Source organism: Kocuria sp. TGY1127_2 (assembly GCF_013394385.1).
GTDB lineage: Bacteria > Actinomycetota > Actinomycetes > Actinomycetales > Micrococcaceae > Rothia.
In genome coordinates this window covers 2,652,889-2,768,231 of the sequence record NZ_AP022834.1, presented here as the reverse complement: position 1 = coordinate 2,768,231, position 115,343 = coordinate 2,652,889, and the positions used below count along the sequence as shown (strand labels likewise).

The 115,343-nt window shown below is 61.3% G+C and carries 98 protein-coding genes, 3 tRNA genes, 1 pseudogene, 1 CRISPR repeat array and 1 riboswitch (2 of these 104 only partly in view); of the genes and pseudogenes, 53 read left to right on the top strand and 49 right to left on the bottom strand.

Translation table 11 applies throughout. From position 1 onward, the window contains the following. Positions 1 to 334, bottom strand: partial view of an SDR family NAD(P)-dependent oxidoreductase gene (locus tag sake_RS12335; RefSeq protein WP_371811987.1) — the 5' portion only. The gene continues 563 nt to the left of window position 1, outside the view; only the first 334 of its 897 coding nucleotides appear in the window; its start codon is at positions 332 to 334; its stop codon lies beyond the left edge, outside the window. 119 nt (positions 335 to 453) lie between these two features. On the opposite strand from sake_RS12335, the gene sake_RS12330 reads away from it, so the two are divergent. The 4 genes from sake_RS12330 (at position 454) to sake_RS12315 (ending at position 5,646) form a co-directional block, all read left to right on the top strand. Continuing rightward, positions 454 to 978, top strand: a complete 525-nt coding sequence (locus sake_RS12330; RefSeq protein WP_238147670.1) for a MarR family winged helix-turn-helix transcriptional regulator — start codon at positions 454 to 456, stop codon at positions 976 to 978. 230 nt (positions 979 to 1,208) lie between these two features. Next, the gene (locus tag sake_RS12325; protein WP_129360223.1) at positions 1,209 to 2,249 is read left to right on the top strand and encodes an agmatine/peptidylarginine deiminase; all 1,041 of its coding nucleotides are present in this window, start codon (positions 1,209 to 1,211) and stop codon (positions 2,247 to 2,249) included. Beyond that, entirely contained in the window at positions 2,246 to 3,970 is a 1,725-nt protein-coding gene (locus sake_RS12320) for an amidase (RefSeq protein ID WP_178946166.1), read from the top strand. Before sake_RS12325 ends, sake_RS12320 begins: the two co-directional genes overlap by 4 nt. A gap of 44 nt (positions 3,971 to 4,014) precedes the next feature. After that, entirely contained in the window at positions 4,015 to 5,646 is a 1,632-nt protein-coding gene (locus sake_RS12315) for an APC family permease (protein ID WP_238147671.1), read from the top strand. 28 nt (positions 5,647 to 5,674) lie between these two features. Here the strand turns inward: sake_RS12315 and sake_RS12310 are convergent, their stop codons facing one another. Next, positions 5,675 to 6,382 (bottom strand): TetR/AcrR family transcriptional regulator, encoded by a 708-nt coding sequence (locus sake_RS12310; protein WP_238147691.1) that lies wholly within the window; start codon positions 6,380 to 6,382, stop codon positions 5,675 to 5,677. A 142-nt stretch (positions 6,383 to 6,524) separates the two neighbouring features. On the opposite strand from sake_RS12310, the gene sake_RS12305 reads away from it, so the two are divergent. From sake_RS12305 to sake_RS12280, 6 genes are all read left to right on the top strand, one after another. After that, positions 6,525 to 7,976 carry an NAD(P)/FAD-dependent oxidoreductase gene (locus sake_RS12305; protein ID WP_178946165.1) on the top strand — a complete coding sequence of 484 codons (1,452 nt, stop codon included), beginning with the start codon at positions 6,525 to 6,527 and terminating at the stop codon, positions 7,974 to 7,976. Continuing rightward, positions 7,973 to 8,896: a universal stress protein gene (locus sake_RS12300; protein WP_129360227.1), complete on the top strand. Its 924-nt coding sequence runs from the start codon at positions 7,973 to 7,975 to the stop codon at positions 8,894 to 8,896. Before sake_RS12305 ends, sake_RS12300 begins: the two co-directional genes overlap by 4 nt. A 79-nt stretch (positions 8,897 to 8,975) precedes the next feature. Further along, positions 8,976 to 10,451, top strand: a complete 1,476-nt coding sequence (locus tag sake_RS12295) for an NAD-dependent succinate-semialdehyde dehydrogenase (protein ID WP_178946164.1) — start codon at positions 8,976 to 8,978, stop codon at positions 10,449 to 10,451. 54 nt (positions 10,452 to 10,505) lie between these two features. Beyond that, entirely contained in the window at positions 10,506 to 11,936 is a 1,431-nt protein-coding gene (locus tag sake_RS12290) for a gamma-aminobutyraldehyde dehydrogenase (protein WP_178946163.1), read from the top strand. Between the two features lie 32 nt (positions 11,937 to 11,968). Further along, positions 11,969 to 13,309 carry a 4-aminobutyrate--2-oxoglutarate transaminase gene (gabT, locus tag sake_RS12285; protein WP_129360230.1) on the top strand — a complete coding sequence of 447 codons (1,341 nt, stop codon included), beginning with the start codon at positions 11,969 to 11,971 and terminating at the stop codon, positions 13,307 to 13,309. A gap of 92 nt (positions 13,310 to 13,401) precedes the next feature. After that, positions 13,402 to 14,871 carry an amino acid permease gene (locus sake_RS12280; RefSeq protein ID WP_129360231.1) on the top strand — a complete coding sequence of 490 codons (1,470 nt, stop codon included), beginning with the start codon at positions 13,402 to 13,404 and terminating at the stop codon, positions 14,869 to 14,871. A 110-nt stretch (positions 14,872 to 14,981) separates the two neighbouring features. Here sake_RS12280 and sake_RS12275 read toward each other — a convergent pair whose 3' ends face one another. The 4 genes from sake_RS12275 to sake_RS12260 all read right to left on the bottom strand — a co-directional run bounded on the left by sake_RS12275 (position 14,982) and on the right by sake_RS12260 (position 20,087). Continuing rightward, positions 14,982 to 15,809 carry a hypothetical protein gene (locus tag sake_RS12275; protein ID WP_129360232.1) on the bottom strand — a complete coding sequence of 276 codons (828 nt, stop codon included), beginning with the start codon at positions 15,807 to 15,809 and terminating at the stop codon, positions 14,982 to 14,984. Positions 15,810 to 15,895: 86 nt separating this feature from the next. Continuing rightward, positions 15,896 to 16,483: an arsenic metallochaperone ArsD family protein gene (locus tag sake_RS12270; RefSeq protein ID WP_243155696.1), complete on the bottom strand. Its 588-nt coding sequence runs from the start codon at positions 16,481 to 16,483 to the stop codon at positions 15,896 to 15,898. 118 nt (positions 16,484 to 16,601) lie between these two features. After that, positions 16,602 to 18,416, bottom strand: coding sequence for a GDSL-type esterase/lipase family protein (locus sake_RS12265; protein ID WP_178946161.1), 1,815 nt, complete (start codon positions 18,414 to 18,416; stop codon positions 16,602 to 16,604). Positions 18,417 to 18,593: 177 nt separating this feature from the next. Next, positions 18,594 to 20,087 (bottom strand): sodium:alanine symporter family protein, encoded by a 1,494-nt coding sequence (locus sake_RS12260; protein WP_178946160.1) that lies wholly within the window; start codon positions 20,085 to 20,087, stop codon positions 18,594 to 18,596. Positions 20,088 to 20,407: 320 nt separating this feature from the next. Between sake_RS12260 and sake_RS12255 the strand changes: the two genes are divergently transcribed. Beyond that, positions 20,408 to 21,808 (top strand): GntP family permease, encoded by a 1,401-nt coding sequence (locus tag sake_RS12255; protein ID WP_178946159.1) that lies wholly within the window; start codon positions 20,408 to 20,410, stop codon positions 21,806 to 21,808. A 361-nt stretch (positions 21,809 to 22,169) separates the two neighbouring features. Continuing rightward, positions 22,170 to 23,298: direct repeats of the CRISPR family, unit length 36 nt; unit sequence CCCTCAACGAAGGCCCCACCTAGAAGGTGAGGCGAC. Positions 23,299 to 23,484: 186 nt separating this feature from the next. Here sake_RS12255 and cas2 read toward each other — a convergent pair. From cas2 to nhaA, 10 genes and pseudogenes are all read right to left on the bottom strand, one after another. After that, positions 23,485 to 23,787: a CRISPR-associated endonuclease Cas2 gene (cas2, locus tag sake_RS12250; RefSeq protein ID WP_178946158.1), complete on the bottom strand. Its 303-nt coding sequence runs from the start codon at positions 23,785 to 23,787 to the stop codon at positions 23,485 to 23,487. After that, positions 23,784 to 25,304 (bottom strand): annotated as a pseudogene (cas1, locus tag sake_RS13650) (CRISPR-associated endonuclease Cas1). Before cas1 ends, cas2 begins: the two are co-directional and overlap by 4 nt. 93 nt (positions 25,305 to 25,397) lie before the next feature. Next, complete coding sequence (locus sake_RS12240; protein WP_129360239.1) at positions 25,398 to 26,489, bottom strand: hypothetical protein; 1,092 nt, start codon at positions 26,487 to 26,489, stop codon at positions 25,398 to 25,400. After that, complete coding sequence (cas3u, locus tag sake_RS12235; protein ID WP_178946157.1) at positions 26,486 to 29,383, bottom strand: type I-U CRISPR-associated helicase/endonuclease Cas3; 2,898 nt, start codon at positions 29,381 to 29,383, stop codon at positions 26,486 to 26,488. The genes sake_RS12240 and cas3u overlap by 4 nt, the downstream gene beginning before the upstream one ends. After that, the gene (gene csb2 / locus sake_RS12230) at positions 29,380 to 30,972 is read right to left on the bottom strand and encodes a type I-U CRISPR-associated protein Csb2 (protein WP_178946156.1); all 1,593 of its coding nucleotides are present in this window, start codon (positions 30,970 to 30,972) and stop codon (positions 29,380 to 29,382) included. Before csb2 ends, cas3u begins: the two co-directional genes overlap by 4 nt. An 8-nt stretch (positions 30,973 to 30,980) precedes the next feature. After that, positions 30,981 to 32,204, bottom strand: coding sequence for a type I-U CRISPR-associated protein Cas7 (locus sake_RS12225; protein WP_178946155.1), 1,224 nt, complete (start codon positions 32,202 to 32,204; stop codon positions 30,981 to 30,983). 394 nt (positions 32,205 to 32,598) lie between these two features. Next, on the bottom strand, positions 32,599 to 33,303 hold the full coding sequence (locus sake_RS12220) for a hypothetical protein (RefSeq protein WP_129360243.1): 705 nt from the start codon (positions 33,301 to 33,303) through the stop codon (positions 32,599 to 32,601). Next, positions 33,300 to 36,725, bottom strand: a complete 3,426-nt coding sequence (gene lysX, locus sake_RS12215; RefSeq protein ID WP_243155695.1) for a bifunctional lysylphosphatidylglycerol synthetase/lysine--tRNA ligase LysX — start codon at positions 36,723 to 36,725, stop codon at positions 33,300 to 33,302. Before lysX ends, sake_RS12220 begins: the two co-directional genes overlap by 4 nt. A 19-nt stretch (positions 36,726 to 36,744) precedes the next feature. Beyond that, positions 36,745 to 37,920, bottom strand: coding sequence for an esterase family protein (locus tag sake_RS12210; RefSeq protein ID WP_129360244.1), 1,176 nt, complete (start codon positions 37,918 to 37,920; stop codon positions 36,745 to 36,747). 63 nt (positions 37,921 to 37,983) lie between these two features. Then, complete coding sequence (gene nhaA / locus sake_RS12205; RefSeq protein WP_178946154.1) at positions 37,984 to 39,282, bottom strand: Na+/H+ antiporter NhaA; 1,299 nt, start codon at positions 39,280 to 39,282, stop codon at positions 37,984 to 37,986. Between the two features lie 287 nt (positions 39,283 to 39,569). Between nhaA and sake_RS12200 the strand changes: the two genes are divergently transcribed. Then, positions 39,570 to 40,091 carry a MarR family winged helix-turn-helix transcriptional regulator gene (locus tag sake_RS12200; RefSeq protein WP_238147674.1) on the top strand — a complete coding sequence of 174 codons (522 nt, stop codon included), beginning with the start codon at positions 39,570 to 39,572 and terminating at the stop codon, positions 40,089 to 40,091. Between the two features lie 55 nt (positions 40,092 to 40,146). Here the strand turns inward: sake_RS12200 and sake_RS12195 are convergent, their stop codons facing one another. After that, positions 40,147 to 40,905 carry a GntR family transcriptional regulator gene (locus tag sake_RS12195; RefSeq protein WP_178946153.1) on the bottom strand — a complete coding sequence of 253 codons (759 nt, stop codon included), beginning with the start codon at positions 40,903 to 40,905 and terminating at the stop codon, positions 40,147 to 40,149. Positions 40,906 to 41,065: 160 nt separating this feature from the next. Between sake_RS12195 and sake_RS12190 the strand changes: the two genes are divergently transcribed. From sake_RS12190 to sake_RS12170, 5 genes are all read left to right on the top strand, one after another. Next, positions 41,066 to 42,136, top strand: a complete 1,071-nt coding sequence (locus sake_RS12190; protein WP_129360247.1) for an ABC transporter ATP-binding protein — start codon at positions 41,066 to 41,068, stop codon at positions 42,134 to 42,136. Then, on the top strand, positions 42,133 to 42,819 hold the full coding sequence (locus sake_RS12185) for an ABC transporter permease (protein ID WP_129661746.1): 687 nt from the start codon (positions 42,133 to 42,135) through the stop codon (positions 42,817 to 42,819). Before sake_RS12190 ends, sake_RS12185 begins: the two co-directional genes overlap by 4 nt. Further along, positions 42,816 to 43,487 (top strand): ABC transporter permease, encoded by a 672-nt coding sequence (locus sake_RS12180; RefSeq protein WP_129360249.1) that lies wholly within the window; start codon positions 42,816 to 42,818, stop codon positions 43,485 to 43,487. The genes sake_RS12185 and sake_RS12180 overlap by 4 nt, the downstream gene beginning before the upstream one ends. Next, positions 43,481 to 44,413, top strand: coding sequence for an ABC transporter substrate-binding protein (locus sake_RS12175; protein WP_129360250.1), 933 nt, complete (start codon positions 43,481 to 43,483; stop codon positions 44,411 to 44,413). Before sake_RS12180 ends, sake_RS12175 begins: the two co-directional genes overlap by 7 nt. A gap of 62 nt (positions 44,414 to 44,475) precedes the next feature. Beyond that, positions 44,476 to 44,916, top strand: a complete 441-nt coding sequence (locus tag sake_RS12170; RefSeq protein ID WP_129360251.1) for a DoxX family protein — start codon at positions 44,476 to 44,478, stop codon at positions 44,914 to 44,916. Positions 44,917 to 44,919: 3 nt separating this feature from the next. On the opposite strand, the gene sake_RS12165 is transcribed toward sake_RS12170, so the two are convergent. Then, positions 44,920 to 45,789, bottom strand: coding sequence for a LysR family transcriptional regulator (locus sake_RS12165; protein WP_178946152.1), 870 nt, complete (start codon positions 45,787 to 45,789; stop codon positions 44,920 to 44,922). Positions 45,790 to 45,834: 45 nt separating this feature from the next. Beyond that, positions 45,835 to 46,395 (bottom strand): pyridoxal 5'-phosphate synthase, encoded by a 561-nt coding sequence (locus sake_RS12160; RefSeq protein ID WP_129360253.1) that lies wholly within the window; start codon positions 46,393 to 46,395, stop codon positions 45,835 to 45,837. 950 nt (positions 46,396 to 47,345) lie between these two features. Continuing rightward, positions 47,346 to 47,438, top strand: a riboswitch (TPP riboswitch). On the opposite strand from sake_RS12160, the gene thiM reads away from it, so the two are divergent. The 4 genes from thiM to sake_RS12140 all read left to right on the top strand — a co-directional run bounded on the left by thiM (position 47,429) and on the right by sake_RS12140 (position 50,587). Next, positions 47,429 to 48,268 carry a hydroxyethylthiazole kinase gene (thiM, locus tag sake_RS12155; protein ID WP_129360254.1) on the top strand — a complete coding sequence of 280 codons (840 nt, stop codon included), beginning with the start codon at positions 47,429 to 47,431 and terminating at the stop codon, positions 48,266 to 48,268. It overlaps the preceding riboswitch by 10 nt. A 32-nt stretch (positions 48,269 to 48,300) precedes the next feature. Then, complete coding sequence (gene thiE, locus sake_RS12150) at positions 48,301 to 48,951, top strand: thiamine phosphate synthase (protein WP_207718909.1); 651 nt, start codon at positions 48,301 to 48,303, stop codon at positions 48,949 to 48,951. Continuing rightward, positions 48,951 to 49,868, top strand: a complete 918-nt coding sequence (gene thiD, locus sake_RS12145) for a bifunctional hydroxymethylpyrimidine kinase/phosphomethylpyrimidine kinase (RefSeq protein ID WP_129360524.1) — start codon at positions 48,951 to 48,953, stop codon at positions 49,866 to 49,868. The genes thiE and thiD overlap by 1 nt, the downstream gene beginning before the upstream one ends. A 14-nt stretch (positions 49,869 to 49,882) precedes the next feature. Further along, positions 49,883 to 50,587 (top strand): TenA family protein, encoded by a 705-nt coding sequence (locus sake_RS12140; RefSeq protein ID WP_165001001.1) that lies wholly within the window; start codon positions 49,883 to 49,885, stop codon positions 50,585 to 50,587. A gap of 58 nt (positions 50,588 to 50,645) precedes the next feature. Here the strand turns inward: sake_RS12140 and sake_RS12135 are convergent, their stop codons facing one another. Next, entirely contained in the window at positions 50,646 to 51,107 is a 462-nt protein-coding gene (locus tag sake_RS12135) for a universal stress protein (protein WP_178946150.1), read from the bottom strand. Between the two features lie 33 nt (positions 51,108 to 51,140). Continuing rightward, on the bottom strand, positions 51,141 to 52,628 hold the full coding sequence (locus sake_RS12130) for a CitMHS family transporter (RefSeq protein WP_178946149.1): 1,488 nt from the start codon (positions 52,626 to 52,628) through the stop codon (positions 51,141 to 51,143). Positions 52,629 to 52,929: 301 nt separating this feature from the next. Between sake_RS12130 and sake_RS12125 the strand changes: the two genes are divergently transcribed. Together sake_RS12125 and sake_RS12120 are read left to right on the top strand one after the other, a co-directional pair. After that, complete coding sequence (locus sake_RS12125) at positions 52,930 to 53,679, top strand: FadR/GntR family transcriptional regulator (RefSeq protein ID WP_178946148.1); 750 nt, start codon at positions 52,930 to 52,932, stop codon at positions 53,677 to 53,679. Next, the gene (locus tag sake_RS12120) at positions 53,676 to 54,698 is read left to right on the top strand and encodes a DUF4862 family protein (protein WP_238147676.1); all 1,023 of its coding nucleotides are present in this window, start codon (positions 53,676 to 53,678) and stop codon (positions 54,696 to 54,698) included. Before sake_RS12125 ends, sake_RS12120 begins: the two co-directional genes overlap by 4 nt. 68 nt (positions 54,699 to 54,766) lie before the next feature. On the opposite strand, the gene sake_RS12115 is transcribed toward sake_RS12120, so the two are convergent. After that, positions 54,767 to 57,103: a sialidase family protein gene (locus tag sake_RS12115; protein ID WP_178946147.1), complete on the bottom strand. Its 2,337-nt coding sequence runs from the start codon at positions 57,101 to 57,103 to the stop codon at positions 54,767 to 54,769. Between the two features lie 227 nt (positions 57,104 to 57,330). On the opposite strand from sake_RS12115, the gene sake_RS12110 reads away from it, so the two are divergent. Continuing rightward, positions 57,331 to 58,830 carry a sialate:H+ symport family MFS transporter gene (locus tag sake_RS12110; RefSeq protein ID WP_178946146.1) on the top strand — a complete coding sequence of 500 codons (1,500 nt, stop codon included), beginning with the start codon at positions 57,331 to 57,333 and terminating at the stop codon, positions 58,828 to 58,830. A 388-nt stretch (positions 58,831 to 59,218) separates the two neighbouring features. Here the strand turns inward: sake_RS12110 and sake_RS12105 are convergent, their stop codons facing one another. Genes sake_RS12105 through sake_RS12095 form a run of 3 tightly spaced genes read right to left on the bottom strand, consistent with a single transcriptional unit; the run spans position 59,219 to position 62,297 of the window. Beyond that, positions 59,219 to 59,884 (bottom strand): DUF6320 domain-containing protein, encoded by a 666-nt coding sequence (locus sake_RS12105; protein WP_178946145.1) that lies wholly within the window; start codon positions 59,882 to 59,884, stop codon positions 59,219 to 59,221. Then, the gene (locus sake_RS12100; protein ID WP_178946144.1) at positions 59,881 to 61,335 is read right to left on the bottom strand and encodes an alcohol acetyltransferase; all 1,455 of its coding nucleotides are present in this window, start codon (positions 61,333 to 61,335) and stop codon (positions 59,881 to 59,883) included. Before sake_RS12100 ends, sake_RS12105 begins: the two co-directional genes overlap by 4 nt. Beyond that, positions 61,332 to 62,297 (bottom strand): alpha/beta hydrolase, encoded by a 966-nt coding sequence (locus sake_RS12095; RefSeq protein WP_178946143.1) that lies wholly within the window; start codon positions 62,295 to 62,297, stop codon positions 61,332 to 61,334. The genes sake_RS12100 and sake_RS12095 overlap by 4 nt, the downstream gene beginning before the upstream one ends. A 315-nt stretch (positions 62,298 to 62,612) precedes the next feature. Here sake_RS12095 and sake_RS12090 point away from each other — a divergent pair, with 315 nt between their 5' ends. The 3 genes from sake_RS12090 (at position 62,613) to sake_RS12080 (ending at position 65,583) form a co-directional block, all read left to right on the top strand. Next, positions 62,613 to 64,283, top strand: coding sequence for a sensor histidine kinase (locus sake_RS12090; RefSeq protein ID WP_178946142.1), 1,671 nt, complete (start codon positions 62,613 to 62,615; stop codon positions 64,281 to 64,283). Continuing rightward, positions 64,280 to 64,936, top strand: coding sequence for a response regulator (locus sake_RS12085; protein ID WP_129360266.1), 657 nt, complete (start codon positions 64,280 to 64,282; stop codon positions 64,934 to 64,936). Before sake_RS12090 ends, sake_RS12085 begins: the two co-directional genes overlap by 4 nt. Positions 64,937 to 65,088: 152 nt before the next feature. After that, on the top strand, positions 65,089 to 65,583 hold the full coding sequence (locus tag sake_RS12080; RefSeq protein ID WP_238147677.1) for a GNAT family N-acetyltransferase: 495 nt from the start codon (positions 65,089 to 65,091) through the stop codon (positions 65,581 to 65,583). A gap of 242 nt (positions 65,584 to 65,825) precedes the next feature. Here the strand turns inward: sake_RS12080 and sake_RS12075 are convergent, their stop codons facing one another. The 5 genes from sake_RS12075 to sake_RS12055 form a co-directional block, all read right to left on the bottom strand. Further along, positions 65,826 to 66,641: an IclR family transcriptional regulator gene (locus sake_RS12075; protein WP_165001002.1), complete on the bottom strand. Its 816-nt coding sequence runs from the start codon at positions 66,639 to 66,641 to the stop codon at positions 65,826 to 65,828. Positions 66,642 to 66,749: 108 nt separating this feature from the next. Next, entirely contained in the window at positions 66,750 to 67,283 is a 534-nt protein-coding gene (locus sake_RS12070; RefSeq protein WP_129360268.1) for a YbhB/YbcL family Raf kinase inhibitor-like protein, read from the bottom strand. A 35-nt stretch (positions 67,284 to 67,318) separates the two neighbouring features. Then, a complete protein-coding gene (locus sake_RS12065; protein WP_243155694.1) occupies positions 67,319 to 68,881 on the bottom strand; it encodes a GMC family oxidoreductase in 1,563 nt (520 codons plus the stop codon). Further along, the gene (locus sake_RS12060; RefSeq protein ID WP_178946141.1) at positions 68,878 to 69,465 is read right to left on the bottom strand and encodes a hypothetical protein; all 588 of its coding nucleotides are present in this window, start codon (positions 69,463 to 69,465) and stop codon (positions 68,878 to 68,880) included. Before sake_RS12060 ends, sake_RS12065 begins: the two co-directional genes overlap by 4 nt. Before the next feature lie 30 nt (positions 69,466 to 69,495). Continuing rightward, the gene (locus sake_RS12055) at positions 69,496 to 70,524 is read right to left on the bottom strand and encodes an NAD(P)-dependent alcohol dehydrogenase (RefSeq protein ID WP_178946140.1); all 1,029 of its coding nucleotides are present in this window, start codon (positions 70,522 to 70,524) and stop codon (positions 69,496 to 69,498) included. A 306-nt stretch (positions 70,525 to 70,830) separates the two neighbouring features. Between sake_RS12055 and sake_RS12050 the strand changes: the two genes are divergently transcribed. The 3 genes from sake_RS12050 (at position 70,831) to sake_RS12040 (ending at position 73,625) form a co-directional block, all read left to right on the top strand. Beyond that, positions 70,831 to 71,463 carry a superoxide dismutase gene (locus sake_RS12050; RefSeq protein ID WP_129360271.1) on the top strand — a complete coding sequence of 211 codons (633 nt, stop codon included), beginning with the start codon at positions 70,831 to 70,833 and terminating at the stop codon, positions 71,461 to 71,463. A gap of 167 nt (positions 71,464 to 71,630) precedes the next feature. Continuing rightward, positions 71,631 to 72,992 carry an NAD-dependent succinate-semialdehyde dehydrogenase gene (locus tag sake_RS12045; RefSeq protein WP_178946139.1) on the top strand — a complete coding sequence of 454 codons (1,362 nt, stop codon included), beginning with the start codon at positions 71,631 to 71,633 and terminating at the stop codon, positions 72,990 to 72,992. A 150-nt stretch (positions 72,993 to 73,142) separates the two neighbouring features. After that, positions 73,143 to 73,625, top strand: a complete 483-nt coding sequence (locus sake_RS12040) for a pyridoxamine 5'-phosphate oxidase family protein (RefSeq protein ID WP_129360273.1) — start codon at positions 73,143 to 73,145, stop codon at positions 73,623 to 73,625. 116 nt (positions 73,626 to 73,741) lie between these two features. Here the strand turns inward: sake_RS12040 and sake_RS12035 are convergent, their stop codons facing one another. From sake_RS12035 to sake_RS12025, 3 genes are all read right to left on the bottom strand, one after another. Beyond that, positions 73,742 to 74,587, bottom strand: a complete 846-nt coding sequence (locus sake_RS12035; protein ID WP_129360274.1) for an SDR family NAD(P)-dependent oxidoreductase — start codon at positions 74,585 to 74,587, stop codon at positions 73,742 to 73,744. Between the two features lie 205 nt (positions 74,588 to 74,792). Then, entirely contained in the window at positions 74,793 to 75,509 is a 717-nt protein-coding gene (locus tag sake_RS12030; RefSeq protein ID WP_238147692.1) for an NUDIX domain-containing protein, read from the bottom strand. A 92-nt stretch (positions 75,510 to 75,601) separates the two neighbouring features. Next, positions 75,602 to 75,925 carry a putative quinol monooxygenase gene (locus sake_RS12025; protein ID WP_129360527.1) on the bottom strand — a complete coding sequence of 108 codons (324 nt, stop codon included), beginning with the start codon at positions 75,923 to 75,925 and terminating at the stop codon, positions 75,602 to 75,604. 73 nt (positions 75,926 to 75,998) lie between these two features. Between sake_RS12025 and sake_RS12020 the strand changes: the two genes are divergently transcribed. Further along, the gene (locus tag sake_RS12020) at positions 75,999 to 76,478 is read left to right on the top strand and encodes an SRPBCC family protein (RefSeq protein ID WP_178946138.1); all 480 of its coding nucleotides are present in this window, start codon (positions 75,999 to 76,001) and stop codon (positions 76,476 to 76,478) included. Between the two features lie 21 nt (positions 76,479 to 76,499). Then, positions 76,500 to 77,498 carry an NAD(P)-dependent oxidoreductase gene (locus sake_RS12015; RefSeq protein ID WP_243155693.1) on the top strand — a complete coding sequence of 333 codons (999 nt, stop codon included), beginning with the start codon at positions 76,500 to 76,502 and terminating at the stop codon, positions 77,496 to 77,498. 104 nt (positions 77,499 to 77,602) lie between these two features. Here the strand turns inward: sake_RS12015 and sake_RS12010 are convergent, their stop codons facing one another. Further along, positions 77,603 to 78,814, bottom strand: a complete 1,212-nt coding sequence (locus sake_RS12010; protein WP_178946137.1) for an MFS transporter — start codon at positions 78,812 to 78,814, stop codon at positions 77,603 to 77,605. Between the two features lie 62 nt (positions 78,815 to 78,876). Continuing rightward, a complete protein-coding gene (locus sake_RS12005) occupies positions 78,877 to 79,557 on the bottom strand; it encodes a GntR family transcriptional regulator (protein WP_178946136.1) in 681 nt (226 codons plus the stop codon). A gap of 505 nt (positions 79,558 to 80,062) precedes the next feature. On the opposite strand from sake_RS12005, the gene sake_RS12000 reads away from it, so the two are divergent. Then, on the top strand, positions 80,063 to 80,557 hold the full coding sequence (locus sake_RS12000) for a CrcB family protein (protein ID WP_243155692.1): 495 nt from the start codon (positions 80,063 to 80,065) through the stop codon (positions 80,555 to 80,557). After that, positions 80,554 to 80,934, top strand: coding sequence for a CrcB family protein (locus tag sake_RS11995; protein WP_129360279.1), 381 nt, complete (start codon positions 80,554 to 80,556; stop codon positions 80,932 to 80,934). The genes sake_RS12000 and sake_RS11995 overlap by 4 nt, the downstream gene beginning before the upstream one ends. Here sake_RS11995 and sake_RS11990 read toward each other — a convergent pair. From sake_RS11990 to sake_RS11975, 4 genes are all read right to left on the bottom strand, one after another. Next, a complete protein-coding gene (locus tag sake_RS11990; RefSeq protein ID WP_178946135.1) occupies positions 80,931 to 81,851 on the bottom strand; it encodes an AEC family transporter in 921 nt (306 codons plus the stop codon). The genes sake_RS11995 and sake_RS11990 overlap by 4 nt on opposite strands. 92 nt (positions 81,852 to 81,943) lie before the next feature. After that, entirely contained in the window at positions 81,944 to 82,531 is a 588-nt protein-coding gene (locus tag sake_RS11985) for a hypothetical protein (RefSeq protein ID WP_129360281.1), read from the bottom strand. Positions 82,532 to 82,671: 140 nt separating this feature from the next. Beyond that, the gene (locus sake_RS11980; protein ID WP_178946134.1) at positions 82,672 to 84,315 is read right to left on the bottom strand and encodes a thiamine pyrophosphate-binding protein; all 1,644 of its coding nucleotides are present in this window, start codon (positions 84,313 to 84,315) and stop codon (positions 82,672 to 82,674) included. 157 nt (positions 84,316 to 84,472) lie between these two features. Further along, positions 84,473 to 85,906 carry a sodium:solute symporter gene (locus sake_RS11975; protein ID WP_243155781.1) on the bottom strand — a complete coding sequence of 478 codons (1,434 nt, stop codon included), beginning with the start codon at positions 85,904 to 85,906 and terminating at the stop codon, positions 84,473 to 84,475. Between the two features lie 117 nt (positions 85,907 to 86,023). On the opposite strand from sake_RS11975, the gene sake_RS11970 reads away from it, so the two are divergent. Beyond that, entirely contained in the window at positions 86,024 to 86,590 is a 567-nt protein-coding gene (locus sake_RS11970) for an XRE family transcriptional regulator (RefSeq protein ID WP_129360283.1), read from the top strand. Positions 86,591 to 86,789: 199 nt separating this feature from the next. Here the strand turns inward: sake_RS11970 and sake_RS11965 are convergent, their stop codons facing one another. Then, complete coding sequence (locus tag sake_RS11965) at positions 86,790 to 87,536, bottom strand: trypsin-like serine protease (protein ID WP_178946132.1); 747 nt, start codon at positions 87,534 to 87,536, stop codon at positions 86,790 to 86,792. A gap of 160 nt (positions 87,537 to 87,696) precedes the next feature. Beyond that, a complete protein-coding gene (locus sake_RS11960) occupies positions 87,697 to 88,527 on the bottom strand; it encodes a glycerophosphodiester phosphodiesterase family protein (RefSeq protein ID WP_165001003.1) in 831 nt (276 codons plus the stop codon). A gap of 84 nt (positions 88,528 to 88,611) precedes the next feature. Between sake_RS11960 and sake_RS11955 the strand changes: the two genes are divergently transcribed. The 3 genes from sake_RS11955 to sake_RS11945 all read left to right on the top strand — a co-directional run bounded on the left by sake_RS11955 (position 88,612) and on the right by sake_RS11945 (position 91,956). Then, on the top strand, positions 88,612 to 89,367 hold the full coding sequence (locus sake_RS11955; protein ID WP_129360286.1) for a fructosamine kinase family protein: 756 nt from the start codon (positions 88,612 to 88,614) through the stop codon (positions 89,365 to 89,367). Positions 89,368 to 89,474: 107 nt separating this feature from the next. Next, the gene (speB, locus tag sake_RS11950) at positions 89,475 to 90,548 is read left to right on the top strand and encodes an agmatinase (RefSeq protein ID WP_371811896.1); all 1,074 of its coding nucleotides are present in this window, start codon (positions 89,475 to 89,477) and stop codon (positions 90,546 to 90,548) included. A gap of 136 nt (positions 90,549 to 90,684) precedes the next feature. Further along, positions 90,685 to 91,956 carry a PLP-dependent aminotransferase family protein gene (locus sake_RS11945; protein ID WP_238147681.1) on the top strand — a complete coding sequence of 424 codons (1,272 nt, stop codon included), beginning with the start codon at positions 90,685 to 90,687 and terminating at the stop codon, positions 91,954 to 91,956. Positions 91,957 to 92,018: 62 nt separating this feature from the next. On the opposite strand, the gene sake_RS11940 is transcribed toward sake_RS11945, so the two are convergent. The 3 genes from sake_RS11940 to sake_RS11930 form a co-directional block, all read right to left on the bottom strand. Further along, positions 92,019 to 92,891 (bottom strand): sulfurtransferase, encoded by an 873-nt coding sequence (locus tag sake_RS11940; RefSeq protein WP_178946130.1) that lies wholly within the window; start codon positions 92,889 to 92,891, stop codon positions 92,019 to 92,021. Between the two features lie 76 nt (positions 92,892 to 92,967). Beyond that, complete coding sequence (locus tag sake_RS11935; RefSeq protein ID WP_129360289.1) at positions 92,968 to 93,576, bottom strand: lytic transglycosylase domain-containing protein; 609 nt, start codon at positions 93,574 to 93,576, stop codon at positions 92,968 to 92,970. A gap of 86 nt (positions 93,577 to 93,662) precedes the next feature. Then, positions 93,663 to 95,258, bottom strand: coding sequence for a succinic semialdehyde dehydrogenase (locus sake_RS11930; protein WP_178946129.1), 1,596 nt, complete (start codon positions 95,256 to 95,258; stop codon positions 93,663 to 93,665). Between the two features lie 66 nt (positions 95,259 to 95,324). Here sake_RS11930 and sake_RS11925 point away from each other — a divergent pair, with 66 nt between their 5' ends. From sake_RS11925 to sake_RS11905, 5 genes are all read left to right on the top strand, one after another. After that, positions 95,325 to 96,536: an alanine racemase gene (locus tag sake_RS11925; protein WP_178946128.1), complete on the top strand. Its 1,212-nt coding sequence runs from the start codon at positions 95,325 to 95,327 to the stop codon at positions 96,534 to 96,536. Beyond that, complete coding sequence (locus tag sake_RS11920; RefSeq protein WP_178946127.1) at positions 96,536 to 97,864, top strand: D-arabinono-1,4-lactone oxidase; 1,329 nt, start codon at positions 96,536 to 96,538, stop codon at positions 97,862 to 97,864. Before sake_RS11925 ends, sake_RS11920 begins: the two co-directional genes overlap by 1 nt. Before the next feature lie 101 nt (positions 97,865 to 97,965). After that, positions 97,966 to 98,466, top strand: a complete 501-nt coding sequence (locus tag sake_RS11915) for a DUF456 domain-containing protein (RefSeq protein ID WP_129360292.1) — start codon at positions 97,966 to 97,968, stop codon at positions 98,464 to 98,466. 19 nt (positions 98,467 to 98,485) lie between these two features. Next, entirely contained in the window at positions 98,486 to 98,974 is a 489-nt protein-coding gene (locus sake_RS11910) for a hypothetical protein (RefSeq protein WP_129360293.1), read from the top strand. Between the two features lie 129 nt (positions 98,975 to 99,103). Further along, positions 99,104 to 100,393 (top strand): glycosyltransferase family 87 protein, encoded by a 1,290-nt coding sequence (locus tag sake_RS11905; protein ID WP_129360294.1) that lies wholly within the window; start codon positions 99,104 to 99,106, stop codon positions 100,391 to 100,393. Positions 100,394 to 100,500: 107 nt separating this feature from the next. Here the strand turns inward: sake_RS11905 and sake_RS11900 are convergent, their stop codons facing one another. From sake_RS11900 to sake_RS11890, 3 genes are read right to left on the bottom strand one after another with little or no spacing between them, the layout of a single operon-like run. Further along, positions 100,501 to 101,262, bottom strand: coding sequence for a LamB/YcsF family protein (locus sake_RS11900; protein WP_129360295.1), 762 nt, complete (start codon positions 101,260 to 101,262; stop codon positions 100,501 to 100,503). Beyond that, positions 101,259 to 102,233, bottom strand: a complete 975-nt coding sequence (locus sake_RS11895; protein WP_165001004.1) for a ribokinase — start codon at positions 102,231 to 102,233, stop codon at positions 101,259 to 101,261. Before sake_RS11895 ends, sake_RS11900 begins: the two co-directional genes overlap by 4 nt. Continuing rightward, the gene (locus tag sake_RS11890) at positions 102,197 to 104,215 is read right to left on the bottom strand and encodes a M13 family metallopeptidase (protein WP_129360297.1); all 2,019 of its coding nucleotides are present in this window, start codon (positions 104,213 to 104,215) and stop codon (positions 102,197 to 102,199) included. The genes sake_RS11895 and sake_RS11890 overlap by 37 nt, the downstream gene beginning before the upstream one ends. Before the next feature lie 164 nt (positions 104,216 to 104,379). On the opposite strand from sake_RS11890, the gene sake_RS11885 reads away from it, so the two are divergent. The 5 genes from sake_RS11885 (at position 104,380) to sake_RS11865 (ending at position 107,455) form a co-directional block, all read left to right on the top strand. After that, positions 104,380 to 105,786, top strand: a complete 1,407-nt coding sequence (locus sake_RS11885) for an FAD-dependent oxidoreductase (RefSeq protein ID WP_178946126.1) — start codon at positions 104,380 to 104,382, stop codon at positions 105,784 to 105,786. A gap of 104 nt (positions 105,787 to 105,890) precedes the next feature. Next, the gene (locus sake_RS11880) at positions 105,891 to 106,916 is read left to right on the top strand and encodes a universal stress protein (protein ID WP_178946125.1); all 1,026 of its coding nucleotides are present in this window, start codon (positions 105,891 to 105,893) and stop codon (positions 106,914 to 106,916) included. Positions 106,917 to 107,093: 177 nt separating this feature from the next. Next, positions 107,094 to 107,166: transfer RNA gene (locus tag sake_RS11875), tRNA-Glu, on the top strand. A 69-nt stretch (positions 107,167 to 107,235) separates the two neighbouring features. Beyond that, positions 107,236 to 107,309, top strand: a tRNA-Asp gene (locus sake_RS11870). A gap of 73 nt (positions 107,310 to 107,382) precedes the next feature. After that, positions 107,383 to 107,455 (top strand) — tRNA-Phe (locus sake_RS11865). 425 nt (positions 107,456 to 107,880) lie between these two features. Here the strand turns inward: sake_RS11865 and sake_RS11860 are convergent. After that, positions 107,881 to 108,807, bottom strand: coding sequence for a LysR family transcriptional regulator (locus sake_RS11860; RefSeq protein ID WP_178946124.1), 927 nt, complete (start codon positions 108,805 to 108,807; stop codon positions 107,881 to 107,883). Between the two features lie 196 nt (positions 108,808 to 109,003). Here sake_RS11860 and sake_RS11855 point away from each other — a divergent pair, with 196 nt between their 5' ends. From sake_RS11855 to sake_RS11840, 4 genes are read left to right on the top strand one after another with little or no spacing between them, the layout of a single operon-like run. Beyond that, on the top strand, positions 109,004 to 110,311 hold the full coding sequence (locus sake_RS11855; protein WP_178946123.1) for an NAD(P)/FAD-dependent oxidoreductase: 1,308 nt from the start codon (positions 109,004 to 109,006) through the stop codon (positions 110,309 to 110,311). A gap of 46 nt (positions 110,312 to 110,357) precedes the next feature. After that, positions 110,358 to 110,777, top strand: coding sequence for a RidA family protein (locus tag sake_RS11850; protein WP_178946122.1), 420 nt, complete (start codon positions 110,358 to 110,360; stop codon positions 110,775 to 110,777). After that, complete coding sequence (locus sake_RS11845; RefSeq protein WP_178946121.1) at positions 110,774 to 111,445, top strand: DUF1028 domain-containing protein; 672 nt, start codon at positions 110,774 to 110,776, stop codon at positions 111,443 to 111,445. The genes sake_RS11850 and sake_RS11845 overlap by 4 nt, the downstream gene beginning before the upstream one ends. Before the next feature lie 21 nt (positions 111,446 to 111,466). After that, complete coding sequence (locus sake_RS11840; RefSeq protein ID WP_243155690.1) at positions 111,467 to 112,627, top strand: M20 family metallopeptidase; 1,161 nt, start codon at positions 111,467 to 111,469, stop codon at positions 112,625 to 112,627. A gap of 376 nt (positions 112,628 to 113,003) precedes the next feature. On the opposite strand, the gene sake_RS11835 is transcribed toward sake_RS11840, so the two are convergent. Beyond that, a complete protein-coding gene (locus sake_RS11835) occupies positions 113,004 to 114,395 on the bottom strand; it encodes an MFS transporter (protein ID WP_178946119.1) in 1,392 nt (463 codons plus the stop codon). A gap of 812 nt (positions 114,396 to 115,207) precedes the next feature. On the opposite strand from sake_RS11835, the gene sake_RS11830 reads away from it, so the two are divergent. Beyond that, positions 115,208 to 115,343, top strand: partial view of a GNAT family N-acetyltransferase gene (locus sake_RS11830; RefSeq protein WP_243155689.1) — the 5' portion only. It continues 365 nt past the right edge of the window; the window shows 136 of its 501 coding nt (coding positions 1–136); it begins with the start codon at positions 115,208 to 115,210; its stop codon lies beyond the right edge, outside the window.

The window sequence follows — 115,343 nt, the reverse complement described above, 5'->3', positions numbered from 1 at the left end:
CGCAGGTGAACGTTCCGCGCAGGTGAACTTGAATCACCGAGTCGAAGTCGTCGTCGCTCATTTTGAGGACTGACTTGTCCCGGAGTATCCCGGCGTTGGTCACGAGCCCGTCCAGACGGCCGAAGGCCTTGAGCGACGCAGAGACCAACAGCGTGGCGGCGTCGGTAGTGCCCACCGGTACGGCACACGCGACGGCTTTGCCGCCCTCTTCCCGGATGCGGGAAACAGCAGAATCCGCAACGATCTGGTCGACGTCGTTGACGACCACGCTGGCGCCCTGGCGCGCGATCTCACGAGCGTAGGCCAAACCCAGCCCGGCTCCCGCGCCGGTCACGATGATGGCCTTGTCCTGCAACGTCATATCCACTCCTCATGTGATTTGGGTGACATCTGCAGCCACCTAAACGCAATTAGTTGAAAAAGTCAATCATTGGTTCGTTCTATGATGTCCTCATGAACAAGCGATGTGATGTGCAGCGGACGGTCGGCGATGCCCGAGATGAAGGGGGGATGCCCCTGGAATCCACCGAAATCGCGGGCGATGCAGTATTTCTGCTCGAGAAGCTGGGGGCGGTCGGCACCCTCGATGCGAATCGCGAGCTGAAAGATTTCGGCCTGAATGCGAGATCGTTCAGCGTTCTCAGCCTCGCTGGGGAGGATGAAGCGCCAACGCAGAAGGCGCTGGCGGAGATGCTCACGCTGGACCCCAGTCAGATCGTGTCTTTGGTTGACCGTTTGGAGAGCGAGGGACTGGTGGAGCGCATTCCCGACGGTCGAGACCGGCGCATTCGACGCATTCGGGCCACCGCGGAGGGGGATGAAGTGCGCAGGGTTGCGCGGGTGCAGGTCCTTCGTGCTCAGGAGCGGACTCTGGGCGAGTTGCGTGCCGAAGAGGTTCAGCAGCTGATCGGCCTACTGGGTAAGGCCCTGTTCGGCCGTGATCAGAGCGCCCTGAAGTCTGACGTCGATTCCGCCTGAGCGCCCGAGGCCTCGCTCGCTCATCGGGCCGGAGGTCCCATCTCGGCTCCTCGCTTTTGCGCGCTCGTCTTTTACGGCGTCGCTACATGATCGCCTTCACAGTATTCCAAATCACATGTACTCTTGCTGAGAACGTAAACGAACCATGTTCGTTAAATGGACTCACAAGATGCCTTCGCCGGCCGTCGATACATGTTGGGACGTAGCGCGAAGAGAAAAGAGAAGGACTCATGGCCTGGAACATGCCGGCCGAGACGGATCCGCACGAGCGGACCTGGATGGCCTTTCCCTGCGGTGGAGAAACGCTCGGTTCCTCGGAGACCCAACGGGAAGAAGGCTACGAAGCCTGGGCCGCGGTCGCTCGGACGATCGCCGAATTCGAGCCCGTGACGATGGTCGCTGATCCCTCCGAAACTCAGCGTGCTCGGCGGATGCTGGGGGCCAACATCGACATCGTCGAGGCGCCGGTGGACGAGTTCTGGATGCGTGACGTCGGACCGACTTTTGTCCGGGACGTCGAAGATCCGCAACGCCTCGGCGCGGTCGATTGGATTTTTAACGGCTGGGGTGCCAATGAGTGGGCTGAGTGGGAGAAATCCGCTGGTCTGGCCCGATTTGCAGCGGAAGTTGCAGGCGTCGAGCACGTCTCATCCGTTCTGGTCAATGAGGGCGGGGGAATTCACACTGACGGACAGGGAACTGTCCTCGCGACCGAAACCGTCCAACTCGACCCTCGCCGAAATCCTTACGCGGATCGGCAGCGTGTCGAGTCCGAACTCGCCCGGACCCTTGGCGCACGGAAAGTCATCTGGCTTCCTCGCGGACTGACGAGGGACTATGACGATTTTGGAACCAACGGCCACGTGGATATCGTTGCAGCCTTTGCGTCCCCTGGCACCGTGCTCGTGCACTCTCAGGAAAATCCGGAGCATCCGGATCACGCCGTCTCGCAGGAAATCCGCCGCTCGCTCGAAGGCCAGAGTGACGCCGAAGGACGCCCGCTGAACATCGTGAGTGTTCCCGCACCGAGCCGGATCAGCGACGATTTCGGGCCCGTGGACTGGAGCTACATCAACCATTACGTCGCCAATGGGGCCGTCATTGCGTGCTCCTTCGGGGACGATCGCGCCGATGGGCGCGCACGTGAAATCCTCTCCGAGGCCTATCCCGGAAGAGAAGTGGTTTCCGTCGAAGCGCGGCCGATCTTCGACCGCGGCGGAGGAATCCACTGCATCACCCAGCAGCAGCCCGCGGCGGGTGATCGTCCGTGACAAGAGTGGACGTCGTAGAAGCCAGCATTCGCGAACTACGAGCGGCCATGGAGATGGGGCAAACCACGTGCGAGCAGATTCTCGACGAATATCTCGCCCGCATCGATGCCTACGACTCCGGGGGACCCGGTCTCAATGCCGTCGTCGTGCGGAACCCGGAAGCCAGAGCGGAAGCCCAGGCCTCGGACCGACGCCGTGCTCGTGGAGAGACCCTGGGACCGCTCGACGGAATCATCTACACGGCCAAGGACAGCTATCTCGTCAAGGGCCTGACCGCCGCGGCCGGGAGCCCCGCCTTCGCCGATTTGGTCGCTCAGAAGGATGCCTTCACGATCGAGCGGCTCCGTGCTGCCGGGGCCATCTGCATCGGCCTGACCAATATGCCGCCCATGGCAAATGGGGGAATGCAGCGCGGCGTCTACGGTCGCGCCGAAAGTCCGTACAACGCCGGGTGGCTGACCTCGGCTTTCGGCTCGGGGTCCTCCAACGGCTCGGGGACCGCTACTGCGGCCAGTTTCGCGGCCTTCGGGCTAGGGGAGGAGACCTGGTCGAGCGGTCGGGCCCCAGCCTCGTGCAACGCTCTTTTCGCCTATACCCCTTCTCGCGGAGTCATCTCGGTGAGGGGCAATTGGCCGCTTGTGCCCACGATGGACGTCGTAGTTCCGCATACCCGTACCGCCGCGGATCTCGTCGAGGTTCTTGACGTCATCGTCGCGGACGATGCCGATTCCCGCGGCGACTTCTGGCGGTCCCAGGACTGGGTCGACATCCCCAAATCCTCGAGCGTGCGGCCGGAGTCGTACCTCCCTTTGGTCGCGCGGAACACGACCGAGGCGAAAGACCGCCTGAATGGCCTGACCCTGGGCGTTCCCCGGATGTACATCAATGCTGATCCCGAAGCAGGAATCGCTCGAGCGCCGGGAATCGGGGGCTCGACGGGCCGGCGGATCGAGACACGGGCGAGCGTTGTCGAACTGTGGCGGCAGGCAAAAGCAGACCTGGAGGAAGCCGGGGCGCGCGTCGTCGAGGTGGACTTCCCCGTGGTGAGCCGGTACGAGGGCGACCGCCCCGGAGCGCCCACGATTCGGACGCGTGGACTGGTCAAACCTGAGTACTTGGATCGGGAGATCCTGGACCTTTCCGCGTGGGCTTGGGACGACTTCCTCCGAGCCAACGGGGACGAAGGAATCTCCGAACTCGCGGCCGTCAATGGCGAGACGATCTTTCCCGCGCCCGAGGGTGCCCTGCCGGACAGATACGACGGATTCGACGACGACATCGCCGAATATCCCGCATTTATTCGCGAAAACCCCATTGATTCCTTCCGGGATATCCCCGAATTGGCGCAGGGGGTCGCGGGGCTCGAGGAAACGCGCCGAGTCGACCTGGAGAACTGGATGGAGGAGAGGGGCCTTGACGCCGTTCTGTTCCCCGCCATGGCCGATGTGGCCCCTGCTGATATGGACGTGGATCCAGATTCCGCGGACCTGGGCTGGCGCAATGGTGTGTGGGTCGCCAACGGGAACCTGGTCATGCGCCACCTGGGCATTCCGAGCGTCACCGTCCCTATGGGGACCATGCCGGATACCGGGATGCCCGTTGGTCTGACATTCGCTGGGCGCGCGTATTCGGACAACGATCTCCTAGGCATCGGTCTTGCCTTCGATGCGCTCGGCCCTCGCCGGACGGCGCCACCCCGAACGCCCCGACTTCAGGGATAACCGCTTCCTGGCGCGGAAGCGCTCCCATCCATCATTCGAATCCAATGACTCACCAGGAGGAACTCATGTCCTCGTCCTCACAGCGGAGAAAAGACCCCGGCCGTTCCGGTGTCACCATCCACACGTCCACGTCGCCGATCGTCCAGCGTTCGGACTCCGCCGTCACCATCGTCGGGGACGGCAAGAAAAAACAGGCGAAAGGTCTGAGTGCCGCCAGCATTGGCCTGGTGGGCGCGACCGTCATCGGCGTCTCCACGATCGCTCCCGCCTACACGCTCTCCGGTGCGCTGGGGCCCACCGTCTCGGTCGTGGGTTTTCACTTGCCGGCGATCTTCTTGCTCGGCTTCATCCCGATGCTCCTCGTGGCTCTCGGATACCGGGAGCTCAACTCCGCAATGCCCGACTCCGGAACCACATTCACTTGGGCTACCAAAGCTTTCGGCCCGTGGGTCGGGTGGATGGGTGGCTGGGGGCTCTTGGCCTCGACCGTGCTGGTGCTGTCCAATCTCGCGGGGATCGGCGTTGATTTCTTCTATCTGCTGTTGTCGCAGATTTTCCGCAACGATGCGATCGCCGACCTGACACGCAACGTCCCGCTCAACGTGGTGACGTGCCTGGTTTTCATGGCCGGTGCCTGTTTGATCTCTTACAGGGGAGTCGAGGAGACCAAGCGCTTCCAAATTTTTCTCGTGAGTTTTCAGCTGTTGATCCTGATCGGATTCTCGGTCGTCGCTATCGTTCACGTCGCCAACGGAACCGCATTTGACGGGCATATGCCCAGCATCGAATGGTTCAACCCATTCGGCGTGGACTCGTTCTCGGCATTCTCCGCGGGTGTCTCTCTATCGGTTTTCATCTATTGGGGTTGGGACACCGTCCTCACACTCAATGAGGAGACCGAGGGGTCGGACAAGACGCCGGGCAGGGCGGCCCTGCTCGTCATAGCTATCGTCGTCGTACTGTACCTGCTGGTCGCCTGCGCAACCCTCGCATATTCGGGCGTTGGGAACGGGGATTTGGGATTGACCAACGGGAACATCCAGGAGAATGTCTTCGCCGCCCTGGCAACCCCCGTTCTGGGGCCGCTCGGCATTCTCATGTCGATCGCGGTGCTCATGTCCTCCATCGCTTCGCTGCAGTCGACCATGGTTTCCCCGGCCCGCACTATGTTGTCCATGAGTTTCTATGGGGCGCTTCCCAAGGGGCTGTCCCGGATCCATCCGAAATTCCAGACACCCAGCACCGCAACCGTGACATCGACCGTTGTCGCGGCGGTTTTCTACGCGATCATGCGTTTCGTCTCCGAAGACGTCCTCTGGGATACGATTTCGGCTCTGGGCCTGATGGTGTGCTTCTACTACGGACTGACGGCGCTCGCGTGTGTGTGGTACTTCCGCCGGTCTTCCCTGCGGTCCCTGCGGACTTTCTGTACCCAGCTTCTGGGGCCGTTGTTAGGCGGGATCCTTCTGTTGATTTTCTTCGTGCGAACGACGATCGATTCTTTCGACCCGTCGTACGGTTCCGGCTCGTCGCTCTTCGGGATCGGTCTGGTCTTCTACTTGGGCGCCGGCATGATCGTGTTGGGCCTCGTCGTCATGTTCGCGCTCTCGCGTCTGATTCCGTCCTTCTTCCGCGGTGAGATCGAAGTCGCGCCCGGGGCGGTGGACCGTGCGTAATGGGCATTTGCCCTTGCGCCATTTTGACTCAGGCTGCTGCGAGATGAGTTCGCAGGCGTTGCTCCAAGCCGTCCAGGAGGCTCGGAAGCCCGAGGTCGAGTGCTTGCTCGGCGGCCATTGGGCCGCTGAGATGCTCTCTGTCCTTCTGCAAGCGGGCCATGAGCGCGAAATCCGGGCTGAGCTTTCCCGGGTTGAAGATGTCGGCGGGAGCCGCGGCGTCCAGGGCCGTGCCGAGGAGGAAAGATTCGAGGGTTTCGATGACCCTCAATATTTCGGCCTCGGGCCAGCCGGACTTGAGGAACGCCTGTGCGACGGCTTCGTACATCGCCAGCGTCTGGGGCGCCTCGGCCACCGGGGTCAGGGCGAGCGTCGCGACGACGTATGGCTGAGCCGCGAACGCTTCGAAATAGGACCGTGCCCAGGCCTCCGTGGCCGAGCGCCACTCCGAGGCTGCCTCGGCCCGATTTCCAGTACTGTCCGAGCGACGGCTGAGTTTTACCAGATCGGCGATGTCGATTCCGCGCACCACATCGTCCGAGATCTTGGCGAAGACCTCGTCGCGGGAGGCCACATGGTTGTACAGCGACGACACGGCGACTCCGAGCCGCTTGGCCAGCATGGTCATCGTGAAACTCTCCCCGTGGGACTCCAGAAGTTCCCGCGCGGCGTGCACGATGTTCTTCGAGGTCAGGATCGTCTGGGCAGGCCGGCCCGGCCTTCTCGTGGCTTTTTCCATCACGCAGACGACCTTACCCGCGCGCCGCTGCAACGCCCGGCAGGCACCTGATGTGCGGCACACTTCACAAATTTCATCTTCGTCGCTACCATAAACGAAACACATTCGTTTATTTCCTCCCCACCTCACGAAAGGTCTGAACATGAGTGCCAACCCTCATAATCCTCAGCAATCCGAGTGGTCCGTCCGCGAGTCCGACGTTGTCGTGATCGGTGCCGGCCCTTCCGGCTTGGCCGCCGCAACTGAACTGCGCAAGGCGGGCAAAAGCGTTACGGTGCTCGAGGCCCGCGAGCGCGTGGGAGGGCGCACGTGGTCGCAGGTCATCGACGGCGCGTTCCTCGAGATCGGCGGCCAGTGGATTTCCCCTGATCAGACCGTGCTCACCGAGTTGGTCGACGATCTAGGGCTCAAGACCTTTTCTCGGTACCGCGAGGGAGAGAACATCTACCGTTCGCCGAAGGGCACCGTGACCCGATACGCGGGAGAGATGTTCCCGGTCTCCGCGGAAACCGAGCGCGAGATGGAGCGTCTGATCGAGATTCTGGACGGCCTGGCCGCGGAGATCGGGCCGACCGAGCCGTGGGCTCACCCCAAGGCGCGTGAATTGGATACGATCTCCTTCCATCACTGGCTGCGCGAGCAGTCCTCGGACGAAGAAGCCTGCAACAACATTGGCCTGTTCATCGCGGGCGGCATGCTGACCAAGCCGTCTCACGCTTTCTCAGCGCTTCAGGCTGTCCTCATGGCTGCCTCTGCCGGGTCCTTCTCGCACCTCGTGGACGAGGACTTCATTCTCGACAAGCGGGTCCTCGGCGGAATGCAGTCCGTTTCTCTTGCCCTTGCCGAGCGGTTGGGCGACGACGTCATAACGGGTCATCCCGTGCGCGTCCTCCGGTGGCAGGAAGCGGACCCCGAGTACCCGGTTCTGGTTGAGGCGGAAAAGTTCTCGGAAGACGGCCAGGCCAGTGGCTCGGGCATCCTCGTGCGGGCGAAGCGGGCCATTGTTGCGGTTCCGCCGAACCTTTACAGCCGCATCTCCTACGTGCCGGCTTTGCCCCGACGCCAACATCAGCTGCACCAGCATCAGTCCCTGGGCCTGGTCATCAAGGTTCACGCGGTGTACGACACGCCTTTCTGGCGGGAAAAGGGTCTGTCCGGTACGGCGTTCGCCGCGGACTCATTGGTCCAGGAGATCTACGACAACACCAACTACGACCCCGAAACCGGCGAGGAAGAATCCCGCGGAACGCTCGTTGGCTTCGTCTCCGACGAGAATGCTGATCGCATGTTCGAGATCTCGGCGGAAGAGCGCAAGGAAGCCATCCTGACCGCGATGGCCGAATTGCTGGGTGAAGAGGCCAAGAACCCCGTGGTCTACTACGAGTCCGACTGGGGCGCCGAGGAATGGACCCGCGGAGCCTACGCGGCGAGCTATGACCTGGGTGGTCTCCACCGGTACGGCAAAGATCAGAGTGAGCCCGTGGGGCCGATCCACTGGTCCTGCTCGGATATTGCCGCCGAGGGGTATCAGCACGTGGACGGAGCAATTCGTATGGGTCTGAAGACAGCTGCGGATATTGTGGACTCACTATGAGATACATCGTTGGTTATTCCGCAAACCGCCGCGGTAGGGAAGCGCTGAACCTGGGCGTGGCACTGGGGCGCTCGATGGGTGCCGAACTTGACGTGGTTCTGGTCCTGAAAGCCGAGGATGCGTATGCCGGGGCACTGCGCGGTCCCGGCAATTACGCCGACCTCGTGAAGAATCAAGCCAAAGAGTGGCTCCAGGAGGCCGCGGAAATGGTTCCGGACGACGTTGTCGCCAGGTACCACATTCGCCGTTCAGTGAATGCCGCGACCGGTCTGATGGAAATGGCCGAGGTTGTCAATGCAGGTGCCATAGTCGTCGGGAGCTCGTCGAAGAGCTCTTGGCTGTGGCACGGCATTGGCTCCGTCGACAATGCGCTGCTGCACCGTGCCGCATTGCCGGTCATTATTGCTCCTCGTAATTACGAGAATTCCGCGTCGATCACCGCGATCGACTGTGCGGTGAGCCCCAAGTACGACTCGATCGGTTTGGTCGAGGAAGCCATTGCGACGCTCAATCGGACCGGAATCCCTGTGCGATTGGTGTGCATGGTGGACGGTTCTGCGGAAGACGACGAAGGCCGGGTGCAGGAAGCCGTTGAGGGGCTGGTTGCCGACTCCAGCGTCAGGCCGGATGAGCCTGAAAAGTTACGGGTCGTCGTTGGGCACGGTCGAGGAATATCGGAAGCCGTCGAATCTCTCGATTGGGAGCAGGGCGCGGTCCTCATGGCCGGATCCTCCAAGCTAGCCCAAAGGGGAGAGCTTTTTCTCTCCACCACTACGTCGAAGATCCTGTCGAAGCTGCCTATTCCCATCGTCGTGGTGCCGAGGGACTATCACCCCGGACGATACGGCTCCGAGGCCCAGCCCTGGACCGGTCAGCTCAAAGCGGTGAATCCCCAACAGCCCCGGAATGGCGGGAACTGAAGGGCATGAAACAAAAATTGAGTATTGGTTAACTACGGTAGACTTCGTGCCGTAGGACACGTGAAAGAGGTGTGATTCCATGGCCATCGATATTGATCAGCTATTGGCCCAAGTTCCCACAGGATTATTGATTGGTGGCCAGTGGCGCGATGCCTCTGACGGGTCCACATACGAGGTCGATAACCCCGCAACCGGCGAGACGATCGCGACCCTCGCGTCCGGTACGAGCGATGATGCCCGTACCGCAATGGACGCGGCGTGCGCGGTCCAAGCCAAATGGGCCGCGACTTCCGCACGTGAGCGCTCGAATATTCTCCGTCGTGCTTTTGACCTGGTTCAGGAGCGCAAGGAGGAGTTCGCGACTCTCATGACCCTGGAAATGGGCAAGCCATTGGCCGAGGCACGCGGTGAGGTCGCGTACGGCGGCGAATTCCTTCGGTGGTTCTCCGAGGAGGCCGTGCGCGATTACGGTCGGTATGCGCCAACTCCGGAAGGAAACCTTCGGATGCTGACCGTGCGCAAGCCGGTTGGACCCTGCTTGCTCATTACGCCGTGGAATTTCCCCTTGGCGATGGGCACGCGCAAGGTTGCCCCGGCCGTGGCCGCGGGCTGCACCATGGTGCTCAAGCCTGCCCGGCTAACCCCTTTGACGAGCCAATATTTCGCCAAAACCATGGTCGACGCGGGCCTTCCCGCTGGTGTCCTCAACGTGGTTTCCGGAGCCTCGGCGTCGGCGATCTCCAATCCGATCATGGAAGATCCGCGTTTGCGCAAGGTATCTTTCACCGGGTCCACCCCGGTCGGCAAGCAGCTGATGGTCAAAGCCGCGGACAATGTTCTGCGCACGTCCATGGAACTCGGGGGGAATGCCCCGTTCATCGTCTTCGAAGACGCCGACATCGACGATGCCGTCCAGGGCGCGATGGGCGCGAAGATGCGCAATATCGGGGAGGCCTGCACCGCGGCGAACCGGTTCATCGTCCATGAGTCCGTGGCCGAGGAATTCGGAAAGAAATTCGCCGAGAAAATCAGTGCCCTCAAGGTCGGAAACGGTCTGGAAGACGGAATCACTTGTGGCCCCCTCGTCGAGAAGAAGGCCCAGGAATCCGTGACGGCACTCGTGGAAGATGCGACCCAGCGCGGGGCCCGCATTCTGGTCGGTGGAAAACCCGGTGAGGGCGCGGGATACTTCTTTGAACCCACGGTCCTGGTGGATGTACCACGGGATGCCCGGGTCATCCAGGAAGAAATCTTCGGACCGGTGGCCCCGATCATTACCTTCTCCACGGAAGAGGAGGCATATGAGCTGGCCAACGACACCGAATACGGCCTCGCGTCTTACGTGTACACGCAGGATCCTTCGCGCATGTTCCGCGTTTCGGATCACCTCGAGTACGGGCTCATGGGCTTCAACGCAGGAGTCATCTCGAATGCTGCCGCACCGTTCGGCGGTGTCAAACAGTCCGGACTGGGCCGTGAAGGCGGGGCCGAAGGCATCGCCGAATACACGACGACCCAGTACATCGGCATCAAGGATCCTTACGCCGGTCGGTGACGGCGACGGAGCCTGATCCGATCCAGAAAGCTCACCCCATAAGAAGGAGTCGACATGGTCAACCGTCTTAAGAACTTCATCAACGGAGAATTCGTCGAGTCTTCCTCGACGGATGTGCTCGATATCATCAGCCCGGTCACGGGCGAAAAGGTCGCCGAATCGCCGATTTCCACGGCGGAAGAAATCGACGCAGCTTTCGCTGCCGCTTCGGAAGCGTTCAAGACCTTCAAGCGCACCACTCCGTCCGATCGCCAGAAGATGCTCCTGGACCTCGCCGATGCGATGGAGGCCAACGCCGACCGCCTTGCCGATGCGCAGTACCGCAACACCGGCCAGCCCCGTGATGCGATCAAGTCCGAGGAAATCATCGGTGGCGCGGACCAGTTCCGGTTCTTCGCCGGAGCGGCCCGTACGCTCGAGGGCAAAGGTGCCAGCGAGTACGTCGAGGACCACACCTCGTACATTCGGCGCGAACCGATCGGCGTCGTCGCGCAGGTGACCCCGTGGAATTACCCGCTGGACATGGCCGTGTGGAAACTCGGACCTGCCCTGGCCGCGGGCAACACCGTCGTGCTCAAGCCCTCGGACACCACCCCTGAGTCGACACTTGTCCTCGCGGAGCTGATCTCGGAGATTTTCCCCGCCGGGGTTGTGAACATCGTCTTGGGCGACGGCAAGGTCGGTGCCCAACTGGTCTCGCACAAGACCCCGCAACTCGTGGCCATCACGGGGTCCGTCCGCGCGGGACGTTCCGTCGCGGAGTCCGCAGCCAAGGATTTGAAACTGACTCACCTCGAGTTGGGCGGCAAGGCACCGGCCATCGTGTTTGCCGACGCCGACCTCGAGCGCACCGCGCAGATGCTGACCGAATTCGGATACTTCAACGCCGGTCAGGACTGCACCGCCGTCACGCGGGTTCTCGTCGAAGAATCTGCGGCCGAGGAATTCACTCAGCTCCTGGTCAAGGCAGCCAAGGCCACCAAGACCGGCTCCGAGAACGACGCCCAAAACTATTACGGTCCTTTGAACAACGTCAATCACTTCAACACGGTGATGGGCAAATTGCAGAATCTGCCCGACCACGCAACCGTCGAGTGCGGTGGTCGGCAGCTCGGCGACAAGGGGTTCTTCATCGAGCCGACCGTGATCTCGGGCGTGCACCAAGACGACCCGATCGTCCAGGAGGAAACTTTCGCTCCCGTCCTGACGGTGCAGACCTTCTCGAGCGAGGAGGAAGCCTTGGAGCTGGCCAACGACGTCGATTACGCTCTGGCCTCCTCGGTATGGACCAGCAATCACGGCACGGCGATGCGCGTTTCCCGGGACTTGGATTTCGGTTGCGTGTGGGTCAATACCCACGTAGTTCTCGCCGCAGAAATGCCGCACGGCGGTTTCAAGGATTCCGGTCACGGCAAGGATTTGTCCTTGTACGCGGTCGAAGAGTACACCCGTGTCAAGCACGTCATGCATGACATCAGCGCTTAATCATTCCCCCTCGCCAAAAGGATCATCCACTTATGACTGAAATCAGCTACCGGCTCCCGCAGGAAATTCGCCTCACGGGTGAATTCCCCGGACCCAAGTCCAAAGAACTTGCCGAGCGTCGCTCCAAGGTCGTCCCGGGCGGCGTGGCCTCTTCCGTCCCGGTGTACGCCGCGGATGCGGACGGGGGCGTGATCGTCGACGTCGACGGCAATTCGATTGTTGACCTCGGGTCGGGAATCGCGGTGACTTCCGTGGGTGCCTCGGCTCCCAAGGTTGTGAAAGCCGTACAGGACGCGGCCGAGCACTTCACTCACACCTGCTTCATGGTTACTCCTTACGAGGGATACGTGGCCGTTGCCGAGAAACTCGCCGAAGTAACCCCGGGCGATTTCGAGAAGCGCTCCGTGCTGTTCAACTCGGGTGCCGAGGCCGTTGAAAATGCGGTCAAGGTGGCTCGCGCTGCGACCGGCCGTAACGCCGTCGTCGTATTCGACCACGCGTATCACGGCCGGACCAACCTCACGATGGCGCTGACCGCCAAGGCCGCGCCGTACAAGCGCGGATTCGGTCCTTTTGCCTCCGAGGTGTACCGCGTGCCGATGAGCTACCCCTATCGCGAGCCTGCCGAGATCGACGGCAAGGAAGCCGCAGAACGCGCCATCTCACAGATCGAGAAGCAGATCGGCGGCCAGGATGTGGCCGCGATCCTAATCGAACCGATTCAGGGTGAAGGCGGGTTCATTGTTCCTGCCGAAGGATTCCTGCCGCGTTTGTCCGAGTGGGCTCGCGAAAACGGCGTTGTCTTCATCGCCGACGAGGTTCAGGCAGGCTTCTGCCGTACCGGCAAGTGGTTCGCCGTGGATCACGAGGGGGTTCAGCCCGACCTGATCACCCTGGCCAAAGGCATCGCCGGCGGTATGCCGCTCTCTGCCGTGACCGGTCGTGCAGACCTGCTCGACGCCGTCGGTCCCGGCGGTTTGGGCGGCACCTACGGCGGCAATCCGGTCGCTTGTGCCGCGGCTCTGGCCTCGATCGAAACCATGGAGGAGTGGAACCTCAACGAACGGGCCGTGGCCATTGAGAAGGCGATCCGCTCCGCGCTCGAACCGTTGGTCGATGAGCTCGACGTCGTGGGCGAGGTACGCGGTCGCGGTGCCATGATGGCCATCGAGTTCGTGGCGGACTCGGGTTCGAAGAAGCCCCACCCCTCCGCCGCGAAGGATGTCGCCGCATACTGTCTGGAGCGCGGCGTCGCCATCCTGACCTGCGGAACCTACGGCAACATCGTTCGTCTGCTCCCGTCGCTTTCCATCAGCGACGAGCTTCTCGACGAGGCGCTGGGGATCCTGGTCGAAGGTATTCGTTCGGTCTAGTCCCGAACCGTCACGTGCGAGCTCGGTGCTCGGTCCATGGTGAAATGGGCCGAGCACCGCTTGATGATCACTCGAAGAAAGCCAACCAAACCATGAGTCATTCACCCTACGACGACCGGGTTTCGCCTCAGACCTCCATGGGCTCGACGGTCCATCACGGCAAGACATCCCGCGGTTCGAACGGGCCCGACGCCGCACCCTCTCCGCGCAAACTGCGTTCTCGGCACGTCACCATGATCACCCTCGGAGGGATCATCGGCGCGAGCTTGTTCGTGGGGTCAGGAAACGTGATCCGGGCCGTCGGGCCCGCTTCCGTACTGTCCTACCTCATCGGCGGGCTCCTGGTGTTCTTGGCGATGAGGATGCTCGGGGAAATGGCCGCCGCCCGTCCTGCAATCGGTTCGTTCATGGAATATGCCCGAGAGGGGCTGGGCGATTGGGCGGCGTACCTGGTCGGCTGGTTGTACTGGTACTTCTGGGTGGGGGTTCTCGCCTACGAGTCAGTGCTCGGCGGCGAAACCCTTCATGGTTGGTTCCCTGCCGTACCTGCCTGGGCGGCCTCGTTCTTCCTGCTGGCGTTGTTCGTGGGAACCAACCTGATCTCAGTGCGAACCTTCGGTGAGGTCGAATTCTGGCTCGCGAGCATCAAAGTCATCGCGATAGTGGTGTTCCTCGGCGTCGGAGTGCTGTTCGCCTTCGGGCTGTGGCCGCACGCCGAGTTCTCCGTCGGCAATCTGTGGGAACACGGCGGTTTCGCACCCCATGGGTACGGAGCGGCTCTGACCGGCGTAGCCCTGGTGATTTTCTCCTACTTCGGCACCGAGATCGCTGTGATGGCGGCGGCCGAGTCCGAGGACCCGGCCAAGGGCATCCGCCAAGCAACCTCAACCGTGATTTGGCGCATCCTGCTGTTCTTTGTCGGTGCGGTGCTGGTAATCACCACAGTGATCCCGTGGAACGAGCTTCCTGTTCCGACCGACGTGACGCAGGCGCCGTTCACGATCGCGTTCGCCAAGTTCGGTGTTCCGGGCGCGGCCCTGGTGATGCAGCTGATCATCTTCACGGCCGTGCTCTCCGTACTGAACTCGGGCCTGTATTCCGCATCGCGAATGTTTGCGGCCCTCGCGGACCAAGGATTCGCCCCGAGAGCGATTACAGCGCGTTCCCGTCATGGCGTTCCGTACATGGCCCTTCTCGCTTCAACAGTGGGCGGGGTGGTGGCCACCATCGTGAATTTCGCAGCACCCGAATCGGGCGTCTTCGACTTCATCATGAATTCCGCTGGCCTTGTGGCGCTGTTCGTCTACGTGTTCATCGCCCTGACACAACTTAATCTGCGTCGGAAAATGACCCAGGAAGAACGGGACGGCCTGAAGCTTAAGGTGTGGCTGCATCCCGTGTTGAATTACGTGCTCTTCGCCGGCGTCGCCTTCGTCCTGATCGTCATGCTGACCACGGCCGACGGCCGGACTCAGGTGTGGACCAGCCTGATCGCGGTCATCATTCTGGTCCTGTTCTGGCCCGTGGTGAGTCGAGGACTCAAGCGGCGGCGCGCTGCCTAGCCCGAAAGGGCAGATCCGCGCTTGCTTCGGCGGCGTGGTGATTGCGCACCGCATTGTGCGATCAAGCGGTACGCAATCGCCGCGTCATGACTTTTCTGGAACCGTTCGGCCTATGAGCGACTCTTCGTTTCGGTTCCTTTGGACAAGCGCCACGCGTAGTACGCCGCCCAGCCTGCATTGAGGGCCAGGGGACCGACAGCTTTGGTCAACCTCGGAGCGATCGAATGCGAGATGCTCCCGAGCACGGCGACGCCGTTGGTGACGATCCCAATCCGCGTCATGCGGCTCGCGGCGGACCAGAACAGGAACTCGCCCATCGGGGCTTGCTGGATGCCCAAAGCGCTGGCGTGAACCTTGTACGGTAGATCTTCGACCGCGCCCGAAGCCAATGCCCGAGCGCCGTATTTTTTGACTTCGGCATTCGCGTGGTGAAGAGTCTCTGCGGAAACACCGGGGATGCGGAGCAACCGCTGAGCATTCTCGCGTTTTCCGGCCTCTTGAGCGATTCTGTACGTGCAGACCCCTCCCGCGAGAGAACCGGCAAGGGCGCCCCATGTGATGGCGCCGCCTCGGGCCGGATTCTTGAGGGCCACATTGGATGTCCACACTTCTGGGGAAACACACCACACCGTCGCATCCGCGAAACCCCAAACGAAAGCGATAGTCGAATCGCGGAGGAACCCACCCGCTTTCCGTGCCGGGCGGTTATCAGAATCATCGTGCCGGTGGGTATCAGTCGGGTGGTTGGTCCCTCGGCTCCGGCCTGCGGCGACGGCCGAACCGGGAGCAGCCCGACCCGCCCGATTCCGGCTGCCCTGCCGCACTGTTCCGCCTCGCTTGTGTTCGCGCGTCTGGGCCTGACGTTTCTTCTTCTCTTCGGGAGACAGCGAGAGCTGCCATTCCGGACGACGATTGTTCCTGCTCGGGAAGAACCTCATGGTCACTCCTTCAAGTCGATGTTTTGCCCCACACTACTTGGCTCACCTTGTCGGATCAGGGGCAGTACTTGTTCGACACCGACAGGTCAGTGGCCGCCGCACCCGCAGGATCCGCCGCAACAACCGCCTGAGGCCTGCTCATCACCGGTGGAATCCGCCGTGGTCGATGATGGTGGTACCCCCTCGCCAATGTCACCGCCCATGAGGTTGCGTCGGGCGCCCATATCGGGGCCGCCCCGAGGAGTTTCGGGAACCCCGGCCAAAACCGCAGCAAAACCCGCTGGGGCGGGCTTCTCCGAGGGCTGTCCGCTGCCGGGAACCTGACGGCCGCCTGGACCGCATGCGGCCGCGGCGGCACTGAAACGCGGGTCCTTGCGCTTGGGCTCCTGCGCCTTCGCGAACCTGCGCATCTGCTCGGACGTGGGATACATCCAGGAGGCCACGATCTGTGGTCCCAGAAGGGTGATGGGCAAGACCATGTCCCCGGAAGCCTCAAGCATGTCCGCCACGTGTTCGCATTCTTCGAAGGCCCATTCGTCTTCGCCGCGGACGTACACCGTGATGGGGTACCCCTGTTCCGCGAGTTCGGCCGCGGCGTCGAGGAACTCTTCGCGTTCGGTGTCCTCGGGGCCTCCAGCCGGGATGAAGACCTCGACCTCGGTCAGGTCCGACATGTTTTCCTCCATCTACGATTCGACCCCATCATTCCGTGCAAACAGGGTGAATGCCACCGCTGTTCGCACGGCGCCGATCTTTCGCGGTGGGGCGGACGGAGCCAATGAGCTCATGCATCTAACGGATCGCCTTCCGGAATTGTTCCGTGAAGGGATCGGCCATGTGATCATGACCGGCGTCCGTGAAATGGATATGGTCTGCCGAGAGCAACGGAGCACCCTGGTAGATGGTGGTCCACCCCTTCAAGGGGAGGAATCGGATCTTCTCGGACTCGGCGACTTGTTCGTAGACGCGGGAGAGTTCGTCCCTGCTCCTGTGCTCCGGAATGTCCTCGGTCACGACGCCGCTGAGGACGACCGTCGACCGGGGATACAGCTCCTTCAACTTGCGTATTGTCCGGGTGGCGTCACGTCTGACGCGCTCGTTGTCTCGCACGTAGACGTCGTTCCCGGAGCCTTGGAGGTAAATGACCTCCGGGTCCCCGAGGGGAAGAGTCCAATAATTGTCCAGGACCCCGCCGGAATAGCTCCCCGACGGTTGTTTTCGAGTGAAACCAATGCTCGGGTACGCGGTTTGGCTCGCCTCGACCGTGAACCCGGCCCTGGAAATGCCTTGCCGGATCCAGCTGTTGTCCGGAGCGACCTGGGAATCGCCGAATACCAGTGCGTCACCGGTTCCCAGGGTTCTGTCCACTCGGCGCACCAGGTCATGGTCGACGTCGAAGGCCAGTGCGTCGTGTTGGAATGCTGTTCGGCGAGTATCGCCGTCCCCGGAATGACTCTGCGGCAAACCGTGCGGGTTCGGATTGGCGGACCAGACGTCGAAGACCCGTTTGGACAGAGCGACCCCCCCGTAACGGTCCGAATACACCATGACCGCACCCTCGTACTGCTTCGAATAGGTGTCCAGAGCGCTCTTGGCCGCAGCCCCGAGCACGCGCCCGAGCCCGAGGGCGGAGGCATCGGCGTCCATGGTCTTGCTGATCCCGTCGGGCTGGACTTGCTCATAGGTCCGGAAAGTAACGGAGTCGTTCTCGTACTTCCGGGCGATACCACCCTGGAAATTCTGCTGGATCCCAAACGGGGTCGAGTGCTCGTCCGAGGTGGGATAACCCCACCGCCCTCCTGCCCCTCCATCCTCGTCCCAGGCTCGCTGGATGGTGCCCGAGGTAACGGTCCACGTGCCGGTTGCCGGGGAGGAATACGTCCGACCGCCTTGGAATTCCTGGTATCTACCCCCGTAGGGCAGGTTGTTGAACACCTCCGAGACAGGGAGCCCCAAAGAGCCGCCAGCGGCTCCCAACTCCGTCCACTTCTTGCCGATCGCCCCCGTGGTTTCGACGGCGTGCGCCCCGGTCGCGCTGCTCCACGCGACCGAGTAACGCTTGTCGTCCGCCTGGTTCCAAAAGGTCTGCGTTATCCCGGATTCGCCGGCCGGTTCTTCCGCAGAGACCGGAATCCCAAGCCGTCCTTCCGCGCCGTGCTCGCCGTCGTAGAAACCGCGAATGGCATCCGAGGTCAGGACCTGAACGCCATGGGAAGAAGACCACGCGATCTCCGCGTGGTCGAAGCTCTGGATGCAGGTCCCACGGTGTGAGCAGCGCTCCGGTCCACGGGGGTAGCCATACTGGCCCGCATGGGCCCCGTGCTGGTTGTAGAACTCAGAGATCTGTCCTTCCCGGACATGGGCCGCGCCGGCGGTGGGAGACCAATAGATGCGGCCATGGGCGAATTCTTGGAAGCATCCGCCCTCCGCCTGATCGCATTCTTGAGGTTTGAGCGGATGGCCGAGTTCCTTCTGCACGGACTCCGAGGAATGGTAGTAATCGCCGATCGCCCCTCGCAGATCCTGCCTCTGAGACGAGTACACGGTAAGAGCCAGTGCCGTGGAGAGAATGAGCGCCCCAGTTACGCGATTCAGTTTTCCGCCCAATGAGATGTTCTTTCGTGAAAGGAATAGGAGCGTGATTCCCTACCCATTATGGCGATCCTGCCCCGAGAACAAAGGCCGTAGCCACGGAGACGAAAGGGGCATGCCACCTGTCGGAAAGCAGAAAAACCTTCCGACAAGGGCATACCCCTTCGACGAATCGTGGATATTAAATATCCACTATTTTTTGGCGGGCTGGCGCATGGCCTCCCGATCGATCCAGAACTGACGGGTTGTGACCTCGTCTCCGCCGTCCCAGGTCTCCAATCCCGTAATCTCCGGCATATCCGATGCGTGGAAGATCGGTTCCTTGCCCGCCTTGCGCTGACGCTCATAGTGCTTCAGGACCTTCGAAGCCACACCCGCCAGCAGGAGGATGGCTATGAGGTTCAGCAACGCCATGACGGCCATGAAGACGTCCGCGAGCGACCAGACCAGGTCCAGAGCGGCAATGGTCCCGCCGAAGACGCACAAGAGCACGACGATCCGGTACACCTGCAAGACCCATTTCCGTTCGGTCAGGAATTGGATATTGGATTCGCCGTAGTAGTAGTTGCCGATCACGGAAGAGAAAGCGAACAGGAATATCGCTACGGTCAGGAAGTGGACGGCCCAACCGCCCAACTGGTCTGCCAAGGCCGTCTGCGTCAGTGATGCGCCCGCCGCTTCGTCTCCGAAAGTCGGTTTGGAAAGGAGCACGATGAACGCGGTGATCGAGCACACGAGGATCGTGTCGAAGTACACGCCCAAGGACTGCACGAATCCCTGCTTGGCAGGGTGGGAAACAGCTGCGGTGGCTCCGGCGTTCGGGGCCGAACCCATGCCGGCCTCGTTGGAGAACAACCCGCGGCGGACGCCCTGGACGATCACGCCCATGAGACTTCCCGTCGCGAATTCCCGGATGCCGAAGGCGCCCTCGATGATCTGCATGAAGACGGCGGGAATCTCGGTAATGTTCATGACCACCACGACCAGGCCGAGTCCCACATACATGACGGCCATGACCGGCACAATCACCTGGGTGAACGAGGAAATCGAACGCACACCACCGAAGATGATGACCGCGGTCAGCACGGCCAGGATCACGCCAAGAACGACTTTCAGGCCCATGCTCTCCGCAAGACCCGGAGCGAAGGAAGCGGTGGACTGGGAGATTGCGTCCACGATCGAATTCGACTGAACCGTGTTGAATACGAAGCCATAGGTCAAGCAAATGATGATCGCGAAGGCGACGCCCATCCAGCGGGCACGAAGTCCGCGTTGCATGTAATAGGCGGGGCCTCCGACGTAGGCATCCTTGCCGGGATGCTTATAGAGCTGGGCGAGCAACGACTCGACGAACGCGCTGGCCGCGCCGACTGAGGCGATGACCCACATCCAGAAGACGGCTCCCGGCCCGCCGATGCTGATCGCCAGGGCGACACCGGCAATATTGGCCGTTCCGACTCGCGAAGCCGCTGAGATCGTGAAAGCGCGGAACGAGGAGATCTGTGTTCGGCCTTCGGAGTCCTTACCACTGGGTTCCCCCAGGATCCTGAACATCTCAGGGATCGACCGGAACTGTACCCCGCGTGTGCGGATCGTCAGGTACAGACCTATGCCGATCAGGACAATGAACATGCCCTGCCAAATAAAGTCGCCAACGTTGGTGACGAGGTCGGTCAATGCGTCCATGGTGAATACTTTCGAGTGATGAGGTGCGGTTACGGTTGATGGCTCTTGCGGCCCTAACGGTTGATCCGAGAAACCTCGAACCCGAGGGCATGCAAGCTGTCGCATGCGCCGTCGATCGCTTGGTGCGCCGTTTTCATATAGCTTGTCATGACTGCAAGTTACCTGACCATTTGACCCGCGCCTTGACGGACAGCGGGATCCGCAGAAGGTAGTTTCGTGTTCACGCCAGTCGGCCGGTATTTTCCATCGACTGCAGACAAATTGAGGTTGATCGTTCGAAGCTGGATCCACCTCCGAAACACGACGGAAGGTATGCACCCATGAACGTCGACGGATGGTCGCAAACCCTTGGTGCCGGCCCGTTATTGCTTATCGCGTTGGGGGCAGTTGTTGTTCTTCTCCTCCTCATCATCGGACTCAAGGTCCACGCTTTCCCCGCTCTGATTCTGGTCAGCCTGTTGACAGCGGCAGCAGCAGGAATACCTATGGGGAGCATCGTCGACGTGGTGACCCAAGGGTTCGGAACCACCTTGGGGACCGTGGCTCTTCTGGTCGGTTTGGGTGCGATGCTGGGCGCATTGCTCGAATCGTCGGGTGGTTCGCGTTCCTTGGCCCACCGCTTGGTTCACGTTTTCGGGGAGAAACGAGCGCCGTTGGCCCTTGGCATCGCCTCGTTGCTGTTCGGATTCCCAATATTCTTCGATGCGGGTCTCGTGGTCATGCTCCCGGTGGTATTTTCGGTGGCGCGTTGGGTCGGTGGATCGATGCTCCTGTACGGTATCCCGGCGGTAGGCGCGTTCTCCGTGATGCATGTTTTTGTCCCGCCCCATCCAGGACCGGTTACGGCGTCCTCGTTTTTCCACGCGGATTTGGGGGTCCTTCTGCTCGTTGGTCTCGTCGTCGCGATCCCGACCTGGTATTTGTCCGCGTATCTTTTCGGGAAGTTCGTTGGAAAACGCGTGGATCTGCCCGTTCCCCAGACCATGGGCGTTGCGGAAAGCCGAGACGTCGAGGAGCCGCCGCACTGGATGGCCGTCGTCGGAATACTTTTGCTCCCGATGATTCTGATCTTCGCCAATACGGGTCTTTCGGCGTTGTCCGACGCCGGAGTGCTCGGTGAAGGAGTCTCAGACCAGCCTTGGTACGAATTCGTGGTCATGCTGGGGGAGACGCCCGTCGCGCTCCTGGTGACGCTCATGGTTGCATTGGTCGTTTTCGGGTGGAGGAAAGGTTTGCGGAAGAAGCAGGCCCAGGATCTCCTGGAAGGGGCCCTGCCCAAGGTGTGTTCGGTCATCCTGATCACCGGTGCCGGCGGAATGTTCGGCGGTGTTCTGCAAGCCAGCGGGATCGGCGACGCCCTGGCCTCGTCCTTGTCCGGGCTCGGTATCCCATTGATTTTGGCTGGGTTCATCATTTCGGCGACACTACGAGTTGTCCAGGGGTCCGCGACGGTAGCCCTGACGACCACCGCTGGGCTGATCTCCTCGGGTGTTGCGGCAGCCGGGTACAACGAATTCCAGCTGGCCCCCATGGTCGTGGCCGTTGCGGCGGGTTCCGTGGTTCTGTCCCATTTCAACGATTCCGGTTTCTGGCTCGTCGGGAATCTGCTCGACATGGACGAAATCACTACGCTCAAGGTCTGGACCGTGATGGAGACGTTGATAGGCGTCGTCGGTTTCGTCTTGGCCCTGGGGGTCTTCGGGCTGGGAAGCCTGGGGTGACGGGGCGCTTTTATGGTGGTCACCTTTTAGGCGACTACTCTGCGGGACTCAACCAAGACCCGCGCCGGGGAGAGCGGGAGTCAGATACGGAGGTGACAGGCTCATGGGCCATACACCTGAGCACAGGACTGGAGGGAAGCAAAAAGCCCGACCCTGGTGCGGACCCTGATCGGCATCGCATCAGTGATTCGGGCTCTTGCTGACCTGTTACGTGTCCTATGCGGGTGCTAGTTCCGTTAGTAACCACGGATTCACCGGACAACAACCGGGTGGGCCCGGCCCATCTCTAACACCACCACTCTCAGGCCGCACAGGCCGGCAGGCAACGGGGCTATAGACTGGCGCAGGACGGACTCCCGATCCTTTAACGAAGGCCCCACCTAGAAGGTGAGGCGATCGGTTATGGAACTTGCTAAGAACGTCAGTCCAGTGTGCCCTCAACGAAGGCCCCACCTAGAAGGTGAGGCGACTTATTGTTCATCCCAGCCGAACCGTAACCCTCAGCACCCTCAATGAAGGCCCCACCTAGAAGGTGAGGCGACGGGTACTAGAAAGGAAGGAGGTGGTTATGGCTCTCACGCCCTCAACGAAGGCCCCACCTAGAAGGTGAGGCGACACAGGAACTCGAAGCAGAGCCGGCCCGACGACCTCCCTCAACGAAGGCCCCACCTAGAAGGTGAGGCGACTTAGCCAACGCGAGCCGCGCCCCGATCTCATCCCGCCCTCAACGAAGGCCCCACCTAGAAGGTGAGGCGACCGGAATACGCGGCGCTATGCCCATCATGCGCACGGGACCCTCAACGAAGGCCCCACCTAGAAGGTGAGGCGACGCTTCACAGGGTCAGCAGTGGGGCAGTGGTCAGGGAAGCCCTCAACGAAGGCCCCACCTAGAAGGTGAGGCGACCTGGGGTGCCGGACACCCACAGCCGGGTCTCTTCCGGCCCTCAACGAAGGCCCCACCTAGAAGGTGAGGCGACCTCCGACCGCTTTTCGAACGAACTTCCTTCATTCCGGTTCCCTCAACGAAGGCCCCACCTAGAAGGTGAGGCGACCAATGTCCGCCCGGCATCCTGGACAGTGACCTGAACATCCCCCTCAACGAAGGCCCCACCTAGAAGGTGAGGCGACCAACAGGCGGGCAACAACCGCAGCGGGGTAATCCCCCTCAACGAAGGCCCCACCTAGAAGGTGAGGCGACCCGGGGCGATCAACTACATCACGCGACTGACGGTCCGCCCTCAACGAAGGCCCCACCTAGAAGGTGAGGCGACATTATGTTCTGACTCATGAGCAGTGGGCGGCGATCCCTCAACGAAGGCCCCACCTAGAAGGTGAGGCGACACGTCCCGGCAGATCGCGATGCGATCAGGCGCGATCCACCCTCAACGAAGGCCCCACCTAGAAGGTGAGGCGACCGCCGCCGCCAGGGCGTAGTAGACAGAGCTCGAGCAGTCCCCTCAACGAAGGCCCCACCTAGAAGGTGAGGCGACAGCAGGCTTTATTACTATACAGCCATATGGGCATACGCGTCGGTATGCGAGGGCTCGGTGTAATTGACAGTGTAGAAGAGCACGATTCCGGGTGAGTCTTTTGAAACTAGCGTGTGACTAGTAGTTTTCTTCGCGACGGCTCGCCGAAGATCTCGCATCAATGAAGCCCTCGCACGATGGGGTGGGTCAATATATCATCAGCGAGTCATCTCGGTCCTCCCTTTCAATGCCGAGATATTGAAAGGTCTGGTCAGACAGTTTTTTGACAAGACCAAGATCACATACCAATACGGAGTCTTCAGACGAATTGATCATCTCAAGAATCCCCGACTTGAGGCGTGTCATCGCGGCTGGGGATATGTCGAAGAGAAATACGCTGTATTGGACCCGATCACCATAATGGCCCAGCTCAGTTGCGACTCGAGCTCGCCTCTTATTACTTGGAATATCGTAGGTAACCAGGAAACGCCTAGCATCATCTCGGCTCATCGAGTAACTATCCCCCGATAGGACTGTTGTGTCCCATCTATAACACCCAATACCAACCGCGCTTGAATCTCTATAGCCCGTCGCCACGAGACGGAATATCCGAATATCGGATGGCGGAACTCGGTGGAAATCCTCTGTTCCACAGCCCTTATGATTGCCCTTCGTCCTTGGTCTGTCAGCCTGGCTGACCCCAACGCCGAGTTGAAGGACTCCTGCCTTAACTCTCCATTATTGAAGGCTCGGAACACCGCGGAATCAGCTACAGGGGCGCGAAATTCCTCCATGAGGTCTAGCGCCAATGCTGGCTTGTTTCTGCCTCCACTATGGAGAAAACCAGCATGAGGATCGAGGCCACAAGCCGCTATAGCTCGGATCGCTTCCGCGGCGAGCATGCCATAGGCATAATTGAGCGCGACGTTGACCGGATCCACAGCGCCTCGACCGACTCTGCCTGTAAAACCCGCCGCTAACCACGGTTTATCCTTGAACTGAAGCAGTTTAGGGAGTTGCTGGAAATACAGCGTGGCAGCTTTGCCCTCCACGCCCATGATCTGGCTGACCGAGCATGCCTTAGACACGACGGTCTGGAGTGACCGCAGTGATGTAATGACCTCTTTTGCAGTACCGTATCTTCTGGCTAGAGTCGCTTGGTTCGCGATCTTAGCGAGAACAAATTCTCGTGCTAGTGGAAGGTTCCCTTCAACGCTGGAAACGTGTTGCTGGGCGCGTGCGCCTCCATTAGGCATTGATGCAGGTTGAGACCACCCCATCACTCGTCCAGTCCCTGTGCACCAGACTATTGAACGGCCCCGCCACATGAACTATCGGATTAAAGCACCGGATAAGTCGACATTTCCATGCACCACGATAGCTTGCACTTTTTCTATCGGCAGAGAGGCGAGTTGATCATCGAATTTGTTGATAATGACTCGCCCCTTGGACACGGAAGCACGAGAGCCTTGGGTGGTGGCGTGTAATACGTTTCCATCCGGGTTGGCCACCTGTATTTGGTGGGGGATTTCTTCGAGCTTTCGCTCTTCAGGTAGACACACCACGGCATGCGAACAGCCTTGACATCGAGGGTCGTCCTCCAAGGGCGCAGGGGCCACGGGGGAATCTACCGTTTCACGAGTAGCTTTGACCGCTTCGTAAGCTTGGGCTTCATCCCTACCATCAAGGTCAATCAAGACCCTTCGTTTATGGCCGGTGAAGTACACACCCTGAGCAATTACGGGCACGCCCGCTTCCCGGAGGGCAACGCGTTGAAGAGTCAGCTGGATCCTGTGGGCAGGTGTTATTTCTGGGATTTTGCGAACAGGCGTGGCTTTGTACTCGAGAAGTGTTACTCCCGTTTCCGGATCGCCCTCCGCCAGGTCAATCCGGCCATGAATACCCCATTCTTCTGATCGAACATCCACAGCACGGAACGTAGCACTACCACTCTGACCAAGGATCGTGAGTTCGTCGATGCTCAAAATTTCCTTGTTCAATTTGTGCTGACTGACGGCTTTTCTCATCAGCGGCTTCCAGCCAAGCTCTCCTAGGACAGAATTGATGGTGCGTCACCCAGCCAATTGGTATAGATTCTTGCTGCGAATCAACTCTGTGGCTCACATCAGTACCTCCGATCCATGAAGCGCCCTTCTTTCAGGGGCGCTGGGGTTATCGGAACGAGAGATAGCGAAAGACACAGCCGCTGAGACCCGTTGTGCGCGTAATTGTGCGCGTGCTTCTTCGACGGCCACGGGTTCGGTATCAGTACGGTCCAGTATGTAGGTCAGCGGCCTGCTGCGTTGGATACGGGCCCAGGCCGAGGGCGAGACCAGCCCGTCCGGCACGGCTAGAACAAGAGTTTCGGTTTTGGTTGCCATGTACCGTCCTCGGATTCTGCCTGCGTACGGAGACGGTTCGGGGGCAGCTAGGCCTTTCCCTCCTGGTGTCGACCGCTGGGTCTGGTGGACCGGTTGCATCGCGGTCAGAGCCCAGAACGCACACCAGGCTAGGGCGCTATCGCAGGGGCCGGGCTGGGCCAAGCCGGTTGCGGTCCGGGAGTCGGGTTTGTTTCGGCCGAGAACGTCATTGCATGTCTGGCCGGTGAGTCCGGTCAAGATCATGGCCGGTTCCCAGCCAGCAACTTCCTTGGCCAAGGGCAGGAACCGGTTTGCCAGAAACTCTTCACCGCGGTTGCGGGTCTTCATCTCCCATGGAGAGGCCCCCAGATCCGGTCTCAGGCCCTTGGCTTCGGAAAGCCACCAGGATCTCGCCCCGAGGCTTCGGACCATATCCTGTTCCAGAGGGCTGAGCTCGGATACTTCTCGGGCCCGTTGGTCCTCCAAGGCCTGCCACCATTGCGCGGATTTGCCGGTGAGGTCTTTCGTCTCGGGCAACCCGGTCCTGGGAGTCAACAGACTCACAGCGTGGTCACCTTTTTTGTCTGTCCAGTTGGCTTGAGCGGCCCAGTGCTGGCTGGAGGAGACCATCAACGCCAGATCACGAATGACTGCTCCGGCCTCTTCGGGGCTGCTCCCCTCAACTTCGATGACGGCTTGCGGGTTCACCACTGCCCCGGGGTTGTCAGGGTCTATCCATCCGGCCCGAACACGCGACGGGCCCAGGTCATTGGCCAAGATGGAGGCCGCGCCCCAGAGGGCGCAGTGAGACAGTAGCGTGTGGTAGTCGCCTCCGATAGTTATGGCGCTCATCGTCCCTCCTGGGAGATAGTGACGTCAGCGGCTCGGAGTAGGGCCTCCAAGTAGGCCAAACCCCACGGGCCGAGGTCTTGATTCAACGGGGCGGCCAGGTCATCCCAGAGTCCTTCTGCGAACAGCTGCCGTGCCGCGGTTTTGACATCGCTGCGGGCATTTCCGACGATCGCTTCCGGCACACTGAGGGGGAACCCGCTTCGTCCTTCGCCGTGGTGCGTGCCCACCAACCAGGCGGTTAGTTCACGTGTGCCTGCCCGCTGAGGCAAAATCTCTGAACCGTCGGCAGAGTCAGCCCAATACATGGCAGTTGAATACATCTCGTGTCGCCACCCGGTCACGGCAGGTGTCACCGTCTTGCTGGGCTGGGCCACCAGGCCCAGACTTTTGGCGTAGACGCTCTTTTCCTGTGCATCTTTGATCTCTCGGATCCGGTTCTCGGACCATCCCGTGGTTGGGTTGGTTCCGTTTGCTCGGAGCATGGCCTGGAACGCTTCGGAGACCTTGCCGGAGTCGTGGTGAAGGCCGGCCTCGGCGAGAGCTTCGACCAGACCGGTCGCCAAGCTCAGCTTGTGGCCCAGCGCCCTGGCCCGATCCGCGACATCGGCCTGGTGGGTCTCCAGCAGTACCGGCTGGGCGTTGGGGGAGACCTCGACCTGCACACCCTGTCCTTCAGGATCGCGGCGTCTACAAACCACCCAGGCAGGCTCCCCGCCAGTCATGGCGGTAGCCGGCCCGACGGCGACATCGTAGACAACGTGATCCGTATTCAACCGGGCCGTGGGCAACAGCGTGGCATCGATGGTGCCGTCTTCTGCCACCGCCTCATCGTGCGCTGCCCTGCACACACGCGTGCCTTCCGTCGTGTCTTTCCGCTCGGAGCCATCGTGGTGGAAAACGATCACGCCGGTCGATGCATCGGTGGAAAAGTCACCGATGGGCCGTTGACCCTCCGCAGCAAGGACGACACCTGGTTCATCAGCTGTGCCCTCCCCAGCGCTGTCCATGCCGATGGTGCACGGAAGGTTCGCGTCCAGGACCACTAAATCACCGGCCCGCAACGGGAGGCTGCTGATCGGCTGCGCATGGGGAAGTACGCTCTCGGCGTTTTGGAGGAGAAACCAGTCACCGTCACGGCGCACCCACGCCTGATAGTTCTCCAAGACGTGCTTGTTCTGAAGGATACGGCGTAGTCCCACGGGTGTGGTCGGATAGGCTTCGGAGTCGTCGAAGACCAGGTGGGGCAACAGCTGGTAGGTCGCATCCACGACCTCCGCCTGGGCTTCCTCCGCCTGCTGATCGGTAACGGACTCCGGCGCCGCCAAACTGGGAAGGCGCCGGCCGATGACGCGAATTTCCGGGCTATCTTGGTCCAAGCTGTCCCTGAGCCAGAAAGAAAGGTCAGGATCGGCCACCAGCGTTTCACTGGTGCGAGCCAACAGGCGCACATCGGAGGCATCCAGATGCGAAAACACCGGCCGTTCAGGTGCCGCCGAAGGTGCCCCGGCAAGCTTGAGAGCTCCGGGACTGATCCCGTCACCGGCGGCACGTTGGAGGACCCAATCCCTCGCATCATGAAGATCCGTCGCGAGATATGGCAGCGCCGCGCCGGAAGAGATTGGATCGGTTCTTTCCGGACCGACGACGATGACCCGGGCACTAGGGCGTGTTCCGCTGCGATTGACCCGACCAGCCCGTTGGACTAAGGCCGAGCCCGTAGCCAAGTCGGTGACCATGCCCGCGAAATCTATATCCACACCGACCTCAATGGTCTGGGTGGCAACCACGAGATCGACGCCGGCAAAGTCCAGGGAGCCCGTGGCACCGAAACGCATGGGCCCGACGACGAGACGGGTGCTCAACCCGGCCTTGGCCGCGGCCTCCTGAACGGCCACGGCCGTAGCGACTCTGTTGACCACCACACCCACCAGGCCCGTCGAATCCGCACGGATCTCCTTTACTGATTCCATGAGCGACCGAATATGTTCGGCGCGGGCCTTGCGAGAGGTGCCATTCCACGCGGTGATGCCGCGGTACTCGACTTGTTTCGGCGTGGTGAGGATGCCGGAAAGGTGAGGTTCCAAATGATCCCAGTCCAAGCAGACGGCATTCTCGTCTTGCCCTTGCCCTGGGTCGTGGGTTGCGGTGGCGGCACAGACCTGAAGGCCAGGAATCGTCTCGGAGACGGGGCTCCAGCGGGCCGTCATGGAACTGATGCGCCGGAACGTATCTACCAGTTGTCTGCTCAGATGGGCCTCATCAATGACAGCCACATGGTCATAACCCAACAGTCCAGCAGCACGGGAACGGGCACGACGGGAGACTCCGTAGCCGCGGAAAAGCAACCGGGAACCCAACATGTCCGGGGTCGCGCACAAGACCTGCACGGCAGCCGGGTAATTGGTCCAATCGTCCCGGGCCGACCCGAACCGGCCCGTGGCGGCCACTGCGGCTGTACCGCCGCGCAACAGGTGCACGCGCAAGGGAAGACGAGATGACTCGGGGTAGCCTTCTGGGGTTGAGCGGCGGATCAGCAGTTCGCGCACCTCGGCCAGGATCCCGGTCGCCTCCTCGGAGAGAACTCCCGCCAGGACGGTGGCACGGTCTAATTGCTGATCCACAATCGCCCGGCGTGGGACCACAGTACTGATGCGGCGGGGCACCCGCGGGCCGGGGACGTCGTCTTCAAATCGTTGCTGGTCAACGGCATTGGCGAAGACGTGAATGTCGATGACAGCGCTCTTGCCACCACCGGTGGGAACATCGAGGACCTCGGGCCAGCGGCCGGTTTCCAGTATCGACTCCAGCATCTGTTGTTGCCAACGGTAGGGATGGATCTGATCCCCGTAGACGGCCGCGAAGAACTCTGGGAATCGGTCAGCGGTCAACTTCATTGTGCGTCCTTTTCCCCGCCAGGGGCAGTATCGTTCGGAATCAACAGGCCACCACCGAAATGACGTGATTGCCCCACGGCCACGACCATCTGAGTGGAAACCAGCTCGTTGGCGCGGATACCCGCGGTATACGCCCGCACCGGTAATTTCCCATTGGTCTTGTGCACCAGCTCATTGGGCCGCTTCGTCACGTATTGATCGGTACGCAGGGAGGGTGTAGTGGCGGGGTCTTCGCCGATCATCGCCTGAACAACCGCACGGATCCTCTCGGCCGGTGTTCTGCTTGAATCCAGGCCGTCGACCATTCCTTTGAAAACGTTGGTCAAGCTCCACAACAGGGTCACGTCAAAATCGGTGAAATCGCCCATGGACTTCGTTTTGCGCTCGGCTACAGCCGGGCTCTGCGTGACCCATTCGCGGATGAACCCCTCGCGCGGGGCTTTCCAGAAACTGGCCCCATCGAGCAGACTATCCGTCCTTTCATCTCGGTCGATAACAAGGACACCGGCGTCACGGGTGTAGATGCGATTCATCTTCTCCGCGGTACGCAATACCAGCTGGAGGTCGTTTCCATCCACACCGCGGGGAATCATGATCGCCAGGTGCGCTTTCTGTCGGTTGCCCGAGACCAGCCTGATCTCGTCCTGATCGAGTAAATGGAAAGCCAGTCCGTTGGCCCTACCGCGGGCCATGTTCCCGCGTCCGGTGATTAGCCCGGAAGGGTCTGCATCGCCCAACAGGCGGGTCAGCGTCTGGTGCGCCGCGACCATCAGTTTCCGCCGCTTCGCAGGGGTCGGATTCTTTCCCCGAATCTGCACGGGAATCAGCAGAATCCTGGCCCATGGTGCGTCCTGGATCTTCTCGCCTATTGGAGAGTACACCGCGTTGCGGATCCCGTCCCGCGGAGTGGCCGGAGGCGACGTCGGTGCTGTGAGTGCGTGTTTCTCCGGCTTGAACGCCTTCTTGCCGTATGGATGTAACCCGTCGTGCCAGGCGTCCAGGATACGACGCCGACCCAGATCAACGGTTTGGAGTACTTCCCCGATCAGAATGTCAGTTCTGCTCGGAGCCTCGACCCGACGATGGGTGGGTGCGACATCGCGAACGACGTGGAGAAAGACGGGACTGTCGGTTTCACCCAAATATCCAACATCGGCGCACAAACTCTCTAGGGCCTCAGCAACATCGGCGGGGATCGAATCCCACGCCCAGCTGACGGAAGAACGTAGCGCGAAACCATCGGAGAGGGGCTTTCCCCGGATTTTCTTCCTAATTGCCTTGGTGCTCGGGTCTTTTTCGAAGTAGCCCTCGTTCCGGTAGACCACCCGCTCAGTGGTCGCCACGGGCAAGACCTCAGGAACAGAAAGATACTGCGGCGGATTCGCCTCAAACCAATCCAACGCAGCCAAGCAGCTGTCTGAGGGAACCAATCGTTCGGGATAGTCAGGCGACCGGGTAGCGGTGGAACCGGTGTAGGCGGCATGGACCAGAGCAGAGTAGAGCCTGGGCTGTTCAGGCAAAGGCTCGGCCGATCCACTGGGACCATGCCCGCGATAGACCCCAAAAGGGAATTCAGCGGTGATAGCCACAGCCATTCTTAGGCCTCTTCCGGCTCATCGGAGACAGCAGAAGCCTTAATGCTTGGATCACCCACAACCTCAAGGACCTCACCGTTCCACTCGACCCCGGCAACAGTCTTCAAATTCTCCAAGGCCTCTTCCAACAGAGCGACGGCGTCCTCAACCTCAATGGGCGCCAAATCCTTTGTCTGTCCATGACGCTGATCCAAGCTCACTTTCGGAGCCGCGGCTTCGAGCAGATCGCAATTGGCACGCAAAACCAACTCCTCCGCGGACAGCGCCGAGGCCACTAGGCCATAGGCGGCCAGTACAGCGCGATGGGCCGCATCGGACTCGGCGTTGCCTCCGAAGCGGAGCTGGCGCAGGGCAGCGAAGCTCAGGACACGGCTACGAATGATCCTGGAACAAGCCACCCCACCGAGGTTCTGATCCACCCCCGGGGGGATATTGCCCAGACCCAGCGCCGCCAGGGAAACAGGCTTGCCCTTGGCCTTCTTGATCTCATCCTGGAGCTTGGCAATGTTCTTCTCGGACAACTCGGCCTTTTGAGTCTCCAAGATCCTTTCCAAAGTCTTGCCGTCCATCTTGACGCTGGGGGAAACGACATCGACCCGTCCTGCGCCACGAGTCGGCGATTCCCGCCCTGTCTCGGTCTGATCAGCAGTCACACCGATTATTTCTCCGGTGAAGACTGTACGGAACCGTGCCTGATTGGCTTTCCGTGTTGCGTCCCACCCCCCGTACACAGCCATAGTCGGTGCTGTGCTGAAGACAGCCGAGGCATCAGCCAGAGAAGAGTCGCGGAGCGCCTTGTACCTCTCGTGATGGGTCGCTGGCTGCCCGTCGATCTGGCCTGCTCGAATGTGGCCGTCGAAGCCGCGTCCGGGGAGATCAAGGTCAGTAAAAGATTCTTCTCCGTACGACACTCGGATAGTCGGGACCCGTGACAGAACCTGATAAGCCGGGGAACTCTCATCGGTGCGGGCTTGGAGAACGGCGGTTTCGTCCCGGTTGCTGACACTCTGTTTCTGATCCACCACGACGACGATCATCGGTTGCCCGCTGATGTATCTCGTTTCGAACGCGAAGGTGGCATTTCCTCGACCGTCTACATACTTGGGCGGAGCGACCGTCGCATGTTCACCTCCGGCCGGTTTCAACTCAGTCACGATGGTCAGGGCGCCTGGGCCTCCGGGCTTGCACCCGTCGTAGAGCTCGGTGAAGGAAAACTTTGCGGGCATGAGGATCTCCAATCGAGGACATGGTCGGTCTGAACGGTCCGCGCCATCCACAGTTCGGTGACGTGAACCACCCTTAAGGTATGACAGGTGGGGTAAATTTGCAATATCTGAAATCCTGCACCTAATTGCACTACCAAGTACTCGATTTATCCCTTCAGTCTCCGATTGCGAGCACGTAAGCTAGGTAGAGGCGGAGCGGCCTTCGTTGAGGCTTGGTAGCGCAGTTAGGCCAATGAACCCGTTCATCCAGCTGCTCCGCCGCCATCCGGCCTCGTGGGCCGCGGTCCTCATGCACGCGCGGAAGCACAGGCGTGGGGCCCAGGGAGGCGAACTGATGCCTACGGTGAAAGGTCACCCCAATGCCAAGGCCGAGGGGAGCGAGGTTGCACCGTGCCTAGCCGATCAGGAAATGCCCCAGAACGAAGAAGCGGGCGGAATCGATCAAGAGCAACAGGCTCGCGGATGCGATTCCGATGGGGACCGCGATCCGAACCCACCTGCGCAATGAGCCCCACGCGCGCCCGATGACGCTGGAGACCCGTCGATGTTTGTTGAACAAAACGGCGACGCACAGAATGAACAGTGGAACCTGGGAAATGATCGCCCACATGATGAAGGCCGGGACCACCGCCCACAGTGGTTGGTGGGATGACAGCCCGATGGTGATGACGAAGGGCATGTCCGCGGTCACGAGGGCGACGAATCCAACAGCGACGAGCATCAGCCCGGCCCTACTGCGTGCCTTCTCCTCTTGCGGCGGGTCCGAGCGATGTGCCCACCGGTAACCCGCGAAGCACAGGCCCAGAACCGCGACGGCCAGTTCGATGCCGGCGGCCCATCCGCCAGCACGCAACAGGCCATGCCAGGGGACCCCAGCCAACCGTTCTCCGAGCAGCCGGGACAAACCGATGCCCCAGGCTGCGGTCCCACCGATGAGGAGCAACCCGAACCACAGGACATCGCGCCGAACCGTCCGGATGGCTTGAGGGGTCCCGCTGGGACGTGCGGCCATGAAGACGGCGGCGATCAAGGCCGGCGCCGGATCGAATCCCCCGATCCCCAGGCCGGCTGCGGCCGCCGTGAACTGAAACGGGCTCATTCGACCGAAGCGGAGTCGGGCCCGCTGACGCTTCGAGGAGCCGATTTGAGGCGCGGCGTCGCTCCTGGACGGACAAACGGGAATGCCAGCACTCCGCGGATCGGTGCGCCCGTGAGCATCATGATGAGCCGGTCGATGCCGATCCCCAGCCCACCCGTGGGCGGCAAACCGGTTTCGAGCGCGTCGAGGAAATCCTCGTCGATCTGCATGGCTTCCATGTCGCCCGCGGCCGCCTTGAGGGACTGCTCGGTCAACCGACGCCGTTGCTCGATCGCATCGGCCATCTCGGAGTATGCGGTTCCCATCTCGGTACCGTTGATTACGAGATCCCACCGTTCGGCCAAACGCGGATCCGCTCTGTGCGGCCCCGCGAGCGGTGACGTCTCGACCGGGAAGTCCTTGTAGAACGTCGGCCGGGAGGTCTTGGCCTCCACGAGCTCGCCGTAAAGTTCCTCGATGACCGCTCCGGGACCCATGTCGTCCCTCACGTGAATCTCGTGTTCGCGGGCCAGACCCATCAGGATTTCGAAGTCGGTGTCCAAAGTAATGGGTTGACCGACCGCCTCCGAGAGGGCGTCGCAGACACTGACGACGGGCCAAGCACCGGAGACATCCGTCAGCACAGTACTCTGACGAGGATCCTTGGGATCGTCGCCGAGCCGAAGCGGCAAGGACTCCTTCCCGAAGACTTCCCGAGCGGCGTCCTTGAGGATCCGTTCGGTCAACTCGCGCATTACGTTGTAGTCGGCGTACGGCTGATAGGCCTCGAGGACTGTGAATTCGGGGTTGTGCGTGGAGTCAGCGCCTTCGTTGCGGAAATCTCGCCCCAACTCGTAGACAGGTCCCATGTCGCCGACGACGAGTCGCTTGAGATACAGCTCGGGAGCGATGCGCAGCGTCAGGTCCACTCCATATGCGTTGATGAAGGTTTTGAACGGGCGCGCGCTGGCCCCACCGTGGATCGTGTTGAGCATCGGAGTTTCGACCTCGAGGAATCCCTGGTCATCAAGGGTTCGACGGATCGCGCGGATCGTGGTGGATCGGATCCGCAAGCGCTTCGATTCCTCGGGATTGACGATGAGGTCCATTGATCGACGTCGCAGACGAGCCTCGGGATCGGTGAAGGAATCGAATGGGATTGGGTGCAAGCACTTGGAAATGACCTCCCAGGTTTCCACGATGAGCGAAGGTGTGCCGTTGCGCGAGGCGCCCGTGCGCCCGCGGAGAAGCACGTAGTCTCCCGAGTCGATCCAACGCACTCGTTTTCGCATGTCGGGACCGCACACGGACTCGTCGAGCACCGCCTGGACCACGGTGCCGTGTTCGTAGAGGTCCAGGAAAGTGACTTTTCCGTGGCGTCTCATCGACCGGACCCGGCCGTTGACGGACACGGCAGGGGAGGACGTCGTTCCGTCGGTGTGAGTGCGGCCGGCCTGAAGGGAGGGTTCCTGCACGCCCGCATTCGTGAGACGAGAAGCGAACTCGCTGACGGTGATGCCTTCACCCGTTCCTTTGGGATAAGGCTCGTAGCCGGCCTCACGCATCTGCTCGAGGTGTTTGATGCGGTGCCTCGTTTGATCGGACCATTTCGGTGTGAGATCGTCCGCGCCGACGCGCCGGCGCTCGATCTCCGTCAGGCGCTCCAGCTCATTCCGGCCAAGACTTCCTTCCCGTGCGGGCTTGCCGCCCAGCCACGCCGGCAGGAAGCCCTCCGCGATGCCGCACGCCACGCCAACGTTGGGAATGGATACATAGGAATCGACGCAGATGTACCGCGGGACCCATGTGGGCCCGAATTTCTGGTTGAACTTGTAGAGCCGTTCGAGTTGCAGGAATCGATCGAGTACTCCCAGAACTGAAGAACCGAATCGGGTCAGCGGGTTGGCGCCGAGTTCTTCCGCTCGTGCGAAGGTCTCGCGAAACATCGCAAAGTTCAGCGAAACCCTGGCGATGCCCAGCGACTCGGCTTCTTCCATCATCTTGACGATCATGAATTCGGTTGTACCGTTGGGCGCCTCGGGGGACCGCCGCATGACATCCAAGGACAGGCCATTGGCCCCCCATGGAACGAAAGACAATAGCCCGACCGGTCGGCCTTCTGGCGTCTCGGCAACCATGAACATCGTCCGAGAATCCGCCGGGTCCCCCAGACGATTGAGCGCCATCGAGAAACCGCGTTCGACCTTGCCGTGTCGCCACTCGTCCGCCAGAGCAACCAACTGGTCCAACTGGTCCTGGGTGAACTCGCTCTGCCTCTTGATCCTGTAGGAGAGCCCTTCGTTTACGAGGCGTTGCACACTGTGGCGGACCTCGGTCAGAGAGGTGTTGTTCAGCGAGAACCGGTCCGGATAGAGAATTGCCTCGTCGCCCATTCCCAGCACAGACAGGCCGGCTCGGGTGTACGCCCGTGCCCCGTCTCGGCTGGCGCTGATCACAGCGGGAATCCAACCGTATTCACGGGCCTCGGACTTCCATTTGAGGATCGCACCCTCCCAGGAAGCCCTCTCGCCCACGGGATCGCCCGAAGCAAGGGAGACGGATCCGAAGACCCGGTACGTTACGGCCGCACGACCGTCGGAGGAGAAGACAGTGGACTTCTCACGGCGACTCGCGAAATAGGACAACGAGTCCTGATGACCGTGCTCGTGGAGCAATTCGCGCAGATGGAGTTCGCGTTCGCCGGTCCACGAGTGCACGGGGCGGGCCGATCGCAGAAAGACCCAGATCGCCACGATCGCGCTCAGGCCGTAAATCGTCGAGACGGCCTGGATGTGCCAGCGATGCACGTTGGGCAGATGCGACATGACGGCTGGCGACGTCACTCCGGTCGCGCGGAGGAGTAATGCCCCGAGATCGCCCCACGAATGGAACGGAAGGAATGCCCAAGCGGCCAGGACCGCGAGCAGGAAACCGGCCACGAGGACGAGCATCGCGGCTCCGTACGAAGCCCCGCGAATGCGGGCAGGAAACTCCCGGCGAGCTCGGAAGAGCAGGATAAGGAAAACGACTCCGACGACGCCGCCGACATAGTCCCAGACCGGGTGCAGCAACGGATTGTTTGCAACGATTTGCGGCGGGACGTCGGAGGCCGGGTACGTGAGCGCCGTCAGGGCTCCGAGGGCAACGCCCGTGAGCTGGAAGAACATCGCAGCCCAGAGCCCAGCTCGTTTGCGCCGCAGAAGGGCCCAGAAGGTGACAGCGGCGACCACCAGGGTGATCAGGCTGCGCTCGGCCGGGATATTCAGGATCCCGAAGACGAATTCGACGAAACCGTGCCGAGAGGGCCGCGTGATGAGCAGGGCGACATTCACGAGCGTCGCGAGAGCATAAGCCCACGTCATGAACGCCGCGATTCGCCGCCCCGGCTGGGATCCTGGGAGGTGCCGGGTGGCTTTTCGGCTAGCTCTGGTCTGGGTCTTCATGGATAGTTTCCCCTTGGTTTCAGGTCAGTGGGGCGAAAAACGGGCTGGTGCGTCCGAGCCAATTCAGGCCTTTGGTCATACCCGGCACCCAGACCTCTTGGCGGTGCCCTCCGGATTTGATGGAATCCAAGGTCAGGGACGTGGGGCCGCCAACTTTGCCTTTGAAGTCGTTCACCGAAGGCCAGGAGAGCGTGTCGTCTTGGCTCGAGAAATAGTAAAGATTCGTGTCGGGGCGCTTCTCTGCGGCCAATTTCTGCAGGTCGTACCGTGGGTCGTTGTGAGAATTCCACTGTTGATTGGCCGAATAGAGCGGTTCGAAGTACCCGGCCTGGATCATTGACGACGAGAAGAGATCCGGATGCCGCATGCTCAGCATCGCCGAACACCAGCCGCCGGCGCTGTAACCCGTCAAGGCCCAAGCGCGGGGATCGTCCGAAACTCGGAAATTCTGCTTGACCCACGGAACGACGTCCTGCGTGATGAAGGTTTCAACCTTGGGCGTGGTTCCGCCGGATTGGGACTGCGTGCCATCCACGCATTCGCTGTCGTAGTCGCCGGGATAGACCGCTGGAACCACGAAGATGGATTCGCGAAGTTTGCCGCGGCTCACGGCGTCTTCGATCAGGTGGCCGTAGTCGATGGATTTCGAATAGGTCTCGGGTGAACCCGGAAAACCGCTGAAGCCCATGATCACCGGGTAGAAGCGTTCCGGATTCTCAAAATACGACGCGGGCAACCAAGCCATGACGTCGTAGCTCTGTCCGCTGACCTGACCCGGCAATTTCACGGAAAAGTACGTGCTGCTCGATGAGCCGTTTTTGATCTTGCGTTGGAAGGCGGGGTTTGCGGCGGGGTCTTTCTGCTTATCCGAAGCTTGTCCGGAAATGGGCAAGGCGTGAACCGTTTTTGCCGCTTTCTGCCCGAAAGTCTGTCTGGGGCTCGCGGCGGCCGTGTCCGTTCCATTGAAGACGTCGTCCCACGAGGTGTACCAATTGTTCTCTTTGTTGAGCCAGGCGGTGGCCGTGGTCAGAACCAGGGCAGAAACCACGACGAACGCAACGGCCTGTGCCACATATTTGGCGGGGCCGGGAGCCGATAGCCTCGGCAGCAGGAGCACACCCAGCACGAAAACGATGATGGTCACTGCGAGGATTCCGAATAAGAATCCCCACCCGGTGACGTCAAAAAAACCCATACTTGCCTTTCAACAAGGGATGTTCCACACGGATGCGGTGTGGACAGTCTACTGAGGCCCCGCTCAGGATAGGGGGAGGTTCACGCCGGACTCCCCCGGTTGTCCACAGGAATTCCCAGGCGTCCGACGTGGCTGGCACGCATAGTGTCTGCTCCTGACGGCCAGGAACGAACCTCCGAGGAGCGCTGCGAGTACGGATGCCGAAAGAATGGCGACCTTGGCGGTGTCGCCCAACGGAGTGTCTCCGCCAAAACTCAACTCAGCGATCAGCAAGGAAACCGTGAACCCGATTCCGGCCACAAGCGAGACACCGAATACATCTGGCCAGCGGATGCTGGGGTCCACATTGACTCCACGAAAACGGGTGATCAGCCACGTCGCTCCCGTGATTCCGAGGCACTTGCCGGCCAGGAGACCGACGACGATCCCTATGGCCGCCGGGCTGCTGATGGATTCGACGAATCCGCGGAAACCTCCGATGGCCACGCCGGCCGAGAAGAACGCGAATACCGGTACGCACAGGCCAGCAGACAATGGTCTGACGCGGTGCTCCAGGACCTCCGTGAGGCCCCCATGGGCGGAGTCGGGAGTTCTGGAACTGCGTTTGACGGGGACGCAGAAGCCCAGGAGAACGCCCGCGATGGTTGCGTGGATACCCGAACCAACGAAAAACGCCCATGTCAGAGCGCCCAACGGCAAGAGCAGGAGCCACGCGGAACCTGGCTTGAGATGGAGCAGCCTCTCGCCCCGGTAAGCGATGAATGCATATGCGGCCAGGGGAATCAGGGCAAGTGCGAGGTACAGGAAGTTGAGGTCCGAGGTGTAAAAAACCGCGATGATCGTGATTGCGATGAGATCGTCGACCACGGCCAAGGTCAGGAGAAAAGTTCGCAGAGCCCCTGGGAGGTTCCGACCCACGACGGCGAGCACCGCGACCGCGAAGGCGATGTCCGTAGCCGTGGGGACAGCCCAACCGCTCAACGCTTCGCCGCCGGAGCCGATGGCGACGGCTGCAAAGATCAGGGCTGGAAGCGCGACTCCGCCCACCGCAGCGGTCATGGGAACAATGGATTTGCCGGGATCGCGCAGCTCACCCACCGCGAATTCCTTCTTGAGTTCCAAACCGACGATGAAGAAGAACACGGCCAGCAATCCGTCGGCGGCCCAGTGGCCGACCGACATATCGAGATTGAGAGAACCGATGCGGAAACCGAGGTGGTCGTCGCGAACCGAAAAATACCAAGAAGAGGCACCGCTATTGGCCAGAACTATGGCCAGGAGGGTCGCCACGAGGAGAAGCACCCCGCCTGTGGACTCCTGACGCAGAGTCGCGGCGAAGCGCTGAGGGGCACGGTGTGACATGAGAGGTCTCCTGCGATGGGAAGGATCGGAAAATCTTTGTTTCGAATTTTGAAGCCGCGTTCCACGCTGACTTGCCGACCAGACTTCCCGGCACACCTGAAATCCCCAGTATAGGCGAGGTCGCCGGCGGGTTCTGCGTTCCGCGTCACGGGGCGTGCACAAGTCCGCCCATGTCAGAAGGTGATCCTGTGTATTTCGAAGACCGAGAATCGGCGATCGATTGGGGCATAATGGCATGACCTGCTGATGGTGCAGGAGCAGAGATACGTCAAGTGGAAGGTTGTCCGGTGTCCCACGCGCCCCAAGCCCAGCGCGAGCCGCAGTGGCTGACGCAAGAAGAGCGTGAAGCCTGGTTGTGCCTCTCGGCGATCATGTTTCAGCTGCCCGGACAGCTGGAAAACCAGCTGCAGCGAGATTCCAACCTTGGATTCGTCGAATACATGGTCTTGGCCATGCTCTCCGAGGCCCCTGACCAGCATCTGACGATGACGGAGCTGTCCTCCCAAACAAATACTCGCCTCGCCCGACTTTCACGGGTTGTGAAACGGCTGGAGGAGGATGCTTACGTTGCGAGGACAACCTCGGAGGTCGACCGGCGCGTCAGCATCTGCCATCTTCGCCCGGCCGGGCACGAAGCCGTCATCGAGGCGGCCCCGGGTCACGTGGCGCAAGTGCGTGCCGCCGTGTTCAACCGCCTGACCAAACGCCAGGTCACTCAGCTCGCCGGAATCGGTGAGGCATTGTTGGGCGGAAAACCGTCGTCGATCGTCGCGGCTCAGCTGGCGCAAGGAGCCCGTCCCCGCGGGTGAACGTCGGCAACCGCGGATCCCGTCGGCGAGCCGATCGCGCTTCCGCGGTCTCGGATCACCGTTGCGGCGATGCTCCGGTGGTGGTGAAGAAGATGTGAGCATCGGAGGAAACGAAGATCGACTCTCCGTACAAAAAAGGGCGCCCGTCCGCCGAATACGCCGTGATCTGCAACGACAGGCGCGGTTGACGATCCGAAATGCTCAATGTGCGGGCTTCGTCCCGCGAGGGAACCAGAAGGGAAACGCTCAAGTCCTGCTGGGCGATGCTCACCCCGTGTTCCCGTTCCAGATAGCCGTAGAGCGACTGCTCCCGGAAATCTTCGTCTTCGATCCCCGGGAACTGTCCCGGAACGAACCACGTGCGTGACAACTGATGGACATTCCCGTCAACGTAGCGGCGTCGTGACATGTGGAAGACCTCGGAATGCGGATCGACCCGAAGGGCCTTCGAAACCGCCATATTGGCTTGGACCGGGCCGAATTCCAGGACGTCGGAATGAACCCGATGTCCGAACCCGGTCAGTTGACCGAAAAATCCGGTGAAGCGGCTGTCGAAATGTTCGCCTTGGTCGACATGGTTTTCCGAGGTCGTCGGCTCAGGGCGGTTGACCTTGGTGCCGTGCCCGCGGTGCCGGGTCACCAGGCCGTCGCGAGCGATTTCCTCGATTGCTCGCCGCATCGTAATTCGCGAGACGCAGTACTCTTCGCACATCTCGGTCTCGGTAGGCAGAAGAGTGCCGTCGTCGAGGCCGGCGATTCGGGCGCGCAATTGCCGTTCTACTGCGCGGTACTTCGGCAATGAAGCGGTGGACACGCGACCTCCTGTAGAGCTCCGGGTGGTTCCTGATGACTCGTAAAGTATCTTTTTCGAGTCCTGAACCTAAAGTATGACGCAACTTCTTCGCATGGTGGACCTCGATCCGTGATGGGTCTGACGTACCATCGGTACAGCAGTCTTACCCAAAGGAACCTCCATGCCACTAGGAAAAACGGACGCAATTGAGTTCATCGGAGTCTCCAAGGAGTATGGCTCCACCACCGCTGTGGACGAACTGAACCTCGCGATTCCGGACGGACTCATCACGGTTTTCGTCGGTCCCTCCGGATGCGGAAAGACGACGTCGTTGCGCATGATCAACCGAATGGTCGAGCCGACCCACGGACAAATACTGATCCAGGGGAAAGACAACCGGGAACAGTCGGCCTACGAGCTGCGCCGTTCCATGGGGTATGTGATGCAGCAGTCCGGTCTGATGCCGCACCGCACCGTGGCGGACAATATCTCGACCGTTCCCCGGTTGAACGGCGCCTCGAAGAGCGAGTGCCGCGCCCGGGCCCTCGACCTGATGGACACCGTAGGCCTGGATCGAGGGCTGGCCAAGCGATACCCCGCACAACTGTCCGGCGGCCAGGCTCAACGAGTCGGGGTTGCCCGCGCACTGGCTGCGGACTCCCCAATCCTCCTGATGGATGAGCCGTTTTCGGCCGTGGATCCTGTGGTCCGCGCCGACCTTCAGCGTGAGCTCATCCGACTCCACGAGACGCTCGAGCGAACCATCGTCTTCGTAACTCACGACATCGACGAAGCCGTGACGCTGGGGCAGCGGGTCGCCGTCTTCGGAGAAGGCGGCCGAGTCGCCCAGTTCGGCAGCCCTGAAGAGATCCTCCGCGAACCGGCGGACGATTTCGTAGCCTCTTTCGTCGGGCACGACCGTGGCACGCGCCGGCTCACATTCGCTTCCGGAGGGGAAGTTCCCATCCACCCGTTGGACACAGAAAATCGGCCCTGGGGCGATTGGGACCTTGCTCTCGACGACGCCGGCCGTCCCGCGGGCTGGCTCATCGACGGACGCAATATCATCGGTGGCAGCCTCTTCCCCCGGGGAGGAAATCTGCGCGATGCGTTGGACTCGGTGCTGTCTTCCCCCTCCGGGTGGGGAGTCGCTGTGGATGAAGACGGAAAGGCCCTCGGCCTGCTGGCCTCCGACGACGTCATGGACGCGGCCGCGAGAGAGCGGCGCAGTCGTTACGGGGTAGGCCTATGAGCTGGCTCTTCCACAATCTCTCCTACGTGGGCGAGCTGACCGGGTTGCATCTGCTCCAGTCGGTTCTGCCGGTCATCATCGGGACCATCATCTCGATCCCGATCGCACGTTTTGCCGCTGTCCGTCGTGCTCGGGGTGCGGAAGGTTCCGGGCGGGCCGCCAGAGCCCGCGCGGGCAAAGCGCGACGCGGCGTCGTGGTGAATGCGGCGGCATTGCTGTACACGATTCCTTCGTTGGCTCTCTTCGTGCTGTTGCCCCTGATCCTCGGCACCGCGATCACCTCCCTGACCAACGTGATCATCGCGCTGAGCCTGTACGTCATCGCCATGATGGTCCGTTCATGTGTGGACGCATTCGAGTCCGTTGACGGCGCCGTGCTCGACGCGGCCACGGCGGTGGGCTATCGATCCGCACGTCGCTTCTGGACGGTTGAGCTTCCGCTATCGATTCCGGTGATGGCCGCAGGGCTCCGCGTGGCCCTGGTATCCAATATTTCGATGGTTTCGGTGGGCGCCGTGATCGGGATCCAGTCGCTCGGTACGCTCTTCACGGATGGCCTCCGGCGTGACTTCACCACGGAAATCGTGGTGGGCATTGTGTTGATCGCGATCATCGCCATCGTGCTCGACCGTTTGGTCGCCTTGGCCGCGTCGGCCGCTACTCGTTGGCAGGTGAGGTCATGAACGTTGTCCAACAGACGTGGAATTGGTTCACGGATCCGCAGTCATGGGGCGGTTCCAGTGGCATTTGGGTGCGGCTCGGCGAGCACCTCGAGTACACGGGACTCGTGCTCGGAATAGCAGTGATCGTCGCGATCCCCGTGGGGCTTTGGCTAGGTCATACGCGGCGGGGTGGAAACGTGGTGATCGGTTTGACCGGTGCGTTGCGCTCCCTGCCGACGCTGGGCCTGCTGACCTTGTTTGCCCTGTGGATTGGCATTGGTCTGACCGCGCCGGTTCTCGCCCTGGTGATTCTGGCCGTTGCCCCGTTGCTGGCCAACGCATACGCCGGGATCGCGGCGGTTGACCCGGCCGTTGTCGATGCCGCTCGGGCTCAAGGAATGAAGGAATGGCAGATTCTGACCAAAGTGGAGATTCCCAACGCCGTGCCGATCCTCTTCGGCGGAATCCGTAATGCGACCCTTCAGATCGTCGCCACCGTCACTGTCATGGCCTATATCGATTTGGGTGGCTTGGGCCGTTTTCTGATCGACGGACTGGCCGTCCGAGATTATTCCCGCATGGTTGCGTCGATGCTGCTCGCCGCTGTTCTGGCCCTCGTGCTGGACGGGATTTTGGCCCTGGTGCAGCGTGCGCTCACTTCACCCGGACTGGTCAAGGAGGAATCGTGAATCGCGAATCGGTGAACACCTCGCGGCGCCAGGTGCTCGGCCTGGTCGCGGCCGCGTCAGTTCTGGGCCTGACCGGGTGCGGGCTGTCAGGGAAGAACGCGCTCGGCCCGTCCAAGGGCAAAGGCACCGTGGTCGTCGGTTCCGCGGATTTCGTGGAATCTCAGATCATCGCGGAAATTTATACTGCCGCGCTCAATAACGCCGGGCACAAAGCGGAAAGTCAGCCTGCGATCGGGGCCCGTGAAGCATATATCGGCGCCGTGCAGCAAGGGAGCGTGAGCGTGGTTCCTGATTACTCGGGAAACCTTTTGCAGTATTTCGACGAAAAGGCGACCGCGAGTACGGCCGAGGACATCATGCAGGCCCTACGGGCCGCGGTTCCGGAAGGCCTGCAGGTTTTGGACCCGTCTCCGGCAGAAGACAAGGACGCCCTCGTGGTGACCCAAGAAGTTGCGCAGAAGTACAACCTGAAATCCCTGGAAGACTTGGGCAGAGTTTGTTCAAGCCTCAAGTTGGCGGGGCCGCCCGAGTTTCAAGAGCGGGCGTACGGGCTGCCGGGGCTCAAGGCCAAATACGGGTGCGTGCCGGCCAAGTTCTCTCCTATCAACGACTCCGGCGGTCCCTTGACGGTCAAAGCCCTGACCGATGACCAGGTGCAGGTTGCGGACATCTTCACGACGACGCCCGCGATTGAGAAGAACAACTTCGTGGTGCTTCAGGATCCCAAGAACAATTTTCTGGCGCAGCAGGCCATCCCGCTGATCCGAAAAGATCAGGTTCCGGAAGCGGCCCAGGCAGTGCTCAACAAGGTCTCCAAGACATTGACCACTGAGGACCTGATCCACCTCAACGACCGGGTCAGTGGGGACGAAAAGGCCTCAACCGTTCAGGCTGCCAAGGATTGGGTTTCGGATAAGGGCCTCTGACGGAGTGCCCATCGTCACGGAAGACCCCCACCAAAGTACTTTACCTGTAAAGTGAAAAAACTATGAGTTACCCACAGAATTCAACCTTGTCCGCGCCTTTGGGCCTCCTGCTTCTGCGTGTTGGCCTGGGCATTGTCTTCTTGATGCACGGTCTGCAAAAGTTCAACGAGTGGACCCTCGACGGAACCGCAGCGAACTTCCAGCAAATGGGCGTTCCATCCCCTGAGCTTTCCGCTGCGGTGGCCGCCTATGCCGAGTTGATCGGCGGTATCGCCTTGATCGTCGGTGTGCTTTCTCGGCTTGCTGGGCTGGTTCTGGCGATCGATATGTTCGGGGCAATCTATTTTGTCCACGGTTCCCAGGGGTTTTTCGCCTCGGACGGCGGATACGAATCCGTTCTGGTGCTGGCCCTCGCTTCGCTCGCTGTTTTTCTCGTCGGTCCCGGCCGATTTGCGATCGCCGGTGCACTTGAGGGACGGCGTGGTTGGGGAGCTTTCGCCTAGGGTCTAGTTTCGACCCTCTGTGCGGCAGGGGAGAGTCGAGAGTGCTGCGTTTCTGAACTCCTGGATCGCGCGCGAGTTCGAGCTCGTACGCCACGCCAAGCAGAGGGGTACGGACGGGGCTTCGTCGAGCGGGACGAATGCGACTCTCGAGTGCCCGTACGACGCCGCAGCCGAGGCCGGCGTTGCGCCGACACCCTTGCCTGCTGCGACCAAGGTGATCCATTCGTCGTAATTGGCGCATTCGATGATTGAAGAGGGCCTCTGCCCGGGATCCCAGAGAGACGGCCGCGTATTGCCGCTCAGCGTATTGATCACCACGGGATGTTGGCCGAGTTCCTTCCAGGGGATCGATGTTCGCCGAGCCAAACGACTGCCGGTGCTGACCGCGGCGACACGCGGTTCTCGGAAGAGCTCAATCGTTTCGACCTCTGTCCCCATGAGAGTTTGCCGCGTGAGAGCCACATCCACGGCTCGGTTCAGCAACGCGGAGCATACGTCATCATGTCTGGTCAGATGCGTTCGGATGCCGCTGGAACGCTCGAAGGTCGCCAAAGTCCGGGAAATCCACGGGTCGGGAAGAGCCCACGGGAAACCGATGCGCAGCTCTTCCACCTGATGAGTCTCAGCGATGGCGTCCTCGATCTCGCGGAGGATGGTCCTGGCCCGTTCGAATAGCCTTTGCCCCTGAGGGGTCAGGTCTACGGAGCGGGAAGAGCGGTTCAGCAGAGTAACCCCGCCGAGGCGAGCCTCCAGCTGTTGGATGGTTCGGCTCAAGGCCGGTTGAGTGATGTGCAGGCTGCGGGCGGCGGCCGTGAACGACTTCTTCCGGCCGACCGCCTCGAGCGCGCGGAGGTGGCGCAATTCCAGGTCCATGACTACTCAGGATAGATCGCAGGTACTCGGGCCGATGATTCGAGCCTAGCCCGCCGGCGTCGTGACCCGGTGATTTACCCACCCGGAACCGTCTCGTATGTATTCCACACGGGAGTGATTCCGGTCTTCGCGAGCTTGCATGAATTCGTACTCCGTGGGAGCGAGGGAATAGAGCCGCCAGTCCGGGTTGGGCTCACCGGTATAGCTGGGGCGTTGCTCCCAATCGCGTTGGGATTCCTCGTCGCTCAGGGCCACGACGTTGCCCGTGACCCTGACCTGCCGGCCTGATTCGCGCCAGAAGAAGATCATTGATGCGCGGGGGTTCTGATCGATGTGTTGCCCCTTGCGCGAGGTCTGATGCGTTGAGAACTGGAACCCTCGCTCGTCGATGTCTTTGATGATGAGCGTGCGTCCGACTGGGGTGTCTCCATTCTGAATGGTCGTGAACGTCATCGCGTGCGGTTGACGGTTTCCCGCGCCGATCGCGTCGTTGAACCAGTCCAGGAAAAGGTCTATTGGATCCTCGGGAACCCGTTCCGGGTCGAGGACAGGGAGGCCCTGGGGGAAGGAAGGCAGGCTGCGTAGCTGGTCGCTCAATGTGCTCATGCCTCGATCGTAAGTGCTGTGACGGATCTCGGGACAGGGTCATGTGCAGATGGAATGCGGCCATGCGCGAGGGGCCTGGACAGAATTGCTTTCGGGGGTGCGGCCGGGGTGCCAATGAAGCCGTCGGCGCAGGCGATTCCACACAGGCGGTGGAGAAAGTTATCCACAGGTGTGCACAACGATGTGCACAACTCGAATATCTGTCCTAAGAGTGCGTTGGGGAAAATGAAACGTGCCGCTTCTCCCCAGGATCTCGAATCGAATATCGGTGAAAAAGCTGCTCGAACTACAGAAGTGTAAGTTGTCCACGACTGGGGACATCTGTGTGGATAAAGCGTTGGCGGTCGGTGCCCGGTCGCGGTCGGCTCCGCATGTTCATGCTGATCGGACGAGGGGAGAAGGGCGAGCAGCCAGGCGCTCCGGGGACCTAGGATGCCGCGGAATACAGGGAAAAATCCGGTCACAGCGCTCTCTCTGGGGACCGAATGCCAGGTCGCCCCAGGCCCTGCTTGCGTCGGGGACGACGTGAGGAAGTTGTCCACAATTATCCACAACCTTCCACAGGGAGGTGACCTCAGCGAGCGATTTCTCCACGTGTTGTGTGAAAAGTTATCCACAGGTGGGGATAAAAATCTGTGTTTGGGGTTCGTGAGGCGTCCGTGGGCAACGGTACGGGCCAGGAATGCGGAGCGACCACTGAAAAATACCTGCACGTACACACTGCAATGACAAGGTTTATGCAGTGGGGTGCGGTCTCGGACCCACCTGTTGGGAATCGATGTGGGTTTCGTGGAGTCACATTCGTGTAAGTTCTCCACACTGTGGATAGATCTTGTGGATAAACCCTCCGGACTGTCGGAAAAACATGCTTGCGGCGTTGTATGACCTTTCAGGGGCGGTTTTCATTCGCGGGACACGAGCTAAAGTGATGGGAGGCGCAATGGCGCGCCGACAGTGACAAGGGGTGCCCCGTTCGGCTGAGATAAGACCCTTTGAACCTGATCTAGCCAGCACTAGCGAAGGGATCGTCACCATGACTGATTCACCGGAAAATCACCGCGCCCCCGACGGCATCGTCGGATCGGCCGAGGCCGTTCGAGGGTCGTCACCCCTGGTCCATTGCTTGACCAACGCGGTCGTCAAAGAAATCACGGCCAACGTTCTGCTCGCCGTCGGGGCTTCGCCCGCAATGGTCGAACACCCCGACGAAGCGCGCATCTTCGCTGGGATGGCCGACGGGGTGCTTGTGAACGTCGGGACGGTCTCGGAGGATCAGATCGCGGCGATCCAGGCCGCAGTGGAAACCGCGGGATCTGCGGGTGTGCCCTGGGTTCTAGATCCGGTTGCGGTCGGAGGCCTTCCCCTACGTACCGAATTCGCCCGGGACCTCGTCACTCAACGTCCGACTGCGATTCGTGGCAACGCCAGCGAGATCGTCGCCCTGGCCGGACAGGGAAGCGGCGGCCGTGGGGTCGAGTCGACCGATGCTGTGGAAACTGCTCTCGATGCCGCGCGCTTCCTTGCGGAACGCACCGGCGGCATCGTCGCGATTTCCGGGGAGCGGGATGTGGTCGTCTCTGCGAACCGGACCACGTGGCTGACCAGTGGTCACGAATTCATGCCGCTGGTCATCGGGACGGGGTGCTCGCTCGGGGCCACGGTCGCGGCGTATCTGGGTGCCGCCCGTGCGGCTGGCCTGGCCGACCATGACGCTGTTTTGGCGGCCCACGCCCATGTGGGTGCCGCCGGCTCCTTGGCGGGTCGAACCGCCGACGGTCCCGGATCCTTCCACGTGCGGTGGATCGATTCGCTCTACGAGCTCTCCCCGGCTGGAATCGGCCGCCTTGTCGAGGTTCACGAGGAAGCCCAGTGATACCTCCCGCGACTGATTTCTCACTGTATTTTGTGACGGATACGAAGCTGTGCGGTGGTCTCGATCGTGTACCGAATGTGGTGTACGAGGCCGTGATGGGCGGCGTCGGTGTAGTTCAGGTCCGCGACAAAGAGCTATCGGATGGCCGCTTCGCTGATCTGGCGCGCGCTTGCGAGCAGCAGTTGCGTCGGGCCGAGCAGGACTCGGGCAGGTCCGCCCAGCTGTTCGTCAATGATCGACTCAGCGTCGCCGCAGATCTGGGGCTCAATGTTCACGTCGGACAATCCGACGCCGCCGCGGCGGATGCGCGTGCGGCGGTCGGACCCGACCTCATGGTTGGGCTCTCGGTATCGACACCGGGCGAGGTCCGGGCCGCGGTGGCCGAACGCCAAGCGGATGTTCTGGGCATTGGCCCGGCCTGGGCCACTCCTACCAAAACCGACGCCGCCCCGGCCTTGGGGCCCGATGGGGTATCCGAATGTGCGGAGATAGCCCGAACCGGAGGGCTCGTGAGTGTAGCCATAGGAGGAATCAATCCCTCCACAGCCACTGAATTGGCGGGTGTGCCCGTTGACGGTCTGTGCGTCGTCTCCGCAATCGCTGCCGCCCAGGACCCCAGAAAGGCGGCGGCCGAATTGCTGAGCCTCGCCACCATGACACTCAACAGAGGACGTGATTCGTGATGCGCCCACCCGTCGCCATGACCATTGCCGGTTCGGACCCTTCGGGTGGAGCCGGAATCCAGGCCGACCTCAAGACCTTCAGCGCCATCGGGGCTTATGGGTGTGCTTGTATGACGTCGTTGACCAGCCAAAACACGGTCGGAGTCCGAGGGGTGCACAATGTGCCGGAAGACTTCGTGGTCTCCCAGGTCGAGGCGGTCATCGATGATGTGCCGGTGGATTCCACCAAGATCGGGATGCTTGGAACCGGGGGAGTGGTTCGTTTGCTCGCACGCCTGATGAACGAGCGGCGCGAGAGCTTCGGGACCGTGATTCTCGACCCGGTCATGGTGGCCACGAGCGGAGACACCCTCCTGAGCCAGGACGCCGACGCAGCGATCCGCGCGGATCTTTTGCCTCTCGCGGACCTCATCACCCCGAACCTCCCGGAAAGTGCTCGGTTGTTGGGACGTCCCGACCGTGTTGCCGACTCGCTCGAGGATATGCGCTCCCAGGCCGAAGAGCTTCTAGAGCTTGGGCCCCGTGCAGTCCTCCTCAAGGGAGGGCACCTACGAGATGGGGAAGCCGTGGATGTTCTTGCGATATCTCCGAGGCCGTCTCCCGTTGAGGGTGCGGCGAGGACTCCGGCAGCCGAACCGACTGTTATTGAACTGACTGCGCCCCGCGTGGAAACGCGCAACACTCACGGAACCGGGTGCACCCTCTCCTCGGCGATCGCTGCTTTTTCCGCGCGGTGGGCCGTGCACCAAGCCGATTCAGGGGACCGAGGGATCGACGATGCCGCTCTGATGGCAGCGACCAGAGATGGCAAGAACTTCTTGACCCGGGCACTTGTGGACGGCGCGTGTTGGGAACTCTCGCGGTTCCCGGACCAAGGTCATGGCCCCGTCAATCACTTGGCCCAGATCCTCCGATGAGCGAAGGCGACCCGATGAATCAATCAGCGAAGAATCATGACGTGTGGACCACCGGAGAATTTACAAGGCAACTGTGGAAAGACGCTTCCGGGATTCTGGGGCGAGTGAATCGTCTGGAGTTCCTGCGCCAACTGGGCGAAGGCACTCTGGCTCCAGAGATCTTCGTGGAATACATCTGCCAGGACGCTTTCTATCTGAGCAACTATTCACGGGCCCTGGCCGTGTTGTCCTCGAGGGCACCGACCGCGGAAGCCGCCGAGTTTTGGGCAGGTAGCGCCAGCACCGCGGTCGCCGAGGAGAAAGTGCTGCACTCCCAGCTCATGAACGATCCACTCCTGGCGGATTGCCCCCGAGCGGAATCACCCTCGCCGATCACGCGCGGGTACATGTACACGTTGCTCGCGGCTTGTGCTTACGAGCCCTACGAGGTTGGGGCCGCCGCCGTGTTGCCCTGCTTCTGGATCTACGCGGACGTGGGGCGGGTACTGACGAGTCGTTCGGCCGCGGTGAAGGATCATCCCTATGGCCGATGGGTTGAGGAATACGGCGATCCTGCTTTCGCGGAGGCCACCCAAAAGGCCATCGGCCTGGTGGAGGAAGCAGCGGCCTCGGTCACCGACGTCGTCCGGAAACGCATGCGAGAGGTCTTCCTGGACGCTTCCCGCTTCGAAGAAATGTTCTGGGAATCGGCCTATCGCGGGGAGAAGTGGACTCTGTAACGCTCACCGCGAGCCCAGAGCTCGTTCAGCTCGCCCCGGATCCAGGTCCCGCGCCGCACTATTTGACCGTCAGTACCGGACACTCCGCCTCGAGGATCACCCTTTGGGCGCTCGAGCCGAGGAAGAGTTTCATGACCGGGGAGCGGCGTCGCGTTGCCAGGACTATCAGCTTGGCGTGGTGCTCTTCGGCCAGATCGAGGAGCTGATCCGCGACGTCGTCCCCCGCGCGCTGAATTTCGAACTCCAGCCCCGCTTCGATGATCTGCAGGGAAACTTCCTTGACGACTTCGATGCGGCTCGCGGAGGGACTGGTAGTGCTGTCCGTGGCATACGCCACCACGCGAAGCGCCGCCTTTTCGCGGTGGGCCGCGGCGATCGCTTCCCGCATGACCTTCGGGCTCGCATCCGTGCGGTACCCCACGACGACGGTGCGTGGTGCGCGGTCGATCCCATCCGAGGACGATACCCTCAGCGAGGGCTCCGGCATCGAGTGGGAAGGTTTCGAATAGAGATCCGTCATGATGTGCTCCTTCTGGGACGGGCCGGGTATCGACTAGGCGCTGCCGATGGCGACGACGCCGACCAGCACGCCCACGGCCAGCATGACCAGCGAGACGACCAGCGCTCGCCACAGCACTTTCTTGTGGTGGTCGCCGAGTTCGACGCCGGAGAGCGAAACGAGCAGCAGGATGGCCGGAACCAGGGGTGACTGGAGGTGGACCGGCTGTCCGGTGATCGAGGCACGGGCCATATCGGTGGCAGGGATTCCGTAGTGAGACGCGGTTTCGGCGAGAACCGGAAGGATTCCGAAGTAGAAAGCGTCATTGCTCATGAAGAACGTCATCGGAATCGACAGGATGCCGGTGATGACGGCCAGGTACGGGCCCATCGAGGAGGGAATGACGTCTACGAGCCATGCCGCCATACCGTCGACCATCCCGGTACCGCTCATCACGCCGGTCAGGACACCGGCGGCCATGACCATGGCTACGACGGAAATGATCGAGGTCGCATGGGATGCGAGTTCTTCCTGTTGTTCCTTGACGCCACGGAAGTTGACCAACAGGGCCACCACGGTACCGATCATGAACAGATAGGGCAGGGGGAGAACGTCCATGATGAGAAGGATCATGATCGCAACCGTCAGAACCAGGTTGAACCAGAACAGACGCGGGCGAAGAGTCGAACGGTCCGGGTCCAACGCGGTGTCGGTCAGCGTGGAAGCGGCCTGTCCTTCGCCTTCGAATTGGTTGATCACCAGGGCCTGGGTAGCGGGCCCACCCGACGTGGCCTGTGCGGCCGAGCCCTCTCCGTCTCGAGGCGTCGAGTGGGAGCCGCTCGGGCCGGAGTCGTGACGGGGTGAGGAAGAGCCGGATTGTGGGGTTTCGACGTCGTTCGCTGCGCCTTCGACCCAAGCCACGCCCTTCTTCTGAAGTCGACGACGTTCCGAGCGGCCCAGCAGGTATGCGAAGGCGAAAGCAACGATGAGGCCCACGAGGAGGGAGGGCACCATGGGCGCAAAGATCGTGTTCGCATCCAAGTGCAGGGCCGAGGCGGCACGAGCCGTCGGGCCGCCCCACGGAACGATGTTCAACGTTCCATTGATCAGTCCCGCGGTACAAGTCAGAACCACCGGGGACATCTGCAGGCGCTGATAAATCGGCAGCATCGCGGCCGTGACCACGATGAACGTCGTCGAGCCGTCACCGTCCAATGACACCGCGCCGGTCAGTACCGCGGTGCCTAGCACCACCTTGACCGGATCGTGGCCGCAGAAGCGCAAGATGAATTCGACGAGTTTGTCGAATAGCCCGACGTCGATCATGATGCCGAAGTAGATGATCGCGAAGAGCAGCAGCGCGGCCGTCGAGGACATGGACTCAATGGCATCCATGACCATGTCGCCGATGCCCAGCCCAGCTCCGGCGAAGAGGCCGAAGATGGTCGGGATGAGAATGAGCGCCAGAACCGGCGAAAGTTTCTTGGTCATGATGAGGGCCATGAAGACCAGAATCATGACGAATCCGAGAAGGACGATCACGGGCTTCTCCTTCGAAGTATGTTGTGATGCGGAATACACCTTAGGGAAACCTGGGAAGGTGGTGCGCGCTTGTGCTCACTGATCGCGTTCTGCTCATTGAGCACCTTGTGCGCATTGTGCTCAAATACGCACCGCGCGAGATGTTTGTTTCCATGCGGTGCCTGGCCGGAAAGCCCGACGCCGGTCGGAGCCGGGCCCGAAATCATTGAAACCATCGGCCCGTCGGACAAGTCAGGCCACATTGTCTGATGTCTGATGTTGAGTAGAGTGGAAGTTGAACCAGAAACTCGAGGAGGCCACGATGTCGACGGCTCCACCACGGAGATTTACGACGCTCACCTCCGAGGCGTCGCTTGCTCCAAGCGGCGCACGGAAGGTAACGGCAGCGGACCGGATCAAGGACTTCATCCTGGCCGAAGGTCTTCAGCCAGGGGACCTTCTGCCTACGGAAAATGAGTTGTGCGAGTACCTTGGTGTCTCTCGATCCAGCGTGCGGGAGGCCATTCGCACGCTGTCGACCCTGGACATCGTCGTTATCAGACGCGGCCATGGCACCTATGTCGGGGAGATGTCTCTGGATGCTCTCGTGGAAACCCTCGTTTTCCGCGGTGTACTGAGTCCGGGAGACGACCTGCGTGCCCTGAGGGATGTTGTAGAGGTTCGCCAAGCTCTTGACCGTGGCTTGGCCGAGCAGATTGTGGCCAGCCTGGCCGGCACGTCCAATCCAGAACTGCATTCCCTGGTGGATGAGATGGTGGCGTTGGCGACCAAAGGGCGAGCCTTTCCGCAACATGACCGAGCGTTCCATACAGGCCTACTGGAACGGCTTGAAAACCCACTCGTCGGACAGCTGGTGACGGCCTTCTGGGACGTGCACACATCGGTGGTCCCCAAGCTGGGTCTGTCTGTGGCGGCGGATCTGGAGCAGACGGCTCGGGCACATGGATTGATGCTCGAAGCCGCCCAGGACGGCGACGTCGAGGCTTTTCGTGCCGCGATCGTCTCCCATTATGATCCGATCGAGCGTGCGCTCGATGCCAAGACGGCATGATGGTCGAACAACCCGCCAACCGCACTCGAGATGCATCTCCGAGACGGCGACAAGACGCCACACGGCCTTCTTCTGGGCCTCCGGCGAATGGGCGCACGTCTCGGCCTGCCGTTCTTGTCGGTGCCTACGCATGCCTTCCTGCTTCGCCGCGAGAGCAGGAGGCGTTCTACGCAGGCCTTGCTGGTCGGAAACTCGCCGATGGACTGGAGATACCTTTCCGCGACAAGCTTGTTGATGATCCACAGTGGCTCGCCGATCAAATGCACGGTCGCTTCACTCGGTCGGTTCTGACTTTGATTCCCGGCACCATGATCAACGTGGGCACCTGCGCCGTGTTTGGGCTCGCCTCGCCGGATCCGGACGGCCGGCGGGCAGCACTGGAGCATTTCCGACGTGCTCGTTGTGCCGCGGAAGAACTGAACCAACTCACGGGTGAACAATCCGTTGGTGCCCTCCATATCCACACGGCTCCCTCGAAACTAGCCGCCCCGGAAATGTTCGCTCGTTCGCTCGAGGAGATCCTCTCGAGCCCGCCTGCCGCTGGCTCGTGGTCTACACGAGTCATTGTGGAGCATTGTGACGCATACAGCCCCGAGATCGCGGGGGAGAAACGTTTCTTGTCTCTGGAAGAGGAAATGCCCCTCGCGCTGGAGGCGGGAGTCGGTATGACGATCAATTGGGGGCGTTCGGTCATCGAGGCGCGTGACCCTGACCGGGCGCTCAACCAGATCCGCGCGCTCGTCGAGGCCGGGTTGCTCGAGGGAATCATGTTTTCGGGCGCCGGCCCGTCCGCGAATCAGTACGGAGATGCCTGGGCTGACGCGCATCTCCCGCTGGCCGAGGACGAGCCCACCTCCCTCCTGGACTCCGGAGAAGTAAGACGCTGCCTCCTGGCGGCGGGACGTGACCTCAGCTATGCAGGAGCCAAGATTCAGGCCCCCGGTGATGCGACCGTCGAGGAAAGACTCGACATGGTGGGTCGCATTACCCGGATCGTGCGCGGGGAGAAAAGCCGCTAGGGCAATAACCCGGATGCCCCATGGGTCCGGGTGAGCCCGTTGGGAGGCGAGTGCTTATTTTGCCTGCCTCAGTCCGAGGCAGACGCGGCCGTTTCCGTACTCCGTGACTCGAGGAGCCACGAGAGGGGAATGATGGAAAGAAACAAGCCTTGCCATTCCCTTTCCCAAAGCACGGCGAGGCGTCCGTCGGGAAGCTGCGCCATTGACTGGTAGACGTGATGACGTGGGTTGAGCACGCGATTGTGCGGCCAGGTCCGACCGTCGTCGAAGGACATCCGTAGTACCCCTCGTCCACGGAACGGCAGCATTTGAGAAGCATTGGCGAAGACTGTCGCCTCGCGCCCGTCCTCGAGGCTGACTCGGATCGCGTTCGGTTGTGAGAAGATCTCAGGAATTTGGGGGACGAAGCTGACCTCGCCCCAACTTTCCCCACCGTCCTTGCTGACCGAGTGGGCAACGAGACCGGCAGGATGCTGATTGCGCATGTAAGCATGCACCGCACCGTCTGTACCCTCTACGATCGTGGACTCGTGCAAGGAGCCTCTGTCGTCGGCGAGATCGCGAGAGGAGAGGTCCTCTCCGTCCAGGAGACGACCGTCGTTGGGGGAGGCGCCGCGCCGCCACGTGGTACCGCCGTCGTCGCTGTAGACCGCGGCACAGGAGAACGTACGACCCTCCTCATGGTTGTAATAGACGGGCATCAGCAGGCGACCCTGATGTTCTCCGCGGGCCAGCTGGATGCCATTGCCCGGTGAGGTTCCGAAGAATCTCATCCAGGGCTCCTTCACCTGGGGAGTGATGTCGCGGGGGTCGCTCCATGTCTCGCCGTCGTCGTCGCTCCAAACCATCTGGAAATAAGCCGTGCGGGCACTGAGAAGCGACTCGTTCGCGTCGTCACTGGCAGCGAGGTGTATATTGCCGGCGGGTTTGCCGTTGCGGGTCACCGCACCGTCATCGGCCACGTGATAGGCGCTCTGCTTGCCCTCGTCCGTGACCACGGAGCCGTCCTTCTCACGCAGATAGATCGCACCGTCTCGGTCGGTGAGGATCATTCGCCCTTGATCGTCATATCCTGTCCCCACCTGGGCGTTGGGCTGGCCGTAGCCGCCTGGGAACTGGTCGATGAGAACAATGACCCGGCCACTGTCCCTGTCCTGGACAATCACCGAGTCGATCACCGATGCCCCCGACCGGCCGCTGCCAGGGTAGTGGAGAATCGTGCGCACGGGCTCCCAGGACTCGCCCCCGTCGAGGCTGCGTCGGATGACGAAGTTGATGTCGTTGGGACTGTCGTTGGGGATGCTGACGCGTTGATCCGCCCCGGCGATGATCACTCCGGACTCCAGTGTCAGCAAAGCGGGGATGCGATAGCTGCGTGATCCGGCCAAGCCGGTGTCGAACAGGGCTCGCGTCTCCACAGGTTCCGCGGAGGCAAGTCTTTTGACCTGGTGATCCGACAGTACGGCATCGTAGATTGCTGCGGTCTGGGCTTCCCCGAAAAGTCGGGTACCGTCGAGATCCGCGCCGGCCACAACCCGTTCGATCTGCCCGATGTCCTGGAAAAATGCGGTGCCAGCGACGTGCAATACCTGGTACCCGTCGACGTAGAGGTCTAGCGCGCCGCGACCACTGACCAAGATGATGTCATGCCAGTTGCCATCATCCCATCGCCCTGGCGCCCGGATCCCGGCCAGCTGCTGGCCTCCGGCAATCACAGAATAGGTAATATCTCCGTTCTCGACAGCGAGAGTGAGTTTTCCGGAGGTTCCGCCGGCCTGGAGGATCACGCCGCCTTGACCTTCGCCTCGCGTGCGGCACCGGGCACGAATCGCGCCTTCCGCCAGAAGACTGAGGCGTCCTGCATCGCGTGACGATAGCTCTGCGGCGGCGAACTCGATCAATGGCCGCTGCGCGACGGATTGGGCGACCAGCGCATTCGCAGGCAGCGGCGCGTCCCAGATCGCGAGACGTGAGGGTGACATCATGCCCTGCGGGTCGACCGCAAGGGCGTTGAGGCCGAGCTCTTGGAACCAAACCTTTGTTGTCGAGGAGAAGGCCTCGTAACCGTCTGCGAACACATGGGTTCCGGTCGCATCCACCGTCAGCGCGATGCTGTGTGTGCGTCCGTCGTCGATACCGACCGTGTCCTCGGCGTCCAGCTGACGTGTCTGATCCTTGTGCGTGATCCACCCATTGAGTCGCCCTCCCGTGACCTCAAGGGTTATGGACCCGTGCTCGCCGTTGACTGCAAGTACAGGGCCGTCGACGGTCGTAGCAATGTCCACGAGCAGAGTCCCTGCTGAGTCCTGTGCCGCCAGGGTCAGAGACTGTGCATCGATCTCCGGGCCGCTGGAACTGTCACGGGAATCGAATCGGGTTTGGGGTGCGACATCGTCAGTGTGCATCTTGTCCTCTCGTCCGGCTGCGCCGGTCTCGGGTACCCGGTCTGCGGTCGATGAGTACCGCGAACCGTGGCAGTTCGCTTGCGCTGACCGTACATCGGACGTCTGATGTCGTCAACGCCGCCGAGATGGGCTGTGTCACACGAGTGAAGTTTATGTTAGCTTCATAACATCTGATGTCGGACGTCGGCTGTCTCGAAGGCAGGACGGTGAAATCAACGGAGATTCGTATGACAGAGGGACGCCTCGAAACGCGCGACAGAAATACCGATGACACCGGACGGCACTGGTGGCAGTACCTCAGCAAAGAGAAATGGAAGGCCTTCTTCGCCGCCTGGCTGGGTGTGCTCCTGGATGGTTACGACTTCGTTCTGATCTCGTTTGCCCTCCCCATGATCATCGCGGCGTTCGACCTGAGCCTCGTCCAAGGCGCCTCCCTGATCTCTGCGGCCTTCATCTCCCGGTGGATCGGAGGTTTGATTCTCGGCGCAGTCGGGGACAGATTCGGCCGAAAACCGGCGATGGTCGCGTCGATGATGTTGTTCGCCATCGCCTCGATAGGAATGGCTTTCGCCCCCAACTTTGCATTCCTCTTCGCTGCTCGCCTTGCGGTCGGCTTCGCCATGGCAGGTGAGTATTCTTCCTCTGCGACCTACGTTATCGAGTCGTGGCCGCGGCACATGCGGAACAAGGCCTCGGGGTTCCTGCTCTCGGGCTATGCCTTTGGCGTCATCCTCGCGGCCCAAGTGGACAAGTTCCTGATGCCCTGGGTCGAATCCTGGCATCCCGGATGGGGATGGCGGGCACTGTTCCTGACCGGAATCGTCCCGATCTTCCTGGCGCTCTACATGCGGCGCAGGTTGCCCGAGGCGGACGATTGGAAGGCAGCCAAGGCCGCTCGGTCAAAGTCTGCGAGGGAACCCGATGCGTTCAGTGTCCTGTTCGGAGGTCGTCGACGTGTGTTGAATATCCTGGGTGCTGTCCTCGCCTCCGTGGCGTTACTGGTGATTTTTGCGGTGTCCGGGGTCCCCACCTGGCTGATCACAACGTTTGCGATAGTTTGTGGTGTCATATTCATCGCATTCATCGTCCAGTTCGATCCCCGGCGTTGGGTAACTGGCGTCGCGATCATGGTGACGATCTTTGCCTCATTCATGTACACGTGGCCGATTCAAGGTCTGTTGCCCACATACCTGGACGGCGTCGGGATGGACGAGAATGTCGTGGCCAACGTGGTGGCCATCGCCGGTCTCGGCAATGCGATCGGCTATATCGTTGCTGGATTCGCGGGCGATCGTTTCGGCATGCGTCGCTGGTATGCGATAAGCCTCATTATTTCCCAAGTGATCGTCTTCCCGCTCTTCATGCAAGGCGGCGAATTCGTTTTCCTCGTGGGTACACTTCTTTTCTTCAATCAGATGTTCGGCCAAGGCATCTCCGGCCTCTTGCCCAAGTGGGTCACCAGCTATTTCCCGGTTGAGCAGCGAGCGGCTGGTCTCGGGTTCGCGTACAACGTCGGAGCGCTCGGAGGTGCGGTCGGACCATTGGTCGGTGCCAGCCTTGCCAGCCGCTTCGGATTGGGCTCGGCGCTTGCCGTGCTCTCGGTCGGCTTCGCGCTCATCGTCATCCTCTCGATTGCTCTGAACCTTCCGCGCAAGCTCCAACAACTCGTGAATGCCGATGCCGTCCGCCCTGAGGACGGCGATGACGAAGTCGTCGCACAAGCCTGACCTGCGCTCAACAGCTCAATTCCGGGCTGTCATGACATGAAAGATCACGTGACGGGCCCGGGGAGCCACCCGGCGTTCCGTGCTCCGCGCTGGGGGGGCATTGGCGGGGGTGTCTCTATGGTTTTCGTCAGGCCGTCACGGCGAGTTTCCCCGGATGTTTTCCGGTTTCTGCCGGTTCCTATCCGTGGACGTCGTGCCCCTCCTAACGCAGGGAAACGGCACCGACTCGGGTAACCACCGCCTAACGCGGAGTGCCGCGGGAACGGAGACTGCGCAGCGTCCCAGACCCTCATGTCTTGGCCGGCGTCAGCGGCACGCAGCGGCGATGCCTTCCTGGACTTTCACGTCATATTGATTCGGCCAGGCTCACTCATCGGTGGGTCGATGCCTAAAGGTGCAGGCGTCTGACGAGTTCGCGGCGCACTTCCGCGCCCCTGGCAAGCTGCAACACCACCAGGGCGATAACGCTGAGAGCACCGCAAATGGCTGGTGCGAGTGGGTTCGTCACCCAACCGAATGCGAGGAACCCGATGGGGGCCAGGCCCAGCAGCACCGTCAAACCGCTGTAGAGGATGTGCTCCGCCACCTCGAGGTGCATTGCCCAGAGCGTGATGAGCAAAGCAACAATGGATGATGCACAGACGATCGGCACCGCGTACGTCAGCGACCACGCACGCCAGCCGGTGAGATAGTCCCAGTACACGCAGACCAGGCCAATCAGGACGACGAGGTAGACGGTGCCCTTGGCGACATTGCGTCGTTTGCGTATTGCCATGAGCACCACAAGCCACATAGCCGTCACCCCCAGCCAGGAGGAGCGAAGAACTCCGAAACCCTCGGGCCCCCGGCCCAACAGCAGCTGGCCAGCCAAGGACGCCGCGATGACCGCGATTGAGGTCAGGAACAATACTTTCAGCACCCGTCGTCGTGAGAAGGTGAGTGGCACTGTCGGCATCGGACTCGGAACGGTCTCGCCCGCGACAGGGGCCCCGCACAACGGGCACAGAGTCCATGTGCCCTCGATATCGACGGCACACTCGGTGCAGCGCCTCATGATTCTCCTTCGGCGAGTTCCGCCTCGGTCACGCGTTCCGCGGCGACCGTCACATCGATCTCGTTGGCGGTGAGCATCCGGGCGAATTCCTTGACGTGGCCGGTCTCGGTGAACGGTGAGGTGAAGCTGATGGTGAGCAATCCGGCGTGGGAGGTCGCGCAGAACTGAGGGCGGACGGCGGAGACCTGGAACAGCATCCGCCCCACATGCGATTCGGCTGGCTCGGGCAGGCTCATCCGCCCCAAATTCGAGACTGCCACGCTCAAACTGCGGTTGCTGCCCCTGTTGATTAGCCCCAGGAACACGTCTTTGAGCGGGCGCGGTATGATCCTCAATCCGGGCATCCGCTCGGCCCGGATGAACCATCTCAGTTTCTTCTCCAGCGCTTCCTTGGTGGCTTGGGGGAGGAATTGGCCCTCAAGGTGTTTGCAGATTGAGCCAAGACCGTCGTCACCTTCACCGTAGGTATGTTCCACTCGGACGGTCGCAAAGAAATTTCGTGCTGACGTCGAGGGGAAGAACTGGCGCAAATTCACCGGAACTGACGCCGCTAGGGTTCGGTTCTTGCCCAGACCGCCCGAGGACAGGCGGATGGATTCGAAAAACAGCGCAGTCAGGTACATCGTGATGGAGACCCCCTCGGCGCGCGCAAGGTCAAGCACCGCCGCTGCGGACATGGTGAGCTCGACGGCGCGCGTGCGGTTGTCAGGGGTACGGGTTCCCCCGACCTGGTGCACTTTCTTCAAGGGGCGGTGTAGTCGGCGGGTCGCCCGATGAGCACTCGATGGCTGGGCGCTGTCATCGATGGTGAGCGCAGCCGGCACGGCAGCACGACTGAAAGTAGACCCGGAAGCGGGTGACGTGCGCCGGTGGTGGAAGTAGTGCTCGAAACTATCGGTGGGCAGGCCATGTTCCGGCTCAGCCGTATCGTCAGACGCGCCGTCGTCGGCCTGGGAACCGGCATCGCTCCGACCGGGCTCGGCCCGTAAGGCGTTGGCTCCGGTGGCCTCCGCGAGTGGCGGACTCTGGTCGGGGTACCGCCGCCGGATGTATGCGTTCACCAGGTCGGAGAGGAACCAAGAGGCACCGGTGCCGTCGGACAGGGCGTGGAATACTTCGAGGACGATCCGTCGGCGATGATAGACCACGCGGAACAGCAGAGTGCGCCGGCCCGCCTGGTAGATGGGGGCGCAAATGTGTTGCTTGTCCTCGGTGACGAGCGGGCGCAGGTCGCTGTCCTGCAGGTAGTACCAGAACAAACCGCTCTGCAGCACCGCATGGTAGAGCCGGTACCGGTCGTACGTCTCATCCAGGGCCTCCTGCAACAGTTGCGGGTCCACGGCGTGGTCCACCTCGGCGCTCGAGCGGAACACTTTGGGATCGGAAGCGCTTCGGGCGGCGAGGAAAATATTGGAGGCGTTGTCGAGCCGTACCCAGTCCCGGTGGGTCATGTGGGCTCCTGAGGGTCGGTCTGTTCCTCGGCGACGGGAGCATTGCTGAGGAATTCGTTGATCACCTCGTAGGCTTCTTGGACCGACCGGGAGAAGCGGGGCAGAGAGATGAAACCGTGCAACGCCCCGACCACCCGGTGTATCCGCACTGCGTTCCCGGCGTCGGCGAGGGCACGGCCGTAAGCCTCACCCTCATCGCGCAACAAATCCAGCTCCGCCGTGATCACCAGGGTCGTCGGTTGCTTGGAGAGGTCCGTCGCCATCAGCGGAGCGACAAACGCGTCGTGACGCTGGTCCCGGTCAGGAACGTAGAGGTCGAAGTAGTCCTCGACCTCGGTATTGGTGAGCCGGTAGTCCCCGCCGTGATAGCGCACCGAGGCGAACGGGGAGGTCTCCGGATCGTGGGCCCAGTGGGTCACCGGGTAGATCAGGATCTGTCGACTCGGGCCGCGATGACCGCGTTCTCGCAGCAGCGATGAGATGACGGCCGCAAAGTTTCCCCCGGCGGAGTCACCGGCCAAGACGATCTGACTGGCGTCCGCGGCGCCCACACGTTGCGGTTCCTCCAGCAACAACCGGGCGACGTCGTAGCAATCCTCCAGTCCCGCCGGGAAGGGGTACTCGGGCGCGAGCCTGTAGTCGACGGAGGCCACGGTACAGCAGGTGAGGTCCGCCATTCTGGTGCACGTCGGGGTGTACGTCTCACTGTCCCCGGTGACCCAGCCGCCTCCGTGGAAGAAGACGAGGACATCGTCGCGCCGTCGTTCTTTCGGCCGGAAAATCCGGACTTGAGCATGGAGTCTCTTGTCGTCGGGCATGGGCTGCCAGCGCGGGGTTCGAGACGGTGGCATCAACACCGCGGCCAATCGACGTTGCAGTCGCCGGACCTTCTCATAGTCCTCACGAATGTTGAGCCGGGGTGCGGCGAATAAGCGCAGTACAGCCCGAGACAGTCGGTTCACGAGTGGACAACGGTTCCGGGAGAGGATGGTTCCATGGGGCCAGCTTAGCCTCAATCCATAGATGGGGGTGGGGTGAGAGTTTGAGCTGATATCGGTCGGGCTTGCGGTTTTCGGGCAGTGGAGACAGCCGGGCCTCAAAGCCCCGAGCGTTTGGCTGGAAGTTGGCTCCTGGGCCGGTGACACATCGACGAAGTGGAGCCAACACGGGTCGTCGCCCGATCCAGCCCTACGGAGGAGTCGATTCTGGGCATGATCCCTTTCTCTCGCTGGTTCCCGCCCCAGCACCCCCGGGGACCAATCATCTAAGCTGGGCGCATGCCGCGACCTTCCGATTCCTTCTCGCGCCGCGTGCTGATGAGCCAACTGGCCGTCATCATCGTGGTGCTGTCGCTCGCGGCCGCAACATTCGCGTGGCTGGGTGCCCGCACGGTCACCGACACCACGGAGACGCAGGCCCTTTCCATAGCGCGGACTTTGGCCGCGGAACCACAAGTCAGGAGCGGGGCTACCCGTGTGACCGCCGAGAAGCAGGTCGGTCCGGACGTCATTCGATCAAGCAACCTGCAGGCACTCGCAATGGATATTCGGTCCCGCAACCACGTTGATTTCGTGGTGGTGACCGACAACCGGGGACTGCGACTCGCGCACCCGGACCCGTCGCTGCTGGGCAAGAAAGTCTCCACATCGCCCGACGTCGCGCTCTCCGGCAAGGAAGAAATCACCCACGATGAAGGCACCTTGGGAGAGACCGTCCGGGCGAAAGTTCCGATCTATTCGGCGACCGATGACGGCACCGTGGTCGGAGAGGTCTCCGTAGGTGTACGTACCTCTGCCGTCGGGGCGGAGGTCCGTCGAAAACTGTGGGTCATCGGGGCGCTCGCAGCGGTGGCGCTGGCCGTCGGCATCGTGGCTTCGCTGGCGCTCGGGCGGCGTCTCAAACGCCAGACCTTGGGGATCGGGCCCGAAGAACTGGCCGAAATGGCGCGTCACCAGGAAGCGGTCCTGCGCGGGCTCGACGACGGGGTCCTGGGATTCTCCCCGGACGGGCGGCTGACCTTGAGCAATGAAACCGCCCGGAGCCTGCTGGGATACTCGGAATACCCGACCGAGGAAGTGCGCATACCGCATGAGATTCAGGTGATGGTCGGTGAAGTCTTGGGTGAACGCGACTCCGGGAGCTCCGAGTTGCGACGGCGTATCTCGGTCGGAGACCGGATCCTCCTCGCGACGGCGGTTCAGGTGCGACGCGGGGACATCTCAGTCGGCGGCGTCGTGACCCTGCGTGACGAGACCCAAATCCTGACGATGTCTCGCCAACTCGAATCCGTCATCACCATGGCCGATGCTTTGCGGGCGCAAAGACACGAGTTCGCGAACCGGCTTCACACGGTCATGGGACTCGTGACCACGGGCGCGCACCATGAGGCGGAGAGCTATCTGGCCGAGATTCTGCGGACCGGCCCGATCGGTGCACCCGTGAAGGGGATCGAACATGTCGACGACCCGTATCTTCGAGCTCTCGCGGAGGCCAAGAGCACCACGAGTTCCGAAGTCGGCGTGGAGCTGCGCATCTCGGAGGACTCCCTGGTCTTCGGCCGCGTTCGGGAACCGGAGGACGTCACGTTGATACTGGGCAACCTCATCGACAACGCGGTTCGTGCGGCGGTCCAAGGGGAAACGCCCTCCAAGGCGGTTGAGGTTCAGCTGCTGAGCGACGGCGAGGCGCTGCACGCTGTCGTGACGGACACGGGCGCCGGGATCGATTCGCCGGAAGACGGTGAGCGCGCATTCCAGGAAGGTGTCAGCGGCAGCGGGGCCCTGGACGACGACGCCCACGGCCTGGGTATCGGTCTGGCTTTGTGCCGACGGGTGGCAAGGCGACAAGGCGGGCGCGTGTGGTTGGTCGAGGGAAAGGACCCGCGAATGGGCGGTGCGAGTTTCGGCGTGGAACTGCCCCATGTCTTGGAGGAGAAGATGGAGTCATGACGAATGTTTTGGTGGTCGACGACGATCTGTACGTCGGCCAATTGCACTGTGAATACGTCAACCAGACGGCCGGATTCGAGGCTCTTGACCCCGTCCGCGATGTGCGGGCGGCGCGGGAGGTTCTGGGAAGTGGCGAGGTCGACCTTCTCTTGGCCGATTACGTGCTTCCGGACGGGAACGGAGTGGACCTCTTGCGGGGATTCGATGTCGATGCCGCGATTCTCTCGGCAGTTTCGGACGCCTCGGTGGTCCGTTCGGCCTTGCGTGCCGGCGCCTTGACGTACATCTTCAAGCCGTTCGACGCTGCGCATCTCCAGGGTTTCCTCCGCCGGTATTCCCGGTATCGTCGACTGCTGGATCGGGACCGTTTGGACCAGTCGAGTTTGGACCGTGCCCTTCGCTCGTTGACCGAGACCGGAGGATCGAGCGCCAATGCACCCGTGCCGGGGTCCTCGACGTCGGGAAGGGTCTTGGAGGTTTTGCGGGCTGCCCGCGGGCTCATGTCTGCATCCGAGGTTGCTGAAGCCGTGGGAATTTCCCGCGCCACCGCGCAGCGTCACCTGGTCAAACTCGCCGAATCCCGATCCGTGACAGTGACCCTCCACTACGGCTCGACCGGCCGTCCCGAGCACCTGTACGGCCCGGAACGATAGCGGCCCGCCGGGGAGGGACCGCTCATGACCGAGACGGCCGAAAAGCCCGCAACCTGAATGAACGGGAAGGCTCCCGGACCGGTTTTTCCTTTCCATGGTGCCGCGATGTGTGAACCATTTCTTGCTACTTCGACGGGCGGTATGCTCGTTCCATGGCTCGACCCGTGGCAAATCTTTCTGTGGCAGGTATGCAGGTTGAGATCCGTCGCGCGGTCTTGGGCGATGTACCCGAGATTGTGCAATTGTTGGCGGACGATCCATTGGGCCGAAGCAGGGAGTCAAGGTCTACGGAAGACGATTTGACCCCATACCGGCAGGCATTTTCCTTGATAGACGGTAATGACCGGGAGCTCCTCGTTGTGGCCTGCTTAAGGTCCGAGGTGATCGGGACCTTGCAGATTTCATTCATTCCCGGGCTGTCTCGACGCGGAGCACTGCGGGCTCAGATCGAAGGGGTTCGAATTCGCGACGATTTCCGCAGTCGCGGACTGGGCCGCGCGATATTCGAGTGGGCTATTGGACTGGCCAGATCGCGCGGGTGCTCACTCGTCCAACTGACCACGGACAAAACCCGCGCGGACGCTCACCGTTTCTATGGCAGCCTCGGTTTTTCCCCATCCCACGAAGGATTCAAACTGGCTCTGTAGGCGTTGTCGAGCCGCAACAACAAGCGCGCCTCGTGGTTCTTCGGGGAACGGGTACTGAAGAGTTCAAAAACACCGAAGCGCAATTGCTGGGACTCATTGACTTTCAACTATCGCTCGGTGGCCACGATCTCGACTTTGAACCCGGCCGAATTTTCGAGCCAATCCGCGTTGGCTTCTTCTGCGGGGCGCGAAGGAAGCAGAAACCACTTTAGACTCACCTCGGAAGGGTACCGGCACCCGGCCTACGCGATGGGTGCTTGCGTCGTGCGGTAGTAACGACTGATGCGGTTTGCGGTGTCCCGAAGACGTCGTTCAAGTTCCCTTTCTCGGACAGGATCCGTGTCCTGGGATGGGGTACTGATGGCTACAGAGCCCACGACCATGCCCGCACCATTGCGAACACCGATCGCCGCACAGGTCATGCCGGGGATGAATTCCTCCTTCTCCCAGGCGATGCCCCGATTCGCGACTTCGGCAAGATGCTCCTCCAGCGTGCCGCGATCCGTGATGGTTGTTGGAGTCAGATCCGAAGTTCCGTGCGCCTCGAGATACTGATCGAGCTGGGCTTTCGACATTCCGGACAGCATGATCTTGCCGAAGGCCGTTGCATGGGCCGCCTCGTGGAATCCGAATCGAAGCGGTCGAAGTCGTGGGTACCGGGGGCTGTCCACGACGTAAGCGAGCACCACGCCCGAGCCTCGGTATATGGCGAAATACGCCGCAGCTTTGGCGTAGTCGTGCAGGATCTGGATTTCCGAGCGGACCATAGCCGGGACCCCGACCTGGCGGTGCAAGGAGGCTCCGAGCCGATCGAGCTTGAATCCTAATTCGAACCGATGCTCTGAGCGCAGATGAGTGAGATAGTCGGCCTGCACGAGCGCTTGCATCAGCCGATAAACGGTCGGGAGGGGATATTTGAGCGCGTTCGAAATTTCTCGCGCCGTCGCGCCACCGCGCTCGGAGATGAGTTCGAGGATAGCGAGCGTTCGCTCAATGGTCTGGACGCTCGAATCACGAGGCGATGACGGCTTTGCGGAGGTCCTTTTCTCGACAGTCACGTTCACTCGTCTCCGTACATTTCAGTCAGTGTGAATAAGCCATGGGTTAGGAGCCCGACGCTCGCCCGCCCCTCTTCTCAGCGGGACGGGCGGCTTGGGTCGACGGCCCTATTTGGCCTCGAACGTTCCGGTCAGCACGGCCCGGGCAATGGTGTGCCCGGACATGTTGAACCCGAGGAACGCCGGTGTCGCGTCGGATCCGATGTCGAGGGTCTCGACGTCGAGCGCGTGAACCGCGATGTAATACGTATGGGAACCATGGCCTGCTGGCGGCGCCGCACCGAGGTAGCGGGAGAGGCTCGCGTCATTGCGCAACTGGATAGCTCCGTTGGGCAGGCCCTGACCCTCGTCTCCGCCGGCACCACTCGGTACCGACGTCGTCGAGGCAGGCACATCAGTGACGGCCCAGTGCCAGAAACCGCTACCGGTTGGTGCCGTGGGATCGTACACGGTGATGGCGAAGCTCTTCGTCTCGGAGGGGAAACCGCTCCAGGACAGCTGTGGGCTGATGTCTTCTCCGCCAGCGCCGAAAATTCCGCTGACTTGGGCGGCGGGCAGGGTTCCGCCATCGGAGAAGTCGGTGCTCGTTACCTCGAACGAGGGAACTTCTGCGATCTGATCGTACGGGGATGTATTGGCCATGGTCTCTCCTCATATATTGGTGAAGTTTTGGTGCCTTAGATGCCGTCGGTTTTCAGCTGGTCGACGATGTACTCGGCCTGTCGGATAGCCAGCGCGACGATGGTCAGCGTCGGATTTGCTGCGGCTCCGGTGGTGAAGACCGAACCGTCGCTGATGAACAGATTGGGGATGTCGTGGGTGCGCCCCCACTGGTCGACCACGCCGTCTTCAGGGCGAGCGCTCATCCGTGAGGTCCCGAGGTTGTGCGTTGACGGGTAAGGCGGGGTGCGGTGGGAGCCGATGGCACCGACGGAGTCGTAGAGCTTTTCAGCTTGTTGATACCCGTGGTCTCGCATCGCGACGTCGTTCGCATGATCATCGAAATGAACGTTCGGGACCGGAAGGCCGTTTTTGTCGGTGACCGCCGAATTCAACGTGATCCGATTCGATTCCTGCGGCATATCCTCGCCGATCACCCACAGACCAGCCGTATTGAGATAAGAATCCATGATTTCGGCGAATTCCGCGCCCCAGGCACCCGGATCGGCGAAACTGGCCAAGAACGCGGGGCCGAGCGAGATCGTCTCGAGGTAATAGCCTCCAACGAACCCACGGTCAGGGTTATGAATGGATTCATCGGCGATGACACCGGCCATTGTCTCGCCCCTGTACATGCGCACCGGCTTGTCGAACCGTGAGTACACGGAACCGGTCGTGTGCCGCATGTAGTTGCGCCCGACCTGGCCCGACGAATTCGCGAGCCCATCAGGGAACATGGGCGTCGCCGACATCAGAAGCAATCGCGGGGTCTCGATGGAATTGCCCGCGACTGCCACGAGCTTCGCGGCCTGCCGGTGCAGGTTGCCTTCCTCGTCGAGGTAGAGCACGGAATCGGCTCTGCCGGAGGCGTCGTGGGTGATCTGGACGACCTGGCAGTCGGAGCGCAGGTCCAACAGACCCGAGTCCTCGGCCCGCGGGATTTCGCGAACCAGAGTCGACCACTTCGACTTGTTCTTGTCGCCTTGGAAATTGAAGCCATCCTGGATGGATGCGGGACGACCGTCGTACTCCTCGGCGTTGGTTGCGTAGGGGCCAGTCGCGTAATGCTTGTAACCGATACGTTCCGCGCCGTTCGCGAAGACCTTGTAGTTGTTGTTTGCCGGCAATGGCTTGCGCCCGTGGGTGTGGGTTGACCCCATCGCGATCTCGGCACGGTCGTAATACGGGTCCAGATCCTCCTTGGCGATCGGCCAATCGAGAAGGTTCGCCCCTTCCACGCGGCCGTAAGTGCTCCGGGCCTTGAACTCATGCTCTTTGAAGCGCGGAGTCGCACCCGACCAGTGCGTGGTGGTACCGCCCACCGCTTTCACGATCCACGTGGGGAGGTTCGGGAAATCGGTGGTGATGCGCCATGAACCGCTTGTTGTCCGTGGATCGAGCCACGCCATCTGGTTGAAGGCTTCCCACTCGTTGTTCACATAGTCTTCATTGCGCAAATACGGCCCGGCCTCGAGCACGACAACAGGTATGCCTTGTTTGGTCAGCTCGTAGGCGAGAGTTCCCCCACCCGCACCTGAACCCACGATGACGACGGCTTCTTCATTCTGGTCGATGTTCACTTCGAAACCTTTCTCATCACGGTTTCCTGGGATCCGGGCTGGTTGCTGGTATCGGTTTGCTGACCGCCAGTCGGCGATTTGCCGGTGGCCGCGAGCACCGCATTCGGCGCGATGTCCGGCAAGGGCTCTCCGTCGTAGATTTCGATCCGGGGCTCGGGCAGCCAGTCGAGATCATTGAAACCGCGATTGATGTAACCGCCCTTGTCGAAGCTCGGTCCCTCATAACCGAGAACCTCCCAGACCTCGGGGTCGTCGTAGAGGTTGAGCACGGTCGTGCGGCGGATGAACCCGAAGAACGCCGTGGCTTCAATGCGGCGCAGTACGCTTGTCGCGGCGTCGTCGTCGAGATTCCTGAAATCTCCGCCCGCCAATTGGCTCAGCGTGAGAAGGCCTTGGGTCAGGGCGACACGGAACCAGGTCGATTCCTTGGCCTCGACGAGGATCTTGGCGGCCGTCCGCTCATACGGCCCATCCGGAAAGGCCGGATGGGGAAAAGCCACACGGAGCACTCGGATGAGCACGTCGTGAGCGTCATCCGTCAGTTCCATCTCATTGAGTTGTGGGTATTTTGCTGGGAACGTCATCGTTCAGCTCCTATCGGTCGTCTCTTCAATTCAAGGCACGAGGATTCCGCGTCCGACCAGCCGGCCGGCCTCGAGGTCATGAAAGGCATCCAGGGCGGCATTGAGGGGGTAGACGGAGGTGTGCAGTTTGACCCTCCCTTGAGCTGTGAGCGTCATCAGTTCGACCAGGTCGTTATACGTGCCGACCAGGTTGCCGATCACGTTGATTTCCCGGCTGATGATCTCGATCGTCGGCAGCTTCACGTGACCGCCGTACCCGATGACGTAGTGCGAACCGCGATTGCGCATGAGCTTGGGCGCCAATAGCTCGACTCCCTGCTCGCCGACGAAATCGAAGACGACGTGAGCGCCACCGTCGGTGATGTCGAGGACTTCCGATGCGACGGCTTCGTCGTCGCCGGCGCGCACCGTGTGATGCGCTCCGAGCTGCTTCGCGAGTTGAAGAGCTTCTTCGCTCCGGTCCACCACGGTGATCTCGGCGCTCGTGATGGCTGCAAGGGTCTGGATACCGATGTGGCCCAGCCCGCCCGCGCCGATGACGACGGCGTGGGTTCCCGGGAACAGCACGTCCGCGGCCTTCCGGACCGCGTGGTAGGCAGTCAGACCGGCATCGGCCAGGGCGGCCACGTCCTTGGGATCCAACCCGTTATCGAGCTTGACGACTGCCCTGGCGTTGGTGAGCAGCTGCTCGGCCATCCCTCCGTCGGCGTTGACGCCTGGAAAAGTCGAATTCTCGCAATGTGAGTCCTGGCCGAGTCGGCAGGCCGGGCACAGCCCGCAACTGGTCAGGGGGTGCATGATCACGGTGTCACCCGGGCTGACGTTGTTCACCGCGCTGCCTACCTCACGGACTCGCCCCGCGTTCTCGTGGCCGAGAATGTAGGGAAGCTGAGGGTGCTGGATCGGCTCCCATTGGCCTTCGACAATGTGCAGATCGGTCCTGCAGAGGCCCGCAGCCCCGACGTCGACGATGACGCCCCACGGGTCGGTGATGGTCGGTTCGTCGACCTCTTCGAGCACAGGGTCCTTCCCGTATTGATGGAGACGGATAGCCTTCACGATGACTCCTCGTTGAGTGTAACTATATGTGGTCTGGAACACAGTTTCACCAGGTCACGCACGTACTGAGAAGTTCGGCTCTCGCAGAGTGAGAATCCGCAGCCCTGAACTTCCGGGTCGCACCACCGAACGGTTCTGCGGCGCGAGCCGGCGGCCCAGGGAATCTGCGCCGCCGTCACACGTATGGCCCCGTGCTACGCCGGTCTTCGCTGGCGGCGGAAGTTGTGACGCAGCCCTAGAGGCCGACCATGGCGGGTGTTAAAGTCGACAGTGGATCTATTAGCTGGATCACTGAAAGGATTGGTTATGGCTGACCAGTACGTACTTCCGGATCTTCCGTACGACTACGCGGCTCTCGAGCCCAATATTTCGGCTCGCATCATGGAGCTGCACCACGACAAGCACCACGCGACCTACGTCAAGGGCGCGAATACTGCTCTGGAAAAGCTGGAAGAGGCCCGTTCGAGCAACGACCTCACCTACGTGAACCAGCTCGAGAAGGATCTCGCCTTCAACTTGGGCGGGCACACCAACCACTCGATCTTCTGGAACAACCTGTCTCCGGACGGAGGCGACAAGCCCACCGGTGAACTCGCCGCAGCAATCGACGACTTCTTCGGATCCTTCGATGCGTTCAAGGCGCAGTTCACCGCAACCGCGACCGGCATCCAGGGCTCCGGTTGGGCCGTTCTTGCATGGGACGCCATTGGCGAGCGTCTGAACCTGTTCCAGCTCTATGATCAGCAGGCTGGCAACATTCCGTTGGCTCAGACTCCGATTCTGCAGCTGGATATGTGGGAGCACGCCTTCTATCTCGATTACCAGAACGTCAAGCCGGACTACGTCAAGGCTTTCTGGAACATCGCCAACTGGGCCGACGCCCAGGAGCGTTTCGATCGCGCGCGTTCGCAGACCAAGGGCCTCATCATTCCCCAGTAAGGAATTTATGACCCTGGTTCGAAGCCCCGCACCCACTAGGGTGCGGGGCTTTTTTGCATGCGAGACGGCGCAGGCTTGGCCTCATCTCTCATGATGGTCGTGCCTGGAAAGTCTTCTACAAACCGGGAAGAGTCATGGGCACAACCGTCGCAACGTCGAGGAGCTGTATGTACGCCATCATCAACCCCACCACTGGCGAAACCGTCCACGAATTCGAGAACGCCACAAGCGATGACATCGAATTCGCACTGGAGACCCTCCACAACGGGTACCGAGCCAATCGGCAAGCTACCCCCTCGGAGAGATCAAGCGCTCTGCTCAAAGCGGCCGAGCTTTTCCGGGACCAGTCAGACGAGCTTGCGGGCGTCATCACCCGCGAGATGGGGAAACGGCACCAAGACGCCCGCGACGAGATCGAAATAGTTGCCCAGATTTTCGAGTTCTACGGTTCCAAAGGCCCGGAGATGCTCGAAGAACGCCGTATCGAGGACTCCACGCAGGATGACTACGTGCAGTACCGCCCGACCGGCATCGTACTCGGTGTGATGCCCTGGAATTACCCGATGTACCAGCTCGCTCGATTGGCTGCGCCGAATTTGGTCCTGGGCAATACTGTTCTCATCAAGCCGGCTTCCTCGACTCCAGGGTCAGCACTGGCCTTTGCGGATGTTCTGGCCGAGGCCGGCCTCGGACCGGACGTCTACCAGTCGCTGTTGATTGCCTCAAAGGATATCGAGGCTGTCATCCGCGATCGTCGGATCGTCGGAGTTTCCTTGACGGGCAGCGAAGCCGCAGGTGCCTCGGTAGCTTCGATCGCCGGCGAAGAATTGAAAAAGGTCGTGCTCGAACTTGGCGGTTCGGATCCGTTGATCGTCCTCGACGAAGAAAATATCGAGGACATCGCGGCGCTCGCCGTGGAAACTCGACTCGAAAATATGGGGCAGGCCTGCAATTCCCCCAAGCGTTTCATCGTGATGGAAGAGGCGTATGCCCCCTTCGTTGCAGCCGTCAAAAGGATTCTCGACAAGGGGTACGGCCCGGGCGACCCGCACAAGCCTTCGACGACGCTCGGGCCCCTTTCTTCGGAAAGCGCGGTTGACGCTATTGCTCAGCAGGTCGATCGGGCCGTATCTCAGGGGGCGACCCTGGTCACCGGCGGTAAGCGCCTGGATCGCGCCGGTTTCTACTACGCACCGACTCTGCTGACCGGTATCACCCCGGACATGGACGCCTACTACGAAGAGCTGTTCGGCCCGGTCGTCGTCGTGTACTCGGTCAACAGCGACGAAGACGCTATCGAAATGGCCAATGATTCTCCGTTCGGTCTCGGAGGCGCCGTCTTCGGAGGCGACCCCGAGCGCGCCGAAGCCGTGGGAGAAGGCCTTGAGGTCGGGATGGTATCCGTGAACATGCCTGGCGGTAGCGCGGCGGAACTTCCCTTCGGCGGGGTCAAGCGATCGGGCAACGGACGGGAGCTCGGTCGCCTGGGGGTCGTGGAATTCGCGAATCAGCGGCTGTTCCGGCGGTAAACCCGGCGCGAGCCCGAACTCGAGACAAGGGGGCCGGGCACCGTTCCACCGTGAGCAAAAGGATGGGACGGCTCTGGCCAGAGGCGGTCGGGACGGACGATGATAGGGGTAGAGCCAACGCGCCGCATTTCACGATTGAAAGGAACCGCAATGTCTGACCTAACTCAGGAAAAGATCGTCGAGATCATGCGCAGCGAGCGCTTCGTCATGCTGACCTCCGTCTCCAAGGATGATGGCAAGCTCCACTCCCACCCGATGACTCCGCAGGAAGTCACTGACGACGCCGAGGCCTGGTTCTTCATCGGGCTCCACGGTGAATTGGCCGATGACCTCATGAAAACCTCCGAGGTCAACCTCGCCTTCGCCGAGGTCGGATCTTGGCTTTCGGTTTCCGGACACGTCGAGTTCGAGAACACCAACAAGGAAAAGATCGACCAGCTTTGGAACGACGGTGCCGCTGCTTGGTTCGAGGGCGGCAAGGAAGACCCGAACTTGGGTCTGATGCGCTTCGTGGGCGAATCCGCTCAGTTCTGGGGACAGCCCGGCGGCAAGGTCGCTTCTCTGGCTCAGATCGTGAAGTCGAAGTTCACCGGTGATCGTCCCGCAGGCGGAAGCGAGACCGTCGAGCTCTAAGGGCGCGCTGGGGTCGTATGACCCATCCCTCGAATCGCCACAACGGCCCCGATTGATACTGGTCAATCGGGGCCGTTTTTGACGACCCGCAGGCCGGAGGCCGGCGTTGTCATCCCTTAGCTGAATTGGATACCGCCATCCACCAGCATCGTTTGCCCGGTTATGTAGTCAGAGTCCTCTCCAGCGAGGTATGAGACCAGGCGGGCGATGTCGTCGGGAACGGAAACGCGGCCCAACTGGATCGATTCGGCGTTTTCGGCCAGGGCTTCACCTCGCTGCTGACCGTGTTTGGCCGCGAGTTTCTCATCGATCAAGTCCCACATGGCCGTGCCGACGATGCCCGGACCATACGCATTGACCGTGATTCCATGTTCGGCCCACTCCATCGCAGCGGCCTGAGTGAGTCCGCGGACCGCCCATTTGGTCAGCGAATACGGCCCCAAATATGCAAATGGTCGGAAAGCCACGATCGAGGCTGCGCCGATGATCTTGCCTCCGTGTCCCTGGTGCACCATCTGGCGCGCGGCCTGGCGGTAGGAGTTGAAAACCCCTTTGATGTTGACGTCCAGGATTTTTTGGAAGTCCGCGGCGTCGTATTCCAGCAATTCCTGCACCTGGGCGATCCCGGCGTTCGCGACGAAGACATCCACATGTCCTCCCGCCTTGACTGCGGTGGAAATGAGATCCGCGACCGAGTCTTCGTCGGAAACATCGACGGTCGTGCCCGTCGCGGTGCCGCCGGCCGAGTTGATCGACTCGACCGTCGAGTCGATGCCCTCCTGCATGGAAGGTAGATCTGCCACGACGACGTGCAGTCCGTCCCGCCCCAATCTTTGGGCGATGCTCTCCCCGATTCCTCGCGCAGATCCCGTAACGATAGCGACGCGCTGTCCAACGGGTGCATGCCGGCGAGCCGCTTCGACTGTTGAGAGATCCCCTGACGCGGTGTCCTGTGTGCTCATGACTTCTCCTCATTGAGTATCGATAATGAGACCTATGGTGTGGGTCACATCCGAAGTCAATCAGGAAGAGTATTGGACGCGGAATACGCGTTATCGGGGAGTGGGAATTGGTTTCCGGGTTCGGTCGGGAAAGCTGAAGAGTCAACCATCCGTGCGCCGCGAGTCCGCGGGTTGCGGGACACAGCGTGAAAATCGGAGGGTACCCTTACGGATTCTCATCCTGACGCATCGCGGCGTCGTGCGCGGCCGCGCGGTACATACCGAGGGGCCCCTGATCCGCAAAAGCCTGAGTGTGGTCGTAGCGGAACAGGCGCGGTGGTCGGTGCCTGGTCCCTTCGACCCGTTTGCCCGTGTCGATGATGGATTTCGAGGCCGCAATCTGGCGTCTGAAATTCGCGGGATCCAGAGGGCGCCGCAGGATGGCTTCGTATACCTCGCGCAACTCGGCCAAGGTGAATTCCTCGCCGAGGAACGAGTGAGCGATCCGTGAGTACTCGACCTTATTCTTCAGCCGGTACAGGGCATAATCAACGATCTCGTTGTGATCGAAAGCCAAACGGGGCAGGTCGTCGGCTCGCATCCACTGAATATTCTCGTGGACTCGGGAGTGGGCAACCTCATTGGCGGGGATCGACGCCCAGTACACGACCGAAACCACGCGCTCGCTAGGCGGCTCGACGTCGTCGTAGTCGTCCTCCGGGCCGGGTAGTCGATGGACGCGTCCGAAAGCGTACAGCTGCTCGAGGTAGCCGGGCACCAAACCGGTCGCTCTCTTGAGGGTCGACGCCGCCGACATCTCCAATGAGAGGTCCGGGGACAGCGGCCCACCGGGAAGAGCGAACCTGCCTTTGAAAGGTTCCCGCAGACGCCGGACCAGCGGTAACCACAACGAGTGGGGCTCGTCTTTCGCCTCGCGTCGCATCGCGAGAATCACGGTCGAGACGGCGAGCTGGACCGAGCCGTGCGCATATCCGGCGTCCTGGGGAAGGTCTTCCGTCTGCGAAGGGACGTCGTTCACTGCTCGATCTGCAATTCGCCCATGCGGTCCCACCCATCTCCTTCGACCTGGCGGGAAAGAATCTTCGGCGTCTCCACGAGGTGCGGACGCATGGACTCCAAACCTTTCTTGAAGTGGTCGCTGTTGACGTGATCCGAAGCGGCATCGTCGTCGAATGCTTCGAGCAGCACGTACTCGTTCGGATTCTCGATGCTTCGGGACCACTCGAACCACTTGTTGCCGGGCTCGGCCCGAGTCGCCTCGGTGAATTCGCGCGTGATGTCAGTGAATGAGTCTGCGGATTCCGGCTTGACCTGGAATTTGACGATGATGGAAATCAACGGGGCACCTCCACGGTAAGTGTTGCTTGCACTACCCATGGTGACACACCCCGGTGATGCGAGAATGGGCTGCATGAGCAATTCCCTCGTGCGTTTCCTGGACAGCCCTGCAGAAGTCATCGCGGCAGAGACCATTCTGTCCGAGACATCTCCCGAATCCGTCTATGCGCTCGTTTCGGATCCATTCCGTCACTGTGAGCTCGACGGATCAGGAACGGTTCAGCGGCAGATTTCGGGGCCGGAGCGTCCCAGCGTGGGGGACCGCGTCACCCAGTTCATGCGCCTGTACGGGATTCCGTATCGCATTAGCCTGACGGTGACCCGTGCCGAGCCCAACCGCGCCTTCGCCTGGCGGATGCCGACCGGCCACACCTGGACTTGGGAAATGGAGTCCATCGACGAGGGCACACTGGTTCGGGAAACCTTCGATGCAAGTCCCGCGAGGTTCCTGGGTCTACCTTTGGCGGGGATATTCAGGCTGAACGGCTCCTTCGCGCGCAATCGACGAGGCATCGCGACCTCGCTCGCCCGCCTTCATCGGACGTTGGGTTAAGGTCCATGTGAGAACCGTGGCATGCGTCTCGTAAGCTGGGAGGACCGTACCGCCGAAGGAGAAACCGTGAAGATTCTGCTGCCCACCTCGGTCGAGATCGACCAGGGCAAATTGCCTTTGGGGGAGGACGACGACGTCGCCGTCTACGATCCCACATCGCCCATTCCGGAAGAACACGTCGACGCCGAGGTCATGGTGGTCTGGTCCAATACCGACGACCAACTCGCCGATTCCGCGCGACGCATGACCAATCTCCGTTTGATCCAGGCGCTCCTGGCCGGTCCGGAGAAGGTCCAGAAAGCAGGCTTCCCGGAGGACGCGGTGATCTGCTCCGGCATCGGGTTGCATGACAAGACGGTATCCGAGCACGCATTGGCTTTGACCCTCGCGCTGGTGAGGTCCTTGCCCACGCTCGGCGAGCATCACCGGGATCATCACTGGGCCTCGGAGCTGGGCGGCCCGCAGCCGCTTCACCCCGCCGAAGGTCCCATTACGACCCTCCTCGGCGCTCAGGTCACGATCTGGGGTTTCGGCTCGATCGGTTCGACGCTGGCGCCTTTGTACTCGGCCCTTGGCGCCAAAGTCTCGGGTATTGCGCGTTCGACCGGTCAGCGCGACGGCTACAACGTCGTCGCGACGGAGGAGAAGGACGAACTCCTGGCCCGGACGGACGTGCTCGTGATGATCCTCCCGAATGCGGAAGCAACCAATCACGCTCTCGACGCCGAGGTTCTGCGAACGCTACCGGACAGCGCATTCGTGATTAACGTCGGCCGTGGCTCAACGGTCGACGAAGACGGGCTCATCGGCGCTCTATATGACGGACAGATTGCCGGAGCGGCCATTGACGTGGCCTCACAAGAGCCCCTCGGCTCGGACAGTCCGCTGTGGGATGCCCCGAACCTCATTATCACTCCTCACTCGGCGGGCGGCCGCCCGGTCGATCCGGAGGACCTCATCGGTCATAACCTCGAGGCCTTGCGTGGTGCCGGGGAGTATCGCAATGCGATGAACGCCTAGTTCGTCTCGTACGCACTTCGCCGCATGCACCCGAACGACTCGTGAGTGCTCGAGTGCAGGTGGCGATGTGCATTCCGGGCCGTGGGACCGTCGCCGGAGCTATATCAAGCAGTCTGGGGAAGATGCTTGCGATAGAACGTCGCCACCAGGGCCAGACACAGCAGCGCGATTGCGCCACCTCCGACGAACATGACCTGGTAGGTGATCCAGGAATTGAGAATTGCCAATGCGGCCGGGACGAAGAATCCGAGGTAAGTCAGCGAGTAATAGACTGCGGTGAGTCCGGCGAGATCCTTGGGGCCCGCAATGCGCTGGACCTCTTGAAGACCAGAGACCAGTAGCAGTCCGTATGAGCTGCCGAGCAGGGCGGCCGCCAACGTCGCGAGCCAAGGGCTGACGGTGTGCGAGGCCCAGGCCGCGCAAACCATCGCCGGAACCGTGACCCCGAGGGCTATGACGATGGCCCGAGCCGACCCGACGTCGTCGAATCGCTTGCCGAGCTGCTGCAATGCGAGGCCGCACCCCAAACCGACCATGCACAGAAGGCCCGAGAAGCCGATGTCGAACCCCTGGGTCCGTGTTCCCAACACGCTGGGCAAGACCGCGTACGCGCTGCCCGCACATCCGAAGACCCAAGGCGCCATGGGAACCACAACCCACAGGAACCGACGGTGCTTCGCGGTGGGTATGCGCAGGTCATCGATGAGCCGGGCTGGTTCGAGTTGCCGACTGTGGGTTTCAGGGGCGCGCATCACGGCAACGAGGCCGGCCACGGCCACTGCCATGTGCACGATGTACGGCAGTTCGGCCGGCATAGGGCCGAACTGCGCGAGGGCCGCAGCCACGGCGGCGCCCAAACCGAATCCTGCCGTCAGGGACATTGAGGCTCGGCGTGCGCCGGCCGCGTGGTCCGCTGCGGAATCATAAGGTGCAACCGACAGCTCCTTGATCCACGACCCGCCGACCACCATGCCCAAGCCCAGCCCGAGGCCGGAGAAGATCCGTCCGATGAAAAGAACCGTCGGGGATGCAGAACCAACCGCCAACAGGATCGAGGCGATCAGGGCAAATGCGGGAGCCGGGATCATGAGCGGGCGTCGCCCAAACCGGTCAGAAAGCGGCCCACCGATGAGAAGGGCAGGGATGATGCCGAGAACATACGCCCCGAGAAGGACATCCACTGCCCCCGTGGTCAGGCCGTCGAGGTCCTTGTACATCACGAGCAGAGGGGTGAACTGATTGCCTCCCCACGCGACGGCGAAGAGAGATACTGCGGCGAGTAACCACGGTGGGACAAGGCGCTTCTGAGGAAGCAAGAGGTTCCTTTCGGGATGAATCCGAACGTCGGATGGCGTGCGGTTGGTGATGGTGGTGGAATTCAGGACAAGAAGCGCTCGTGGATCTCGTGGAGATGGGCTCCGAGGCGCTCCCGGAATAGGGCGGAGTCATCCCGGGCAATGAGTTCGGCGAGCTCGCGATGGTGAGCCAGGACGGCTTCGGCTTGCTCGTTCGACTTCCAAATCGCCCGCGTGGACATGCGGCGCTGGCGGTCCTTGAGGTTCTCGAAGAAGTCGATGAAAAGGCTGTTGCCTGCCCGAGCCACGATGCACTGATGGAAGTCCGCATCGATTTTTGCGAAGTCCTCGTCGTTGTGGGCTGCCAGCGCCTCGCTCTGGTGGCCGATGAGTTCGCTCAATTCGGCAGCAACTTCCCCACCACGGTCCGAAGCCGCTATGGACTCGACCGCATGGGACTCGACGACGATCCTTGCCTCGATTACGTCCCGTACTTCGTTTGGCCCTGCCTGACGGATGAGCGCACCACGTTTGGGGTACAGCGTCATCCATCCCTCGGCTTGGAGGCGTATAAAGCCTTCCCGGACCGGTGTGCGGCTGACCTTCAGATCTGTTGCGATCTCCCCTTCGCTGATGAGGGACCCGCCCTCCAGGCGATGGTCGAGAATGCGGGCCTTGACCTCTCGATACACGAGATCGCTGGCGGGTGTGGCCGAGGCCGGACTTGCCTGTTCGGGGCGGCGTTGTGAGGCATTCTGTGCCAAATTCGGTTCCTTCGGTTACCGTTCCGGATCAACATAAGCGCAACATAGATACAAGTTGTACGGTAGGCGTGTCGGGCCGATCGCGCAAGGGGAATGTTTCTGCATTGACATGTCATGGGGACCGACATATTTTGAAAACCACTGGACGGACAGGTTCCGTCACGGCGGTGGGGCTCGCCGTTGCCCAACTTTGCGGTTCTTCGAATCGGATGCACTCGGATTCGAAGGCGCGACAACAGTCCCTACCTGAGTCGATTCGGTATGTCTTCCGATGACGTGCCGCAGCTGAAAGGTAGGTGCCCCATGAATCCTCGAAAGACCCCCACCGACAAACGGGCCGATGCCAATACTGCCGGTGGTGAGATGAGATGAGTCTGCGCAGCTCCGCGATCGTCGTCGGCATCGATCCGAGACAGCTCGATCTGATCGTGGATAGAGCACGGGATTCTTCGACCGTGCCGAGAGAAAGCATGGTCCATCACGAACAACGTCGAGGTACATCAACGTGTCACAGAGTAACCATGGCATTGCCGGCGGGCCCACGAAAAAAGCTCGGCCGGTGCACCTCCGGCCGGCCTTCCTGGGCCTCGCGTTCCTCGGCGGTGCCGTTGGGACGAGCCTTCGGTACGCGCTGACACTGTTCTTTCCGGGCTCGGGAAGCGCCCTCGGGGCCATTCTCGCGATCAACGTCGTCGGAGCGTTGTTCCTCGGATATGTGTTGGAGGCCCTTGCTCGTCGGGGAGCGGACGTCGGGGGACGGCGCACCGCGCGCGTCCTTATAGGAACCGGAATCCTCGGGGGCTTCACGACGTACAGCACGTTGGCCACGAACGTAACCGGGCTCCTCGGTTCCGGCCACATTTGGGCCGGAACCGGCTACGCAGTGCTCAGCGTGGTCGCCGGCGTCGTCGCGTCCGGAGCCGGGATTCTCCTGGCGGCCCGGACCGTCGGACCAGCGGTCGTGGCAGCGGATCTCGACGACGAGGAGACCCCGGCATGATCGACTGGTTGTTCCTGGGCGTGGCGCTCGCGGGCGGAGCGGGCGCCGCAGTCCGGATGTTTCTCGACGGAGTGCTCAGATCAGTGCTCGGCAGTACCATGCCGTGGGCGACGAACCTCATCAACCTTTCGGGCTCGCTTCTGCTCGGATTCCTCGCGGGATTGCTCATGGCCCAAACGATCTCGTCGGAAGTCCAGATCACGGTCGGCGCCGGCTTCATGGGCGGTTATACGACGTTCTCCACCGCGAGCGTCGAGACCTTTCGGCTCGTCCAGGAACGTCGCTGGGGCGCGGCACTGATCAACGCATTTGGAATGGTGTTCCTGGCGACCGGCGCGGCGGCCGCGGGTCTGATGTTCGGAACCCTCTGGGGCTAGGCCATGATCGCGGCAATCACGAACAGTGCCGGTACAGCTGCGATTGTTGAAAGCAACACGATGTCCCTCGCCAGAGAGATGCTCTGGTTGTATCGGGACGAGAAGCTGAAGAGGTTCTGAGCCGTCGGCAACCCGGCGAGGGCCGTGGCCGCGAACAGGTCGTGAGGGGCCAAATGGAAAACGTACTGTCCCAGAAGGAAAGCCGCGATGGGCATGGCCACGACTTTGAGGCCGACCGCAAGCAGAGTTTCAGTCTTCTGACCCTCGACCGCGAGCGGGCGATTTCCACGCAAGGACATTCCGAAGGCCACCAGAATCAGCGGGATTCCCGCGCCGCCGACGAGTCCCAAGGGCTCGTTGATCACATTGGGCACGGGGACCCCCAGCGCATTCACGAGGACCCCAAGGACCGATCCGATAATGATGGGATTGCGAAACGGCTGGCTCAGAATGTCCCGGGCGGAAACCCTGCCTTTCGCGACGACGTCGAAAATTGCCAGACAAACCGGTGTCGCGAGAACGAGCTGAAAGAGCAGGATGGGAGCCACCTGCGTGGGGTCACCGAAAATGTACGTCGCCACGGGAAGGCCCATGTTGTTGGAATTCAGAAGGGCCGAACCCACTGCCCCGACCGTGACTCGACCGACTCCGCGTTTGAGGAATACTCCCGCGATCAATGTGTAGACCGCGGCCATTGCAGCGAAGCTCAGGGCGGCCACCGGAAGCCGGGCAGAGAAGATGACGTGCAGGTCAGCGGTCGCCAGGGTCGTGAACATGAGGGCGGGGAGGGCCACGAAGAACGCGAACCGGTTGAGGGTCCACCCGGCGTTCTTGCCCAGGATGCCCATCCGTTCAACGAGGTACCCAATGCCGACAACGACCCCAATGATGGCGAAGCCTTCGAGCACTCCGAACATGTGGCCCTTTCTTGCACTTCCGTTCTAGCGGTTTCAGCTTCCCCGCAGGTCAGCCACCCGCGCAAATGGTGACCATCATGAGAAACGGAGAATCAGTGGGAAGAAACAAACCAGAGATGGCACGCTCCGAGAATTACGCCGATGACGGAGCCCACGAGAATCTCCGGAACGGTGTGTTTTCTGAGGTGCCACCGGGACCAGCAGACCGTGGCATGAACGATCAGAGACAGGATGATCCACCACGGCCCCAGCAGGCCGGGGAGAACCATACCGAAGACGGCGCTCATGCCAGCATGCGCGCTGGCTTTGAGCCGAAAATTCACGAGCGCGATGACCAGGACGGCCAGCAGCATCACCACGATGATGCTCTTGGTGGCAGCCGCAGCAGGGGCAACCAGAAGAATCGTGGTGCCCGCGGCGATCGAGATCAGGGACAGGCCGTAGAACACGTATCGCTGTTTCCGGTGGTAAATGAACCGATCGCTGACCTGGCCCGTGTGCGCCATATACAGGGAAAGCCCCCACGGGATCACGACGACGGCAACGACGCCCACGGCCGCCTGCCATGCCCATCCCGGGCCTGCGCTCGCGGGAACAGCAATGAGCAACGCGGCGGCGAGGATGAACGGGGAGAAGATTTCCGTGCCGGCGAATGCGGCGGCTCGTTGAAGACTATGCACGGATCCACTTTATGCAGAAACAGGTGGTCTCCTGGGAGATACGGCCGCCGGGCACGGCGCTGCGTGAACAGACGGTACCAATCCATGTCTGCGACACACGGCGCCGTCCGAAGCCCGGCCGGCCGAACCTCGATTCGGTATTACAGACCCCGGCCGATGGTGAGATGGATCAGGGACGGACCCTTGGTTTTCATCGCTTCCTGGACCTTCTGGGCCAACGTGTCCATGGTGGCCGAGAATCCCGTGGCGCCAAAACCTTCCGCGAGCTTGACCCAGTCGGGCTGCTTGAGGTCCACCGCGATGGGTGCAATGTTCCGGTCCTCTTCGTTGGCGCGGATTTCTCCGTAACCCCCGTTGTCCACGCAGATAATCGGCAAATCCAGTTCTTGCTCGACCGCGGTCATGACTTCCTGGATGGCAAACATGAGTGCGCCGTCGCCGAGGAGGCAGATCACCGGACGGTCCGGGGCGGCTACCTTAGCGCCGATGGACGCGGGGAGCCCGTAGCCGAGTGTCGCGTAGGTGCCCATGTACAACAGCGAGTTGGGTTTGGGGGCACGGTAGAACGTCGTCGTGCCCATGTAGGTGACCTGAGAGGAATCGCCACCAACGATGGCGTTGTCCGGCAGCACGCTCATGATGATTTCGTTGATCTTGGCGAGCTCCGGGGCAATCGAGCGGCCTTCCTCGTCGAGCTTTTCGAAGACCTTGGTCAAATCCGGCGCCGGGCGCGAGCCAGGGTCCACGCCTTCGGCCTTGAGCGCGGAGACCAGCTGAGGGACCACGGCGACCGAGTTGCCCGGGAGTTCGAGGTCCGGGGTGATGTTGGTCAGCATCTGCTGGCGCTCGATGTCCACGCGGATGATCGGGCCTTTCGGACGGATGTCGCCACCCCAGAGCTCGGCCTCGCCGATTTTCGAACCGATGATCAGCATCGCATCGGCCTTGCGGCAGAACTCGTGGGCGGTGCTCAGGCGCAGGTCCGCGCCGAGGGACAGTCGGTGCCGCTCAGGGATCGCGCCCTTGCCGTTGGTCGAGGTGATCACCGGCGCCTCGAGCAGCTCGGCCAGCTCCAGAACTGCTTCGTGCGCTGCGACCGAACCACCACCGGCAACGATGATCGGTTTCTCTGCTGCGGCCAGCATGTTCGCGGCGCGGGCGATGTCGTGCGGCTGAGCCGGCTGGAAGGAGCCGAGGGGGCGGGCCTGGAGCTCTTCCTCGGTGAAACCTCCGGTCTCCTCGAGAACGTCCAGGGGAACCTCGATGTGGATCGGCCGCGGGCGGGAGTGTTTGAAGGAGACGAACGCGTTGTGGATCATCTCTACCGCCTCGGAGGCCGAGCTGACGCGGCGGGACAGTCCGATGATCGAGTCCACGGCTCCGGTGGGGTTCTTGGTCTCGTGCAGGGATCCGATGTCGCGGAATTCGGTTCCGCGAGGCCGACCGGGGGACAGGATGATCATCGGGCGGGATTCGGCATATGCCGTGGCCGCACCCGAGAGCGAATTGAGCAGGCCCGGACCCGACGTCGTGATGACAACGCCGGGAAGCCCCTTGGTCAGCGACCATCCGTCGGCGCCGTACGAGGCGCCTTGCTCGTGACGGGTGGTCACGGGCTTGATGTCGAGTTCGTCGAGGTGTCGATAGAACTCAAGGTTGTGGGTGCCAGGGATGCCGAAAACCGTGTCGATACCGTAATTCCGCAAAGTAGCCAGAATGGCATAACCCGCGTTGTGACGCTGTTCGGTCTGAACGGGGGCTTCCCGTGCGGCCTGCTCGCTCATGATGCTCCTCCTCTTCGCCGCGGCGCTGCAGCGGATGGGGTTGTGGGTTCACTACAAAAGTATCCTGACGCGCAACCAGAATATACATATATGAAACTTTTTGGGGACCCGGCAACTCGCTCGTCGGAAAACCGGGCCCTTTCGGAATTCGGGCCTGCTACTTGCGGGATCCTTCGAGCCGAGCCTGCCATTCACCCAGTGTCGTCGAATCGGTGCGCGGCGTCGAGAGCGAAACCGCGACGTAGACGATCAGGGACAGGACCAGGCCGACGTAGATGGGCTCGTTTGCGGCGACACCGAAGAATGCCATGGATACCAGGACACTGATCGCGCCCACCAGCATCGAACTGGCGGCTCCGGGTCCTGTCCCGCGTTTCCAGAAGAGCCCGCCGAGGATCGCAACCAAGAGTCCGCCGACGAGGATGTCGTATGCGATCGTCAACGCTGTGACCACACTGGGGACGATCATCGCGATGACAGTGACGAACACTCCGATGATCAGCACGTACAGCCTGTCGAGTTTCATGCTTGCGCCCGATTCGTCGGGATTCTCGGTTCCGGAAGCACTCGATCCCTCGTGCACCTGAGGCATGGGCCGCGTGAATGCGCGGGAAAGCAACGGTACGACGTCGACCCTCGCAACCGTGGCCGAAGCGATCAGCGCTCCCGAGGCCGTGGACATCATTGCGGCGACGCCGGCAGCAAGTACCACGCCACCCAGGCCGGCGGGGAGATAATCCTGTGCGAGGGCCGCGAAGGCGTCATCGGATACCTCGAGATCCGGAAGAACCACGGCGGCGGCCATGCCGATGATCGCACCTGCGATGCCGTACAAAAGTGTGTAGAGGCCCGCAGCGAATCCGCCCCACCGCGCGACGTGAGGGGTGCGGGACGTGAAGACGCGCTGCCAAATATCCTGCCCGACCAGCAGGCCCAAGGTGTAGACGACGAACATCGTGATGATGGATTGTGCACCCATGGCTCCGGGGTCGAAGAACTCCGAGTCGAGGCGTGCGTGCAGACCGGACCAGCCGCCGGCCGAGTGAAGAGAGAACGGGAGGAGTAGAAAGAACATGCCGACCGTCATGATCAGGAACTGCATCAGGTCGGTCAGGGTGATGGACCACATTCCGCCCAGAATCGAATACCCGATGACAACCACGGACCCGATCACGATGCCCCAGGGCCGGTCCATATTGAACAGGACCTTGAAGATCGACGCGTAGGCGGAGGTTGAGGTTACGGCGAGCATCACGGTGTACCCGAGCATGACCACCGACGATGCTTTGACGGCCCGGCCGCCGTAACGAAGGCCGAGCATTTGGGACACCGTGTACACGCCCAGCTTCTGAAGGCGTCCGGCAAAAGCCAGGGAGAGCACCATGACGCCGACCGCGATGGCGGCAACCATCCACATCCCGGAAATGCCGTAAGTGTATCCGAGTCCGACGCCGCCGATCGTTGCGGCTCCGCCCAGGACGACGGCGGACATCGTCCCGGTGAAGAAGAGATATCCCAGCCGACGTCCGGCCACGCGATAGTCTTCTGTGCTCTTGGCGCGGCGTTTGCCGTACCAGCCGATAAGAACCATCGCGGCCAGGTACAGAAGAATGATGAGGAGGTTCAAGAACGGTTCCAATCCTGATGTGATGCGCAATTCATGGTCTCTATCGATACCATGCATAGAGGCCAATGAAAGGATCGAGCGATGAAGGCGTTGCCCGTTCAGCAACTGGAGAGATCGCCTGAACTGGGGTCACGGCTTCGCAATCACCGGTTGCGACAGCACATGACGATTGAGCAGCTGGCAACAGCGACGGACCTGACCAAGGGGTTCATCAGTCGTGTCGAGCGAGACCAGACCTCGCCCTCCGTCGCGTCGCTCGTCAAGTTGTGCAGAGCCCTCCGTGTGAACGTCGGTGATCTCTTCGAGGAGCCCGATACCCAGGTCATTCGTCTGGAGGAGGCACCCGAGGTGGACCTCGGCGGGGCGGGAATCCACGAGCGACTCGTGTCCGGTCCGAACCTCGAGAAGGTCCAAGTCATCCGGGCGAGTATCGAACCCGGGGGAACCGGCGAAGACGCCCTGTACACCGTGGAATGCGAGACCGAGGTTCTGCACGTCATCTCGGGTGAATTCGTGCTGAGGACCAGCGCCGGGGAGCTTGAGCTGGGCCCCGGAGATTCCGTGACCCTGAGCGGTCGGGAGCCTCATTCATGGCGCAATACCGGTGGCGGGCCGGCGGAGGTCCTCTGGGTTTTGGTGAATAAGTAGAGATTCTCGGGGTATTTCATATTTCGACGGGCGCCGATCAATCCTTCCGATTTGAAAAGAAGTGCCGAGATTTCCTCAAGATATCGAAATTCTTCTGTGCCCTGAGAATTCTCGATGGGCCGAAAGTATTCGCGCGACGACAACGCCCGGATGTGAAGGGGTTGTCGCCGCGCGAAGTGGTGTCCGTCGAAATGCTGGATTAGACCCCGGTCTGCTGGCTGATCCAGTTGCGGTGATCGGTCAGGTTGGCGTAATTGCTGCCGGCCTGGGTGTCTGCGCCGGGATCTGCGGAGTCGCCGGTCGAGCACACGGCGACGATCTGGCCGTTGATGACCAGCGGACCACCCGAGTCGCCGTGATTGGAGGCTCCGCTCGAACCGCGGACGTGTACTGCCTTGCCGCCGAAGGCATCGGTCGACGAGCCCAAGACGTTCACGCTCGCGGTGTACAGCCAGTCAGCTCGTCCCTGGTTGGCACGGAGACCGTACCCGAAGATATTGCCTTGGTCGCCCGACTTGGGGCTGTAGCCGCTTCCCAGCTGGGCGTACGAGCTGACCTCGTGCGGGCTCTGGAGGTGAATCAAGCCGACGTCACCGTAAGGCGAATTGACCACTCGATCGGAACCATAGGCCTTGCCGGGATTGGCCGTGTCGTTCGAGTAGTAGGCCTTCATGTTCTGCGAATCCTCGGTGCAGTGGCGCGCGGTCAGAATCCATTCGCTGTTGATGGCTTCGCCGGTGCAGCCGAAGGTTCCCGACTCTCCTGCGGTGTTGAAGGAGAGCTGGACGATATTAGGGCTATTGGTCGCCTGACCGCCGACGATGTAATTGGTCGAATCCGCCTGCGTTGCCGCCAACGCGGGGGTGCCGGAAACGCCCAGAGCGATTGAAGCGCCGAGGATTCCAAGTGCTGAAGCTGCTCTCTTAAGGTGCTGAGGCTTTTTCATTGACTAACTCCATAGAGCTACGGACCAAACTATTTTTGGCCCTGGTGAGCCTAATGTAATGCACGTCTCAGTATGTGGTCAACAAAGACTGGAAAATGAATTCGTCATATGTTTACAACGAAAGCTATAAATGTGAATTTATGTAAATTTTATTTAATAATCACGGATGGGCTTTTGCGCTTCCGGACTGATGCGGCTCGGGGCGTGCCGCAGGTGCGTGCCGCAATGCTGCGGGCGCCTCGATTGGAGTGAGCCCTTTGGGGCCATCCGTGCAGATTCCGTCGACGCCCCAGCCGGCGAGTTCGGCTGCACGGCCAGGGTTGTTGACGGTCCACGTGTTGATTTCGAGCCCTTCGGCATGTATCAATCCGACGATATGTTCGTTGAGTTCGCGATGGTGCGGATGAACGTACGTCGCGCCGATGGAATGGGCGATCTCTCGCCACCCCGAATGCCGGTTCGTCAGGGTGAAACGGTTCCGCTCGAAGAGGCAGGCCAAACGAAGGCGGGGCGCCACGAGGTGGAGTGCCGTGAGGAGGGGGTGATTGAAGGAGGAAACGATGACGCGCGGTTCCTCGTCACGAGGTTTGACGCGCTCAAGCTCCCGGGCGATCGCATGAATGTAGGTGTCGACCCGTTCAGGGCTGGGGTCGGTGAGCTTGAGCTCCAGATTCATGTTCAGGCCGGTGTTGTTCATGAGATCCACCAGGTCTCTGAGGGTGGGAACGCGAGTGTCCGCGAAGTTCGGGGAGAACCAGCGACCTACGTCGATCTCTGCCAGATCTTCAATCTGCGATTCGCTCACACGGGTCGCGACTTTACCAGTGCGTTTGAAGGACGAATCGTGGATGAGCACAATGGTCCCGTCAACCAGCATGTCGGCATCCGTCTCAACCCACTGGAAACCGGCGTCCGCGGCCGCCCGGAACGCGGCCATAGTGTTTTCGGGGGCCTTCTCGGAGTGCCCGCGATGGGCGATCAAGAAACTCACGAATCCATAGTGGCAGAGAAAAGTGGCGTGCCGGTTAACGCCGACCCCCTTTTGGGCTGGCGGTGCGTTGGTGGATCATGAGGTATGGAGTTTTTCACCAAGCACACGACCGGCAGACCTGCTGACTGGGAAAAATCCGGCTTGGAATGGCTAACCGATGCGGAAGGCGATGGGGGTGCGCGCATTTGTCGCGTCGTCGGTGTGGCCGAGGATGGCCTCCGGCTCGAACTGATACGGGAATCCTCTCCGTCCAAGGCGGCCGCGCGGGCATTCGGCCAGGGTCTTGCCACGATGCACGACGCCGGTGCCCCGGCATGGGGAGCGGGTCCTCCAGGGTGGGAGGGCGACGGATACCAAGGTCCTGCGAGCCAGCAACTGGCCTTGCCCCTCGGTGAATTCGAATCATGGGGAGCGATGTTCGCCCAGTTGAGGATTGCGCCGCTGGTTCGGGAGGTCAAAGGCTTCTCCAGCGACGAGCGACGACTGTTCGGTCAGCTGTGTGAGCGGTTGCGTGACGGAGTTTTCGACGACGGTGATGCGCCGTCCCGTCTGCACGGCGATCTGTGGGCGGGCAATGTGCTCTGGACCAGTGACGAAGCCGTGCTGATCGATCCGACGACATATGGCGGGCACCGCGAGGACGACCTGGCCGCATTGGCGATGTTCGGAGCCCCGCATCTGCGCGACATTCTCGAAGGCTATGAAGAGGTCCATCCGCTGGAGGCGGGGTGGCAGGAACGCGTGGACTTGCATCAGCTTCATTTGATCCTGCTCCATGCGGCATTGTTCGGCGGTGGGTACGTCAAGCAAGCGATTCAGGCGGCTCGTCGCTACGTCTAGGCGGATCGTTTTGCGGGCGGGGCGTGACGAGTATGCCCCAGTGCACAAAAGCAACTTTTGTTGCACAATGGGAAACAAGCCCAGTACGACTTCCCGGGAGGACACACGTGAGCAGCAAAAACGATCCCAAGATTCAGCCGAGTTTCTCGGCGGACCCCGAGCGCATTATCGAAACCGATGCGAACGGTCGCGAGTACGTGGGTCCCGTCAACGCCGCCCAGGTCCCGCGCTGGGCCGGTAACGGAACCTTCGCTCGGTTGCCCCGATTGGACGAGGTGAACAAGGCGGACGTCGTCGTCGCCGGCATGCCGTGGGACACCGGGGTCTCGTACCGCCCGGGTGCGCGTTTCGGTTCGAATCACGTTCGCGAGTCCTCCCGTCTCTTGCGTCCCTTCAACCCTGCGCAGAACGTTTCCCCGTTCAAGAACACCCAGGTCGCTGACGCGGGTGACATCATCGGCAATCCCTTCAACATCGAGGAAGCCCTTGAGGCGATGGACGCGGGCGCTCACGAGCTGACCAAGGACGGTACCAAGCTCGTTACGATCGGCGGTGACCACACCATTGCGCTGCCCAACCTGCGGAACATGCACCGACAGCATGGGCCGGTAGCTCTGCTGCACTTTGACGCGCATTTGGATACGTGGGATACCTACTTCGGTGCCGAATACACCCACGGAACCCCATTCCGCCGTGCTTTCGAGGAAAATCTCATCGATACGGATGCGCTCTGCCACGTAGGCACCCGGGGTCCGCTGTACGGAACGGAGGATCTCGACGACGACGCCCGCTTCGGTTTCGGCATTGTCTCATCCGCCGATATCTACCGCCTCGGCGTCGACAGGGTCGTCGAGTTGCTCCGAAAGCGCGTGGGTGACCGTCCGTTGTATATTTCCCTGGACATCGACGTGCTGGACCCGGCTCATGCTCCGGGGACCGGGACCCCGGAAGCCGGTGGCGCGACGAGCCGCGAGATCCTCGAGATCGTCCGTGGCCTGCGCGGACTGGACGTGGTCGGCGCCGAGGTCGTGGAAGTGGCCCCTGCTTACGATCACGCGGAACTGACCGGTATAGCCGCGGCACATATTGTGTACGAATTCATCAGCCTGATGGCCCTGGGCAAGAACGCGTCGGCAGATGGCCCCGCATACGGCGAGGCCAAGAACACGTACGGGGCATAGGCAGGAGCCGTACCCGGCACGGACGCCGGGTGCGGCCCCACACGGGTCCCGGGCGTGCCCCTCAGCCGTGGTGTCCGCACGCGACGACCCCACCAGACCAGGTCCTCGACCTCCACTCGAATCAAAGGAGACTTAAGTGGTCAGCATTCAGGAACTCATGTCCGGAGCAACCGGCGCGGACGCGCGTCTCATGCAAGGTTTTGCCTCGAGGGCTGCGGGCTTCCGTCCCTCGCCCGTGCGTGACGTCTTCGAGGTCTCGATGCGTCCGGGCATCATCTCTTTGGCCGGTGGCAACCCGGACCTCGAACTCCTTCCATTGGACCGTTTGGGTGAGATGGCTTCCAAGATCATCTCCGAGGAGGGCCTCGAGGTCCTGCAGTACGGCTCGGGCGCCGGTTTGGAAGAACTGGCAGAGCTCGTGTGTGAGTTCATGGAGTCGGAAGGCTCCCACCCCAAGCTGGACGAGATCCAGATGACCGCGGGCTCACAGATGGGGCTCGACCTCGTGACCAAGCTGTTCACGGACCCGGGCGACGTCATTCTGGCGGAAGGGCCCACCTATACTGGCGCCCTCGGGGTATTCGAAGGCTACGAGGTCGAGGTCCAGCAGGTAGAGATGGACGATCAGGGTCTGGACCCGGCAGAGGTCGAGGAGAAGATCACACGCCTCAAGTCCGAGGGAAAAAAGGTCAAATTCCTCTACACGATCCCCAATTACCAGAACCCCACCGGTGTGACGCTCGCTGACGAGCGCCGTGCAGAACTCGTCCGTGTGTGCCGTGAGAACGACGTCCTGGTGGTTGAGGACAACCCCTATGGTCAGCTCGGATTCGACGGGGAGCGTCATCGGTCCCTGCATTCGTACGATCCCGAAGCCGTCATCTACCTCGGTAGTTTCTCGAAGGTTTTCTCACCGGGGGTGCGCGTCGGCTGGATGGTTGCGCCGCCGCGGGTCCGCAAGTTCCTGCAGATCGCGGGTGAGGCCGTAACCATTTGTCCGTCGGTCCTCTCCCAACGGCTGGTTCTCGGGTTCATGAGCGAAGGGATGTGGGAGCCTCACACCCGCAGGACCTCCAAGCTGTACAAGGAGCGGTGCGAATCCGTTCTGGAGGCGTGCGAGAAGTTCATGCCCGAGGGCACGCAGTGGACGACTCCGGAGGGTGGGTTCTTCACCTGGCTGACCCTGCCCGAGGGCGGGGCCGGAAATGCTGAGCTAGCACTTCCCCGGGCCATCGATGCGGGCGTGGTGTTCGTGCCGGGCACCGCGTTCTACGACGACGCCGCCGCGCACCGCGCAGGCAATCCGCCTGCCGAGCCCTCCGGGGCACGCAATGTGCGCCTCGCGTTCTCATCGGTGGCCCCGGAACGTCTCGCGGAGGGGGTCCAGCGCCTGGCGGGCGTCCTCTAGGGGCCCAGCGCTCCGGTGGCACAAAGAACTCCCCACTCCTGGCACGGAAGTGGGGAGTTCTTCTATGAGCCGGAAACATCGCCCGGCTCGGGATGGAGGGCCGAATACTGGGACCAGGATCCCGGGTAGAGGCGCCCGTGGAGGCCTGCGGCTTCCAGAGCCACGAGGTTATGACATGCCGTCACGCCGGACCCGCAGTACACGATGGGTTCGGTATCGCCGTCCACGCCTGCCTCTCCGAAGCGTTTCCGCAGATCGACGGCCGCCAAAAAGTGTCCGTCCGTTCCGATGTTCTCCGCGTGGAAAACATTGAGTGCGCCGGGAATGTGGCCTGCCCATGGATCCATCGGCTCGACCTCGCCCCGGTACCGTTCTGGGGCACGCGAGTCCAGAAGCGGGAGTCCGTCAGAAGCGGCAGTTTCGGCGTCGTGCATCGTCGCGAGCCATTCCGGGTTCACCGGCGTGCGTCGGAAGCTTCCCGCGGGTGCCGGAATTTCGTCGCCTGCCCCGGTTTCGAGGGCGTCCGCGCCATGCTGACGGGCCCAGGCCTGGATCCCGCCGTCGAGAAGGGTCGCGGTGTGCCCCGTGGCGCGCAATAACCACACGAGTCGGGAAGCAGAGCCTCCCGAGGCATCGTCGTAGGCGATGACGACGGTATTCTCGGCTATGCCCGCGGCTTCCATGCCGGCCGCGAAAGTCTCGGGATCCGGGAGCGGATGTCGGCCGGATTCGGCCGTTGCCGGCGCAGCAAGGACCGTGTCAAGATCGACGAAAGTCGCCTCGGGCAGATGGCCCGAGGCAAAGGCGGCAGAACCTGAGCGCCCATCCAAGTACCAACGCACATCGGCCACGCGGACCTCCAGATCGGAGCCGAGGAGCAGCTGGTCGGCGTCCTCGACCGATGTGACCCAAGGAATATGTGAAGACGTAGGCATAGTGCCAATCTAGTCCAAGGAAGCCAGCCTCGGGGAGAATGCTCCGGACCGCGGCTCGAATTCTGAACCCCGTGGACTAATTGCAAGTCTTCGAGTACTTGCCTTCGGAAAGCTTCATGATCTTGTGGACGTAATTCTTGGTTTCGGAGATGTCGGGGACACCGTGCGCCTTCTTCATGGCGTTGGGGCCGGCGTTGTAGCCGGCCAAAGCGTACCGTGCGACGTCTTCTTCGGAATTGGCGTATTCGTCGGCCTGCTTGTGGAGGTACTTCATGTACCGGCCCTGGGCCGCGATCGCATCCTTTTCATTCATGGGGTCCCCGTCCCCCCAGACGTCCCAGGTGTCCTGGGTGAATTGCGCGATTCCCATGGCACCGGCTTTCGAATGAGCGTCAGGGTTCCACCCCGATTCGGCCTCGATCTGAGCCGCGAGAATCTTGACGGGAAATCCCGATTCCTCCGAGGCCTTCTGCATGTCTTCTGACAGATGATCCGGTATGGCCGATGAATTCAGAATCGTGCACTCCGACTTTCCGTAGTCACTCAGGATCAGACCGACCGAACCCACCACGAGCAGTAGCAGGGCGGTCAGGACCTGCCAGTGGCGCACGAGCGTCCGTGAGATCTTATTGGCCTGACCGTCGTGGGGTTTTCCGGCGGGAGAGCGCTTTTTCGAATTAGCCATCGGGCCAAGCTTACAGAGTGCGTTTGGCCTGGTCGCTCCGGGATGTCAGAGATCACGAAGGAACGCGTTGGTGCTGCTTTCGGCAGCTACTTCAGCCGCAGTGCCTTCATCGCCCCGAGGGCCTGGCTCATGACCTTTTGGAACCTCTCGCCGTCCAATGGACCGAAGGGAGCAATGGGCATGAGTGCCTGGTGGGCAACGGTTCGAGTTCGGGTGAATTCGACAATTCCTTCCGGCCCGTGCCGATGCCCCAGACCGGATGCCTTCAGACCGCCGGACGGCGCCGCAATCGATCCCCACGCGGCGGCGAAGGCTTCGTTGACGTTGACCATTCCGGCTTCGACGTCGGAGGCGACCGCCAGTCCATGGGATTTGTCGCCCGAGTACACGCTCGCATTGAGGCCGTAGGGAGTCTCGTTGGCACGGGCAATCGCTTCGTCCTCGGAGTCGACTCGGTAGACCGCGACGACCGGACCAAAGGTCTCTTCATGCGTGAGTCGGGCCGAGGGTGGTACATCGGTGAGAATCGTCGGTTCGAAGAAACAACGACCGAGGTCCGGCCGTGCCGAGCCTCCTGCAAGAATCTTCGCGCCGACCTGTGTGGCCTGTTTCACGGAGCGTTGCACCCTGGCGAGGTGCTCCTCGGAGATCAGGCTGCCGACGTCGTGGTGGTGGTCGAATGAGAAACCCAGTCGCAGCGCCCCAGTGGCGTTCCGGAAACGTGTGCAGAATTCGTTGTAGAGCTCGTCCGCGACATAAATGCGCTCGATCGACAGGCACAACTGGCCCGTCGAGGAGAAGCACCCTCGCACGGCCCCGTCCACCGCTGCATCGAGGAAAGCGTCCGAACAGATGATCATGGGGTTCTTGCCGCCGAGCTCGAGCGCGGTCGGTTTGAGCATTGCGCCCGTTTTCTGGGCGATACCGCGACCGGCGGCGGTGGATCCGGTGAAAGACACCGCATCCACCATGTCCAGGAGGGCGTCACCGATCTCATCCACGGGACCCGGGACAAGCTGCCACGCCTCGGCCGGGAGACCGGCCGAGATCGCGAGCCGGCGCATCAGGATGGCCGAGAGCGCGGTCTTGGAATCGGGTTTGTGGATCACCACATTGCCCGCGGCCAATGCCGAGAGCAGATCCGTTCCTCCCAAGGAGACCGGGTAATTCCACGGGGTGATGAACCCGACCGCTCCCAGAGGGAGGCGCTGGACGGTGGTGTTCGTCAGCCCGGGAAGGGCGCCACGGCGGTGTTCGTGACGAAGGACTTTCGGGGCCGTGCGTCCCACGAAACGACACACGTTGTATGCGTCCATGACCTCGTCGAACGCATGGATCCGGGATTTTCCGGTTTCGGCCTGGATCGTGTCCAGAATGAGTTCTTCGTGGCGCCGGATTTCACCGTGCAAGCGGAGCAGGACGGCAGCGCGTTCGGACGCGGGCCGTTCGGCCCACCCCGGTTGCGCGGCCCGAGCCCTATCGACGGCACGGAACACATCCTCAGCGCTCGCGCCGTGAAAAGAGAACAGCCTCTCTCCGAGCGCAGGGGCCGTGGCCTGGAGGCGGGGTCCGGTTCCTGCGACATCATCGCTCAGGTTCTCCGTGAGGAACTCGGCGAGTCGCGGGGGCAGGCCCACGGTATTGGGCCGGGTGGAGGAGAGATCGGCACTGACTGTACTCATGAGTCCAGTTTGGCAGATTTTGACGTATGGTGTGAGGCAAAGCACCTCGTCAAGCAAGGATTTTCTATGGTTTCCCTCTCCATCCGGCAGGCCCTCCACGGCATGGACGGACCGGTGGGAGCGATCGATCGAGATGCTCTGGACACCAACATTGCGGCCTTGCGCAAGAGGGCTGCGGGACTTCCCATCCGTGTCGCCTCCAAATCTCTGCGTGTCCCTGGGGCAATGTCCTACGTTCTGGCCCAGCCGGGATTTCACGGCATCATGGCTTTCTCCCTGGATGAGGCCCTGTCGCTGGTCGAGGAGGGATTCGGCGACATACTCGTGGCTTATCCCACGACCAACCGATCTGCTCTGCGGCAGCTGGGTGAGAGCCGAACCGGGAGGGAAAACATCACGCTCACGGTCGACTCTGCGGAACACCTCGATTACATCGAGTACCAACTCCGCCAAGGTGAGACGGAGGCCTCCGCATCGCCCCTCCTGCCAGTTCGGGTCTGTCTCGATGTCGACGCGTCGTTGCGGATTTGGGAGAAAGTTTTGGCCGACCGTTTGCATCTGGGGGCCCGCAGATCACCGGTCCGCACGCCGGAACAGGCGATCGACGTCGTCCGGCAGATTGCCCGTCGGCCTCGATTCGCCTTGGTGGGTGTCCTGTCATATGAGGGCCAAATCGCTGGACGGGGGAATGCGGGGAAGGGCCTTGGTGCCATTCTGACGCGGCGCATGCAGGGAACCTCGGCGGCCGAACTCAAGGAACGCAGGGCTCAGGTCCTCGCCGCGATCAGAGAAGAACGGGACCTGGAATTCGTCAACGGAGGCGGCACAGGATCGCTCGAGAGCAGCTCGAGCGAGGGAACTCTGACGGAGGTCGCCGCGGGTTCGGGGCTGCTCTCGCCCGGCTTGTTCGACGGTTACCAACAATTTCATCATCGCCCCGCGGCCTTCATCGCAACGCCGGTCGTGCGGCGTCCGGCGCCGGGCTGGGTCACGGTCTTCGAAGGCGGATGGATTGCCTCGGGCCCGAGCGGAACCGACCGTCTTCCCACGATCGATTGGCCTGCAGAACTGAAGTATTCGCTGGCCGAAGGACCAGGAGAAGTCCAGACGCCGCTTCGCGGACCGGGCGCCGAGACTCTGGCGCTGGGCGACCTGGTGTATTTCCGGCATGCCAAAGCCGGTGAACTTGCCGAGCACCTGGCCGAGTATGTGGTCGTCGCGGACGGTCGGGTTGTCGACACTTGGGCCACTTATCGAGGAAAGGGGTGGAATTTCTGATGCACACGGTGAGCAATTGGTCGGGCATCGAATCCGCGCAACCGCAGCACTTGTGGAAGCCTCGGACGCAGGGGCAAGCAGTCGGTGTCGTACGCCAAGCCGCAGACAACGGGGAAAGGATCCGAGTGGTCGGAGCCGCCCACTCCTTCACACCAATCGCCCTCGGCGACGAACACCTCGTGAATCTGGACGAGATGACCGGGCTCGTCCGGGTCGATCTGCCCCGGCGTCGCGCACGATTCCTTGCCGGAACACGCCTGCGAGACATTCCTCGGCTTCTTGAACCATACGGCTTGGCCCTGACCAATCAGGGAGACGTCAACCCCCAGTCGATTGCGGGAGCGATCTCGACGGGAACTCACGGTACTGGCCTGGGCTTCACCGGTTTCGGCGGGACCGTGACCGGGCTGAGCCTCGTGACGCCGGACGGCTCGGTTATGAGCCTGTCCGCATCGGAGAATCCCGAAATTTTCGATCTGGCGCGGATATCGGTTGGGGTGCTGGGCATGATCCTGGAAGTCGAGCTGGAATGCGTGGAGGCCTTCGACCTCGTTGCGCAGGAAACCGGGGAACATCTCGAGGACTTGTTGGCCAGCTTGGAGGATCGTGCGCGGTCTCATGATCACCTCGAATTCTTTTGGTTCCCTCATACCGACAAGGCGGTCGCCAAAACAAACACCCGTGTTCCCCGAGACGCTGCATCACCACCGGACCTCGCACACATCGGGCCGCGAACCCGTTGGCTGCAGATGCTCAGCGAAGAAATCGTGGACAATGGCGCGCTCAGCCTGATGTGCGAGGTCGGTACCGCTTTCCCCCGGGCTGTTCCGGCTATGGCCCATGCGGCAGCGTGGGCGACGTCGAACCGCTCCTACCGTGCCCCGGCCCACGAAGTCTTCGTCTCGCCGCGGAGGGTTCGGTTCAACGAGGCGGAATACGCGGTTCCGTTGGAAGAAGGTCCCGAGGCCATCAGGGAAGTCAAGCGATTCATCGAGCGCAACGATCTGAAGGTCTCGTTTCCCGTCGAAGGCCGTGTGGCTGCGGCCGACGACGTGCCTCTCTCGACTGCATTCGGCCGTGAAACGATGTACATCGCCGTGCACCAGTACTTTAAAGAGGACCCGACGAGGTATTTGGGCGGGGTCGAAAAGATCATGCGCGCCCATGGCGGCCGGCCCCACTGGGGAAAGAGGCACTCGCTGGGTTGCGAGGAGCTTTCGCGGTTGTATCCGCGCTTCGAGGACTTCCGGCGGCTGCGCGAACGGTTGGACCCGGATGCCGTTTTCGGAAATGCGCACACCGACAAACTCTTCGGAGTGACCAGGTAGAAACACACACGCTGGCGCGAAGCGCCTTTCGGCGTTGGCAAAAACTCGTCCGGGTTCTCTGCCGAGCCATGTCATGGCTGGTGAGACGTAGGATTGAAGGTATGACAGCCGTAATCGTCGCGACCGTTGTCGCCGCCCTGCTGATCGTCGTCGGGATCCTGGGAATTATCTTTCCGGTACTGCCCGGTTCGGTTCTCGTCCTGGCGGCGACTTTGGTCTGGTCCCTGACGGTCCGTGCGCCCGAAGGCTGGTGGGTTCTGGGCCTTGGGGGAGGGTTGGCTCTCGTCGGGCTCTGCGCGAGCCTTGTGCTCACGGGCCGGACCATGAAACGCAGAAGCATCCCGAACCGCTCACTGCTTTACGGAGTCATAGGCGCGGTCGTCGGAATGTTCGTATTGCCGGTTTTGGGGCTGGTCATCGGTTTTGCGGTGGGCCTTTTCGCTTCCGAGGTATACCGCCAGAAGGACCTCGGCGCGGCCTTCTCCTCATCCGTTGCGGCGCTGAAAGCCGCCGGAATCGGCATGCTGATCGAGCTCGTCTGTGCCTTGATTGCTGGCACTGTGTTCGTGATCGCGGGACTCACATACTTCATCACGGCGTGAGGCCGGTAGACTGGCGGCCATGAAATCTCTGCCTGCTTCCCTGGCTCTGGCCGCCGCCGCGATCATTCAAGCGATGGGTCTCTACAAGTGGCATCCGGATTCCATGGCGGTGGCCGGACAGGTTTTCTTCCCTGTTCTCTTCGGTCTCATGTCCGTCTACCTGGCGTGGCGCAACAAGGGCTCGGAGCGTTTCTTCCTGGCGCACACGATCGTCATGGTTCTGGGCATTCTGGCCCTCGTGGCCACACTCATCGGTGTTGTGGGAACCGTGTTCGCGCTGTACCCCTCGTACATCGTGTATTACGTGTGCCTACTGGTGATCGTGATCGAAACGGCATTGCGGATCGCGGCGATGCCGAAAAAGAAGAAGGCCGAGCCGGACAGCGAGAACGGCGAGGTGCGCAAGCCCAAACGTCGCCGCAAGGTCGCGGGCGCCGGTCCGACCAATTTGGTGGCCAAGCCCAAGAACCAGTCCTCGCCGGAGGACTCGGAAAAACCGCAGGGCTAGTATCGGGGCCCAGCGCGGTGCGAGGGCAGATGCACGATGTGGCTTGCGCTGGCCCCACGGCGGGCAGGCCGATTCTGTTCTCCGTCCACAACCGCAGCTTCAGGGCTGATCGCTAGGTAAACTGAACCAATGACTTCCTCTTCCGTTGAGCGCAGCGCGCCCTCCAAACCCTGGCAGGCGGCCGCCTGGATCGTCGTTGTCGTCGTTCTCGGCGGACAGATTCTCTACGCACTGACACAAGGCGGCTTGGACTTTACGGTCTACCGTGCGGGTGCCGCGACGATCTTCGGTAACGACGGAATCAACAAGGACCTCTACGAGCTTCACCTCGTGCCGCTCACGGAAACCTCGTTCCTGCCGTTCACGTATCCTCCGTTCGCGGCCTTGTTGTTTCTGCCATTTGCGTTCCTGCCGGTCAAAGTCGGAACGGCGATTATGGTCCTGTTCTCGATCGCCGTCGCATGGTGGTTCGCCGCGATCATTTACGATTACGTCAACCACCGCGGGTACAAGATTCCGCTGCAGGACAAGCTGGGGCGCACGACGACGATCGCGCTTCTGGCCGCGCTCATCTGCCTTTCCGGGCCGTGGCGACGTGGGCTCGGACTCGTGCAGATCAACCCGCTGATCATGCTTTTGATTCTCGCGGATCTGCTGCGCCCGGCCACCAAGGTTCCGCGAGGTCTGCTGATCGGTATCGCCGCGGGCATCAAGCTGACCCCACTGGCCTTCGGGCTGGTCCTCCTGATGCGCAAGGATATCAAGGGCCTGGTAACCCTGGCCGCGTCGTTTGCGGGCACCATCCTGGTCGGCGTGATCTTTCTGCCCCACCAGGCAGCGGAATTCTGGTTCCATGCCATTTCCGATCCGTCCAGGGTCGGGAACATCAACTACCTGGACAACATCTCGATCCAGGGATGGCTGATGCACATTGGCCTGACGGGTTCATTGCTGAAAATCGTGATGTACGTGCTGATCGTTGCGCTCATTGTGGGCGTAGCGGCCGTGATTCCCTCGTTGGACAAACGGGGGATGAAACTGTCGATCGTCTCGCTCAATGCCTTCGTGATGCTCTCGATCTCCCCCATTTCCTGGTCACATCACAACACGTGGTTCCCGCTGATCATCGCCGCAATTTGTGTGGACGCTCTCCCGTGGCTCTTCTCGCGTCGTGGACCGGAGCGCACCGTTGCCTTGGTTCTCGCCTGGGTCGCCGGAATCGGCCTGTACATCTCGCCGATGTGGATCGGAATCGCGTTGTACGGGTCCTCGCAGTATTTGGACGACATCACCACGATCCCGTTGGTCATCTCCGCGATACCCATCATGTGCCTCTTCGTGTTCTTTGCGATGTGGATTGTCGAGGCTTGGCGCCACCGAGATGTTGACGATTCCAGGGTCAGGCCCGAGCTCTCCTGAGTATCTTGTGCTGGGGGCGATGACTCTTCGCCACGAATGCCACAAGCGCACCGGTTGTCGAACTACTCCGGTGCGCTTTTCTCGTTCGAGTGAGTGCTTCCACCGAGTTATGCTGCGGCGAAACTTTCTACCGCGATTCCGGCGTCGTCGAGACTTTGGCGGATGGTTCTCGCGATCTCCACAGCTCCCGGTGTATCCCCGTGCACGCACACGCTCTGGGCATTGACCTCGATCTCTGAACCGTCGACCGCAGTGACCAGTCCGTCCTTGACCATGCGCACGACGCGGGAAGCGATCTCGTCGGCATCGTGGAGGACCGCGCCTTGTTCCCTGCGAGACACGAGGGAACCGTCCGAGTTGTAGCCGCGGTCTGCGAAGACCTCTGGAACCGCGCGCAACCCGGCTGCCTCCGCGGCCATTGCGATCTTGGAATTCGGCAGAACCAAGATCGGCAGATCGGTGCTGACCGATGCGATACCTTCCGCCACAGCGCGGGCTTGGGCTTCATCGCGGGCAATGTGATTGTAGAGCGCCCCGTGGGGTTTGACGTAAGCAACCTGCGTACCCGAGGCCACCGCGATGGCCTGGAGCGCGCCGATCTGGTAGATCACCGAGTTCACCAGCTCATTGTGGCCCATGTCCATGACTCTCCGGCCGAATCCTTGCAGATCGGGGTAAGAAACGTGAGCCCCCACAGCGGCACCGGCTTCCGCCGCCGCACGGCACGTCGTCCGTGCGACGACGGGGTCTCCGGCGTGGAATCCGCATGCGACGTTGAGCGAGGAGACGATCCGCGCCATCGTGGCGTCGTCGCCCATGGTCCAGGAGCCGAAGGACTCGCCCGAGTCCGAATTGAGATCAACCTTCATTGTTCCTCCAAAGAGAATTCTGAGTAGGATGACGACGCCCCTGCCTTCTCGACGACCTTGGCGGCCTCGCGGGAGGCGATGGTCGCGCACGCCGCCAGAGTTTCCAGCGGCAGGGTTCCTGCGCCGTCGTCGGAACACACCCGATGTGCCAAGGCAGCTGCGAAGACCCCCGCATAAGCGTCTCCCGCACCGGTCGTATCCACCACATCTTCTGTGGGGAAAGCCTGGATACGTGTGGGCCGAGGATCCTCGCGGGTGGCAACGACAGAGCCCTGCTCGCCCAATGTCACGACCACATTCGGCGCGAGTTCGGTCAACCGTTGGGCGACCGACTCGACAGTCGCCGAGCCCAATTCGCTCAACACTGCGGCGGCTTCGGACTCATTGACCATCAACACGTCGGTCGCGGCGAGGCACTCGGTCGAGACTTTCACGGCCGGAGCGAGGTTCAGGACCAGACGCGCTTCGAGGGGCGCGACCGCTCGCGCCAACTCCTCGAGGGCTTCGGCCGGAATTTCGCCCTGCGCCATGACGACCGCGGCATCGTCGAAACTGCAATCGCGCCCCCGCCGAATCAGCTCGGGGGAGACCGACCGGTTCGCCGCTGGGACGATCGAGATCATGTTCTCCCCGAGCGCGTCCACGGTGATGTGCGCCGAGCCCGAGTCCCCGGGCACCTCGACGACCCATTCGGTCCGGACCCCTCGGTCGCGGAGGACCGAGACGAGCTGTTTTCCGACCTCGTCAGTTCCAACGCACCCGAGGAAGGAGGTCGGGACTCCGGTTAGCGCGGAGGCAACCGCTTGATTAGCTCCTTTACCGCCCAGACCGTACGTTACGGAATGGCCCACGACCGTTTCCCCGGGGGCCGGAAACTTCTCAACGGTCACGGTGACGTCGCGGCTCACCGACCCGACGACGAACACCTCCGGCTTCACCAGATCCTCACCCTCTCCTCGGGGTCGAGCCACATCTCGTCCTCGGGCCGAACGCCGAAGGCCTCGTGGAACTCGTCGACATTGCGAACCGTGCCATTGCACCGGAATTCCGAGGGGGAATGCGGGTCGATCGACAGAAGCATCTTGGCTGTCTGGGGGCGCGCCTTGGACCGCCAAATCTGCGCGAAGGCCAGAATCAGGCGCTGAACAGCGCTGACGCCGTCGACCTCGGGCGCGTCCTCGAGCGTGGTGCCTTGCTTCTCGAGCGCCTTGCGGTACGCCTTAATCGCAATCGTCAACCCACCCAGGTCGCCGATATTCTCTCCTAGAGTCAGTTCACCGTTGACGCGGTCCTCGGCCGGGTCCAACCCCTCCGGGGTGTATTGCGCATACTGGCTGACCAACGAATTCGTGCGGTTCTCGAATTCTTCGAGATCCTTCTCGGTCCACCAGTCGTTGAGGTTGCCGTCACCGTCGTACTTGGCCCCCTGATCGTCGAAGCCATGCCCGATCTCGTGCCCGATGACGGCCCCGATGCCGCCGTAATTTGCGGCGTCATCGGCATCCATCGAGAAGAACGGCGGCTGCAGGATCGCAGCGGGGAACACGATTTCGTTCATCACCGGATTGAAATACGCGTTCACGGTCTGGGGAGTCATGTGCCACTCATGACGGTTGATGGGCTGACCCAGCTTTCCGAGCTCGTAGTCGTGTTCGAAACGATTGCCCGAGCGGACGTTCTCCACGAGGTTCTGACTGATCTGCAATGAGGAGTAGTCACGCCATTCGTCCGGGTACCCGATCTTCGGGGTGAATTTAGAGAGCTTCTCCAATGCTCGTTCACGGGTGGCCGGCGTCATCCAGTCCAACGAGGAAATGGAATCACGGTAGGCCTCGATCAGGTTCCCGACGAGTTCCTGCATCCGCTGCTTGTGCTCGGGCGGGAAGTGGCGGGCGACGTATTCCTTGCCGACTTCCTCGCCCAGAAGAGATTCCACGAGCCCGACTCCGCGCTTCCAACGATCGCGCATTTCCTCTGTTCCCATGAGGCGCTTGGAGTAGAACTCGAAATTCTCCTGCACCGCCTCGTCGTGAAGGAATGCGGCGCGGGAGTGAATGATGTGCCAAGCAGTCCAGAGTTTCCAGCGGGACATCGGCTCCGTCTTCCACATGGCTGCGAAGGACTTGAGGAAGGAAGGCTGCGCGACGACGACGCGTGCGAAACTCTCCTCGGAGCCCCCGAGGGCTTCGACCCACCGACCCCAAGGGAAGCCCGGGAATTTATCCTTGAGCCCAGCCAGGGTGTAGGGATTGTAGGTTTTGTGCGCATCGCGGCACATGACCTTGTCCCAGTGATGCGAGGCGAGCTGCGTTTCCAGATCGAAGACTTGCCGTGCCGCCGAATCGGGGGTCTCGCCGAGGCGTTCGGCCGCTCCCGTAATCTCGAACATTCGGGAAATGTGTTCGCGGTATGCCTCGCGGATCTCGGCGTACTTGGCCTCGCGGTAGTATTCCTCGTCCGGAAGGCCGAGACCGGACTGTGCCACATAGGGGACGTATTCCGTCGCGTTCTTGGCGTCGTTGTTGATGTACAGGCCGACCGGGCTGCCGACGCCGCTGGCATCGAGGGCAGCGAGCACTATGACCAGGCCGTCCTTGTCCTGAACCGCGTCCAGGAGGGAGAAATCCTTTTCCAGGGGCTGATTGCCGGCGTCGTTGATCGCGTCCACGTCCATGAAGGAGTTGTACAACGCACCGACTTTGGACTCGGGATCGGCTTCGCCGGCCGAGACGATGATGTCTCGGATCTGTTCTTCGGAGCGGTCGCGCAGTGCGTAGAATGCGCCGTCGATTCCCCGGTCAGCGGGGATTCGGTGCTGGTCGATCCACGCTCCGTTGGCGTAACGATAGAGGTCATTGCGTGGATCCACCGAGGTATTCATGCCTGAGGTGTCGAGGTCATGATCCTCCGAACGGGGTGATCCTTCGGGCTGTGCAGATGAGCTTGGGGTCATGACTCAACTCTACCGATCTGCCTATGACGTCCGCTGAAGAATTACTAAGGGCACCCTGATTCGTATGAGGTCATCTCGTTAGACTGATAGCTAGTGCCTCAGTGCTGCCCCTCCTCACGAGGGCCCGGAACCGAGTCCGGGATCAGTTACGAAAGGAAGTCTCTGTGTCTGAAAACCCCGCCCGTCCGCTGCGCGTCGCCGTGATCGGATCGGGTCCCGCGGGCGTGTACGCCTCGGACCTGCTGACCAAGTCCGATGCCGTCGCCGACGGCGAGGTGGATGTCAGCATCGATATTTTCGATCGCTACCCCGCGCCGTTCGGTCTGATTCGCTATGGCGTTGCTCCCGACCATCCCCGCATCAAGGGCATCATCACCTCGCTGCACAAGATCATGGAGAACCCCAAGCTGCGATTCTTCGGCAATGTGGAGTACGGAACGGACATCACGCTCGCTGAGCTTCGCGAACATTACGACGCGGTCATTTTCGCGACGGGAGCTTACTTCGACGCGTCGCTGCATATCCCCGGAGTCGAACTGGACGGTTCCTACGGTGCTGCCGAATTCGTGGCCTGGTACGACGGCCACCCCGACGTCTCCCGTGAATGGCCTCTCGAGGCGAAGGAAATCGCGGTCCTGGGCAACGGCAACGTCGCGCTCGACGTCGCCCGTGTGCTGTCCAAGCACGCCGAAGACCTGCTGGTCACCGAGATCCCAAACAACGTCTACGAGGGTCTCAAGAAGTCCCCGGTCACCGACGTCCACATTTTCGGTCGCCGCGGACCGGCTCAGATGAAGTTCACGCCGCTCGAACTCCGCGAGCTGGCCAAATCCCGCGATGTCGACATCGTGCTTCACGACGAGGACTTCCAATTCGACGAGGCCTCCGAAGCGGCTATCGAGTCGAATAACCAGATCAAGGCCTTGATCAAGACCCTCAACAAATGGCGCGAGGAGCAGAAAGAGAATCCGGGAACCGCTTCCCGTCGACTCCACCTGCACTTCATGCAGTCCCCGGCCGAGATCGTGGGGGATGAGAATGGCAAGGTCCGCGCCATTCGTATGGAACGCAATGAACTCGACGGCGCGGGCGGAATTCGCCCGACGGGAGAAACCGAGGAATATCCCGTTCAAGCGGTGTACCGCGCAATTGGCTACCACGGTTCTCAGTTGCCCGAGGTCGGCTACGACGGCCTGCGGGGTGTCATTCCCAATGAGGAAGGACGCGTCCTCGACGAAACCGAGACGCCCATCCCGGGGCTCTACGCGACCGGGTGGATCAAGCGCGGTCCCGTGGGCCTGATCGGCTCGACCAAGTCGGATGCGTTGGAGACCATCACCCACTTGCTCGAGGACCGAGAATTCACGGCGACCAAGGCCGATGCCGAGAATGTTCTCGAATTCCTCGAATCGAAGGGCATCAAATACACGACGTGGGAAGGGTGGCATGCCCTGGACGAGCACGAGCAGTCCTTGGGGCAAGCCGTGACCGACGCCGAGGGCAACCCGCGCAAGCGCGTCAAGGTCGTTCCGCGTGAAGACATGGTCGAAATTTCCCGAAAAGGCCAGTAGGGGCTCTCATGTGGCGCCCCGGAAGTGAATTTCCGGGGCGCACCAGGGCATATACGTGATTTACGTCCTAGAATGGGTACAGGAACTACCCAAGGAGGGACGCCATGTCAGAGACCAATGGCTTGCATTCCAACAGCACGTTCGGGGCCCGCGCGGTGGCTGAGGGCTCCGGAGGCCAGAATCTCGGAGATATCCACGGCGAGGTCATCGTCGGAATTGATGGTTCCGATCAAAGTTACGGGGCCCTGATCTGGGCAGTTTCCGAGGCCAAGAGGCGCAAGGTTCCGGTTCGCCTGGTCACTGCCTATTCCTTGCCGGTCTTCACCGGCACGGGATTCGACTCGGGATATTCCGTCATCGACGACAAAGCGCTGGAAGACGGCGTAACCCAAATTCTCGACGAGGCTCATCGTCGCGTCGAGGACGACGACGTCGATTTGCGAGCCACGGTGGAGACCGGCGATGCTTCGGGCATCTTGCTGGAACTTTCCAAGCGTGCGGAGCTGATTGTCGTCGGTTCTCGGTCGGCCAAGGGGTTCCTCGGCAGGCTTCTCGGCACCGTCTCGACGGCGTTGCCGGCCAAGTCTCGCTGCCCCGTCGTGGTCGTTCCATTGAATTGGGCAAAGAGGCACGCGGAGGATGCGACGATTCTTCAGCCGAGCCACGGCGTCGCCGTCGGTTCGGACGGTTCGGATCAGGCTCGTATCGCGATTCTGAAGGCCGCCGAGCAGGCCGAGCGCATGGGTGTGGGTCTCAAGCTCGTCAACGCGCTCGCGCCGTTCACCGGTGCGGTGAACTGGGTTCCCGCTGCCGTTGACTTCGAGGCCATGTACCGCGAGGTCGAGGAGCTTCAGAACCAGGCCAAGGATTGGATCAGTGGCTTTTTCCCGAAGCTCGACGTCACCGCGGAACTCATCGATGGTTCCCCAGTGCGCGTGCTGATCGAAGCCGGCGAGGAAGCCGACATGATTGTGGTCGGTACTCGGGGACGTGGCGGGTTGACCGGAATGATCCTGGGCTCGACGTCGCAAGGCGTGCTGCACAGTTCGGACAATCCCGTGATGATCGTCCCGGAGCTCAAGGACGAGCGCATCGACTCCGCTCCGGAACCGGGTGTGGTCTGGGGCTGATTCGTTCTGTTTCGCATAAGGCGGGCGGAGTCGGCCGTGGAGGCAGAAGCGTTCAGGGCCGACTCTCCGCCTTATTTGTGATTCGCGACTCTTTCGGGATTCTCGATTTGTGCTTTGGCTCCAAACGCGATTATGCTTATGGAGGTCCAAGCGAGGAATACTCCCGAGCTGGCCTAAGCCCCCATCGTCTAGCGGCCTAGGACACCGCCCTTTCACGGCGGCGGCACGGGTTCGAATCCCGTTGGGGGTACTGCAAGTCTCTGATTTGCACACCTTAGTTTATTCCAATAGGATTTTCTCTCGTTGGAAAAAACAACTAGGCCCTGTAGCGCAGTTGGTTAGCGCGCCGCCCTGTCACGGCGGAGGTCGCGGGTTCAAGTCCCGTCAGGGTCGCTCTGGCGGCGTATTTATTCTGATGAATGTCAGATAGAGACGCCGTCGTGGCATATCTGCACTAGATGTGCCTGGCTCTGTAGCTCAGTTGGTAGAGCGTACGACTGAAAATCGTAAGGTCACCGGATCGACGCCGGTCGGAGCCACGAAATCCGCCTCGTAGGCTTCTATGCGGGGCGGATTTCTTTTTAAGGGTCGAACACCCGGCATGAAGCGCGGGCTTTCACGTGGCGTCCCTGCCGGCCCAGTACTCGGGAGAGCGGTGAGCGTTATCGGCGGCCCGGGGCTCTTCTCGTTCCGACGGTCTGCCGCATCTGGTTTCACGCCTCTCTGGTGTGGCCGGCAATAATTGCGCTCCATGGATTCGCGATCGCAGGCGTTGTTGCTCAGTCGTTGAAGAATCGGCAGGGACCGTCAAACAGGTCGGCAACCCAATCTGACAGAACAGTAGTCTCTTCGGTCCTCTGGTTCGGACCTGCTCGAAGCGGCACCGTTCAGCGGGGGCGTTTGCTGAAGATTCCGGTGGTCAGGGCGCTCAGAGAGTGGGCGGTCCTAGTGGGGCCGAAATCGCTTACTCAGCCCCGACTGCCAGTTCCGATCGATGTTTCTCTACCTGATGGTGGATCGCCTGGGCCACGGCCCTGATGCGCGCGGTGGTCCGCTGTGATTGGAGCTGGGCGAGGACAACAGCCAGCGATGGGACATCATCTTCGATCTCGACCGTCACCACTCGACCGCCATCGTAGGTTCGCTGATGTCGCGGTCGCTGGTGCAGTAGTGAGAAACCGTGTCCATTCGCTACGAAGGTTCGTACCGTCTCGAAACTTGCCGAGCGATACCGGACCTCGGGCTCTAGGCCTGCCTGTCGCAGAAGAGAAAGCATGACGTCACGGCTATATGGCAGGTCCAAGAGGATGAAGGGTTCCCCGTGCAGTTCACTAAGAAGCAGTGACTCGCGCTCGGCCAAGCGGTGATCTGCCGGAAGGCAGATGTACGGCCGCGCGCTGTCCATCGTGGTAGTTGTGATTCCCGAAGGTGTGCCCAAATCGTAGGTCAGCGCCAAATCCGCCCGTCCCTCAAGCAGCGCTGCGGCGCAACCGGCGGCATCGGCCTCGGTCAGTGTGACCTCCAAGCCGGGATAGTCCTTGGACAGATGAGCCAACAGCTCGGGAAGCAAGACCGGCGAAAGCGTGGAGAAGCAGACCAACCGCACCCGGCCGGTGAGATTATTTCCCTCTCCCTTGGCATGGTCCAGGACCTCTTCAACATGGGCGAGGATTGCACGGCTGTCGTGCAAGAACAGTTCCCCTTCGGGGGTCAGGACTAGACCTTTGGATCGCTGGCGGATGAACAATTGCGTGCCGATTCGACGTTCCAACTGGGTCACTGCCGAGGACACCGCCGATTGGGCGACGTTGAGGCGTTCGGCCGCACGCGTCATGGACAGCCGTGCCGCTGCCTCCACAAAGTATTCGAGCTGAGTGAGTGTGACGTCCATAGGCACACGATACACAACATCATCAGTTAAACCGATGCATTAGGCCACTAATTACTAATTTACAGATGGAGTGTGCTGGACCACGATAGAACATGTACCCGATACCCACGGTCGGTCGCATGTGAATACAGGAACCGACCAATCCCCGCCCCACACATTCATTGTTGGCGGGAAATAATGTGAAGTGGAGGCAGCCATGTCGGAGGAGCAGACTGAGGTTCTGGTCGTCGGGGCCGGGCAAGCCGGGGTCGCGATGAGCGAACATCTCAGTCAACGCGGGATGAGCCACGTGATTTTGGAACGCGACCGAATAGCGGAGAAATGGCGTACAGGGCGATGGGATTCTCTGGTCGCCAACGGACCTGCATGGCACGATCGCTTCCCGAATCTTGAGTTCAAAGAAACCGATCCAGATGGTTTCGCTTCCAAGGACCAGATCGCCGAATATATGGTGGATTACGCTCACATGATCGACGCACCAATTCGATGCGGTGTGGAGGTTGTGTCCGTGCGCAAGAACATGGGGCGCCCCGGGTTTCGGGTTGAAACATCAGCAGGTGTCATCAACGCCCAGTACGTTGTGGCTGCGACCGGCCCGTTCCAGAAGCCGGTCATTCCCTCCGTCGTCCCGAAGAATGTGGATGTTGATCAGCTCCATTCCAGCTCCTACCGCAATCCCGAGCAATTGGCCGACGGCGGTGTCCTGGTGGTTGGAGCCGGATCTTCCGGCGCACAGATCGCCGAAGAACTCCATCGCTCTGGGCGCGAGGTCTACCTGGCCGTTGGCCCGCACGACCGTCCTCCTCGAAGCTATCGGAGCCGGGACTTCTGCTGGTGGCTGGGCGTTCTCAATAAGTGGGAGGAAACTGCGCCGACGGCTGGAGCCAAACACGTCACCATTGCTGTCAGCGGCGCCAATGGAGGACGCACCGTGGACTTCCGCCGGCTGGCGCACGGTGGTATCCGTCTGCTCGGACGGGCGGAATCCTACGAGAACGGCGTCGTTCACTTTGCTCGGGACCTTCCCGAGAACATCGCCCGAGGCGATGCCAACTACCTGTCCTTATTGGATGAGGCCGACGAATACATTGCCCGCAATGGCTTGGACCTGCCGGAGGAACCGGAGGCCCGCGACTTCGCCCCGGATCCGGAGTCTATGCGGGACCCGCTCGAAGAGCTCGATCTCGCAGCCTCCGGGGTGAAGACAATCGTGTGGGCGACCGGTTTCTCTGTCGATTACACCTGGCTTGATGTTAATGCATTCGACGAAAACGGTCGGCCTAAACACCAACGTGGGGTCTCGACTGAGCCGGGCGTCTACTTTCTTGGCCTGCCGTGGCAGTCCCGCCGAGGATCCAGCTTCATCTGGGGTGTTTGGCACGACGCTAAGTACATCGCTGATCACATCGCGATCCAACGTAACTACTCAATGTACAAACCCGCGCATACAACATGGGAGCGGTCGCTTGAGGCTCAGTCAGAGTCGGTCAGCTCGATCTCCTAGGCAACGCCGATCCCGTCTTACCCCCTCAACCAAAGGAGAACTCCTCATGAAGCACACTCGTATTCGTCCTTTCAATACCAAAGACACATATCCCGAACAGAACCTGGACAACGATCTGTGCCAGGCTGTGGTGGCCAACGGTGTCGTCTACCTGCGCGGGCAGATCGGACAGGATGTGGACACTCGGGAGTCGGTGGGCATCGGAGACGTCAGGGCTCAGACTGAGCAGGCCATGAGCAACATCAAGATGTTTCTCGAGGAGGCCGGCGGCGAGCTCGAGGACATCGTCAAGGTCACGGTCTACATCGTCGACCCGCGTTATCGAGAGGAGGTCTACCAGACCATGGGACGCTGGCTGACAGGCGTTTTCCCGGTCTCGACCGGCATAGTGGTCTCTGCTCTGGCCAGACCCGAATGGCTCGTGGAGATCGACGCTACTGCGGTCTTGAGCAAGGAGTCGGCATGACATTTAGCATTATCGGAGCTGATGGGCAGGGCCGGTACGGTCTGGCCGTTACTTCTTCGTCCCCTGCGGTCGCTGCCCGTTGTGCGCACCTTCGCGACGGTGTCGGGGCGGTCAGCTCGCAGAACATCACTGATCCGCGCCTGGGCACGATCCTGCTGGACCGTCTGGAGTCAGGATCGTCTGCACACCAAGCACTCGACGAGCTCGTGGACGAGACCGACGACATAGAGTACCGCCAGTTGGTGGTGCTCGACGCGCAAGGCGCCTCGGCCGTTTTCCACGGAGACGAAACGCTCGGCAAGCATGCCGAGGCCCACGGTGACCATTGTGTATCCGCCGGAAACATGCTGGCCAATGCCAGTGTGCCGCAAGCGGTGTGCGAGGCGTTCGAGGGAACAACCGGTGAGCTTGAACAAAGACTCCTCGCGGCCTTGCAGGGAGGAATTGCCGCTGGCGGTGAAGAAGGCCCCGTTTACTCCGCCGGCTTGAGCGTGGTCTCAGGTCATGGATGGAGAGACACTGACCTTCGAGTGGATTGGCACGAGGACCCCATCACAGCACTGGAGGACCTGTTAAAGACATGGCTCCCCCGGCGTGAAGACTATGTGACGCGTGCCGTGGACCCGGCTGCATCGGTCGGGTACGGCGTACCTGGCGATGACCGCTGAGAGACGAAAGACGCTATGAAGATGAATACTGGTACCAAGAAGGATGCGTTGAGCGAGGCGGTCAGGTCCAAAACCGAGGCCGTCCTGCCGGAGCTTATTGCTTATTCGGAACGACTTCATGCCCATCCCGAACTGGGGTGGAAGGAGTATCAGGCTGCAGCCTGGAGCGCGAACCTTCTGGAATCCCACGGTTTCAACGTAGAACGGGAATATCTGTCATTCCCTACAGCATTCCGAGCGGTGGCTGGTAAGGGACGACGCCGGATTGGGCTGATGGTCGAATACGATGCGCTTCCCGGTCTCGGTCACGCGTGTGGGCATAATTTGATCGCTGCGATCTCGTGTGGTGCCGGAATCGCCCTCGCCCAGCACGCTGCCGAGATGGATTTGACCGTGGAGGTCTTTGGCACTCCTGCTGAAGAAGGTGGCGGCGGCAAGATTGAGCTTCTTAACCGCGGAGCTTTCAACGGGCTGTCCTTGGCCATGATGGCTCACCCTGGACCCGTGGACTCGGCCGATGTCAGACCCTACGCCGTGGCCCATCACCACGTGGAATATACGGGACGGTCTGCTCATGCCGCTGCCTACCCGGAACAAGGTGTCAATGCCAATGATGCGTTCATCCTCGCGCAGACGGCGATCGCTTTAATGCGTCAGCAGCTGCCGTCCGGAACCCGAGTTCACGGGATCCAAACCCGCGGGGGAGAAGCCCCGAACGCCATCCCGGAGAAGACAGAGGGGCGCTGGTATGTCCGTGCCGGGTCGCTTGACAGGCTCAAGGCCATTGAAGAACGAGTGAAACAATGCTTCGAAGGAGGCGCCGTCGCCACCGGTTGCAGGCTCTCCATGACTCCTGAGTCCGAGCCGTACTCGGAATTCAGAACAGAGGAGGCAGCAATGGATTTGTACGTCGGCCATGCTCAAGCGCTTGGTCGTCGTTTCGATGCACCTGCTGAACAAGCCACGATGAGTCGGGCCTCGACGGATATGGGCAACGTTTCACAAACCGTTCCCGCGATTCATCCTTATATCGGTCTCGGCTGCTATCCGGATACGAATCATCAACCGGGATTTGCCCAGCACTGCATCGGGGCAGCTGCAAATCGCGCGATTCATGACGGGGCGACCGCTCTTGCACTGACCGGCCTTGATTACGTCGCCACTCTCGTGGAGACAGAATAATGAGATTCCAAGGACAACGGGCCGATCAACTCGACCGGAAAAGGATCCGTTAGGGGTCCAAGATGCCCCTTCTCAAGAATAGTGGGGTCTCACGCCCATTCATCCGAGTGAAGGAATAGAATATTCGACGAGCTCTCTCTCGCAAGGGGAAACGCACCATTGTGCGGATCTCAGGATCCCTGCCTGCCCGTACGTGGTCCATCCGCTCGCAAGATCGCTCTGAGAAGATGCACTGCTGGTTCTTTCAGGGGAGTTTCGGCACACGTTGGGTCAATAAATGTCATGAGCCGCATGTTCCAACCATTCTTTATGCCTTGATTGAAAATGAATTACTGCGTGTTTTGTATTTCAAGCGAACACACTAGCTTTGAAACGGTCAATTGCGAGCCTCGAGGTCGGAAAGCAGACCGTTCTGTTCAGGTGTCCTCTCCGTCAGGGAGGGAGCGATCCGGCCCCCGAGGTCGGCTGGCTTCAATAGCGGCACCCCTCGGGTCTCGGGGAGGGAGAGGACGGTGACGATGCCGACGACACCGATGGCCAACAGGAAGTACCCAGGGGTCAGTTCGCTGCCGGTCGTGTCGATCACCCAGGTCAGGGCATAGGGAGCAGTACCAGCGAATAAGGCTGCAGTGACGGCGTATGCGATCGACAGGCCTGTCTGGCGGGTCCTCGTCGGGAACAGCTCTACAATGGTCACGGCGTGGGTTCCAAGGATGATCGACAACAACAGGGCCAACCCGAAGGTCGACGCGAAAACAGCCCAGGGGGCACCCAGGTTCATGAGAGCAAATAGGGGAACCGAGAGCGCCGTCAGGCTGATGGCCGCTGTCATGAGGACGGGCTTGCGTCCGAATCGGTCAGAGGCGATTCCGGATATTGGCACGGCGATCAGTCCTAGCGCCGAGGCGAGAGCGGACAACAACGCCGCCCGGGACGGATCGAAGTCGAGGTAGACTTCTTGATACGTAAGCAAATACACAAGAACGACATAGAAGGTGACATTCATAAAAATTTCCATGCCGCACGTTTGAATAAATTCCTTACGGTTTCTGGTAAACATCTCCTTGATGGGAGCCTGGGAGAGCGATTCCAGGTTCTGGATCTTTTCAAATTCAGGAGTGTCCTCAATCTTGGTGCGGAGGTAGAGCCCGATTAGGCCCAGCGGGACAGTGATGAGGAACGGGATCCTCCATCCCCAACTCAGGACTTCCTCTGAGCTCAGCGTCTGGTTAAGCGCAAAGACGACGATGGAGGCGAGGAGAAAACCTGACAGACTGCCAACCTCCAGCCAGCTACAGCCGAACCCGCGGTGCTTTTTCGGAGAGAACTCGCCCAGGAAGGCAGCAGCGCTCCCGAATTCTCCACCGGCAGCTAAGCCCTGGACGACGCGCGTAGCCATCAGAAGGATTGGTGCCCACACGCCGATTTGGCTATAAGTGGGCAGGGCGCCAAGTACTAGGGTGGCCAAGGCCATGAACAGGATAACCAGTGACAACGTCCGTTTTCTGCCGAGGCGGTCGCCGAGCCTGCCGAAAATTACAGCTCCCAGGGGCCTGACGAGGAAAGAGACGGCAAATACGCCGAAGGTCGCCAGCAGCCCGGCAGTCTTATCAGATCCAGGGAAGAAGATTACCGCGATGGTGCTGGCCAGATAGGCATATACCGCCCAATCGAACCAGTGCACCAGAACGCCGATCGACCCGGCAATGACACTTTTCCGCAAGCTTTTCTTGTCGACGAGCTCGCTGAGCTCTCTTGTCTGACTCATCCTAAGGCCCCTTTCCGCGATGCTTCTCGCCTCATTGAGAGGTGGGGCGACACCTGGCTCCGATTGTTGGTATTGCTATGTCGAAGACACCGTCGTACAGGACCCGTTCGATCGGCCTCCTGATGCAAGGATTTACGAACTATTTCTGACGACTTTTCGCTATCCCTTCGACGCTGATGTAGGGGTAAATGACATCGACCACCTGCGAGACATTTCCCCCTCGCCCCCATGTGGTCAGACACTTGAGACATTGAGATATCTCACGACGACCTTCTTCTCCCGTAGGGAAGCTTCGGTGGTTTCGACCCATCGTATTGAGTGATCCGGTTCACTGCTACCATCGTTTTTCGATATGGCGGATCGGATATCGCGATGCAGAAACATTTTTCAAACCACGTCCTTGGTCCCAGGCCCGAAGATGTTCCGAGGGGTACCGCATGGCTAAATGCACGACCCTAGGTGTTGAGAGGTCAGGGCATTGTTCAGAGTCCCGGGGCCGAAGACGAAGCTGACTGGATAGCGAAAAACTGCCGTGATTGCGGCGGTGAGTGCCCCACGATCCGGGACGGAAGATGCGTCTCGTGTTGGGGGAGGGGAGTGCAGAGGAAGTCCGAGCGGCCCCACGCAGGGAACGATTCCCATCGCCGCGCGGGTTCGACTAGGCGAACCCATAATCAGTCTGTCTGCGACTGGCAGGCAGAGTGTTTGTTCCGTATCCGACGGGCCGGTTTCCGGAAACCGACCAGTCACGGTGGATCCGGCTCCACCTGCAACCGGACCTCCTGCCGTAGGGCTGGGTATGCTCTGCAAGCATGGAACCGTTGCGCTTGCCCCTGCGTACCAGCAGACTCACACTTCGCTTGCATCAGGAATCCGACGCCGCCTGGATGCATCGGGTTGACTCGAGTCCGGAAGTTTGCCGATTCTTGCCCTACGGTCCCTTCTCGG

Excerpts from the sequence above, each read along its gene's own strand:
- sake_RS12330 (WP_238147670.1), top strand. The coding sequence starts at position 454 with ATGAACAAGCGATGTGATGTGCAGCGGACGGTCGGCGATGCCCGAGAT.
- sake_RS12325 (WP_129360223.1), top strand. The coding sequence starts at position 1,209 with ATGGCCTGGAACATGCCGGCCGAGACGGATCCGCACGAGCGGACCTGG.
- sake_RS12315 (WP_238147671.1), top strand. The coding sequence starts at position 4,015 with ATGACTCACCAGGAGGAACTCATGTCCTCGTCCTCACAGCGGAGAAAA.
- sake_RS12310 (WP_238147691.1), bottom strand. The coding sequence starts at position 6,382 with ATGGAAAAAGCCACGAGAAGGCCGGGCCGGCCTGCCCAGACGATCCTG.
- sake_RS12305 (WP_178946165.1), top strand. The coding sequence starts at position 6,525 with ATGAGTGCCAACCCTCATAATCCTCAGCAATCCGAGTGGTCCGTCCGC.
- sake_RS12300 (WP_129360227.1), top strand. The coding sequence starts at position 7,973 with ATGAGATACATCGTTGGTTATTCCGCAAACCGCCGCGGTAGGGAAGCG.
- sake_RS12295 (WP_178946164.1), top strand. The coding sequence starts at position 8,976 with ATGGCCATCGATATTGATCAGCTATTGGCCCAAGTTCCCACAGGATTA.
- sake_RS12290 (WP_178946163.1), top strand. The coding sequence starts at position 10,506 with ATGGTCAACCGTCTTAAGAACTTCATCAACGGAGAATTCGTCGAGTCT.
- gabT (WP_129360230.1), top strand. The coding sequence starts at position 11,969 with ATGACTGAAATCAGCTACCGGCTCCCGCAGGAAATTCGCCTCACGGGT.
- sake_RS12280 (WP_129360231.1), top strand. The coding sequence starts at position 13,402 with ATGAGTCATTCACCCTACGACGACCGGGTTTCGCCTCAGACCTCCATG.
- sake_RS12275 (WP_129360232.1), bottom strand. The coding sequence starts at position 15,809 with ATGAGGTTCTTCCCGAGCAGGAACAATCGTCGTCCGGAATGGCAGCTC.
- sake_RS12270 (WP_243155696.1), bottom strand. The coding sequence starts at position 16,483 with ATGTCGGACCTGACCGAGGTCGAGGTCTTCATCCCGGCTGGAGGCCCC.
- sake_RS12260 (WP_178946160.1), bottom strand. The coding sequence starts at position 20,087 with ATGGACGCATTGACCGACCTCGTCACCAACGTTGGCGACTTTATTTGG.
- sake_RS12255 (WP_178946159.1), top strand. The coding sequence starts at position 20,408 with ATGAACGTCGACGGATGGTCGCAAACCCTTGGTGCCGGCCCGTTATTG.
- cas2 (WP_178946158.1), bottom strand. The coding sequence starts at position 23,787 with ATGAGCCGAGATGATGCTAGGCGTTTCCTGGTTACCTACGATATTCCA.
- sake_RS12240 (WP_129360239.1), bottom strand. The coding sequence starts at position 26,489 with ATGAGCGCCATAACTATCGGAGGCGACTACCACACGCTACTGTCTCAC.
- cas3u (WP_178946157.1), bottom strand. The coding sequence starts at position 29,383 with ATGAAGTTGACCGCTGACCGATTCCCAGAGTTCTTCGCGGCCGTCTAC.
- sake_RS12225 (WP_178946155.1), bottom strand. The coding sequence starts at position 32,204 with ATGCCCGCAAAGTTTTCCTTCACCGAGCTCTACGACGGGTGCAAGCCC.
- sake_RS12220 (WP_129360243.1), bottom strand. The coding sequence starts at position 33,303 with ATGAGCCCGTTTCAGTTCACGGCGGCCGCAGCCGGCCTGGGGATCGGG.
- lysX (WP_243155695.1), bottom strand. The coding sequence starts at position 36,725 with ATGAAGACCCAGACCAGAGCTAGCCGAAAAGCCACCCGGCACCTCCCA.
- sake_RS12210 (WP_129360244.1), bottom strand. The coding sequence starts at position 37,920 with ATGGGTTTTTTTGACGTCACCGGGTGGGGATTCTTATTCGGAATCCTC.
- nhaA (WP_178946154.1), bottom strand. The coding sequence starts at position 39,282 with ATGTCACACCGTGCCCCTCAGCGCTTCGCCGCGACTCTGCGTCAGGAG.
- sake_RS12190 (WP_129360247.1), top strand. The coding sequence starts at position 41,066 with ATGCCACTAGGAAAAACGGACGCAATTGAGTTCATCGGAGTCTCCAAG.
- sake_RS12185 (WP_129661746.1), top strand. The coding sequence starts at position 42,133 with ATGAGCTGGCTCTTCCACAATCTCTCCTACGTGGGCGAGCTGACCGGG.
- sake_RS12180 (WP_129360249.1), top strand. The coding sequence starts at position 42,816 with ATGAACGTTGTCCAACAGACGTGGAATTGGTTCACGGATCCGCAGTCA.
- sake_RS12170 (WP_129360251.1), top strand. The coding sequence starts at position 44,476 with ATGAGTTACCCACAGAATTCAACCTTGTCCGCGCCTTTGGGCCTCCTG.
- sake_RS12165 (WP_178946152.1), bottom strand. The coding sequence starts at position 45,789 with ATGGACCTGGAATTGCGCCACCTCCGCGCGCTCGAGGCGGTCGGCCGG.
- sake_RS12160 (WP_129360253.1), bottom strand. The coding sequence starts at position 46,395 with ATGAGCACATTGAGCGACCAGCTACGCAGCCTGCCTTCCTTCCCCCAG.
- thiM (WP_129360254.1), top strand. The coding sequence starts at position 47,429 with ATGACTGATTCACCGGAAAATCACCGCGCCCCCGACGGCATCGTCGGA.
- thiD (WP_129360524.1), top strand. The coding sequence starts at position 48,951 with ATGCGCCCACCCGTCGCCATGACCATTGCCGGTTCGGACCCTTCGGGT.
- sake_RS12140 (WP_165001001.1), top strand. The coding sequence starts at position 49,883 with ATGAATCAATCAGCGAAGAATCATGACGTGTGGACCACCGGAGAATTT.
- sake_RS12135 (WP_178946150.1), bottom strand. The coding sequence starts at position 51,107 with ATGACGGATCTCTATTCGAAACCTTCCCACTCGATGCCGGAGCCCTCG.
- sake_RS12125 (WP_178946148.1), top strand. The coding sequence starts at position 52,930 with ATGTCGACGGCTCCACCACGGAGATTTACGACGCTCACCTCCGAGGCG.
- sake_RS12120 (WP_238147676.1), top strand. The coding sequence starts at position 53,676 with ATGATGGTCGAACAACCCGCCAACCGCACTCGAGATGCATCTCCGAGA.
- sake_RS12115 (WP_178946147.1), bottom strand. The coding sequence starts at position 57,103 with ATGCACACTGACGATGTCGCACCCCAAACCCGATTCGATTCCCGTGAC.
- sake_RS12110 (WP_178946146.1), top strand. The coding sequence starts at position 57,331 with ATGACAGAGGGACGCCTCGAAACGCGCGACAGAAATACCGATGACACC.
- sake_RS12105 (WP_178946145.1), bottom strand. The coding sequence starts at position 59,884 with ATGAGGCGCTGCACCGAGTGTGCCGTCGATATCGAGGGCACATGGACT.
- sake_RS12100 (WP_178946144.1), bottom strand. The coding sequence starts at position 61,335 with ATGACCCACCGGGACTGGGTACGGCTCGACAACGCCTCCAATATTTTC.
- sake_RS12090 (WP_178946142.1), top strand. The coding sequence starts at position 62,613 with ATGCCGCGACCTTCCGATTCCTTCTCGCGCCGCGTGCTGATGAGCCAA.
- sake_RS12085 (WP_129360266.1), top strand. The coding sequence starts at position 64,280 with ATGACGAATGTTTTGGTGGTCGACGACGATCTGTACGTCGGCCAATTG.
- sake_RS12080 (WP_238147677.1), top strand. The coding sequence starts at position 65,089 with ATGGCTCGACCCGTGGCAAATCTTTCTGTGGCAGGTATGCAGGTTGAG.
- sake_RS12070 (WP_129360268.1), bottom strand. The coding sequence starts at position 67,283 with ATGGCCAATACATCCCCGTACGATCAGATCGCAGAAGTTCCCTCGTTC.
- sake_RS12060 (WP_178946141.1), bottom strand. The coding sequence starts at position 69,465 with ATGACGTTCCCAGCAAAATACCCACAACTCAATGAGATGGAACTGACG.
- sake_RS12050 (WP_129360271.1), top strand. The coding sequence starts at position 70,831 with ATGGCTGACCAGTACGTACTTCCGGATCTTCCGTACGACTACGCGGCT.
- sake_RS12045 (WP_178946139.1), top strand. The coding sequence starts at position 71,631 with ATGTACGCCATCATCAACCCCACCACTGGCGAAACCGTCCACGAATTC.
- sake_RS12040 (WP_129360273.1), top strand. The coding sequence starts at position 73,143 with ATGTCTGACCTAACTCAGGAAAAGATCGTCGAGATCATGCGCAGCGAG.
- sake_RS12035 (WP_129360274.1), bottom strand. The coding sequence starts at position 74,587 with ATGAGCACACAGGACACCGCGTCAGGGGATCTCTCAACAGTCGAAGCG.
- sake_RS12030 (WP_238147692.1), bottom strand. The coding sequence starts at position 75,509 with ATGCGACGCGAGGCGAAAGACGAGCCCCACTCGTTGTGGTTACCGCTG.
- sake_RS12020 (WP_178946138.1), top strand. The coding sequence starts at position 75,999 with ATGAGCAATTCCCTCGTGCGTTTCCTGGACAGCCCTGCAGAAGTCATC.
- sake_RS12015 (WP_243155693.1), top strand. The coding sequence starts at position 76,500 with ATGCGTCTCGTAAGCTGGGAGGACCGTACCGCCGAAGGAGAAACCGTG.
- sake_RS11995 (WP_129360279.1), top strand. The coding sequence starts at position 80,554 with ATGATCGACTGGTTGTTCCTGGGCGTGGCGCTCGCGGGCGGAGCGGGC.
- sake_RS11990 (WP_178946135.1), bottom strand. The coding sequence starts at position 81,851 with ATGTTCGGAGTGCTCGAAGGCTTCGCCATCATTGGGGTCGTTGTCGGC.
- sake_RS11980 (WP_178946134.1), bottom strand. The coding sequence starts at position 84,315 with ATGAGCGAGCAGGCCGCACGGGAAGCCCCCGTTCAGACCGAACAGCGT.
- sake_RS11975 (WP_243155781.1), bottom strand. The coding sequence starts at position 85,906 with ATGGTTCTTATCGGCTGGTACGGCAAACGCCGCGCCAAGAGCACAGAA.
- sake_RS11970 (WP_129360283.1), top strand. The coding sequence starts at position 86,024 with ATGAAGGCGTTGCCCGTTCAGCAACTGGAGAGATCGCCTGAACTGGGG.
- sake_RS11965 (WP_178946132.1), bottom strand. The coding sequence starts at position 87,536 with ATGAAAAAGCCTCAGCACCTTAAGAGAGCAGCTTCAGCACTTGGAATC.
- sake_RS11955 (WP_129360286.1), top strand. The coding sequence starts at position 88,612 with ATGGAGTTTTTCACCAAGCACACGACCGGCAGACCTGCTGACTGGGAA.
- sake_RS11940 (WP_178946130.1), bottom strand. The coding sequence starts at position 92,891 with ATGCCTACGTCTTCACATATTCCTTGGGTCACATCGGTCGAGGACGCC.
- sake_RS11935 (WP_129360289.1), bottom strand. The coding sequence starts at position 93,576 with ATGGCTAATTCGAAAAAGCGCTCTCCCGCCGGAAAACCCCACGACGGT.
- sake_RS11930 (WP_178946129.1), bottom strand. The coding sequence starts at position 95,258 with ATGAGTACAGTCAGTGCCGATCTCTCCTCCACCCGGCCCAATACCGTG.
- sake_RS11925 (WP_178946128.1), top strand. The coding sequence starts at position 95,325 with ATGGTTTCCCTCTCCATCCGGCAGGCCCTCCACGGCATGGACGGACCG.
- sake_RS11920 (WP_178946127.1), top strand. The coding sequence starts at position 96,536 with ATGCACACGGTGAGCAATTGGTCGGGCATCGAATCCGCGCAACCGCAG.
- sake_RS11915 (WP_129360292.1), top strand. The coding sequence starts at position 97,966 with ATGACAGCCGTAATCGTCGCGACCGTTGTCGCCGCCCTGCTGATCGTC.
- sake_RS11910 (WP_129360293.1), top strand. The coding sequence starts at position 98,486 with ATGAAATCTCTGCCTGCTTCCCTGGCTCTGGCCGCCGCCGCGATCATT.
- sake_RS11905 (WP_129360294.1), top strand. The coding sequence starts at position 99,104 with ATGACTTCCTCTTCCGTTGAGCGCAGCGCGCCCTCCAAACCCTGGCAG.
- sake_RS11900 (WP_129360295.1), bottom strand. The coding sequence starts at position 101,262 with ATGAAGGTTGATCTCAATTCGGACTCGGGCGAGTCCTTCGGCTCCTGG.
- sake_RS11890 (WP_129360297.1), bottom strand. The coding sequence starts at position 104,215 with ATGACCCCAAGCTCATCTGCACAGCCCGAAGGATCACCCCGTTCGGAG.
- sake_RS11880 (WP_178946125.1), top strand. The coding sequence starts at position 105,891 with ATGTCAGAGACCAATGGCTTGCATTCCAACAGCACGTTCGGGGCCCGC.
- sake_RS11860 (WP_178946124.1), bottom strand. The coding sequence starts at position 108,807 with ATGGACGTCACACTCACTCAGCTCGAATACTTTGTGGAGGCAGCGGCA.
- sake_RS11855 (WP_178946123.1), top strand. The coding sequence starts at position 109,004 with ATGTCGGAGGAGCAGACTGAGGTTCTGGTCGTCGGGGCCGGGCAAGCC.
- sake_RS11850 (WP_178946122.1), top strand. The coding sequence starts at position 110,358 with ATGAAGCACACTCGTATTCGTCCTTTCAATACCAAAGACACATATCCC.
- sake_RS11845 (WP_178946121.1), top strand. The coding sequence starts at position 110,774 with ATGACATTTAGCATTATCGGAGCTGATGGGCAGGGCCGGTACGGTCTG.
- sake_RS11840 (WP_243155690.1), top strand. The coding sequence starts at position 111,467 with ATGAATACTGGTACCAAGAAGGATGCGTTGAGCGAGGCGGTCAGGTCC.
- sake_RS11835 (WP_178946119.1), bottom strand. The coding sequence starts at position 114,395 with ATGAGTCAGACAAGAGAGCTCAGCGAGCTCGTCGACAAGAAAAGCTTG.